Genomic DNA, 115,343 nt, shown 5'->3' on the forward strand with positions numbered 1-115,343 from the left:
GCATAAAATTAAGAGCCAGCGCAAAAGAAAAACCAGTCATTTTAATATATTGAACTAGTAAATAGAGCAGGCCTGTTGTAATGATAACAATACAAAGGAGAATCAAGTTTTTTTTCATGGTAGTTTTAGGGTCTCAGAAGTTGCATAAACTTGTGGCTAATTTACATATTTTCATAAAAGAAAAGTCAGAAATCTGTATTTTGAAAGAGCTTAAAAACTGAATAAAAAAAGAACAGCCAATGACTGTTCTTTGTATAGATGAATGATTATAATTCAATGATTATTATCCAAATGCGCGCTTCAACAAGCTTTCCACTTTCGGTTCACTTCCCCTGAAACTTTTGTAAAGCTCCATAGGATCTTTGGTTCCGCCGGAAGAAAGAAGGATTTTATATTTGTCAGCCGTCTCAGGATTGAAAATTCCGGTCTCTTTAAAATATTGGAAAGCATCTGCATCCAGAACCTCCGCCCATTTATAGGAATAATAACCGGCAGAATACCCGCCCTGGAAAATATGGGAGAAGCTCGGGCTCATTGCCGTTTCAGGATTCACGGGATAAAGGGTGGTTGCCTTAGTGTATTTATCTTCAAACTCCTTCACCGTTTCAGCTTTTAACTCTTCAACTTTCGTATGGTAATTCATATCCAGAAGCCCGAAGCCAAGCTGTCTCATCGTCTGGTAACCTTCCATGAAGTTTTTAGACTGTTCTATTTTTTCAATCTTTTCGTCCGGAAGTATTTCACCAGTTTTATAATGTTTTGCGAAAGTTTTCAGGAATTCCGGTTCGTAGCAGAAATTTTCCAGAAACTGGGACGGAAGTTCCACAAAATCCCATTTCACAGAAGTTCCGGAAAGGCTTGGATATTGCGTGTCAGCCATCATTCCGTGGAGCGCATGCCCGAATTCGTGGAATAAAGTCGTCACTTCCTGAAACGTCAGTAAACTAGGAGTATCTTTCGTTGGTTTGCTGAAATTGCAGACGATAGAAATATGCGGACGTGAGTTTTCACCATCTTTTTTATACTGGTTCTTGTAGCTTGTCATCCAAGCTCCGGCTCTTTTGCCTTTTCTCGGGAAATAATCCACATATAACAAAGATTTGAAATGTTCTTCCGATGATTCTTTTCCTGATTCAAAAACTTCATATACTTTCACATCCTCATGGTATTTTGGAATATCATTTCTTTCCACAAAACGAAGTCCGAAAAGCTTTCCTGCCAATCCAAAAACCGCCTCCTGTACCTGATCCAGCGGGAAATAAGGCTTCAGTTCCTCATCATTGAAATCATATTTCTGCTTTCTAAGTTTTTCTGCGTAGAATGCGTGGTCATAGCCCTGTAATTCCTCTATTCCGTCAGCTTTGGCCAGAGATCTCAGTTCATCAATCTCCTGGTCTGCATAAGGTTTTGCTTTCGTTAAAAGTTCATTCAAAAAATCAAAAACCTTCACCGGAGATTTTGCCATTCTTTCCTCAAGAACATAATCTGCATAGTTTTTATAGCCTAATAATTCAGCTTTCTGCTGTTTTAGCTGAAGAAGCTCTTTAATCAATTCCTGATTGTCAAATTCCCCGCCGTCAAAAGACTTTTTACCGCTGGCCAGGGCAATTTCTTTTCTCAGTTCACGGTTTTCAGCATACGTCATAAAAGGAATATAGCTCGGGTACTGTAACGTAACCACCCAGCCTTCCAGCTCTCTTTCTTTAGCTTCTTCGGCGTATTGATCAATGATCGCTTCCGGAATTCCAGCCAGGTCGTTTTTGTCGGTGATATGTTTAAAATAAGCATTCGTAGAAGCCAGAACATTCTGCCCGAACTGCAGAGATTTCAGCGACAGATCCATATTGATCTTCTGTAATTTCTCTTTATCCTCCGCATTCAGAAGGGCACCGCTTCTTACAAAACCTTTGTAGGTCTCATTCAGCAGCATTTCCTGTTCCTCATTAAGTTGATACTGATCTTTTTCGTCGTATACTTTTTTGATCTTATTGAAAAGCGGTTCGTTTTGAGAAATTTTTGAAGAGTATTCCGTTAAAAGAGGAGAAACTTCCTGAGCGATTTTTTGAATTTCATCGCTGGTTTCCGCAGAATTTAAATTGAAAAAAATATTGGAAGCCACATCCAGCTGCTCTCCTGAATAGGCTAAAGCTTCAATGACATTTTCAAAGGTAGGTGCTTCAGAATTACTGACAATACCATTGATTTCTTCTTCGGATTTTTTAATCAGTTCCCTGAATGCCGGAAGAAAATCTTCATTTTTAATCTCGCTGAAAGGCGCTGCATGGTATGGTGTCGTAAATTTTTCTGTTAAAATATTCATTTTTTGATTTTTAGGTAAAGTAAATTTAATGATTCACCGGGAATCACAGCTGAAATGCACAAAAATAATGCCCGGATATCAACATATGACAAAAATACTTTATCTTTAATAATCTTGTCATATGAAAAGAGTGGACGAGGGTGGAATGATTAATTTTGACAATGGTAAACTGCAAAGGCCGTACATATTGTATATGAGGGTTTTGCAGCCTGACAAAAAAAAATAACCCATAATATAAAAACTATGAAAACACTCTTAAAAATTCTTGGCTTCGTTGTTATTTTAGTGGCACTTTATGCCCTTATTGCCATATTTGCTTTTGATAAAAAGAATCATTTTGAAAGATCAGTGGTGATTAATGCGCCAAAAGAAAAAGTATGGCAGCATGTAGGTTCTCTAAAGGGATATAATGTTTGGGATCCTTTTTCCAAAACAGACAAAGATATTGTGATCACCTATTCCGGAACCGGTGACAAAGTAGGAGACTCTTACCACTGGAAAGGAAATGATAAAGTAGGAGAAGGGGAACAGTCAGTTACCCAGCTGGTACCAAATGAGAAAATGATCACCAAGCTTCATTTTATCAAGCCGTTTGAAGGAGATGCAGTAGCTACTTTTACATTAATCCCGGAAGGAAACGGAACGAAAGTAACCTGGGCTATGGATAATGAACTGAATTCGATGATGAAAATTATGAAACCGATGATGGATATGAACATGAAAACCATGTTTGACCAAGGACTCGGAGACCTGAAAAAAATTGCTGAAAAGTAAAGAATAAGAGCCTTGTATTTTTGCAAGGCTTTTTTATGAATTTTATTGAATTCCGGCTATCCGGTTTATTGAATTGATTGGAAACAAAAATGTCTTAATGCGGATTCAGAGTATTTTAAAAAATTATTATCTTTATGTAAAGATTAGATGTATGGAGAAGACCGTATTTGAGAAAAGTGATATAAGAGACTATGTGAAAACCGTAATCTCTGAAAAAATAGAAAAACTTAAAAACTTTATCGAGTTTACTCTGGAAGCCAGCCGTGACATCAAAAAGACGCCCAAATATGACAGTATGAGGGAGGAAATGCAGGAGGAAATCTACCAGATGCAGCGTCAGCTGGGAGCTTTGAATGATCTTAAAAGAAATATGTCCAAAGTTCTGAACACTTCTACCGGAAAAATACAGCTGGGTTCCCTGGTGATCACCAATAAAGCAAGGTTTTATATCTCAGTTTCATTAGGAGAATTCTTTTTTGAAGGCGACCGCTTCTATGCCATTTCCCCGGAAAGCCCTATGGCTAAAAAGATGATGGGGATGAAATCAGGAGATGCTTTTACATTGAATAATATTCATCAGAAGATTGTGGAGGTGATTTGAGGGGAGACTGGAAGTAAGAGCCAAGAATCAAGATGCTAAATGTCAGATATCAGATTTCAGACGGAAATTGGCAATTGTGAATTTTGCTTTGCAAGTGAATGGTGAATTTTAGAACCAAGATGCTAGATGTCAGACATCAGATTTTAGATTTCAGATGGAAATTGGCAATTGTGAATTTTGCTTCGCAAGTGAATGGTGAATTTTAGAACCAAGATGTGAGATGTAAGATTTCAGACACGAGATATCAGACACGAGATTTCAGACTTGAGGGTAAGGACCTTTTGCATTTCTGTATTTTCATAAATATATTAAAAACAATAAGGGCTGAATATTTCAATATATGAAGAAAATGGCAATACTCAACCTATCACATTCAATAGGAACGGGCTTTAGCCCGTTTAACAGATAATCTCCGCCATTTATCCGGCTTTAGCCAAAACCTGGATTCAAGCACGAAAATATTTGCTATTTACTGTAAAAGTTTGGGTTTAGATCAAGGTCTCAGATATCAGACATCAGACCTTTTACAGCAAATTTTGTAAACTATATAACCAGCAACCAGTAACCAGCAACCGCCAAACTCAGCTACTCTCCAACCCTCAAACGCTCCAACCCTCCAACTCAAAACACGCCATGACATTTCAAAAACTAAGGACAAACAAACGGAATCAGTGGATCATCATTCACCTAAGGTATCTGGTGGGATTTGCGTTTTTTCCTTCAGGTCTTACCAAATTATTAGGGAACAGATTTACCGTAATTTCTACAGATACTCCGATTGGTTATTTCTTTGAAGCGATGTACCGGACGGGTTTTTACTGGAATTTTTTAGGACTTTGTCAGATTGTTGCCGGAATTTTACTGATGACGCAGCGGTTCGCCCTTTTGGGAGCTCTTATGTTTTTAGCGATATTAAGTAACATCTGGATCATTACGATCAGCCTTTCCTTCACGGGAACATGGGTAATCACTTCTCTGATGATGATTGCAGTGATTGTATTACTGATCTGGGATCATCATAAGCTGATGCCTGTTCTGGGGTATAACCGCACAATAACTATAGAATCTTACCCTGATCCGGGGCGGATCTGGATCAATGCAGGTCTTATTTACACGGTTTGTTTGATGGGTTTATCGGTTCCGGGACCTGTTCAAGAAGGCCTGGGCCTATGGATTTCAAGATTATTAATTGGAATGGTGTTTCTTACATTTTTATTCACGAATTATAAAATGTATAAAAAACTTAACTTAGATGTAAAGAATCAGGCATAAATCTCTGTCACGCATTCAATTTCATGTTGTAAATTTGCATCATGAATAAAGCAGAAATTTTAAAAGAAATCATAGAGCAGAGAAGAAGTATTTTTCCAAAAGATTATGCAGAAACAGAAATTTCTCAGGAAATTCTTGACGAAATTCTAAATTCGGCAGCATTTGCTCCCAATCACAAACGTACAAAGCCCTGGCGTTTCAAAATATTCAAAGGAGAAGAAAAAGCAAAATTAGCTTCAGAAATGCAGGCTATTTACAAAGCTTCTCAACCGGAACAGACCTTTTTGGAGAAAAAATACCAGGATATCGGTTTTAAAATCAATACATCAGATGCGGTTGTATCCATTGTTGTGAATTTCAGCGGGATGGTTCCTGAATGGGAAGAGATTGCAGCAGTTTCCATGGCAGTTCAGAATATGTACCTTACCTGTACTGCAAATAATGTAGGCTGCTACTGGAGTTCTCCGGCAATTGTCAACCATCTTAAGGAATCTCTGACCATCGAAGAAAACCAGAAATGTCTTGGGCTTTTTTATATGGGAAATACTAATTAATTTAATTAGCTCTTTAAGTATTTTGTGGCTGTCTCAAAATTGAGACGGGTCTTTTTTTATTAATTTTCACGCAAAGTTTCATTCTAATACCGTATACCTTGAGAGGGCAAAGACGGAATCAATTTACATTGATTCGATTAAGCGGGCGTATTATCCATTCGCTTTATCACGACGAAGTCGAATTCTTTGCTTTCCTTTAAATTTAACATCGTCTAAAGTAAAATCTTTGCGTCTAATAAAACAACTCCTTTTGCCGCAACCTCGAAAAATAATCTCTAAAGAAAATAATCCCCGAAGCTTTTGGATTCGGGGATTATTTTTTTGAGACTTTTTAGACAGCCTCTTTATTTCTTTTTAATCACTTGATACGTCGGACGTATCGGATTGGTTGTATCAAAAATAATGTCATAAGTTCCGGCTTCCACATTGATATTTCTGCCGTATTGAACGAGCTGGTTATTGTCATTAATACCGAGATCCAGGGTCCATTCGTTGTTTCCTCTGAATTTGATCTGGCCGGATTTCAACGGAATATTTCTGGCTTCTAAAATATCCTTATTCTTTCCACCCGGAACCAGTTTGATATCAGGACCGTTCCAGCCGTTTGGAGTCGCACTTCCGATCACTCCCCAAAGAAAATGGTCATCAATCTTTTTCGCTTCTTTTACAATTTTATCCTTAATAACAATGTTTAAGACTGTGTTTTTACCATTACTATCGGGCTTGAATTCAAAATAGATTCGGTCTCCAACTGGATTGTTGATATAAAATTTGGTGTCGCTTTCTGTAAAAAGTATACCTTCTGCTTCATTGGTTTCTTTAAAGTTCATCACATTATCATTGGCTAAAATATAGAAAGAAGAGTTTTTTGCCTGGTATAAACCTGTCAGGTCTTTTTCATATTTTGTTCCAATGTTGACTTTTTTCGGAAGATCATACGTCTCGCCGGCAAGAATAGCGATGATTTTGTCGGTGATCTCAAAAACACTGTTATCCCGGTTATTACTCAAAACAATAACAGAAATATCTTCATCAGGAATTGTCAGGAACCGGCTTATAAAACCAGGTCCGGCTCCATCATGACCAATGGTTGTTTTTCCTTTTATGATCTGCCGGTGCCATCCGTAACCGAAATCGTACGTTTTGAAAGGAGTCTGTGCTTTTTTCAAAGTCTCTTTTTTAAGGATTTTATAAGCTTTGATACCCTGTTCGAATTTGTATAAATCTTCAACGGTAGAATACATGGCGCCTGCCGCATGAGGGTGGTCATAATCGTAAACCACCGCTTCACGGGAGTTGTGGGGAGACAGATATTCGTAGCCGGTTGTTTTGTTTTTATCTTTTAAATCTTTAAACCCAAACCCTGTATTTTTCATTCCCAACGGATCCAGAATATAATGTTGAATGGCTTTCGGATACGGCATTCCGCTTACCTTTGTAATGATATACCCTAAAATATAATAATTGGAATTGCTGTAGCCCCAGCCTTTTCCCGGAGAAAAAACAAAAGGCTGCTGGGAAATAGATTTCATAAAAACGGCTTCATTTTTGGTGTTCTCGGGGCCGGTATCATTAGGAATTCCCGAAGTATGGGTAATTAAATTCTCTATGGTAATGCTGTCTCCTTTAGGAAAATCGGGATAATATTTGGAGAGTTTATCATTCAGGGATAATTTTCCTTCTTCATTTAACAGGAGAGCTGTTGTAGCCGTAAATGTTTTTGTAGTAGAATAGATCCGGTATATGTTTTGGTTGGTATTTTTTATTTTGGTTTGAAAATCCTGAATTCCAAAGCTTTTTTCGAAAATTATTTTCCCTTTTTCAGCAACCAGAATACTTCCGTTAAAACGGTCCATATGAGTATAGGCATGAACTAAGGTATTGATTTTTTCTTCTTGAGTCTGGCCTTGAATTTTTGCGGCAGATAAGATAATAAGGATGAAAAATAAGTTCTTAAGCATTTCGTAATTTTGTGTTTCAAATATCCTGTTTTTTTCCGGTAATTTTCCGGGTCACAAGAAAAATATTAGGTTAAATGTTGGAGAAAGTAATTTATTATATGGAGGATTAGTTTTTTTTATTATCTTTGCACTCTTAAATATTTAACTGGGACGAGTTCCCGTAAAATTCACAACATTATGTCAGTAAAAATCAGATTACAAAGACACGGTAAAAAAGGTAAGCCTTTCTTCCACATCGTGGTTGCAGATTCTAGAGCTAGAAGAGATGGTAGATTCATCGAGAAACTAGGAACTTACAACCCAATTACTAACCCTGCAACTATCGATTTGAACGTTGACTCTGCTGTAAAGTGGTTAAACAACGGTGCTCAGCCAACTGATACTGCAAGAGCTATCCTTTCTTACAAAGGTGCCCTTTACAAAAAACACTTACAAGGTGGTGTTGCTAAAGGAGCTTTTGACGAGGCTGAAGCTGAGAAAAGATTCAATGCTTGGTTAGAATCTAAAGAGCAAAAAGTACAAGGTAAAGTAGAAGGTTTAACTAAAGCTCAGGCTGACGCTAAGAAAGCTGCTTTAGAAGCTGAAGCTAAAGTAAACGAAGCTAGAATCGCTGCTGCTGCACAAGCTGATGCTGATGCTAAAGCTGCTGAGGAAGCTGCTAACGCACCTGCTGAAGAAGTTGTTGCTGAAGCTACAGAAGGAGAAGCTCCTGCTGCTGAAACTGAAGAAAACACTGAAGCTTAAGAATAACCCTGTATGCGTAAAGAAGATTGCTATTTACTAGGAAAAATCACACGCAGACACGGCCTTGCGGGAAACGTTATCCTTAAACTGGATACCGATCAACCCGAGCTTTACAATAAATTGGAATCAATATTCGTTGAAATCAACGGATTATTGGTTCCATTTTTTATTGTCAAATCAGCATGGAGCAAGAATGATGCTCTGAATATTGCTTTTAAAAATTCTTCTGAAGCTCTGGTAGACCAGTCTTTAGGAAAAGATGTCTATTTACCGCTTGCCAGCCTTCCAAAACTTACAGGAAAGCAGTTCTACTATCATGAGATCATCGGTTTCGATATCCTTGATGAAAATGATAAGGAATGCGGCGTGATAAGATCTGTAAACGATCAGACTGCCCAAAACTATTTCGTGACCAACCTGGACGGTAAAGAAGTAGTGATCCCCATCATCAAAGATTGGATACTGGAGGTGAACCGCGAAGAGAGATTCATCAAAATGCAGCTTCCGGAAGGACTTATCGATGTCTTTTTAGTATCCTCTAAAAAAGACGAATAATCAATTTTTCAGATAATAGATCTGAAACTTACCCTCTTTCAAATTACTTACCAGAAAATATTTCCCTGCCTGGGTCCGGATAGGATCAGAAGCAAGTATTTTCGTGTGGTTTTCCTTCGTGGAAACGGTTTTATTTCCTATTTGTACATCATAATAATACATGTAGACCGGATGATAACCGAAAGAAGCCACAAAATGGTTCCCTGTGCTGAACCATTGGTTTCCCGAAACAATTTTATCCCTGATCTTGAAAGACACGGAGTCTATAAATTCATTATGGATCCTGGTCGAGAAATTAGTTTTCCGTGAGGATAACTCTATTTTCGGACGGAGCTTTACATAAAGCGGATCGCTGTCTCCCGATGATGCCGCAGAATCTTTTTTCAGCGTTCCCAGAAGGTTTGAAGAAACGAAGAAGCTGTTTTTCTGTCCCGGATTGAACAGGTAATTATCACCGTAAGCCGCATACCCATAAATTCCGCCATTGGTGTCACCGGGTATCAGCAGGATATGATCAGTTTTATCAAGAATGTTTTTTTGAAGAGCAGTCTGCTCATCAGCAATTTTTTTGTGCAGTGCACTGTCTTTTTCAGATTCTCCCACATGAAAAAGGTGCTCATATTTTTTCGTGACATCATCCAGATTATAAAATGGAAGAATCTTTTTGTAACGGTAATCCGGAGTCATATATTTCCGGTTATTGGCATACAGATTACCGGCAGGATCCAGAAAAGCAAGATTATTAATGGCAGGGATGTTTTTCCATTTCTCAACAATGGCCAGCTTGCCTTTATTCATGATAAACAGTCTGTTGGTATCGTTCTGATGGGAATCTGTTCTCGGATAATTAAAGATGAAAAAATAAGTGTCTTTCACCAGATAGGTGCAGTTGTCTTTCTGTGAAAGGGGAAGTTCCATTACTTTTTCCAACCGGATTGCCGGATCTGAAAATACCGGAAATTCAGGGATTTCGGGATGTTTATCTTCTTCTACATCCGTTTTGGGACTGTAGCAGGAAGATAAAACAAAAAGCATCAGTACAAATGGAATCCTCATGGTTTATTTTTATTAAATATATCTATTTTAATTAAAAGTTTTGCCATTATGAAGGGTTTTCATCTCAGAGTTTTTGTTTTAAATTTTCAATCTGGCTGTACATTTTATTAAAGAATATTTTCCTGTCCCGGTTTCCGGAAGTATTCAGGGATTTTGAATTTTTAATCTGGTGTTCAAAATAATTCAGGGTTTCCCCGCAGGTTCTGGCATCGTTGACCAGAATATAGCCGAACATATTCGTAGGGATCGCAAAAAGCGGCTGCTGCGGATGGTGGAAAAAAATATCATTGGAAAGATGCATCAGCTCATTTTCGTACAAATGAAATTTTGGATTGCTTTCCGTTTTTTGTTCAATATTTTCTATCAGTTCCTGCAGTTCTTTCAGGATAATTTCAGCTTCATTTTTATGCAGAAGTCCGGTTTCATAATAGAATAGAATCTGCTGCAGAATACTGGAAATGGTTCTGTCATTCCATAATTCCACTACATTTTGTGCTTCATATTTTTTCTTAAGTTCCTGGGTGTTGGATTCAAAATAAGGCGGTGAAAACTGGAGAAAAGGAAGCAGAACATGTTTCGCATTCAACAGATTCATCCATACATAAATTTTAAAACGGGACAGCAGGGTATCAGATAATGTATAAAAGAAAGGAATATCTTTCGCAGAATAATAAATCGTCATCTCATCAGAAAGCGGCAGATTCTCAAAAATGCTGAGGTTATTCTGAAAAAAGGACTGCAGATCTTCCATATTGTTCACTGCTGAAGTTTTCTGAACCACGAGCTGCCGGTCTGAAGTGATAAACTGATTCAGGGAAATCTGGTAATATTTCGCCAGTTCCAAAGCTTCTTCAAAACTGAATTTTGCTTTCAGGGAAGTTCTTCTGTGGGCTGCATCATAGCTTATATTGAGAATATTGGCGATCTCATCATTCAAAGATTTGTCACCGATTTTCCTGCGGATTTCCTTAAGCAAAAGTTCCTGATACATGTTTTTTGTGATTTTCACAAATGTACTTAATTATTTTAATTTTTTTTCGCATTCGGATCTGCGTTTTTCACTGATAATTTTGAAGCATAATTTTAAAACAATGAGTTATGAAAATAAAATTGTTAATGATGATCGGTCTCTTTACGGGAAGCGTCATCAGTGCTCAGGAGAAGTTGAATAAATTGGATAAGCCCAGGCTTATTGGCTTTTCACCTTCCAAAAAAACGAAAAATGTTAATGGGATGCTTATTAAGTATTATGATGAGATTGATCATGAGATACAGCCTAAAAAAGTTAATGGTGTTGGATTGGGATTTAATGGCCTGGGGATTTTCTTTCCCGCATTGCTTCTCGTAAGTATTCCGTCTATTGATAACTGGGCTATTAATGATATTGATTCTGAGACTTTACCGGACAAAATGAATAAAATTAATGGTTTGCAGCTGTCTATTATTAATATGGAACCTACGGTTACCAATGGTCTGGAAATCAATATGGCCAGTAATATCAGTGCGCCTTCGGTTACCAATGGAGTTGCGTTTTCACCGTTATACAATTTTCATCACACCACAAAAGGAGCCGCCGTTTCTACTTTTGCGAATGTAGCTCAAAAATGCAGAGGTGCTCAGATTGCTTTAATTAATGTATGTAAAGATTCACGGGGAATACAGATTGGTTTCTGGAATGAGAATGAGAAACGGAAGCTTCCCCTGATCAATTGGAATTTTAAAAATAAGAAGTCATGAAACACTTACCCTATTTACTGATTGCAGCCAGATTTATCCTGGCTCCGGTGATTCTGTTATTAGCTTATTTTAAAGGCACGGAAGCAGGAACTTTAATTTTAGGATTAATGTACTTCGGCTTATTAACGGATATTTTCGATGGAATTATTGCCCGGAAAGCGGGTGTTTCATCTGAGAAATTAAGAAGACTGGACAGTCAGACCGATTTGGTGTTCTGGCTTTCATTAGGATTTGCCTCCTATCTTTTGAATCCCGGATTGATTAAAAACGAATGGCAGGGAATCCTGTTGATCTTTGTCATGGAAGCACTTTGCTACATCGTCAGTATCTGGAAATTCGGGAAAGAGACCTGCACGCATGCGTTTCTGTCAAAAATGTGGGGATTGAGCCTGCTCATTGCTTTTACCTACCTGATCGGATTTCAGCAGACAGGCTGGGCATTCTACCTGACGGTCGGATTGGGGTTTATATCTCATATTGATGTGATTTTAATTGTCATTCTGCTACCAAAATGGCAATATGATGTACCGAGCTCTTATCACGCCTGGAGAATCAGGAACGGAAAAGAGCGCAAGAAAACACTGTTTTTTAATTAGAGAAAATGCTTAAGGAAGTTGGAAACTGGAATTTTAAAAGCAGAGCTGTACTGCGGTTTTATTACCTTTTTACAACCTGGTAAAGTATCCCGGCCTATCCATGGCAAGGTTTTAAACCTTGCCATGGATGCTCAAAACAGCAGCTTCTAAACTCTCCACCTTCATTTAAATAATATCCACAGCATAGTTTTAGATTGAATATTTTGATAAATGGTTTTTTAAAAACACAGCGTAATCATCAAGTTGCGCTGTTTTTTTGTAACTTTGCAGACGTTAATTTTTAAACGAAAATTTATAATCAACAAATGAAAAAGCAGACCATTAAGGAAATCCTACAGGATTACAAGAAAGTATTACATCATGACATTACGGTTTACGGTTGGGTAAGAACATTCCGTGCGAATCGCTTTATAGCGCTTAATGATGGTTCTACGATCAATAATTTGCAGATAGTTGTTGATTTTGAAAATTTTGACGAGGAGATTATCAGCAAAATCAGTACTGCGGCCTCTCTGAAGGTGATAGGTGAAGTGGTGGAAAGCCAGGGAGCCGGACAGAATGTAGAAATTGTGGCTAAAAAGATTGTTATTTTAGGTGACAACTTTACAGAAGACAGGGATAAAACCATTCTTCAGCCTAAAAAACATTCACTGGAAGTATTAAGAGACCAAGCGCATCTAAGATTCAGAACGAATTTATTCGGAGCTGTTTTCAGAGTACGCCACGCGGTAAGTTTTGCCGTGCATTCATTCTTTAACAAAAACCAGTTCTTTTACATCAACACTCCGGTGATTACAGGGGCTGATGCAGAAGGAGCAGGAGAAATGTTTGGGGTTACCAACTTTGACCTGAACAATATCCCAAGAACTGAAGATGGTGAAATAGATTTTGCACAGGATTTCTTTGGAAAGAAAACCAACTTAACGGTTTCCGGACAGCTTGAAGGGGAAACTGCAGCCATGGGATTGGGAAGAATTTATACATTCGGACCTACCTTCCGTGCAGAAAATTCAAACACCACAAGACACCTTGCCGAATTCTGGATGATAGAGCCGGAAGTGGCATTCAACAACCTTGAAGACAACATCGACCTTGCGGAAGATTTCTTAAAATATGTGATTCAGTATGTTCTTGACAACTGTAAAGATGATCTTGAATTCCTGGACAAGCGTTTTGAAGAAGAGCAAAAATCAAAACCGGAAAAAGAAAGAGCCAAAGAAGGTCTTATCGAAAAACTTCAGAATGTAATTGCGAAACGTTTTAAGCGTGTAAGCTATACGGAAGCTATTGAGATCTTACTGAACTCGAAAGAAAATAAAAAAGGAAAATTCCAGTATCCGGTAGAGAGCTGGGGTGCAGACCTTCAGTCCGAACATGAAAGATTCCTGGTGGAAAAACATTTTGAATGTCCGGTAGTATTGTTTGATTATCCTAAAGAAATCAAAGCTTTCTACATGAAACTGAACGATGATAATAAGACCGTTGCAGCCATGGACGTTCTTTTCCCTGGAATCGGAGAAATCATCGGAGGATCGGAGAGAGAAGCAAGATTAGATGTATTAAAACAGAAAATGGCAGATATGCATGTAGATGAGCATGAACTTTGGTGGTACCTGGATACCCGAAAATTCGGTTCTGTGCCGCATGCAGGCTTTGGTTTAGGGTTGGAAAGACTGGTTCTTTTCGTAACAGGAATGACGAACATCAGAGATGTGATTCCTTTCCCTAGAACACCGAAGAGCGCTGAATTCTAGACCTATAAAAAAAGCCTTAATGTAAAAATTAAGGCTTTTTTTATTTTTCAATAGTTTATTATGTTAATAAGTTAATGCAAAAATCATGCTAAATGTGTCTTTTGTCGAATAAATTTATTAAATTCGTGGAATATGTTATGTTAAAACACAAAGACTAATATGCTTAAACAACACTTACAACTCAAGCTAGGACAGAAGCTGGCACCTCAGCAGATCCAGTTGATGAAGCTTATTCAGCTTCATACATTGGAATTTGAAGAGGAGCTGGAAAGAGAGCTGGAAGAAAACCCTGCTTTGGAAATTGTAAAGGAAGATTCCAAAGAAGATGAATTTTCTTCACTAGAAGATGCTTATCAGGATGAAGGAACGGAGAGCATTCAAACAGATTTTGATGTCAACGAGTATATCTACGATGACGAACCCAGCTATAAAACGGCCTCCAGCAACTATTCTCCGGATGATGAAGAGTTCGATAACGAAAGTCTTCTTACGGAAGGACAGTCTTTATATGACTACCTTTTGGAACAGATCCACCTGGTGAACATCACCGAAGAAGATGAGAGGATTGCTGAATACGTTATCGGAAATTTAGATACAGACGGTTACCTGAGAAGAGAGATCAAAGCTATTGTGGATGATCTGGCGTTCTCGCAGGGAATTTATACCACTAAAGAAAAGGTTGAGGATATTCTGGAAAACTATATTCAGAAGCTTGATCCGCCGGGCGTGGGAGCAAGAGGTCTTCAGGAATGTCTGCTGCTTCAGATCGAGAAGAAAGTGAGCTCAGATAAAGCTGTTTCACTGGCTGCCAATATCCTGAGACATCAGTTTGATGCACTTACCAATAAGCATTACAACAAGATCATTCAAAAATATGATATTGAGGAAGAGGATCTTAAAGACGCGCTGGAAGAGATTTCCAAACTTTCGCCGAAAGTAGGAGGGAATTTTGATACGCAGACCATCACGATTAACCAGGAAATCATTCCGGATTTTGTAATCCAGGTGAAAGATGGTCTTGTAATTCCTATGCTGAACAGCAAGAATGCACCGACTTTAAGAGTTTCTGAAGAATATAAGGATATTCTGACTACCTATTCCCACGATAAAAACTCTTCGGAGCACAAGCAGGCTGCATTGTTCATCAAACAGAAACTGGATGCTGCAAAATGGTATATTGACGCCATTAACCAACGTCAGAATACCCTGCTTCAAACCATTACTGCGATTGTGAAGTTCCAGAAGGATTATTTTATCACAGGTGACGAAAAATCGCTGAAACCAATGATCCTGAAAGACGTTGCAGATATTACAGGATTTGATATTTCCACCATTTCAAGGGTGGTGAAAAGCAAGTATGCCGATACCCCGAACGGAATCGTGTACCTGAAAGATCTTTTCTCTGACAGTCTGACGAATGACGATGGTGAAGAAGTTTCTACCAAGGAAATCAAAACCCATCTGCAGGAAGTAATCGGGAAAGAAAATAAGAGAAAACCGCTTACTGATGACGCACTGGTTGTGATCCTGAAAGAACAGGGCTATAATATTGCAAGAAGAACGATCGCCAAATACCGTGAACAGCTTAATATTCCGGTAGCAAGATTAAGAAAAGAACTTTAATCAGTGATTCATAAATAAGTAAAAGCCCAGAGATTCTGGGCTTTTGTATTTTTAAGGAGAAAAATCTGCTTAATCTGTTCAATCCGCGCGATGCTTTTATTTTTACGCAAAGAATTTCATTTTAATACTGCATATTTTAGGTTGCAAAGAGAGAATCAATAAGTTGGTTCGATTCAGCGGACAATTTATCCAGCACCTTAATCAACGGCGTAGCCGGAATCTTTGCTTTCCTTAAAATAATATACTCTAAATAAAAAACTTTGCGTTTAAAAAATTATGAACGCTGTTTCAATGTTTCCAGCTGCAGTTCTTTAATAGAGATCTCCCGCATTTCCACCTTCCTTATTTTCCCGGAAATCGTCATCGGAAATTCATCTACAAATTTCCAGTATTTCGGAACTTTATAATGGGCAATTCTTCCCTGGCAGTATTCCAGAAGCTCAGTTTCCGATACCTCAAAACCTTTCCGGACCTTCACCCAGGCCATCACTTCCTCTCCGAATTTCTCACTCGGAATTCCAATGATCTGTACATCCAGAATATTTGGGTAGGTGTACAGAAAGTCTTCAATTTCTTTGGGCGAAATATTTTCCCCGCCACGGATGATGAGGTCTTTAATTCTCCCGGAAATGGTGATATAGCCTTCATCGTCCATGACGGCCATATCTCCCGTGTGCATCCAGCGGGCGTCATCCAGTACTTTTTTTGTATTTTCAGGGTCATTCCAGTATTTCAGCATGACGGAATAGCCTCTCGTACAGAGTTCACCATGTTCCCCGCGTGGAAGAGTCTTTCCGTTTTCGTCAATAATTTTGATCTCAAGATGATCCTGCACAGTTCCTACGGTACTGACCTGTTTTTCCAAAGTAGTCCCGATCAGGGTTTGCGTTGAAACAGGAGATGTTTCCGTCATTCCATAGCAGATGCTCATTTCTTTAATGTTCATGAGGTTTTCCACCTTTTTCATAATTTCCGGCGGACAGACTGAACCAGCCATTACGCCCGTTCTTAAATTTGAAAAATCATAGGTATCAAAATCCTTAACTGCCAGTTCAGCGATGAACATCGTAGGAACGCCATATAAAGAGGTGCATTTTTCTTCAGAAACTGTTTTTAATGTCAGTTCAGGATCGAAACTGTCATTGGGAATCACCATACATGCGCCGTGGGCCGTACAGCAGATATTCCCGATCACCATTCCAAAGCAGTGATAAAACGGCACCGGAATACACACGCGGTCTTTCTCCGAATATTTTAAACGGATCCCGATAAAATATCCGTTATTCAGAATGTTGTGATGGGAAAGGGTAACACCTTTTGGAAAGCCTGTAGTTCCTGATGTATACTGGATATTTACAGGATCATCAAACTGTACGTGCTCTTCAAAGCTGTGAAGGGTATCATCGGAAATATCCTGTCCGTTATTTAAAAAATCTTCCCAGTTGTCATCAAAGAAAATTTCATGTTCCAGACTTGGGCAGACTTCTTTTGCATATTCTACCATTTCCTTGTAATTGCTTGTTTTAAAGCTTAAGGAGGAAAAAATATTGCGGATTCCGGACTGATTGATGACATACGTAAGCTCGTGGGTTCTGTAGGCCGGATTAATATTGACCAGAATGGTTCCTATTCTGGCCGTAGCATACTGAAGCAGGACCCATTCATACCGGTTCGAGGACCATATTCCGATCCTGTCGCCCGCTTTGGCTCCCAGAAAAATTAAGGCTTTTGCAACAGCCGTTGTCTGATTATAAAATTCCTGATAGGTTGCTCTGTAACCCTGATGAACACAAACCAGTGCTTCCTGGTTAGGGTATTTTTCAACCGTCTTTTTCAGATTTCCTCCAATAGTTTGTCCCAGTAATGGAACTGAGGAAGCTCCATAGACGTAAGATAATGGCATAGTTTAAGATTTGGTACGATAAAATTAATGAATAAATCCTGAACTCATGCCTGTTTCAGACTAATTTAAGCAGCAAATTAATCACCGACCCTTTGCATCATTTAAATAGACCATTGGTTATCTTATTAGTTAAAAACAATTCACCATTGACCTGCGAAGCAAAATTCACCATTGACCACTCTAGCAGGACAGTCTGATATCTGATGTCTGAAATCTCAGATCAAAACCTACTTCTCCAAAGAATCAATCTCCCTGAGCTGCTGTAAATTTCTATCCAGCTTTCTGATGATAATACCATACACAAGTCTGTAATAAAGCCAGATCAGAAGCACACAAAGTATTGTGCTCACAATGATTCCTACAATAACGATGATGAGGTTGGAATTGGAAGGCTGTATGTTTTGTGAATTCAATACATAAAAAATAAACGCCGTAAATACGAACATGAAAGCCACCAGCAGTGCAATGCTGATCAGGATAAAAGCATTCACGGTCTTTTTGAATTTGATGATCCGAGTAATAAGACCTTTAAGGTTTTCCTCGATCTTTATTTTACGGTAATTCTGATAAAATTTAAGAACAAAATAAGCGGTGATAAGTAAGCTTAGTATTTTTATGGCCAGATACGCGTGATCAAAATTGGTTTCAATCTCAGGGGTTTTCTGTGCGCCCAGTTTTTCCAGTATTTTACGGAAGCTGTCCGATTCATCATCCTGAAAGAAATAAAACAATCCCAAAACGGAAAAAAATAAAAATTCGGCCACACTGATCCAGAAAATATATTTCACATAATTACGCGACTTTCTGTTCAGCATCTGATGAATCTCATTGCTGTCGTATTTCGGTTGAACAGGTTGCTCCTGCCATGTTTTCTTAAAGCTGTCTAAATCAAAATCAGGCATATTTTTCCATCTGTTCTTTAAGGGTTTTCTTTAATCTGTTCATTTTCACGCGGGCATTAACTTCGGTGATCCCGAGGTTTTCTGCAATATCCTTATAAGGCAGGTCGTCAAGATACATCATTACTATAGCTCTTTCTACATTGGGCAGTGTTTTGATCACAGTATACAGAAGTGAGATCTGCTGCTGCTTATCATCATCATCTTCCACAAAATCCCTGTGGTTGATGTCCAGCTCGTTCGTAGGAAGGCTTTTGCTTTTTTTTCTGAAAAGAGTAATGGCTGTATTAAGGGCTACACGGTACATCCACGTAGAAATTTTAGAATTTCCTTTAAAGGAATCGTAGCTTCTCCAAAGTTGCAGTACGATCTCCTGAAACAGGTCTTCTTCATCTTCAAGAGAGTTGGTATAAAGGCGCGAAACTTTAATAATCAGACCCTGATTATCTTTGATAAGCTGCGCAAATTCTTTTTCTCTGGAAGTCATAGCTGTATAATGGCACGAAGATAATAATAATGCGGTAATTTGTTGATATGATGATGCGTTAATTTGTTGATGTGGGGATTGGTAATGCGGTGATTTCTTGATGTGATGATTTGTTGATGAGGATAATGTGATGATTGGATGATTCTTTGATTTGATGATGAGGATAATGTGATGAATTACTAATTTGTTGATTTAAAGATGATTAATGATATTTGAATTTATTGCAGTAATTCAATATTCAATAGGAATGGGCTTTAGCCCATTTAACATTTAATATTTAAAAATTATCATAAAATAAAAAACCTTCTCCGGCTTCAGCCAAAATATAAAAAAAATCACCTTCTCAACAATTCCCTAAATTATTTCCCGCCACCTCAGTACATTATCCCCACCATCATCAAATCACCACATCAGCCAAATCATCGCATTAACCCATTATCACATCATCACATTATCCAATCACCACATCAGCCAAATAATCCGTATCTTTGCAACCGCGAGAAAATCGGCTTGTTGATTCCTGTTTCGGCAGGGGTAGGAAAGTCCGGACACCATAGAGCAGCAAAGCGGATAACATCCGTCACCCGTGAGGGTAGGACAAGTGCAACAGAAAGCAGGTACAGTTCGGCTGTAGTGAAACCAGGTAAACTCTTTGCGGTGCAATGATAAGTATATCGGTTCTTTCCAGCAATGGAAATAGGGGCGGCTCGTCCTGAAAGCCGAGGGGTAATCAGCTCAAGTTTTGCAGCAATGTAAAACGTAGATAAATAACAGGCACTTCTTCGGGAGTACAAAATCCGGCTTATAGATTTTCTCGTGATTTTTATGTAAGTATACAACTGATTATTATAAAAAAAGCGGAGACCAGTCTCCGCTTTTTCTATGAATAGATCTATAGATAAGTTATCTTATTACTAATAAACCTGAAGAAAGGTAGTACTGACGCCGCCACTGGTTATGGTAAATATATCGCCACTGTTCAGACCGTTGGAAGTCGTGAAATTATCAGGAGAGGCATAACATGGATTTTGGGGTACAGCTAAAGTAGCACTGAAACCGATAACATTAGTGGTGGTTCCCGGATATACCATACTAAATTTAGCCACATTCCATACCGTGGTGTTTGATAATGTTCCTCCGGGTACCAGGCTTGGATCATTCCATGGACTTACATTGGTGGTGTTAGGGTTGGTCACTACAGTCCAGTTAGCCGTTGGATAGAAGGATGAGCCAAACTGATCCCTGAAATTATCATACTGAAGATGGTTTCCGTTTCCCATGTTAGCATCGGCCGGTACTGTGATCAGCGTACTGTTTGCTACCCTTGGATAGCAAGGTGATGTCATATTGTGGGCGATCACATCACCGCGGAAATCGTAGGCTGAGTAATTATTAATGATGAGTCTTCCCTGGGCAAAAGCCGTCACTGATGCAGCAAAGGCCAATACTGTTGCAATTTTTTTCATATTATTTCTCAGATTTAATGTTTTTACGAATCTCGTCACTTTTCTGTAGATAGATCTGGGTGGCCCATACAATAATCTGGCTCATATCACCTCCTGTTTTTCTGGTCAGCTCAGCTTCTGTAACGCCCGTGGAAAGAATCAGTTCTTTGGAAGCAGGAACGAGAAGAGCTTTTCTACGGTCACTTAATTCGGACGTATTTCTTTTTTTCTCCTCTTCTGTAGGTCTGTTCTGAGGATCGCCGAGACTTTTAAAAGCTTTGTCGAAATTTTCCATTTGGGGAGTCTTCATACTTTCCACTGTATTGACGGCAGAGCCTTCATTATTACAGGATACTAAAGTTAAGGAGGCAAATATTGCTGTTAAAAAAAGTTTTTTCATGATTAATTTAAATTTAGGTTTGATTTTTTCTGCTTAATAAAGCTGTAGATAAGTAATGCCTGAAATGGTAAACATTTCCGCACTGTTATTCCCTGAAGGGGTAACAAAATAATCATTGATACCCGTACCACATGGGTTGGCGATATTCATATTGGCCCGGAAATTTTCAGTGTTGGGTGTGGTTGTTCCCATATCCATCATGTCAAATTTGGTAGCATACCATTTCGTGGTAGTAGCAATAGTACTGCCCGGCGAAAGATTGGCATTATTCCACGCCATGATAGAAGATGATGTGGGGCTTTGTGTCACTACCCAGTTGGCCGTAGGATATAAGGAAGAAGAGAATTGGCCCATATAGTCTTTGTATACAAGCTCAAGACCGTTGCCCATATGAGATTCGGCGGGTACTACAATTACTCCGTCATTTCCAACCCGTGGATAACATCCTGCTGTGGAATTGGTAGCAATTAAAAATCCGTAAAAATCAAATTTTGAATAATTGTTTACAATGATCATTCCCTGCGAATACACAAAAGAAGCGGCCACCGTACCGAGTAGGACTAAGATTTTTTTCATAATTAAATAACCATTAATAGAGTTGGATGTACGTAATGACAGTTCCTCCGCTGCTCAGCGTAAAAATCTCCGCACTGTTATTCCCTGTAGTGCTCGTCATATTATCGGACGCATTATAGCAGCCGGCATTACCTGTCACTGTGATGGCTCCGTTAAAATCATCAGGGGCAAGATTGGTGGTTCCCGGATAGTACATCACAAATTTTGTGGTGGCCCATCTGGTATTGTTGGAAAAAACTCCGTTCGGCATTAGAGAAGCATGGTTCCATGGTCTTGATACTCCCAAAGCAGAAGAGGTGCTTATATGCCACTGCGTAACCGGGTACAGAGAAGAAGTAAATTGATCCCTGTAATTGGTGTATTTCAATTCCAGACCGTTACCCTGATGGGAATTGGCAGGAACTTTTACCATATCCGGAAGACTGGAGCTTATAAAAGGATAGCATCCTCCTGCAAGGTTGTTGGCGATGAGAAATCCCGAAAAGTCGTATTGAGAATAGTTATTCAGAATAAGAGTTCCCTGGGAGTATCCAAAAGAAAAAGCGGCAAGGCCTATTAATGCTAATATTTTTTTCATGATAATTAATTTTAAGATTTAATATTTTTACGGATTTCGTCACTTTTCTGCAGGTAGATCTGTGTGGCCCAGACAATGATCTGGCTCATATCACCTCCTGTTTTTCTCGTAAGTTCAGCTTCTGTAACGCCTGTGGAAAGGATCAGTTCTTTCGATGCTGGTACGAGAAGCGCTTTTCTTCGGTCACTCAGTTCGGAAGTATTTCTTTTTTTCTCCTCTTCTGTAGGTCTGTTCTGAGGATCACCCAGACTTTTAAAAGCCTTGTCGAAATTTTCCATCTGCGGCGTTTTCATGCTTTCCACTGTATTTACGGCAGAACCTTCATTATTACATGATGCCAATGTTAAAACGGCTATTGCAGCCGATAAAAAATAGTTTTTCATAGTTAAATTGTATGTTGATCCATAAGATCTGGTTTTAATAAAGCTGTAAATAAGTTTCTACCAAACCTGTACTGGTAGTGATAGTAAAAATTTCCGCACTGTTGGCCCCGCTCGGAGTGGTATAAAAGTCAGGAGCAATATAGCATGTGTTTCCTGCAAGGCTCACCGTGGTATTGAATCCCGGAACATACTGAGAGGTGGCGGGATCATACATTTCAAACTTTGAAGCCGACCATTTTGTATTGATGGAAATAGTTCCTCCCGGCATCATGCTGCCGTGGTTCCAGGGTCTTACCGTGGGGCTGTTGGGGGCAAGGCTCACATTCCAGCTAGGCATTGGATACAGCGATGTGGTAAACTGATCCCTGTAATTGGGATAGATCAAAGCATTACCATTACCCGTATGGGAATTAGGCGGGATAATAACTCCACCATTGGTCGAGATAAACGGATAACAGCCTCCTGCAAAATTATTAGCGATCAGGGCACCACGGTACTCATACGGAGTATAGTTGTTCACGATCATGGTTCCGCCCTGCGAATATCCAAAGGAAAAAGCGGCCAGACCAAGTAGCGTTAATATTTTCTTCATGGTCATTTTTTAAGATTTAATGTTTTTACGGATCTCATCGCTTTTCTGCAGATAGATCTGCGTGGCCCAAACGATGATCTGGCTCATGTCACCGCCTGTTTTTCTGGTCAGTTCAGCTTCTGTAACCCCTGTTGAAAGGATCAGTTCTTTGGAAGCAGGAACCAGAAGGGCTTTTCTTCTATCGCTCAGTTCGGAAGTATTTCTTTTTTTCTCCTCTTCAGTAGGTCTGTTCTGAGGATCACCAAGACTCTTAAAAGCTTTGTCAAAATTTTCCATCTGTGGCGTTTTCATGCTTTCCACCGTATTTACGGCAGAACTTTCATTGCTGCATGAAATCATACTTAAAATGGCAAAAGCAGTTATTAATACATGTTTTTTCATAGTTAATTTTAATGATGAGCAATAGATTAATAGATCTGGAAATAAGTAACCTGTCCGCCAGCTGTTGTGATCGTAAACCAGTCTGCAGTAACTCCGGTGTTTGTGCCTGTTTGCGTTGAACTTAAAAAATTACCGGAAAGTACCGGGTCACCTACCTCAAAAGTATCAAGAGTATACCCTGTGCTATCTGTAAGACTGAAGGCAAAGCCCATCCATTCATCAATAGCAGTCACCGCTGTGATTATTGGATGGTTGTAAACATACGTTCCGCTATTGGCACTGTTTAAAGGGTCTGCATAATTCCATCCGGGAATCGGAATAGGGTTGGGGCCTCCGGTATTATCGAATTTGTCATATTTGGTGTAAGCTCCCGCCGGAATGGTGTATACCAAATAAGGAGGATTGGGAAGCGCGTACATATACGGCTGCGAAGATCCCATACCTGCCGAGCCTATCGTCATGAATCTTCCCCCGGCATCATAGGCACTGTAGTTGTTGATGACAAGTGTGGAAGATTGCGCAGAAATGACTACTCCTGCCACTAAACTCAGAATAACAGTTAATTTTTTCATATAATAATTAATTTAATGCTTAGTGTTTATTAATTGGATTTAATGTTTTTACGGATCTCATCGCTTTTCTGCATATAGATCTGTGTAGCCCAAACGATGATCTGGCTCATATCACCGCCTGTTTTTCTCGTAAGTTCAGTTTCAGTAACGCCTGTGGAAATAATCAGTTCCTTCGAAGCGGGTACGAGAAGCGCTTTTCTTCGGTCACTCAGCTCGGATGTATTTCTCTTTTTTTCTTCCTCTGTAGGTCTGTTCTGCGGATCACCCAGGCTTTTGAAAGCCTTGTCAAAATTTTCCATCTGAGGCGTTTTCATGCTTTCCACAGTATTCACGGCAGAGCCTTCATTATTACAGGAAATCAGGGTTAAGGCAGCAAAAGCCGCCAGTAAAAAATATTTTTTCATAAGGGAATAGGATATTAATGTTAATTTAAATTATTAAAGAGCCTGTAAATAGGTATAAGTAGTTCCGCCGCTGGTAATCGTAAACCATTCCACTACCGCTTCCGGAGTGGTATACGTGTTCGGAACAGGATTGCAGGTGTAAGACGTATCGCCTACAGCTCCTGAAGACATCGGTGTTCCGGACTGATGAAACTGATATTCAGAAACCACCCATTTGGTATTCACGGAAATTACCCCATTCAAAGCAAGACTTGCATGACTTCCGGGTCTGGAAGTTGCATTATTCGGAGATAGAGATACTTTCCAGTTGGTTCCGGGAATATTATAGCTGCTGTAGCTTACGGAATTTCCGCCTGGAATAACAAGTTCCGGGTTTTCAAGAGCTACATAAAAATAACAGCCCGGCGTAGTAAGACTGGCTGCCGTCACTCTCGTATGAAAATCATAAGACGTATAATTGTTGATAACAAGCGGACCTCCCTGTGCAAATGCAGACGATATGGATAGCAATCCTATGATGGTTAAAAGCTTTTTCATATTATTGATCAGATTTAATGTTTTTACGGATTTCGTCACTTTTCTGCAGATAAATCTGCGTGGCCCAAACAATGATCTGGCTCATATCACCGCCGGTTTTTCTCGTAAGTTCAGCTTCAGTGACTCCCGAAGAAATAATCAGTTCTTTCGAAGCCGGAACCAGAAGTGCTTTTCTTCGGTCGCTCAGTTCAGAAGTATTTCTTTTTTTCTCCTCTTCTGTAGGTCGGTTTTGAGGATCACCCAGACTTTTAAAAGCTTTGTCGAAGTTTTCCATTTGTGGGGTTTTCATACTTTCCACCGTATGGGCAGCAGTATTCTCATTGCTGCATGAGGCAAGCGTTACAACGGCCAGTAGAGCCGATAGAATCAGTTTTTTCATGATTAATTGTTATTAAATTTAGGTTTTGAATTGATGTTAAGTTCAGACATCAGCCTTCCTGGGAAAGCAAAAACAGCTGCTTTCCATATCGGTGATGAACAATAAAACAGGCAGCTGTCCGGCAGCTGCCATTTTCTTAAAAGATCTGCAGGTAAGTAGTAGGGCCGCTAGGTGTGGTTATGGTGAACCAGTCTGCGCTTGAAAAAACTCCCGTTCCTGAAGTGCTGAATCCTGAATATACAGTAGGATCTCCCAGCTCATACATATCGGTAACGCCGAGTGAAGGATCCGTCAGCCAGAAATGAAACCCTCCCCATACGTTGGAAGGATTCATTACAGATGAAATAAAAGGATGACCGGGAGGATAAGTTCCGCTGTTGGCAGGATTGGTAGGATCCGTAACATACCACAGGGTGATCGGAAGAGCTGCTGCATTTGAAGTGCTGAACGTATTATACTGCGTCATTGCTCCGGCAGGAACTGTGTAAGTACCGTAAGGAGCGTTGGGTGCTGCATACATATATGGACCCGGAGCACCGCCGGGCATACCCGTACGCAGTCTTCCTATCGCATCAAAGGTGTTATAATTCTGTATAATTAAAGGAGAAGACTGGGCAAAAGAAAGAACTCCAGCCAGAACAGATAAAAGTAATGCTGTCTTTTTCATAGTAATATAAGTTTTATTGGATGACTAAGTAGGTGTAAACGTCTGTACCGGCAGTGATGGTGAACCACTTGGCACTTCCCCAGGCTGTTGTGATCACATCAGGGGCTGTATTGCATGGAAGAGCTGTTTCTCCGATATCCCCGTTAAAATAGGTCTCCGGAACAGAAGTTCCTGCATGATACATCTGGAATTTGGACATTGACCATCGGGTATTATTGGAAATAACACCGCCCGGAAGTAAGCTGGGATGGTTCCATGGTCTCGGGGAAGCGGCAGATCCTGCCCCTAGATAAACGTTCCAGGTAGAAACCGGATAGCCGGAAGAAGAGAACTGATCCCTGTAATTTTCATACTTTGCAGTGGCTCCGGCCGGAATTATTATTTCATCGGGAACTTTGGAGGTAACCAGAGGATAACATCCGCCCCCTACATTATTATTGGCATAAAGAGTTCCATGGAAATCATAGTTTGTGGTGAAATTCTGAATAATCAGCATTCCTCCCTGAGCATACGCCGAAGAAACGGAGCACAGGCCCAGCAGCAGTAAAAACTTTTTCATGATTATTGATCAGATTTAATGTTTTTACGGATCTCATCACTTTTCTGCAGGTAGATCTGCGTGGCCCAAACGATGATCTGGCTCATATCGCCGCCTGTTTTTCTGGTCATTTCAGCTTCTGTAACGCCGGAGGAAAGAATAAGTTCCTTGGATGCCGGAACCAGAAGTGCTTTTCTTCTGTCGCTCAGTTCGGATGTATTTCTCTTTTTCTCTTCCTCTGTAGGTCTGTTCTGCGGATCACCCAAACTCTTGAAAGCTTTATCGAAATTCTCCATTTGCGGAGTCTTCATGCTTTCTACGGTATTTACGGCATTTCCCTCACTGTTGCAGGAAATAAGACTTATTACAGCGATTGCTGATAATAATAAATGTTTTTTCATAGCTAAAGTTTAATGATTGGTAATTAAAAATTAATTTTTGATAAATTTATAAAAAAAACTCATATGAACAATAAATTATTCACATTTAGGTGTCTTTTAAGTTAAATTTATTTACCTGTATTTAGCTATTATGTAATATTTTACCGTTATGATTTATTCACTTTCGAGTGTTTTTTTAGCCTCAGACAGCTCAGATCTCTCTTTTTCAACCAATTGAGGGTACTTTAAATCCATCTTTTCCAGAGTGTCAATAATGATCTGGATAGCAGCTACTCTTGCAAACCATTTATTATCTGCCGGAAGCACATACCACGGTGCGTGATCCTTCGAAGTTTCGTTGATTGCCGTTTCATAAGCTTCCATATATTGCGGGAATAAAGCTCTTTCCGGAAGGTCGGCGGCCGAGAATTTCCAGTTTTTTTCCTGTTCGTTGATCCGGTCTAATAATCTTTTCTTCTGCTCATCTTTGGAGACATTTAAAAATATTTTCACGATGGTGGTTCCGTTCTGTGCCAGGTGCTTTTCAAAATTCCGGATGCTTTCATATCTGTTTTCCCAGAATTTATCATCAAAATCCTTCACGGAAGACCACGTTTTCTCGCTGAGGTTGTATTCCGGATGAACCTTACACACCAAAACACTTTCATAATGCGATCTGTTAAAAATCCCGATCATTCCCTTTTGAGGAAGAGCCAGATAATGTCTCCACAAAAAATCGTGGGAATATTCCTTGGAACTTGGTGTTTTAAAGCTGGTCACATTACATCCCTGAGGATTCACGCCTCCGAAAACATGTTCTATCAGACTGTCCTTTCCGGCAGCATCCATAGCTTGAAGAATGACAAGCAGAGACTGGCTGCCGTCCGCATAAAGCTTTTCCTGCAGTTCTCGGAGTTTTTCTTTTTCCGCGATTAGTAGCTGCCCGCCTTCTTCCTTGGTCAGTTTTCCTTTATATTCTGTTGAAGCTTTTTTAATTGAAAATTTTCCTTTGATCAGGAAGTCATCTGAGAAATTGGTGTCCATTTTTTTAATATTTAATGATTGAAGAATTTAAAAATTTAAAGATTTTAAAAAATTAAGAGATTAAGAAATTCAGAAATTAAGGGGGGCCTCTAATTAACTTCTAAATCTGATGTCTGACGTCTGAGATCTGGCATCTAACTTCTAACCTCTAATTTCTAATATCTAAATTAAATAAAAAAACCGCCTCCAAACGAAGACGGTTCCTTTATTTTTTAAGTAGAGATTACTTTGCTGCTGCTTTTTTAGCAAGTTTAGCTGCTTTCTTTTCAGCTTTTGCTGCTGCTTTCTGCTCCTCAGCGGTTAATGGCTTTGGTTCAGGAGCGTTAGCATCTACATTACCTTTAATGTAAATTACGCTTCTGCTGTTCGCCGGGTCATTAGAGAAAACCTCGATCATTTTGTTGAAAGGTCCGTTAAGAGTCGTGTTGTATCCAACTTTAATCTTAGCAGATTTCCCTGGCATGATTGGGTCCTGGCTGAACTCAGGAGTTGTACATCCGCAAGAAGGTTTTACATTGGAAAGGATCAAAGGCTTGTCACCAGTGTTAGTTACTGTGAAGAATCTTGTACCGTCAGCACTTGGCTTAATGTTACCGTAATCAAAAGTAGTTTTGTCAAAAGTGATTGTCTGTGCAGAAGCCAGTGCAAACGTTCCAAATAATGCAATTCCTGCAATTAATTTTTTCATATTCTTGAATGTTAATATGTTTGTTAGATAAATTTTGAGAAACAAAGTTAAAAATTATTTTAATTCATACTTAAAATTTTTTTTCTTTAGACTATTTTTGCAAATTGTAAGCAAAGAAATAGAATTTATGCAGATTTCAGAAAAGTATAATCCACAGGAAACAGAACAGAAATGGTACAACTACTGGATGGAAAACAAGTATTTCCACTCAGAGCCGAATGACAAACCACCATATACTGTGGTAATTCCTCCTCCAAACGTAACGGGGATATTACACATGGGACATATGTTGAACAATACCATTCAGGATGTTCTGGTCCGCCGTGCAAGAATGCAGGGCTTTAATGCCTGCTGGATTCCGGGAACAGATCACGCTTCAATTGCCACTGAAGCCAAAGTTGTTGCTAAACTGAAGTCTGAAGGGGTCAATAAATCAGATATTACCCGCGAAGAATTCTTAAAACATGCCTGGGAATGGACCGACAAATATGGAGGAACAATCCTTGAGCAGCTGAAAAAGCTTGGTTGCTCATGCGACTGGGACAGAACCCGATTCACTATGGAAGAAAAGCTTTCCAGGCAGGTGATCAAAAGCTTCGTAGATCTATATAATAAAGGATTGATCTACAGAGGCTACAGAATGGTAAACTGGGACCCGGAAGCAAAAACCAATATTTCTGATGAAGAGGTAATATTTAAAGAACAGAACGGAAAATTATATTTCCTTAAATATAAAATTGAAGGTTCGGAAGAATTTCTTTCCGTAGCGACAACCCGTCCCGAGACCATTTTCGGGGATACAGCGGTATGTATTAATCCTAATGACGAAAGATATGCTCATCTGAAAGGTAAAAATGTAATTGTACCGATCGTAAACAGGGTAGTTCCAATTATCGAAGACGAATATGTTGACATTGAATTCGGAACGGGAGCGCTGAAAATTACTCCTGCTCACGATACCAATGACTACGAGATCGGGCAGAAGCATCAGTTGAAAATGATCGATGCTTTAGATGATGACGGAAATCTTAATGAGCACGGTTTACATTACGCAGGACAGAACAGGTTTGATGTAAGAAAGCAGATCGCAAAAGAATTACAGGAAAAAGATCTTTTACTGAAAGCAGAAGATTACGTCAATAAAGTAGGAACTTCAGAAAGAACAGGAGCGGTAATTGAGCCTAAGGTTTCAGTTCAGTGGTTCCTGAAAATGTCTGAAATGGCTCCTCAGGCTTTGGAGGTGGTGATGAATGATGAGGTTAAATTTTATCCTGAAAAATTCAAAAATACCTATAAGCATTGGATGGAAAACATCCGCGACTGGAATATCTCCCGCCAGCTTTGGTGGGGACAGCAGATTCCGGCATTCTTTTATGGAAATGACGAAAATGATTTTGTAGTTGCAGAAACCATCGAAGAAGCTTTAGTATTGGCGAAGCAAAAAACCGGCAACGAGCAACTGACAAATGACAACCTGAAGCAGGACGAAGATGCCCTTGATACCTGGTTCTCATCATGGTTGTGGCCCATGTCTGTATTCGATGGTCTTTTGGATCCTGAAAATAAAGATATCAACTATTATTATCCAACGTCTGACCTGGTAACAGGACCGGATATTATTTTCTTCTGGGTAGCCAGAATGATCATGGCCGGACTGGAATACAGAAAAGAAGTTCCGTTCAAAAATGTTTATTTTACTGGTATTGTAAGAGACAGCCAGAGAAGAAAAATGTCAAAATCTTTAGGAAACTCACCAGATCCTCTGGAATTAATTTCCGAGTTTGGAGCGGATGGAGTTCGTGTAGGGATTTTATTGAGTTCTGCAGCAGGAAACGATTTGCTTTTTGATAAAGATCTGATGTTGCAGGGAAGAAATTTCGCAACCAAAATCTGGAACGCTTTCCGATTGATCAATATGTGGAATCATGAGGACAAACCAGCCAATACTGCAGACCAGCAAACGATTGAATGGTTTGAAAATAAACTTAATAAAACAATTGCTGAGATTAATGATCAGTTTGAAAAATTCAGAATTTCTGATGCTTTACACCTGATCTATAAATTAATCTGGGACGATTTCTGCGGATGGTATCTTGAAGCGATCAAGCCAAATTACGGAGAAGGAATTTCCAAGGACGTTTATAATAAAACCATCTATTTCTTTGAAGAATTAATGAAACTGCTTCATCCGTTTATGCCTTTCTTAACGGAAGAATTATGGCAGACTATTTCTGAAAGAAGTATCGAAGAAGCATTAATTGTTGCTCAGCAGAAAAAGGCAGAAGGGTTTAATGAAGAGATTATTAAAAACTTTGAAACTGCTGAAGAAATTATTTCCGGAATCAGGAACTACCGTCAGACCAAAGGAATTTCTCCAAGAGAAGCCGTTGAGGTATATACGGGAGCTTCAGAATTTGCCAACGAAGCGGTGATCAGAAAGCTGGCGAATGTGGCTGAAATTTATTTCGGAGAAAAAACTGCGAAGCCTAGCTTTACATTCCTTGTGGGAGCTAACGAGGTTTCTATTCCTCTAAGTGAAAATTTAGATCTGGGTGAAGAGAAAAAGAAGACAGAAGAAGAATTAAAATATTTAAAAGGATTCCTGATCTCTGTGGACAAAAAGCTTTCCAATGAAAAATTTGTAGCCAATGCCAAGCCTGAAGTTGTAGAAGTAGAGCGTCAGAAACAGAAAGATGCTCAGGATAAGATTGCGATCTTGGAAGAGAAGCTGAAAAGTTTGTAATGAAATTTAAAGATAAAGTTGGAACTTTTAGGGTCATTAGCAGTTTTACCATCAGAAGAAAAAAAGAATTTTATCTGATTGGTAATCTGTCGGAAGGAACTGTGAAGGAAAATAATTATATAAATATTATTTTAAATTCAAGTTTGGCAATTTTTGCCAGAATTACTTCTGTAGAAGATATTGAAATGGCTGATGACCCTAAAATGTATCAGCTTTTAATTATTGAAAGCCAGGAAGCTGAAATGAACGATATTTTATTTTGGCAGAATGTTGGCAGTGAAAATGTATACATCACATTAAGTGGTGAAGACTAATTAAAATTAAATGACACACCTAGAAAACATAAAAAAACTATTCTCCAGAAACTTCGTAGAAAACCCTTTACTGGAAAGCTTCGAAGTGGGGAAACTCTATCTTTCAAGCGGAAAGCTGGTGGCATGTGATCCTTTGATCACCAATGATATGCTTCCGTTTTCTACAGAATTTCCGAAAGGGAATTTTTCTGTTTTGCTGCATAAAGAAAGAGAAAGCAACTGTGTCGCGTATGCAGAAATTATTTTCAGTAATGCCGAAATTTCGGAATGGAAAATGGCCGTTACTGAAGGGCAGAACGTAAAAGACCTTGCCGAAGAAGAAATATTCGGATATCCGGTAGAAAGCGGGATGGGATGCTTGATGGATGTGGATACCCAAAACAGCCTCAACGAGCTGGAAAAAAGATTGTACCACAGCAAAGGCGCAGATTTCATGGGAATCTACGAAGAGTTTTTCCATGACTATTTCTTTGATGAGAAAGGAGCTATAGACCAGTATGCCTTCCTGAAGCCGGCAGACGAACATCCGGGAACAATTTTCGCCTTTGAAACAGGATATGGTGAAGGTTTTTATGCCAGTTATATCGGCTATGACCAAAATCACAAGCCGGTGAAGATAATTACAGAATTTATTGAAATAAGTTAATTAAATTAGTTATTTTTGAAACCTAGTTTTCTGAAAATAGTATATTTAAACTAAGATAAAAACACCAATGAAATTCTCGTCAGAACAACCCAAAATTATTGTAGTAGGCAGTTCCTCTATTGATCTCGTTTTAGAAACCGAAAAAATTCCCCAGTCCAATGAAACGGTTTTAGCCGTCAATTCAGACAGTTATTTTGGAGGAAAAGGAGCCAATCAGGCGGTGGGAACCGCAAGGCTGGGAGCCAGTGTCTATTTTATAGGATGTGTGGGGATGGATCCTCTTGGTCAGCAGATCATGAGAAATCTTGTAGGCGAAGGGGTAAATGTAGGTTTCGTTCATGAAACCGATGCAGAATCCACAGGAACAGCGTACGTAACCACCAGCCATGGAAACGCGGCTATTGTGGTAGTTCCCGCTGCGAATAAACGTCTCAGTATTCAGCATGTGGAAGATGCGGACCGCTATTTTCACAGCGTAGATCTTATTCTCGTTCAGCTTGAAGTAGCGATGGAGGTCGTAGAGTATGCGATCAGAAAAGCTAAGAAATACGGCAAAAAAGTAGGTCTTTATGCTTCACCGGCGATGAGAATCAATGAAGGGATTATTGATAATGTAGACTTTATCGTTACCAAAAGCAGCGAATTACACACCGTTTTCGGAGAAGAAAAAAGAGAAGAGATCCTTAAAAAATACTTTAACAAGGTATTTGTAAGAGATGATACCAATTCCACGATCTATTTTGACGGAACGGAAATGAAGTATTACAGAAATGACAAAGATGAAACCGTTTACAAAATGGGAATGGGGGATGCCTTTACTTCAGGATTTGCTGTAGCGCTATGCCACGGGAATTCCATCGAGGATTGTGTAAAATTCGGAAATGAAGTCTCTTCAAGGGTTTCCGGAGGCAAAGGATCGCAGACGGGACTTCCGAGAATGTCGGATTTCTTTTCTTAAAGCTATTTGCCACATATCGAAAAACAGAAACTTAACCTAAAAATATAAGTAAAATCTCCACTTTTATAGTGGATTTTTTACTTTTTACAGGATGGAAAAACTGGAACTCATTACAAAGGACCACAGCTCTCTGGCCGTCCACCTTTTCAGGCCCGAAAGCAGCAATGGAAAACTCCTTCTGATCAATTCCGCGACCGGAGTGAAGCAGCAGGTGTATTTCTCATTTGCCGAATTCATGTCGGAACATGGGTTTACAGTCATTTCATATGATTACAGGGGAATAGGACTTTCAAAACCTAAAAATATGAAAGGTTTTAAGGCTTCTATGAGGATCTGGGGTTCTAAAGATTATAAAACACTTACCCAATACATTAAAACAGAGTTTTCAGGCTATAAAAAATACTGTCTGGGCCATTCCGTGGGCGCACTGATCCTTGGAATGAACGAGGATTCTGCCATGTTCGATGAATTTATTTTTGTGGGAACACAGAATGCATTTGTGGGAAATCTGAAATTCAGAACAAAAATTGAAGCCTATCTAGGATTTGGAATTGTTCAGCCGGTAACCACCGGATTATTAGGCTATTTTCCTGCTAATTGGTTTGGCCTCGGAGAAAGTCTTCCAAAAAATTGCGCATATGACTGGAGAACCTTAATTTTAAACAGGAAATCCACCAACAGGCTGTTGGAAAAAATGGTTGACTATTCTAAAAATTTGACACAAAAAGTGTTTGTGATCCGGGCAGAAGATGATGTATGGCTTACTGAAAAAGGCGTGTTAAGCCTTTTAAACAATACCTATCCCAATCTTAAACCTTCCTACAGGCTGGTAAAGACCTCTGAATCTGACAAAAAAGAAATCGGGCACATCAATTTTTTTAGAAGTTATAATAAAAAACTCTGGAATATTATTTTAAACGAATTGGCAGATACATGAAAAGTACGATTGAAAACACCGTAGAATTTGTAAAAGAGAAACTGGAAGGGGCAGAAGCCGGGCATGACTGGTACCATATTGAAAGAGTCTGGAAACTTTCCGCAAAAATTGCAGCCACAGAAGACTGTAATCAGGAAGTGGTAGCACTTTCCGCACTGCTGCATGATATTGCAGATCCAAAATTTCATAATGGAGACGAAACCATTGCTCCGAAAATTGCGCGGGAATTTCTGGAAAGCCAGCAGGTTAGCGAAGATGTGATAGAAAAGGTCTTATTTATTATTAAAAATATTTCGTTTAAAAACAGAGGAGAAGCACCTGCTGAACTGCCGATAGAGCTTAAAATTGTGCAGGATGCCGACCGTATTGACGCCATCGGGGCTATCGGAATCGGAAGAACATTCAATTTCGGAGGATTTAAAAATAACCCGATGTATGACCCTGAAATTCAGCCGAGCCTGAATATGTCCAAGGATGAATATAAAAAATCCAACGGCACAACCATCAATCATTTCTACGAAAAACTCCTCCTTTTAAAAGACCTGATGAATACCAAAAAAGGAAAAGAACTGGCTCAGGAAAGACATGATTATATGCTGGGATTCCTTGATCAGTTCTACAAAGAGTGGAATGTTGATTAAGACTTCTCCTGAAAAATCTTAAATCAGTATCTTTGCAGTATGGTATTTATCATTTTTGTGATCTTCTGGGCTTGTGTGCTTTCTCTGGTTTTTTTCAAAATAAAATCGGGAAGGAAGGGAAAATGGGCAAAACTGTTCCGCATCACTACGATCATCTTTTCAATATCCTTTTTTACGTACTGGTTTATCAAAAAGAGTGCGGTAGGTTTTGTGGATAATTCTGTGGGGCTGCAGGTGGTAAATAAACTTCCGCAGACGCTGGATTTTTATCTGATAAAGGTAGATACCGCCAAAAACGGAAACCTGGAACCGAAACACATCGGGAAAATCCGTCCGGAATATTACAGGATAGAATACCTTAAAATGGATCAGTCTGACGAATACTGGATCATAGGATATCTGGGTAAAAATATGGTTTATTTCTCCCAGCATGCCGTTCCAAACAAAAATATTGACCAGATTGTAGAAGTACAGAACTACATCAACCAAAGTGTGAAGCTTTCTGGCACAGCCAGAAAACAGGTAGATGCCTACAATTATGACAATTCAAAACTGGGAATCTGGATCTCTCTGGATTTTCTGCTTATTTTTCTGAACCTCGCCCTGCTGCTGAGAAAAAACAGAGATGTAAATAATGAGTAATAAGCGATGAGCAATAAGTAATATATTATAAAATTACCTATTGCTCATTACTTATTACCTATGTATTATGGATAGTCCAGGACATGCATCACCTGTTCCTTGAATTCCTCAGGGCAGTTTTTGATCAGCTTATCCTTATTCTGTTTACTGATTTCATGAGGTTTCAGCCATTCGGTACGGTTGGCACTGAGGCTGTGGTTATCATAGACTCTTTTGATTCTCTGATCTTCGTAAAAAGTATATTCATCGCCAAGCCAGTTGCTCGCAATGCTGATTGTGCAAATTTCTTTTTCCATGACATCTTGTATTTTAAAGTACTGTCATTCGCAGGAATGACAATATTCCCTAAATTACGAATTTTTTTTTACAAAAAACCACTTTTAAATTGGTTTTAAGGGGATCATGAGAAAATGCAGCCGTTTTTTATCCTGTCTAAAACAGCGTTCCGTTGTTGTCAGAAGCCATTTGCGGGATATGAATATCTGTTTTCCATTCCTCATTCATTTTTTTAATAAAATAGGCGGAAAGCAGAGGGGAAGCTTTTTCAATGTTCTGATGCACAAAGAAATAGATGTTCTGTACCCCTTCTTTTTTCCATTTCGTTAAATGTTTCATCCAGTCGTCCAGTCTTTCATAATCACTTTCGGCATTGGCACCTACGTAGCGGATAAATGCATTCGGAGTCGTAAGGCGCATATGAAGCATATCTCGTCGCCCGGCTGTGTCTACAATGATGTTGGTGATATTGTGGGCTTCAAAAAGTTCACAGGTTGTATTGAAGATGTCCTCATCCGTAAACCATTCCGTATTTCTGAGCTCAATAGCCAGAGGAACCTCCCGGGGCCATTCTTTCACAAATTTTTCCAGTCTGTCATAATCTTTAGGCTTGAAATTATCGTGAAGCTGCAAAAATGCCATTCCCAGCTTCTGATCGAAGTTCATCACAGCAGAAGCGAAATTGGTTACCGGTTCCGTTACATCAATCAGTCTTCTGAAATGGGAAATCGTATTGGTGATTTTTGGGAAGAATTTAAAGCCTTCAGGTGTTTTTTCCTTCCATACTTCCACCTGCTCCGGTGTAGGCATTCCGTAAAAAGTAGCATTCAGCTCAATAGAATTGAATTGTTTGGCGTAATAGGTCAGTTCATCTTTCGTTCCTTTCGGATAAAATCCTTTAAGATCGGTTTTGTTCCATTTTGCACATCCGATGGAAATGTTTTCCAGGCCTTTTTTATTCTGGTTTAAAATTTCCTTAGTTCTGGAATGATCTTTAGGAAGTGTGAAATCTATTTTCGACGGGTCTTCTACTTGTCCGAATTTCATAGCTGACGTATTTGGGATTAAATAAGTATAACAAATATAAAACAAAAACCATAGATGGTTCTATGGTTTCCTGTTCAAATTATTATTTAATCGGGCTTGATAAGATTGAGTAAGGAAGGGAAGCTGGAAGCCTGAAGAGGGAAGATATTGAGGTGAAAAGCACAGCTGTTCTTCTTTTTCATATAAATTGTCCGCAGGATCTTATGATAAACTCCATAACTTCCAGCCTCCCTCCTCCGGCTTCCCTCCATGATCATTAATTCTCCTTCACAATTTTCTTAGAAATTTCAGCCGTTGCAGTTTTTACTTTGACAATATAATTTCCGGCCGGATGTCCTGAAAGATTAATTCTGGCTGCTTCATGATCAAAATCCTGACTGAAAATAATTCTTCCCTGTGCATCGAAAACTTTCACATTTTTAATATTTTCCTCAGACTTTACCATGATAAAATCTTTAACCGGATTCGGTGCGATGGTCATTTTGTTCTTATTAATACTGTTTTTTCCGGCTGCAGCTAAAACGCCTCCACACGTGGTGGTAAAGTTGATATCAGGATACATGACCTGAAGATTACTTAACTGGGCATCATCTACACAGACAGAAAAACTGCTGTTGTAATTCATAAAATCAAAACCGTCTTCAATAGAGCCGTTTCTTGCATTAACCGAAGTAAGATTCGCCATATTCCATAAAGTCATATATCTGAAATCAGGAGAAGTTGAAAAATTCAGCTGGGTAATCTGTGGGCAGTTGTTGAAATAGGCACTTGTTAACTTTGTGTTGGCTGCTGTATTCACCTGTGAGATCAATGGCATAGCCTGAAGGCCAATGTATTCCAGATTTGTGTTATTGCTGACATTGATGGAAGGCAGGAAATCATTTCCATATAAATCTAATGAAGTTAATGCCACACAATCAGTTGTATTTAAAGCGTTGATTTTGGTAAACTGTATGGTAATTTCTTTCATTCCCGTACATTGCTGAAGGTTGATTTTATTCAATTCAGGAAAGATTCCGTCGCTTGCCGGTGCAGAAAAACCGATTGACAGTTTTTGTAAGCCCGGACAGTTTTGCAGATCAAGTTCTTTTAATTCACTGTTGTTTCTGAAAACAAAATTGGTCAGAGCAATACAGTTTTTTGCGGTGATTTTTTGCAGGTCATTATTTCCCTGTGCTCCCAGCGAATCAAACCGGTCTGTTTTCAAAGTATGCAGGTTGGGAAGGTTGCTCACATTCACTGTATTCATATAGCCGCATGAACCTGTAATATCAATTTCCTGAAGAGCGGTGGCCGCACTGAAGTTGACATTGTTGGTGATAGGCTGATTAAATGCCTTTAAAATTTTAAGCTTGGGTAAACCTGAAAGATTGAGTGAAGTCAGGTTTCCGAAGAATACGCCTGCCGTGGTACTGTAAATATTCCGGTTGTAAAAAGAACAGTCGAGTTCTTCCAGATTGACCAGTCCGGTAGTACTGAAATCAATGGAAGGAGCGTTCAGACCTTTAATTTTTTTAAGATTGGGGCAGCCGCTGAGCTGGGCTGAAGAAAAGAACCCTCCGGCACTGTAATAATGATCCGTATCTGCGGTCACTTCTTCCAGATTAGGGCAGTTGGTCGCTGTAAGATCCACATTCATATTGTAAGCCTGGCTGTTGATCGGACCGCTGTTGCCATCCACAATAATCTTCGTCAATGAACTCATATTTTGAATATGCAGTTTTTCCAGCGTATAGGATGAATGGGTGTTGATGGAAGTTATATTGCTGCAGTTTTCAATATAAAGTTCTTTAATGGCTTTCTCATTGATCACGACATTTCCGGTGATTTGCGGACAGTTATTAAACCTTAATATAGTCGCGGTACTGAAATTAGGATTGAGAGCAGGCAGAAACTGGCTGATATCCTGTATTTCGGAGCAGTTAGTAAAAGAAAAATCAGGCAGAACATATTGAGTTGTTCCTGTATTATCCGTATAAAGACCAGATCCTGTATAAAGAACTTTTTTGATTTTTGAATTATTTGAAAATTGGATGACCGCAGATTTGGCATCGCTGATGTACAGTTCCTCCACATTAGAGAAAAGAAGTGCATCGGTAATGGTATCAGGCATATTGCTGTATGTGGCTGTTCCGTTTACCTTTACCGTTAAAATTTTCACCTGTTGAGCTTCCAAAAGCTGGATTTCCCCATCTCCGTTGGTATCTACAGCAATGGGATTCCCACTGATGTTTTTTGCGATATTATTACTGGTACTGGAGCTTAGGATTAAAGCTTTAAAATTTGAATTAGCAAAACTGAGATTCTGACTGTAAGCCATAGAGAAACAGCCTACCGAGAGGGCAAGAATAAATTTTTTCATTGTGTTGTATTTTTAGGTATTAAAATTCTAATTCTAAAGCTTGTGAATTGAATTTAATCCTACAAAAGTAATTTTTTTTCGTATTTTATTCTAATTTTTATTAAATATTTGAAAATAAAACGATCCGGAACCAATTTTCAGAGTAGATATTCTTTACTGAATCATTGACAAATAAAGGCCTGAATACAATGAAAAAGGCTGCCTCAGCATGAAGTAGGCCTTTTTACGAATCAATACCCAGTCATATTATCGATATGATTAAGCGTAATGTCTGCCACTAGCTTCATCAACGACGTAGTCGAACTCTTTGCTTTCCTTTAAATTCAACATCGTCTAAAATAGAAATCTTTGCGTCAAAAAAAAATTATAAAACTTGACGCAAAGATTTCATTTTAATACTACATACTTTAAGTCTGCAAAGAGAGAATCAATCAAGATTGATTCGATTAAGCGAACGTACTAAGCTCCTCAGTTTCGTCAGTAATTAAGCGTAAATAAAATATCAGCTCATAAAATTCTGATATGAAAATATACAAAAAAGACTGCCCCTTTTGAGACAGTCTCTTTCAATGTTTTATGTGTTGGAGTTACTTTACGCCTTGTGTTACCATTCTGTTGGAAATAACAGAATAGATACATCCTGTCGTTTTTAAAGTAACGGTAATTGTTCCCGGAACTGAACGGTAAGCCGTGTCACCATAAGGTTCAGTGATTTTTCCGTTTGAATCTTTTACTGTTCTTCCTTTTACAGAGTAGTTCATCGTAGCTGTTCCCGTGAATCCGCTTGAAGGATTGAATGTAACAATACCCGTAGATTTATTATAAGTCCAGGTTCCCTGCGGTGTTACTTTTTTACGGTACAGCGTAAGATCCGTGTCGTTTGTTTTTGTAAAACTGAACGTTGAATAATCAATATTGGTATTGCTTGCTGTAGGCGGAGTCGTTATGCTGATTGGGCCTTTGTAGGCAATATCATTATTAAAAACCGGAATATTGACCGGCTGAAACTTACACGTGGTAGCCGCATCATTATTGGTAACCGCTGCATATGGAAGGGTCAGCTTCACATTACGGATGATATGCTGTTGAAAAGCACCTCCAGTTGCTGCTGCAAAACCAAGTTTCAAAACAGCCGGAACCGTTGCATTCAGCGTTTGGGATGTTGCACCGCCTTCCACATCTGAACCATTGAAATCACTGGTCTGCGGATTGGCATTTTCCGTATAAGGAACTGACGTTTTATAATGATAATAATTGATGATATTGATAGGCGTTCCGTTTTGTGCCGTTTGGATATCCACCTTGATATCAAATCCATCTGTAGTCGTAGGACTTGTAAAATGTGGAATCAGATCAAGATATACCTTTCTGAAATCTCCCGTATTGTTTCTAAGGTCAAATACAGAGGAAAGCGAGTTTGAAGTAGCGGCATAGCTTCTGTCGGTCTGCAGAACTCTGCCTACCGCTCCGGTATTGCTTAACGTAGATCTGGTGACCAGAACCGGATAGCCTGTAAATCCTGCTCCCAAACCTGTTGTGTTGATAGCGGCACCTCTTGCTCCTCTTAAGGTCACATGGCTTGAGGCCTGGCTCCAGGTTACTCCCGAGATTCCGTTTATTCTGGATTCCCCCTGGAAACGCTTGGATTTAAAGTTCCCGAATTCATCCAGGGCAATACCCAGATAAGCCCCTGAAAGACCTGCTTTTCTTTGCGATGCATAAGTATCTTTTGCTCTGTTATAAGAATATCCGATACCTGCACCCGGTGCTCCGATGGTAGGGCTTGTCACCGCGCCATCATAAAGGAAGAAGGATAAACCGTCTCCATAAGTACCTCCCAGAGCAGTACCGTTTTTCATATCATATTCAAATTCAACATGCAGTCCGTTTACCGAAGTAAAAGTTCTCCCGTTGATAAATAATCCCCCGAACTGTCCTGAACTTGCGGGAGTAAGCTGTACCCCTGTAGCGGTATGCGACGCATTTCCCTGTATCGAAAGTTCCGATGCTGAAGAAGCATTCATCAGAGAACTTGAATAGGAATAAAAACCGTAAATACTGGCTACTTCGGTACTGTCAGTCTGTGCGTACACGAAATTGGTAAGCAGTGTGAAAACCAGGCTCATCAGAGACAGCCCTTTAAAATTCTTTTTCATGACTGCTTATTTTACAACAAATACGATGTTGATAAAAGATGCTGAAGTAGCATTAGATAAAACATCATAATTCAATACGCCCGTGTTGCTGATGCTGTTGATCTTGAAAACCGAAGTATCATACCCCGTTACATAATAGTGAAGATCTGTTGCATTGGGAAAAAACGGAATCGTAGCCGGAGCCGCTGCACTTCTTGCATTAGCCGGTACATTCGAAAACTGGTTTTTATACAGGGTGTACAAATCTTTTGTCTGTCCTGTAGCCGTTGTCGTAGTATCAAAAACCACGCTTGGCATGTAGAAAAACTTGGCTACATACGGAGATAGACATGCCCAGTCTGGTGCTGCAGGAGTTCCCACATTCTGACTGATACATTTCTTGGCAGTGTCGAAAACAACCAATCCTGTTGCCGGATTCGAGATCGATGAAGGATTACTTATTCTTGGTAGAAGAACTCCTTTTGAAGTACTGTTTACATCTAAAACGGAGCTTTGGTCAGGTGTGGAAGTGTTGATGCCAACCTGTGCGGTAATGGGACAAAAAGCCATTACCAAAATTAGGGTAATAATTCTGTACATTTCGAAATAATTTTTTTGTGTGTTTGTTCTATTAACAAAATTCTTGCCAATAGAAAATTAATTGTTAAATATGTGTGTTTTGTTTCTTTTGTATTACAATTAGCATTATTTAATGATAATTATAATTGATTATTTTCATCTGTGTTTAAATTCATCGTGCTGTGATTTGTTTACGTGTGTTTTGTGTGTTTTTTTTGCAGTAATGCGTTTTGTGTTTGTTTAAATTTATTTGTGTTTTGTTAATTATTATCAATAAATAAATTAATTATTGATTTATATTTTTACTATAAAATTGTTATATATAGTAAATTTTGAACAAATGTAGAAAAAATTACTTCAAGATAATAACCTTAACTGTCTGGTGCAGACCTATGATTCACTGTTTAGGGAATGAATCCTTTATATTTTCAGTATTAATGGATGATTAACGGAAAATAACTTTTTTCAACTTAAATGTTAAAATTTTGTTAAAATTTAATTCTTCCTTAATTCATCCTTTTCTCAAGACCAGCTTACTTTTAAAAATAACAGGACCACAGATTTCTCCATGGTCCTGATTTTTTTTAGGCTTTATTGCCCGAGATACACGAACATATAAGCTGAAAGGTATTTTGGCTGAAGGCTTAACGGGGTATTTGAACCTCCGGTAGAAACAGAAAATGTATGGGCATGAGCTCCTGTACTGGAAGTGGTGGAACTGTTTGAACCGTCGTCTACAACAGTTCTGGAGCTTCCTCCTTCTGCGCTGGCTGTTACACCGCTGGCTCTGTCATTATAGGTGTGATTGTGGATTCCGCTGCTTACAGTGGTAGCATTGTAGGTAACATTGGGAAGATTAGCCTGGGCAAGCGTGACTGTGCTGCTTCCGCCGGTTGTTCCCAGGGTTTCTGATGCTGACCTGGATTTTAAATACCTGTCTGTACTGTCAGGCAGCGTTGTTGAAAAACCAAGTGCCGTGGCTCTGGTCTGTACAGATGCAGGAAGGGTAGAAATAGCTCTTCCGTTAAGCAGGTACCAGCCGTCATGATCCGGAGCTGTGCTGCTGTATTTGATATCTCCCGTGTTGGGTAGCTGTACTTCCAGCTTACTCCAGGAAGAACCGTTATTGTAGTAAAATCCGGGTGTTACCCCTGTTAATGCTGCTGTTGTTGTATTGGTATTGTAAACAGTCATTCCCGCGATATGGCTGGGAAACGGACTTGCATTGTTGGTTGCTGTAAGAGATACCTTCGGCATCAGAAGTCCTTTGTTCTGATCTTTGGAATAAAGTTCCAGAACTGCCTGCGCATTGGCAGCAGGAGTAGGAGAAGTTCCGGCTGTAATAAGTACCTGCGCATTCAAAAAGTTGAATCCGGCAAGCAGAAGTATGATATAATTGATTCTTTTCATTTCAGTTTTTTTATTTTCCTAAATAGATGAAGTACTGTACCACCATGTGTTTCGGATATTGTGCAATAGGGGCGCTGGTTCCTCCGCTGGCTACAGAAAATGTATGGGTGTGATTTCCTGCCGTACCTGTGGTTCTTGTTTCCGTATTTACGGTTCTTGTTGCTGAAAGACTTCCGGCATTGAAGTTCCAGTAATTCACTCCTCTGTTGGTGTACGTGTGGACATGGGCTCCGTCTGTACTTGTATTTCCTGTGAACGTCAGATTCGGAAGATTGGCCTGGGAAAGAGTGTATGAGCTTGCTCCTCCTGTTGCTGCAAAGGCTTCCGATGTATTTTTTCCTTTTAAAATCCTGTCCGCTGTATTGGGAATGGTTGCTGTGAGGCCTATCGTAGCTGCGCTGGCCTGTGCCGAAGCCGGAAGGGTAGATGTATTTCTTCCGTTCATCAGATACCATCCTTCATGATCGGCATTCACCATGCTGGATTTAATATCTCCGATTTTTGGAATATCACTGTTGATAGACATCAGGACCCATTTGGCTCCGTCGTTATAATATAGTCCCGGAATCACATTGTTGGGTGCTGTTCCAGCCGTGGCGGTATTGTATACCCATATTCCTTCCGTGTGTGCACTAAGCGGGCTTGCAGACTGTGTGGATGCTAATGAAATGGTATTCATTAAAAAACCTTTGTTGCTGCTGTTCAGTTCTAAAACTGCAGAATTGGATGGATTTGGGGTTCCTATGCCAACCTGCGACTTTACGATCGAAAAAAATAAAATTCCGATCAGTGTGTTTACATAATTTTTCTTCATAATCAGGTTCCTAAATAAATGAATACGTTGGTGATGATATTATTCGGTACCAGGTTTACCGGCTGGCTGGTTCCGCCCAAAGAAAAGGATAAGGTGTGGGTATGTGCTCCAGAGTCGTCCGTATTGGTATCAACACTTGCCGTATTGGAAACCGGGTTATTATTTCCGCTTGCTACTGATGCAACGGTGGTAGGATTATCCGTATATGTGTGGGAGTGATTTCCTGTAATATTCGTGGTTCCTGAAAAAGTAACATTAGGAAGATTGGCCTGGGTAAGGGTAAAAGAATTTACCCCTGCGGCGGTACCGGGACTGTCCGGTCCGTTTGTATTTTTCAAATAGCGGTCTGAGGCATCCGGAAGATTGGTGCTGAATCCTAAGGCGGTGGCTCTGGCTCTTGGGTTGACAGCTAATGTACTTACTGCTCTACCATTGAGAAGGTACCAGCCGTTGTGATCGGCACTTTGAAATCCGTTTTTAATATCTCCCGTTTGTGGAGCTTTGGTTGTCATTTTAATCCATCGGGCTCCGTTATTGTAATATAACCCGGGAGTTACATTATTGGGGGAGGTTCCGGCTGTCGCTGTATTGAACACGATCATTCCCGCGGTGTGGGAAGCAAGCGGAGCTGCGTTGTCAGCAGCCTGCAGGGCAATTCTTGTCAGTAAAAAACCTTTGTTGTTTGCGGCACTCTCCAGGTGTAAAACGCTTTCTTCATTGATTACGCCTGATGAGTTTGAGATCTTGACCTGTGCATTTGTGTTTAGGATAGGGCATGACAGCAATATAAGCAGTATATTGCCGCTTAACATTTTTCTCATAAAGTAAAGTTTGAAATAATTTTTTTACAAATGTATCAAATTTTAATTTATAATACTACTTGATAATCAGTGATATATGTTTTGTTTTCACTGTTTAGGGAATAGATAACGGGCATTTTCAGTGATAATAGGAGCTGGCAAAATAATGTGGTAGGTATAAAAAAGTTTAAAATTTCCTTTAAAATTTCTCTTAAACAAAAAAAGCACGCCGAAAAAGGCGTGCTTAGTAAATATACTGATGTTTATTATTTGCAGGTGTTATGCTTCACAAGCTGAACAGGTCACAAAATTGACCATCATTTCTTTAGAAACAGAAGAACTTCTTTGGTAATAAAGGGTTTTTACACCTTTTTTCCATGCTTCAATATAAAGGTAATTTACATCTTTTACAGGCATTGTAGAAGGAATCTGTAAGTTCAGGGATTGAGCCTGATCGATATATTGCTGTCTTTGGGCAGCCTGAGAGATAATTTCCATCGGAGAGATCTCTTTAAATGTTTTGAATACTGCTTTCTCTTCGTCGGTAAGCTCTTTCAGGTGCTGTACAGAACCATGATTAAGCATGATCGTTCTCCAGGTTTCCTCGTTGTCAAGACCTTTTTCTTCCAATAATTTAGCCAGGTATTTGTTCTTACGCATAAAGTTTCCTTTTGCAAGACCGGCTTTATAATAGTTGGAAGCAAACGGCTCAATTCCCGGAGAAGTCTGTCCTAAGATCGCAGAACTTGAAGTGGTAGGAGCAATAGCCATGGTGGTGGTATTTCTCAGTCCGTACCCTTTCAGTAATTCCGGTTCACCGTAGATGTTGGCTAGCTCTTTTGAAGCGATCTCTGCCTGTTCTTTGATATGTCTGAAAGCTCTTGCATTGAACTGAGTCGCCTCAAAACTTTCAAATGGAATCATATTTTTCTGTAAGTAAGAATGGTATCCTAAAACTCCCAATCCAAGGGCTCTGTGACGCATTGCGAAATTTCTTGCTCCCTGCAGGTAGTAATTTCCTTCTGTTTTTTCGATAAACTCGGTTAAAACAGCATCCAGGAAGTAAACGGCAAGCTTTACAGCATCGGTATCTTTCCACTCATCATATAATTCCAGGTTCATGGAAGACAAGCAGCAGATGAATGATTCTTCTCTTGTAGAAGGAAGCATAATTTCAGAGCAAAGGTTACTTGCGTTAACAGGCATTCCCAGATCTTTATACACCTGAGGCTTGTTTCTGTTCACGTTATCGGTAAAGAAAATATACGGAAGACCTTTCTGCTGGCGGCTTTCAAGAACTCTTGCCCAGATCTTACGCTTGTCCATATCTCCATCGATCATATCCTGCATCCAGTAATCAGGAACACAGATTCCTGTAAATAAGTTCTGGATCGGGCTTCCGATATCTTTAATGGACAGGAATTCTTCAATATCCCCATGGTCAATATCCAAATAAGCGGCAAAGGCACCTCTTCTTACGCCTCCCTGAGAAACTACATCCATAGCAGTATCGAATAACTTCATGAACGAAACTGCTCCTGAAGATTTTCCGTTGTCCGTTACAGCGGTTCCTCTGTTTCTAAGTTCTCCGAAATATCCAGATGTTCCACCGCCAATCTTCGTCTGCATGATCACTTCACCCATTTTGTGGGTAATTCCTTCAATGCTGTCCGGGATGTGTACATTGAAACAAGAGATAGGAAGACCTCTCTGCGTTCCCATATTCGCCCAAACAGGAGATGAGAAGCTGATCCATCCTTTCGTGATCATTTCTTTGAAAGCGGGCTGTAATTCCGGCTTGTATAATTTTTTTGCTGCTGCGGTAGTAATCCTGTCGATGGCTCCGTCTACAGTTTCCCCTTTTAGCAGGTAGCCTCTGTTCAGCATCTGCTCAGACTCTTCATTGAGCCACCATATATTTGAATTTTGCTCTTCCATAGATGTTATATTTTCGAATTCCGGGGCCATTGGGAGCCCCGGAATTTTGTTGCTTTTTATATTGATTGTAATATTTCCACTTTGTGCGTACCATTCAGTCCGCTTTCGTCTCTTAGCCGTTGAAAATTTTTAAAAGACGGTACATTTAAAACCTCATGCTGAACCTCTTCATTGATATAATTTGAATAATGCAAAAAGGTAACGCCGTCTTCTTTTACATAGACCTTATATTCAAATGTCTCCTGATCAAGATTTTTGAAATCATCCAGAAACGTTTGGATATGGGTTTTGTTTTCTGAAACGTATTCAGGGTTGACGGTGTAGGTGACGATTACATTAATCATTTTGTGCTTTAAATTGTTTTATCATTCCGGGGAATGAAGTGATTTTATTAAGGTGGAATGCTTCGACAGGCTTAGTATGATATTGCTAATACTATCTGCTTTGACGCTCGCTTCGCTCGCGCCCATCCACATCCGTTTAAAACAAATCGTTCGCCGTAATACTCTTGTCGTGTTTCGTATAATCCACCGGTCTTTTGGCAAAGAAATCATCCATAGAATTCGCGAAAACCTCTTCTTCGAACCATACCATTGGACGGTATTGTTCCGGGGTAACGTTGTAACGGGTTTCCATATTGATTTTCTTTAAACTGTCGTCTACACGGTATTTCATGAAGTTCAGAAGGTCTTCTCTGGAGAATACGCTTAATTCTCCCAATTCGAAGATCCAGTCAAGGATTTCACCTTCAAGTTCAATGGATTGGTCTACCAGAGTGTAGATGTCTTCGATGTCAGAATCTGTCAACAGATCAGGCTGTTCCTCACGGATTTTGTTGATCAGGTAGATTCCTGCATTGGCGTGGATCTGCTCATCAACGGAAGTCCAAGCGATGATATTGGAAACGTTCTTCATGTATCCTTTGAATCTTGTGAAAGAAAGGATGATCGCAAATTGTGAGAAAAGCGAAACGTTTTCAATCAGGATACTGAATAATAAAAGAGAAGAAACGTATTCTTTGGGTGTTGTGGAATTCGCGTGTTTCAGAACGTTTGACAGGAAGTCAATTCTCTTTTTCACGGCAGGAATTTCGATGACGTTTGAAAATTCTTCGTTATATCCCAAAACTTCTACCAATCTGGAATAAGCTTCGGAATGACGGAATTCACATTCTGCAAAAGTAGCTCCAAGTCCGTTCAGTTCAGGTTTTGGCAAGTGGTTGTATAGGTTTCCCCAGAATGTCTTTACAGACACCTCGATCTGTGCAATCGCTAAAAGTGCGTTTTTCACAGCATGTTTTTCGTGCGGCTCCAACTGCGAATGAAAATCCTGAACATCTGCAGTAAAATCCACTTCCGAATGCACCCAGAACGATTTGTTGATCGCCTCTACAAACTGAAGAACCTCAGGGTATTCAAATGGCTTGTAACTTACTCTTTTATCGAAAATTCCCATATTAAAATATCTTTAAAATTAAATATTGTGCATTACTGTGGATAAGTTCGAAGTAATGCTTAACTTATTGTATGTTTGGTATTTACATTAGAAACATATTCACATTGGTGCGTGTAGGTTTCTTGTAAAGAACTAATGACAAAGTTCGAAAAAAAGAACTGATTTTGAAAGGGGTAAATACTAATTGGCTGAGTTTTAACCTTAAAAGTTTTCCACATTTACATGAAACCAGCACAGATAATGGCTTAGACAGGGTTATGGGTAGAAAATAAATGAAAAATTAAAGTTACAGTTAAACGGTTTAATGTAAACAGCTTTAAATAAAGAGATAATTTGTTAAACAATAAAATTTTAGAATAAATTATTGTTCTTGTAACAAATTGAAAATATCATCTACTTATTGGGTATAAAACAAGCATCACTTAATGTTAGTAATTCAGGATTTACATAAGTCATACGATACAGGGAAAAGCAAGCTTCACGTTCTGAAGGGTATTAATCTTAATATTTCCGAGGGCGAGTTTGTTTCTATTATGGGAAGTTCCGGTTCCGGAAAATCTACGCTTCTTAATATCATTGGTATTCTGGATGAAAAAGATTCAGGAACTTATGAGCTGGACAATGTGCCTATTGAGCATTTGTCTGAAGTGAAGGCTGCGGAATACAGGAGTAAATTCCTGGGTTTCATATTTCAGTCTTTCAACCTGATCAGTTACAAAACTGCGCTGGAAAATGTAGCCCTTCCACTGTACTACCAGAATGTTCCCAGAAAAGAACGTAACCAGAAAGCCATGGAATATCTGGATAAAGTTGGGCTAGGACAATGGGCCGGCCACCTTCCGAACGAGCTTTCCGGGGGACAAAAACAAAGGGTCGCTATTGCAAGAGCATTGATCACAGATCCTAAAGTGGTTCTGGCTGATGAACCAACCGGAGCTCTGGATTCCAAAACGACGCATGATATTATGAAGCTTCTTCAGGAGATCAATAATGAAGGGCGAACCATCATCGTTGTAACCCACGAACCTGATGTAGCCGCACAAACCAAAAGAAATGTTGTGCTGAAAGACGGAATCATTGAAAGTGATGAGTTTATAAAGCAGATTGTTTTGTAATGGTGAATTTTGCTTCGCAAGTGAATTTTTTCAAGTCAATTGTGAATGTTGAATTATCAATTTTAAATTAATTAAGTTCTAAAAAATACACACACCAATGAAAATGAAAGAAAATAATTATGTTTTTAAACCTGAACCATTATAAACTTGATGTTTATCAATCGGCAAGGCAGTTAAGAATTGAATGTTATAAAATTTTGTCTTTGATTCCTGATAGTGAAAGATTTAATCTTACCGATCAGATACGGAGAGCCTCAACTTCAGTTGTATTGAATATAACGGAAGGATGTTCCAGAAGATCAGAAACTGAAAGAAAAAGATATTTTGAAATAGCCAGAGGCTCAGTGATAGAATTGGATTCCTGTTTTGATATGATCATAGATTGTAATTATATCAAAAAAGAAGAATTATTAACCATTGAAAAATTAGTAAAAACAACATTTATCTTATTAAGCGGAATGTTGAAAAAAGGATAAAAATAATTGGAAATTGTCAATAGTGGATTGTCAATTTGTGAATATAAAAATTGCAGATAATTTTAAAAACACAATCAAGATTGACAACGAAGTTAATTGACTTCGAAGAAAATTCACAATGCAGTTAATTGACTTTTTACAAGTAAAAAATAAAAACTATGTTTGACCTAGATCGTTGGCAGGAAATATTCAGTTCTATCCGCAGTAATGTATTGCGGACGGTGCTTTCGGGGTTTACGGTGGCTTTGGGGCTGTTTATCTTTGTGGTTCTTTTCGGAATAGGAAAGGGGCTTCAGAATGCTTTTACCGAAGGATTTGCAAGAGATGCACAAAACCTGATCACGATCTATACAGGTAAAACTACGCTTGCCTACAAAGGACTTCAGTCTGACAGAACCGTTATTATGGATAATGAAGATTATGATTTCCTGATCAATACGGATAAAGAAAAAGTAGGCGATGCCAGTCCGAGATATACGACCAATTTAATGGTAAAATATGGAAAAGAAAGCGGCAATTATCAGATCAACGGGGCGGAACCCGGAGAAAAGGTTATTGAGAACAGAAAAATGCTGGATGGACGCTACCTTTCACCAATGGACCTTGCGAAAAAACAGAATGTAGCAGTGATCGGAAGAATGGTTCAGCGTGACCTGATCAAAAACGGAAGCCCTGTAGGAAAGGATCTGGATATCAACGGAACCATGTTTAAAGTAATAGGCGTGTTTTCCGATGATGGCGGAGACTGGGATGAAAGACATATCACCGTTCCTATCACGACTCTTCAGCAGATGAAAAAAGGCTCGGATACCGTATCTACGGCATATATCGCTTATAATGAAAAATTAACACCACAGGAAGCCATTAAATATGGTGATGAGCTTAAAGACAGATTAAAAGCCAGAAAAAATGTTGCGCCTGACGATGAAAACGGAGTCCGTGTATGGAACAATGCCCAGAATATGAATGAAACCTTTCAGTTTATGGCGGTACTTACCCTGATTGTTGGTTTTATCGGATTGGGAACCCTGCTGGCCGGAATTATCGGGATCAGTAACATCATGGTGTATATCGTAAAAGAAAGAACAAAAGAGATTGGTGTCCGTAAGGCAATCGGGGCAAAACCAAGAAGTATTGTAGCACTGATAGTACAGGAAAGTGTCGTGATAACGGTAGTTTCAGGTATTGTCGGAGTAGCGGTCGGAGTGTTTGCGCTTAGTCTGATAGGAGACAGTCTTGAAGAATATTTTATCAAAAGTCCGAGCGTAGGCTGGGGAACGATCTTTATGGCGTTTATTGCTTTGGTGTGCTCAGGACTTATTGCGGGATTTGTTCCGGCATACAGGGCTTCGAGGATTAAACCGATAGAAGCGTTGAGAACGGAATGATGATTTGGTGATGTGATGATGCGATGATTTTTTGATGCGGAGATTTGATGATTTTAAGACGGTATCATTAATCACTGATCAATCATCATTTATAAAATAATAAAACTTATAACTCAAAGAAGTGAATATTATATTTAAAAAAGATACTTGGCAGGAAATTTATTATTCACTGAGGAATAATAAGCTTCGGACGTTCCTTACCATGATTGGCGTAGGCTGGGGAATGTTTTTGTATGTGAGTCTTCTTGGAGCTGCAAAAGGAATGGAAAACGGTTTTGATAAACTGTTCTCCGGGTTTGCAACCAACTCTATTTTTCTTTGGGCCCAGAAAACCTCTATTCCCTATGACGGATTTCCTAAAGGACGGGATGTTCACCTGAACTTATCCGATATGGAAATGCTGAAAAGAAAAGTAAGTGACATAGATTATATTTCGCCGCAGAATGCCAGAGGAAGCTTTACCGGAACACCGGGAGAGTCCATGTCAAGAAACGGTAAAAACGGAACCTATTCGCTTACAGGAGATTATTCTGTAGGAAATAAAATTTCTGAAAAGAAACTTATTTTCGGACGTTACATCAATGATGCCGATGTCATGGGCAATAAGAATGTTGTAGTGATTGGAGAAGAGATCTACAAGAACTTTTTTGATGCCAAGAAAAAAGAAAATCCGGTTGGAAAACAGGTGAATATAAAAGGATTGTTTTTCAACGTAATCGGTGTTTTCAGAGTGAAAAAAGGCGGTGGGTTTGAAAACGACAGAACTGCATTTATCCCTCTTTCCACCTATACCAAAATGTATAATGCCGGAGACCAGATTGATATGTTTGCGATTGTGAGTAAACCCAATGCCAACGTAAATGGAGTGGAAGAAGGCGTAAAACAGGTACTGAAAACCAAAAATAAAGTTTCTCCCGAAGATACCAATGCCTTCGGAAGTTTCAATCTTGGGAAAGAATTTAAAAAACTGACGGGCTTCCTTACCGGAATGCAGCTTCTGACGATTATTGTAGGAACGCTGACCATTCTTGCCGGGGTGATTGCCATTTCGAATATCCTTCTGATCACCGTAAAAGAGAGAACGAAGGAAATCGGGATACGGAGGGCTTTAGGCGCCAAACCTGCTGAAGTACGAAATCAGATCCTTCTGGAAAGTGTTGTGATTACGCTGTCTTCGGGAATTCTCGGATTTATGTGCGGAATTTTTGTCCTGATCATTTTAAATGCGGTGACGCAGAACCAGGATGAGTTTCCTTTCTACAACCCGACGGTCAACTACGGAAACGTATTCGGAGCTATGGCGGTAATGGTGGTGCTCGGTCTGATCATCGGAATGATTCCTGCCCAGCGTGCGGTGAAAATACGGCCGATTGAGGCGCTGAGATCGGAGTGATGATGTGGCGATGTGATGATGGGTTGATGTGATGATGTGGCGATAGGTTGATGTGGTGATGGGTTAATTGGGAAATAAAATAATTTAAAAATTGAAAATGATAACGGGATTTTTAATGATTGAATTCTTAAATCTTTAAATCATTTAATTAATAGTAAAAATAAACTATATATATGAAAAAGAAATTCACTTGGAAAAAAGCCATTTATATTGTACTGGGGCTTTTATTTGCAGTGGCATTGTTCTCCGGGATCGGGTATCTCGTAAAATCAAATTCTAAAGAGAGTGAAGCTTTCCTGACCAGAAAACCAAGCTACCAGAACATGGAAGACAAGGTGATGGCGACCGGAAAAATTATTCCGAAAGAAGAGATCGAGATCAAACCGAACATTGCAGGAATCATTGATAAAATTCTGGTAGATGAAGGAGATAAAGTGACGGCAGGGCAGCTGATTGCCACCGTAAGAATTATCCCTAACATCGCTGACGTGAACAACGCTCAGCAGGAAGTAGTGAATTCCCAGCTGCAGATCAGCAATGCCAAAATGAATGTGGATAATATGCAGAAGCAGTTTTCTATGCAGGAAAAACTGTTCAAGCAGGGCGTGATTTCCAAGCAGGAGTACTTAAACTCCCAGCAGCAGCTGTTTTCCCAGCAGCAGTCTCTTAAAAATGCAAACCAGCAGCTGGCTACAGCTCAAAAAAGATTGCAGATTGTAAAAACCGGTGCTACTCCTGAACTGCAGGGATTGGCAACCACACAGATCCGTTCCAAAGCAGCGGGAACCGTTCTTGAAGTTCCTGTAAAAGTAGGAAGCCAGGTAATTGAGGCCAACTCGTTCAATGCCGGAACAACGATCTGTTCTATTGCAGACCTTAATTCACTGATTTTCCAGGGAGAAATAGACGAAGCCCAGGCTGGAAAACTGAAGCAGGGAATGGATATGAAAATCGTAATCGGTGCCCTTCAGAATAAAACGTTCCCGGGGAAACTGACGATGATCGCTCCTAAAGGAAAAGACAATCTGGGAACCATTAAATTCCCTGTAGAAGGTGATGTAAACAACCCGAACAATGAATATATCAGAGCCGGTTTTTCTGCCAACGGAGAAATCGTTCTGAAATCTGAAAAAAATGCATTGCTGCTGGATGAATCACTGATTCAGTATGAAAAGAAAAATGGTAAAGACTTACCTTTTGTAGAAGTAAAGCAGACTGACGGGAAGTTCAAAAAAGTCTATGTAAAACTTGGGGCCAGCGATGGAATCAATGTACAGATCCTTTCAGGACTTACCAAAGACTCCGAAGTGAAAGTCTGGAACCCTTCCGACAAAGATAAGGAAGAGCTTAAAGAAAAGAAAAAATAGTAAACGATCACTATATATTTAACTGTAAGATCCTGAGGAATTTTTCTCAGGATTTTTTATTTTTAGTCTTATTCAAACCCATGTAATAGATAATTTTAATAAATTGTCTTAAAAGAATTGATAACCAAAGACTTTAAGTACCATGAAGAAAAACTACCTCATTCTCTTTTTCTTTATAATCCTGAAATTCATCCTGCAGTATTCCCTGATCGGTCCGGAATACGAACTTCACAGAGATGAATATCTGCATCTGGATCAGGGAAATCATCTGGCGTGGGGATATCTTTCTGTTCCGCCTGTGAACTCATGGCTGGCATTGTTCATAAAAATGTTAGGCGGATCTGTGTTTTGGGTGAAATTTTTCCCGGCATTATTCGGGGCACTCACGATTGCTGTGGTATGGAAAATCATTGAAGAGCTTCATGGGAGTTTATATGCTAAAATTCTGGCTTCAACCGGTATTCTGCTGTCCGTGCTTCTCCGTGTCAATATGCTTTTTCAGCCTACATCTCTGGAAATACTGCTTTGGACCCTGATGTATTATGTCCTGATCCTGTATTTTAATTCCGAAAAAATAAAATGGTTGTATGCAGCGGCGGTGATCTTCGGAATAGGTTTTCTGAATAAATATAATATCGCTTTTTCCGTATTGGGAATGATCCCGGCTCTTATATTGACAAAACAAAGGGAAATATTCCTTCAGCCTCATCTTTACAGAGCAGGATTGGTGGCACTGATCATCATATTTCCCAATCTGCTGTGGCAGTACAATAATGATTTCCCGGTGATTCACCATATGAAAGAACTTACGGAAAGACAGCTAGTACATGTTGACCGTTTTGATTTCTTTAAATCCCAGATTCTTTTCTTCATCGGTTCCGTACTGGTGATCATGGCAGGACTGTATGCATTCCTGTTCTATAAGCCTTTTGAAAAAATCAGATTTTTATTCTGGACTTATATAATGACGATTGGCTTATTTGTGTTTTTTAAGGCTAAAGATTATTATGCAATTGGTCTGTATCCCGTTTTTATAGCAGCCGGATCTGTTTTTCTGGCCTCTGTTTTTGAAAAAGGCTGGAAGAAAATATTAAAACCTGTTTTTGTCATCATTCCTGTATTGCTGTTCCTGCCTTTGTATCAGGTGGCTTTCCCCAATAAAAGTCCCGAATATATCATCAGTCATCCCGAAAACTATAAAAAAATGGGACTGCTTCGCTGGGAAGATGGCAAAGATCATTCGCTGCCTCAGGATTTTGCCGATATGCAGGGCTGGAAAGAGCTTGCTCACAAAGTAGATCAGGAATACGCCCGGTTATCACCATCCGGTAATACGCTGGTGCTTTGTGATAATTACGGACAGGCCGGAGCCATTAATTATTATTCTAACAAAGGGATACAGGCAGTGTCCTTTAATGCAGATTATATCAACTGGTTCAATCTCCGGAAAAAATATGACAACCTGATCCGGGTCAAGGAATCTTTCGGAAGCAAGGATGAATTGAAAGAAACATCCCCTTATTTTGTAAGTTCTAAAGCCGCAGATTCTGTAGTTAATCCATTTGCCCGGGAAAAAGGGACAGCCATCTTCAGCTTCGAGCAGGCGAAAATTGATATAAGACCGAAATTACAGGCCGAAATTGATGAAGAGAAAAGTGAATATTAATGTATACACGACTTTTTACTCAAAAAAACTTTTTTTTGCAACGTAATTCTTCCCTACAACAGGCTGTTTCAGCGTCTATTTCTATTTATCATTAATCGTGATAGAAAATATTAATGCAACATTGTGGCTTTAATTGATTTTTGTTTTATCTTTGTAAAGCGAAAAGGCAAAAGAGTTTAGAATCGGGAAAGGTTAGTAATATATCACACCATCAATTATCAATTATCAACTCGCAACTGCCAACTCGCAACGAATAACTATTCAAAAAAAATGAAAAACTACGACGTTATCATCATAGGAGGGAGCTACTCCGGATTATCTGCTGGAATGGCATTGGGAAGATCATTGAGAAATACCCTGATCATTGACAATGGAAAACCGTGTAACAGTCAGACTCCGCATTCCCACAATTTCATTACGCATGACGGAAAAACGCCAAAGGAAATTTCTGATCTGGCCCGGGAGCAGGTCGCTGCATACAATACGGTAAAGTTCCACGATGGGACTGTGATAAAATTGGAAAAGGCTGATGAAGGCTTCCAAGTTGAAACCGCTGCTGGCGAAAAGTTTTCTGCTAAAAAAGTGATCCTGGCTTCAGGAGTAAAAGATTTGATGCCGGATATTCCCGGATTTGCTGAATGTTGGGGAATTTCGGTGCTGCATTGCCCTTATTGCCACGGCTATGAGGTAAGAAATGAAGTGACGGGAATTCTTTCAGACGGCGATATGGCTTATGACTTTTCCAAGCTGGTTTACAATTTAACAAAGGATTTGTTCCTGTTTACCAATGGAAAATCGGTTCTTTCAAAAGAACAGAAAGATAAATTGGCTCTGAATAATATAAGTTTAATAGAAGATGAAGTGGAGAGGATAGAACATGAAAATGGGAGCATCAGGAAAATTATTTTCAGGACCGGAAAGGAAATTTCTCTAAAAGTATTGTATGCTAAAATTCCTTTTGAGCAGAATATCAATGCGGCAGGAGATCTCGGCTGTGAACTGACGGAACAGGGATTCATCAAAGTTGATTTTATGCAGAAAACCAATATTCCGGGAATTTTTGCATGCGGGGATAATGTGACCATGATGAGGTCAGTGGCTGTGGCGATTGCACAGGGGAATTTCACCGGAGCTGTCGTCAATAAGGAACTTTCAGAAGAAGAATTTTAATTTCATACATATATTATATTTTAAATGGTGGAGTCCCTGCAGAAAATTTCTGCAGGGACTTATTTTACCCTGAATTCGGGATCTTAATTTTGTTAATCAGAATCCAGGTTATTTTATATTCTGTTGTGATAATGTCAATTATTTTATTCAATAGGAGCGGGCTTCAGCCCGCTTAATAAATAAGGATTTCTCCTTAGGCTTTAGCCAAAACATAAATAAAAACAGCTGCATTTAAATTTGTTGAAGCGGATTAAAAAACGAATAAAAACAGAGGTGCATTTCTACCCATGTACTTCATTAACTTCCCACTTCCGGCTTCAAATTTCCTGACTCTATTATACAAACAAAAACACCATATCCCAAAATCAGGTTATTCAGTCTTTTTATACAACCCAATTTCGCTCAGTGTTATACAAACTGGAGATTGGGTAATATTGATTTTCACCTTCGATGTGATTACCGGACTATCGAGTTTTATCAAACGTTTAGCGCCGATGCTTGTTCCGTCATAGATTTTTTTCCATGCATTGTTTTCAAATATTTCTACCGTGTAAGCTTCTATCCGCTGTCCCAGGGGAATATATTCCTGAAGGCTGATGATATCGAAGATTACCGGTGCTTTTAAATCTAGCTCAAGACTTGCTGTATGTACATCGTCAGTGGTAGCCCAGTACGTTTCTTTTTTATGATCGAGCAGGGCAGCTGCATTATATTTTTTACCGCGGCTGTTGCTGGCTTTGATTTGTGCATTTTTCGCCAGATTATTTTCGAAAGTATGTTTCACCATATCACCAAAAGCTTTTAAAGCCTCCACATCATCTTCATGAAGCTGGCCACGGGTATCAGGTGCTAAACCAAGGTCAAGGCCTGCGCCTCTTCCCACACTTTTTAAATAAAGATCGAACAGCTTTTCCGGTGTTTTCGGTTTTTCGTTGGCATGATAAAACCAGCCGTTTCTTAAAGGGACATCGCATTCTGCGGGCATCCAGTATTTACCGTTTCTTATACCTGTCGGGCTTTGCGGATAATTGGCCTGTCCGGGAACCGCTTCATTCTTTCCGTCTGGCGCCATTGGAGTAAAGGTAGCCCAGGAGGTTTCTGCAGCATATCCTTCTTCATTACCCACCCAGCGGATATCTAAACCGGCATCACTGAAAATATTCGCCATGGGCTGCATCTTGCGTGTAATGGCCCAGGTATTTTTCCAGTCGTAATAAGTGGTATTATCAATAGAGCGTTTTTCTTTGGTGCCTCCATAGTAGCCGTCGCCACCGTTGGCTCCATCGTGCCAGCTCATAAAAAGCTCCCCGAAATCGCTGTAAAGCTCTCGTAATTGAGCTTGATAAATAGCCAGATATTGATCCGTGCCGTAAAGCGGATGGTTTCTGTCCCAGGGAGAACAGTAAACACCGAATTTTAAACCGTTTTTACGAACAGCCTGCTCTACTTCTTTAACTAAATTTCCTTTTCCGTCTCTGAAAGGACTTTTGCTGATGTTATATTCGGTGGTTTTTGTGGGCCATAGGACAAAACCATCGTGATGTTTGGCTACCAGGATAATCCCTTTTAATCCACCGGCTTTTGCTGCTTTTATAATCTGTTCAGCATTAAAATCAGCCGGATTAAATATTTTCGGATCGGCATCTCCAAAACCCCATTCTTTGTTTTCGAAGGTGGTAGGTGTAAAATGAATCAGGCCGTAAACTTCTATGTCGTGCCAGGCTAACTGCCTTTCAGAAGGTATTGCCCCATAAGGTTCAGGCGGAGTTTGGGCATAAACTGATGTTGTCATCAATACAAAAAGAATCAATAAATTTTTCATAATTAATAGTGCCTTATTAAGAATTAAAATACAAATAATTATTTTTTTGAAATAAGAGTCTATCAATATTAATCTTTTATACAGAATAATTAGAGAGTATAATGACAAAAATTAGCAGGGATTTATTTTAAAATATTTTGCCATAAAAAATTATTATCGTAATATTGCGATATAAATAAAATTATGGGAGCCACAAAAACAGATTTCTTTACAGAAGAGCAGAATAAGATTGCGGTTATTGCCAAAGCTTTAGGGCATCCGGCAAGAATTGCCATCATTCAGTATCTTCTTAAAGTCAATGAATGCATATGTGGAGACATTGTGAATGAGCTTCCCCTGGCGCAGCCTACCGTATCCCAGCATCTTAAAGAATTAAAGAATGCAGGGCTCATCAAAGGGAATATTGAAGGGAATTCCATTTGCTACTGCATTGATGAAAAAGCTTTTGAAATCCTCAATACATTCTTCTCAAATATTATCTCCACAGTGAAAAAGCAGAATTGCTGCTAAAATTTTTTGAAATTATTCATCGTAATATTGCATTATAACAATTAAAATACGGACTTATGAAATTATCAGACATTAAAAATATCTTACCGGCACTGGAAAATGTAGAATTCCAGCTGGAGGACGGAAGATTCGTACCGGAGAACTTTCATGTAACAGAAATAGGAAGGGTAACCAAAAACTTCATCGATTGCGGTGGAACCATCAGAAAAGAAGAACGGGTTAATTTCCAGCTTTGGAATGCAGACGATTATGAACACCGTCTGAAACCCGGAAAATTATTACATATCATCAGCTTGTCCGAAGATAAACTGGGAATTGGTGATTTTGAAATCGAAGTGGAGTATCAGGATCAGACCATTGGGAAGTATGATCTGGAATTCAATGGTAAAAACTTTGTTTTAAAAAACAGGCTTACGGCTTGTCTGGCTCAGGAAGCCTGCGGAATTCCTCAGGAAAAACAAAAAATAAATGTAAGCGATTTGAAAAGCAGTCAGAATTCCTGTTGTACGCCAGACTCGGGTTGCTGCTAATATTAATCTTTATCATATCGAAATGTATCCTAAATTATCAAAACAGATAGAGGAAATTCTTCTGCAGGACATCAGTGATGAGAGAAAATTTCTTTTACAGCCGTTAATAGATTTTATAAACGAGAAAAAAAAGAATCAGGTCCCCATCCTTCTTAATTTTATTTGCACCCACAATTCCCGGAGAAGTCATTTGGCTCAGATCTGGGCACAAACAGCTGCTGCTTATTTTAAAATTCCTGATGTGCACTGCTATTCCGGAGGTTCAGAAGTAACCGCGCTGTTTCCTGAAATTGCCGGGACTTTAATGAAAGCAGGTTTTTATATCTGGAAATTAAATGAAAGTGAAAATCCTGTCTATGCCGTAAAATATTCTGAAAATGCTTTGCCGGTCATTGGGTTTTCTAAAAAGTATGATGATGTGTTTAATCCGCGTACCGGTTTTGCGGCAATTATGACCTGCTCACACGCCGACGGAAACTGTCCCTTTATTCCGGGTGCGGAAAAACGGATTCCTGTTACATTTGAAGATCCGAAAATTTCAGACGGAACCCCTGAGCAGACAGAAATATACCAAAAGAGAAGTTTGGAAATCGGTGCTGAAATGATGTATGTTTTTTCCAAAATCAATAACTGACAATGAATTCCAGATTAAAATTTCTTGACAGGTACTTAACACTTTGGATCTTTCTGGCCATGATCATTGGAGTGGGTTTGGGCTATTTCTTTCCTGGTATCTCCGGGGTAACCCATTCACTTTCTTTTGGCACGACCAATATACCATTGGCCGCCGGGCTGATCCTGATGATGTACCCGCCGCTTGCAAAGGTAGATTACAGTCTTTTGCCGCAGGTTTTTAAAGATAAAAAAGTAATATCCGTTTCATTACTGCTCAACTGGATTGTAGGACCTGTTTTGATGTTTGTTTTAGCGGTTATTTTTCTCAGAAATGAACCGGACTTTATGATAGGACTGATCCTGATTGGCCTGGCCAGATGTATTGCAATGGTCATTGTCTGGAATGATCTGGCAAAAGGAAACCGGGAATATGCGGCTTTGCTGATCGCTTTAAATAGTATTTTTCAAATAGTGTCCTACAGCTTTCTGGTATGGCTGTTCATCAATGTACTGCCTCAAAAATTGGGATTGGGTAAATTTACGGTTTCCGTACCCGTAAGAGATGTTGCTGAAAGTGTCCTGATTTATCTGGGAATTCCTTTTTTAGCCGGTTTTTTAACTCGTTATTTTCTTACAAAACGACATGGAAAAGAATGGTACGAACGGAAATTCATCCCTGTCATCTCGCCGGTTACTTTATATGCATTGCTGTTTACTATTGTCTTAATGTTTAGCTTAAAAGGAGATACAATATTGCAGCTGCCCATGGATGTTATAAAAGTTGCTGTCCCGCTGATCATTTACTTTATATTGATGTTTTTTATCAGCTTTTCAATAAACAGATTACTCAAAGTTCCTTACGATAAAAATGTGTCGATTGCTTTTACGGCAACAGGAAATAATTTTGAATTGGCTATTGCGGTGAGTATTGCTGTTTTTGGAATTCATTCGCCGCAGGCTTTTGCAGGTGTCATTGGCCCTCTGGTGGAAGTCCCGGTATTAATACTCTTGGTTAAGGTGAGTTTATACTTGAAAAAATTCTATGAAAAGAAGTAAATAAAGCAATTAATGATGGATAAATCAAAGGATAGTGGCTAAATTTTATTCTAAAAATCATATTTTTCAATGCCACAATCTTGCAGGAAATTCCGTACATTTGGGGGGATAAATTTCAAAAACTAAAAGTAAAATGGACATTATTTTCGACCTGATTGAAAAAGAAAGACAAAGACAAGCCCATGGATTAGAGCTTATTGCGTCAGAGAACTTCGTTTCTGAAAACGTAATGAAAGCAATGGGAAGTGTGCTGACCAACAAATATGCTGAAGGATATCCCGGAAAGAGATATTACGGAGGTTGTGAAGTAGTAGATGAGGTTGAAACATTAGCCATCAACAGAGCAAAAGAACTTTTCGGTGTGGATTATGTCAACGTACAGCCACATTCAGGTTCTCAGGCTAATGCTGCCGTTTATCTTGCAGTTTTGAAACCTGGTGACAAGATCATGGGGATGGACCTTTCTATGGGAGGGCACCTTACGCACGGATCAGGAGTGAATTTCTCCGGAATCCAGTATCAGGTGGTTTCTTACGGTGTTGAAAGAGAAACGGGTCTTATCGATTACAATCAGATGAGAGAAGTGGCTTTAAGAGAAAGACCAAAAATGCTGATCGCAGGTTTCTCGGCGTATTCAAGAGATCTTGATTATGCCAAATACAGAGAGATCGCAGATGAAGTAGGGGCAACGCTTTGGGCAGATATCGCCCACCCGGCTGGTCTGGTTGCGAAAGGATTGTTAAACTCTCCATTCGAACATTGTCATGTAGTGACGACTACCACTCACAAGACGTTAAGAGGTCCAAGAGGGGGAATGATCATGATGGGTAAAGATTTCGAAAACACATACGGTCACAAAACTCCGAAAGGAGAGACGAAAATGATGAGCCAGGTATTGGATGGAGCTGTTTTCCCTGGAATTCAGGGAGGGCCTTTGGAGCACGTTATTGCCGGTAAGGCGGTAGCTTTTGCTGAAGCCATCGACGGTCAGTTCGAAACATACGCTAAACAGGTGAGATCCAATGCACAGGCATTATCAAAAGCAATGATCGACAGAGGTTTTGATATCGTAAGCGGAGGAACGGACAACCACTTAATGCTGGTAGACCTTAGAAATAAGAATGTAAACGGAAAGGAAACAGAGAAAGCTCTGGTATTGGCAGACATAACCTGTAACAAAAATATGGTTCCGTTTGACGATAAATCACCATTCACGACTTCTGGTATCAGACTGGGAACTGCAGCGATCACCACAAGAGGTCTTAAAGAAAATGATATGGATACCATCGCAGGATTAATCTCTGAAGTGGTTGACAATATCAAAAATGAGGAAGTGATCTCTTCCGTAAGAAAGAAGGTGAATGAACTGATGGAAGGCAGAGCATTATTCAACTATTAATTTTATTTAAACATTATAATAAAGAATGGGCATCTTGTCCATTCTTTTTCATATCTGATTATGGAGAAGAAATCTTTCACTTTTGATGAAATTAAACTGAAACTGGTGAATTACTGTGTATATCAGGACCGTTGTCATGCAGAAGTAGAGCAGAAAATGCGTGAATTTTTACTGATCGATGAAGCAAAGGATGAGATCATTCTGTATCTGCTGAAGGAAAACTATCTGAATGAGGAAAGATTTACAAGAAGTTACATCAGAGGAAAATTTTATATCAAGCATTGGGGCAGGAATAAGATCAAAATACATCTGAAGCAGAAACAGATTTCCGATAAATTGATCAGTAGCTGTTTTGATGAAATAGACGAAGATGATTATGAAAAAATGATCCGGAAGATCTTTGAAGACTATTATTCAAAACAGAACGGCTTGAAAGAATATCAAAAAAAATCCAAAACTATAAAATATTTAATGAGCAGAGGTTTTGAATATGAGAAAATAAATGATACTTTTGGAGAAACATAAGATAATTGAAAAAAGAAAAGATTTGGCTATCGCCCCCTCATATGGGAGGGAACGAGCTGAGATATGTACACCAGGCACTTGATACCAACCGGATTTCACAATATGGCTCTAATATAGATGAGTTTGAGAACAGCCTAGAAAATTATTTTGGAAGCAACTCTCACGTTACCGCTTTATCTTCGGGGACTGCAGCCCTTCATGTAGCACTCAGAATGCTAAATGTAGAAAAGGGTGATTTTGTGATTTGTCAGTCCTTTACCTTTGTGGCTACAGCCAATCCCATCCTTTATCTGAATGCAGTTCCTGTATTTGTAGACAGTGAAAACCAGACGTGGAATATGTGTCCGGAAGCGTTGGAAGATGCTGTTAAATACTGTATTCAAAAAGGAAAAAAGCCTAAAGCAATTATTGTAGTACTATCTTACGGAATGCCGTTTATGGTGGAAGAAATAGTCCAGATCTCAAAAAAATATGAAATTCCTCTTATTGAAGACAGCGCAGCAGCATTGGGCAGCAAATATAAAGACCAGCTGTGTGGCACTTTTGGAGATCTTTCCGTGATCAGTTTTAATGGTAACAAGATTATTACCACAGGCGGCGGCGGAGCTTTAATTTCCAGAAAAGGCGAAGATAAGACCAGAGCTCTTTTTTTGTCCACGCAGGCTAAGGATGGAATGGAATTTTACGGACATTCAGAAATAGGATATAATTACAGGATGGATAATGTAGCTGCCGGAATCGGAAGAGGGCAGATGGAAACCCTGGAAGAAAAGATCATGCTGCGAAGAAAAAATCATGATTTTTATCAAGAAGCGGTAAAGGATAATGAAAATATTGAACTGTTTTCCGCACCCAACAGCGACTTCTTTTCTAATTATTGGCTGAACACCATTATTCTTAAAAATAATTTCCCCAAAGAAAATCTAAGAGCCAAGTTCTCAGAGGATAATATAGAAACCAGATACCTATGGAAACCTATGCATCTTCAGCCGCTATTTAAGGGCTATGAGTTTTTTGGAAATAATTTATGTGGTACACTTTTTGACACAGGACTGTGCCTGCCGTCGGGAACCAATTTAACAGATGAATCGAGAAACAGAATTTCAGAGGTTTTACAGACTAAAATTCACTAAATTTTGTTTTAAATTTAAGTGTAGATAAAATTTTATTTTAATTTTGTATCCACCTTATTTTAATTTTAATGAAAATCGGGTTTTTTGCCCCTTTTAAATATGAACATATATACAGACAATGTACAACTCACTTAGAAAAAAAATATTTGGAGGTGATAATGTTGTCAATCTCTCAGACGTAAGATATCTTCCCAGATGGATAATTCTTGTAATAGATATTATTATCCTGGCCATGTCTTTGTTTCTCTCTACCTATACCATTGAGAAAATTACCCAGAAAGAATTTATTTATCATGAAGATAAAAGTGTAGTTTTTGCTTTTATCATCCTGATCAATACCGTTTTTATGTACTTCTTCAAAACGTATGCCGGTATTATCAGACATTCAACGTTTATCGACCTTTTTAAGCTGCTGATCTCGTGCTTTTGCACCATGGCAGTGGTTGGATTGGTCAATCTGGTTTATTTCTGGTCTACCGGAGGTAAATTTATCTTAACGGCGTTTCTGATTTTGTATTTCATTATTTCTTTCATGGGACTGTTTCTTTTCAGGCTTTATGTGAAAGAATTTTTTCATATTGTCCGGGAATACAGAAGAAGTACACTGAAAAAAAGAATCCTGGTACTGGGTATCGATGAGCAGTCTATTGCTATAGCCCGTGCTATCCTGGACAATCCCAGCCTTCCTTATCAGGTGGTAGGTTTTCTGACTCAGAGAACAGATTCCAAAAGAGCTTCTTTACTGGGGAAACCTATTTATGAGAAAAGAAGAATAGAGGAAGCCACTAAGGAAGACCTTATTATTGATGGTGTCATCATCGTTAAAGAAATGATGTCTAAAGACGAAATGAATTCGTGGGTGAATTTATTTTTGGAAAAAGATCTGAATATATTCAAGGCGCCTTCCGTTCAAAAATTAAGGGACAGCGATCTGGGTGGTGCAATCAGAAATCTTCAGATTGAAGACCTTCTGAACAGGAAGCCTATTAAAATTGAAAATGAAGAGGTTAAAAGCAGACACTATAATAAAAATGTACTGGTAACAGGTGGTGCAGGCTCTATTGGGAGTGAAATTGTACGTCAGGTGGCGCAATTTAATCCTGCATTGATTGTTGTTCTGGATCAGGCAGAAACACCGCTATATGATATCGAGCTTGAAGTGAAGGAGAAATTTCCTCATATCAGGTTCAAATTTGTTTTGGCAGATGTTTCCAATATGTATAGAATAGAGCCTTTGTTTCAAACCTATAATTTTTCAATGGTGTATCATGCGGCGGCATATAAACATGTTCCGCTGGTGGAAGAAAACCCGAATGAGGCCATCCGTGTCAATGTTTTAGGATCAAAGAATATTTCCCTGTTATCCAGCCGTTATAAAGTAAACAGATTTGTGATGATTTCCACAGATAAAGCCGTAAATCCTACGAATGTAATGGGAGCTTCTAAAAGAGCTGCCGAATTATTCGTTCAGTCTTTACAGCACGTGGAAGGAAATACAACCAAATTTATTACCACAAGGTTTGGAAATGTACTGGGATCAAACGGTTCTGTGATTCCACACTTTAAAAGACAGATTGAAGCCGGAGGACCGGTAACCATTACCCATCCGGATATTGTAAGATACTTCATGACCATCCCGGAAGCCTGTGAACTTGTTCTTCAGGCAGGAACCATGGGGCACGGCGGGGAGATCTTTGTATTTGATATGGGAGAACCTGTGAAAATCCTTGATCTGGCCAGAAGAATGATTAAATTATCAGGCTTTGAACCTAATATAGATATCAAAATTATTTATACAGGACTAAGACCTGGTGAAAAGCTATACGAAGAACTGTTAAGCGACAATGCCAAAACACTTCCTACCCACAATGAAAAGATCATGATTTCGAAAGATCCAACGATGGAATTTATGGAAATTGATACTCTTATTAATCTGATTACAGATGCTTCTGTAATGGAGGACAAGGTAAACGTAGTGAAGCTTTTAAAAACAATTGTTCCGGAATTTAAGAGTAATAACTCCGTCTATGAACAATTAGATAAATAGATAAATTATAAATGTATATTTGTACAATTTTAAAATATAATGAGAGGTAAAATATTGGCAATATTATCGATTTCTTTGCTTGTTTCCTGTAAAGTGAATCCCAATGCTAAGAATGATTTGAACTATATGCAGAATATAGAACAGGTGGCTATTAATGCTTCCTCAGTCAATTCAAAAAATACAATACAAACAGGTGATCAGCTAATAATACTTATTACTGCAAAGGACATGGATGTTGTGAAACCTTTTAATCAAAATTATTCTTCATCAGAATTTATTCAGACAAATAATTTTGCAGGAGGAAATACACCCAATCAGGGAGCAACTACTTTAGTTGGCCCTACCTATATTGTGGATTCAAGTGGTGAGATCGATTTTCCGGTGCTGGGCAAGCTAAATACATCAGGCAAAAGCCTGGTGGAATTTAAGGATGAACTGAGAGAAAGAATGGTAAAATATGTCATTAATCCAACCGTGAATGTAAAACTTGCCAATTTCAAAATAACCGTATTGGGTGAAGTAAACAGACAAGGTGATTATACCATATCAAACGGACAGGGTAATATTCTAAATGCTTTAGGACTTGCCGGTGACCTTACAATATATGGGAAAAGAGACGAGGTATTAGTAATAAGAACAGAAGATGGTGTGGTTTCACATGGACGCATAAATCTACAAGATGCCAATCTGATTAATTCACCATATTATAATCTGAAGCAGGGAGATGCAATTATAGTGGCTTCCAATAACACAAAGGATCTTACTTCAAAACAGAATCCAAATACAGGACTTTATTTAACAGCCGTATCTATTATAGTGACAGCTTTGGCAGTGGTAGTAGGTTTATTTAAGAAATAAAAAAATTAATGGACATCCAACAAAACTCAAAACTTTCGGGAGGACAAAACAATTCAAGTATCAACATCAATGAAATTATTAAGCCTTATCTAAGCAAATGGATTTGGTTTGTTATTTCTGTAATCCTTACATTAATGATTGCTTTTGTAATACTAAAATTTACAAAACCTATATTTAGTGTACAAACCAGAGTTTTGATTAAAGATTCTAAGGCGAACCAATCTACTGAAGGATTAAATGTTTTACAGGAACTATCAGGATTTGGGGGTATGAAGACCAATAGTATTGGAAATGAAATGGAGGTTCTTAAATCCAAAAGGTTGATGCGTGAAGTGGTCATTAAGCAAAATCTTCAGACTGATATTTTTGTAAAAGGAAGAATCAGAACCCTTGAATTATATAAGGAATCATCCCCTGTTATTGTTAGAATTATAAATGAAAAGCAAAATGGTGAACTTCCCAAAAGCCCTTTGCACTTGTCAATAAATAAAGATGTACTTACACTAAGTTCAAAAGATTTTAAACAAAATATTACCTCAGGCTTTGGAAAAACAATAAGCCTTCCTTACGCAAATATTATTATTACAAAAAATGATAAGTTCAATTCCTTTCAGACCAAAAAACTGAATGTAAATGAATTGGATATTTATTATTCAACTTTAGAATCGAAGACCAACAGATTACAGTCAAATGTAGGGGTAAACCTTGTTAGTAAAGACGCCACTGTTATTCAGTTGTCAATGAACTATCCACTGATTTCAAAAGCTCAGGATATTCTCAATTCTTTGGTACAGGCATATAATACAGATGCTATTCAGGACAAAAACTCTGAATCGAAAAAAACCTTGGATTTCATTGAAGACAGAGTGAAAAAACTTTCATTCGAGCTTGGGCAGGTAGAAGATCAGAAAGAAAAATTCAAAACACAGAATCAGCTTACTGATATAGGTACTGAAGCTAGAATCAGCTTAGAAAGTTCAGCAGAGGCTCATGTAAAACAGTTAGAGCTTGATGCTCAGCTTGATCTGACTAATTCATTGATCAATTATGTTTCAAAACAAGACCGCTATCAGGTTTTACCATCAAATATCGGACTTGATAATTCTGAGGCTACCACGGGAATCATGGCATTTAATCAGTTGGTCCTTCATAGAAACAGACTTCTTGAATCTGCAACACCTGAAAACCCAACGGTGGTTGATTTAACCAAGCAGATCAATTCAATGCGTTATTCTATTACCCAAAGTCTTCAGAAAAATAAGATTGGACTTGAGCTGGCTAAAAATAAATACCTGGGCGAACAGAATAAGGTGTCAGGTAAAATCTCTAAGCTGCCTTCAATAGAAAAAATGTTTAGAGGAATTGAAAGGCAACAGCAAATTAAAGAGAACTTGTATCTGCTATTGCTTCAAAAAAGAGAAGAAGCGGCAATTTCACAATCTATTACAGCAGATAAAGCAAAAGTTATCGATAAAGCGTTTGCTTCTCCTATTCCTGTTTCACCGCAAAAGATGATTGTTTTACTGTGTGCATTCGTTATAGGTTTAGTTATTCCTTTTCTGATCATTTATTTAAGAGATTTATTGAATGATAAAATAAGAACTAAACATGACCTTGAGAAACTGGTACATGCACCTGTAATAGCAGAATTACCGGGTCTTGAGAAAGGAGATTCAGATATTGTACAGATGAATGACATTACCCCTATGGCTGAAGCATTCAGGATTCTTATTACCAATATGAATTTCATGCTTCCTAAAGATAAAAAGGGTAAAGTTGTGTTTGTAACATCCACGGTAAAAGGAGAAGGAAAAACCTTTACATCGGTGAATTTAGCTTTAACGGTGGCGACTCCTAAGAAGAAAGCCATTATCATTGGATCAGACATCAGAAATCCGCAGCTTCAGAGATACAATCCGGCTAGAAAAGGACTTACAGGGCTTACTGAATTTTTATATGATGAGAATTCCAAACTGGAAGATGTGATACATGTTTCATCCTTTAATCCACATTTGGATGTTATTTATTCAGGAATGATTCCTCCCAACCCTACCGAACTGCTTTCTAACGGTCGTTATGAAACTCTTTTAACAGAGCTTAAGGAAAGATACGATTATATTATCCTGGATACAGCTCCATTACTTCTGGTAACGGATACCTTCCTGATTGCAGAACTTGCAGACATTACAATTTATGTATCAAGATCCAGATATACAGAGAAAGCTCTTATGGAATTTGCCAATAATAATGTTGATACAAACAAAATTAAAAATGTTGGATTCGTTCTTAATGATGTAAGTAAAGAAGATCTTGGATACAGTAATAAATATGGTTATGGATATAATAACCACAAAGAACAGACATGGTTTGAAAAAATAAAAAATAAACTTAGTTAATGATGAAAAAATATAAGATAGCTGTTATTGGTCAGGGATATGTTGGCCTGCCTCTATCTCTGGAATTTGCCCCTCACTTTCCGGTTTTAGGTTTTGATATTAATGTACAGCGTGTAAATCAGCTCAATGAAGGAGAAGATATTACGCTGGAAGCAGATCTTGAAAAGCTTAATACCGGCCTGAATCAATATAAAGAATCAAACGGAATTTTAGGATATAAAGCAACCAGCCAATTGTCTGAAATTGGTGATGCAAATATTTTTATAGTAACGGTTCCAACCCCTATTGATAAGTACAACGCTCCGGATTTGAATCCTCTTCTTTCTGCCTCCAAAATGCTTGGAGAGATCATTAAGAAAGGTGATATTGTGATTTACGAATCAACAGTTTTTCCCGGCTGTACAGAAGAAGAATGTGTACCCGTTCTGGAAAAACATTCAGGTCTTAAATTCAATGAAGACTTTTTTGTAGGCTATTCTCCGGAAAGAATCAATCCCGGCGATAAAGTAAACACACTTACCAGCGTAAAAAAGGTAACCTCAGGATCTACTGAAGAAATTGCTGAAGAAGTAGATCAGCTATATAAAAAAATAATCACAGCAGGAACCCATAAGGCACCAAGTCTGAAAGTAGCAGAAGCTTCAAAAGCAATTGAAAATGCGCAACGTGACGTTAACATCTCTTTTGTGAATGAACTTGCTTTGATTTTTGACCGAATCGGTATTGATACTAATGATGTACTGGAAGCTGCGGGAACCAAATACAATTTCCTGAAATATAAGCCAGGATTGGTAGGAGGACACTGTATTTCAGTTGACCCGTACTACCTTGCTCATAAAGCCGAACAGCTGGGCTATCATCCCGACGTTATCTTGTCAGGAAGGCGTGTGAATGATTCAATTGCAAAATTTGTAGCCTCTAAAGTTGTAAAACTTCTGATTGCAAAAGGCGGCGTGATCAAAGATTCAAATGCATTGATTTTAGGAGTAACCTTTAAAGAAAACTGTCCCGATGTACGAAATACAAAGGTGATAGATATTTATAAAGAGCTTAAAGACTACGGCGTAAATGTAGATATTTACGATCCGTGGGCAAGCAAAGAAGAAGTAAGACACGAGTACGGAGTTGATATTCTGGATGCACTTCAGGAAGGGAAAAAATATGATTCATTGGTTATTGCTGTTTCTCACAATGAATTCTTTGAAATGGATCTCAATATCCTGAAGAAAGAAAATGCGGTGGTTTTTGATACCAAAGCATGTTTAGACAGAAATTTGGTAGACGCAAGATTGTAATCAGGTATGAACTATGACATCATCATCGTAGGTGCCGGCCTTGTAGGCCTTGCTACAGCGTATCAGGCTAAACTTAAGAATCCGGGTTTCAGGATTCTTGTTTTAGAAAAAGAAAAAGATGTCGCATTGCACCAGTCCGGTCACAATAGCGGAGTGATTCATAGTGGAATATATTACAAGCCCGGAAGCCTCAAGGCAAAAAACTGTATCGAAGGGTATAATACCGTGATCAATTTTGCCGAAAAATATGGAATCAAATATGACCTCTGTGGTAAAATAATTGTAGCCACGTCACAGGAAGAACTTCCTTTGCTGGATAATATCTATAAAAGAGGTGTTGAAAACGGGCTTCAGAATCTGCAGTATCTTTCAAGAGATGAATTCAGGGAAATTGAACCTCATTGTGAAGGAATCAGAGCTATTAAAGTTCCACAGACCGGAATTATAGATTATCCCGGAATTGCCAGAAAAATCAAAGAACTTTTTGAAGAACTTGGGGGAGAGGTTAAATTCAACACTGAAGTTAAAGGGATTACCAGTATAAGTTCAGAAATCATTGTAAAAACCAATACTTCCGAATTTAAGACTAAAAAACTGGTTTCCTGCGCGGGCTTGCATTCCGATAAAATCACGAAAATGACCAACAGTGAAAATGATGTGGTCATTATTCCTTTCAGAGGAGAATATTACAAGATAAAGGATGAAAAAAAATACCTGGTAAAACATCTTATTTACCCGGTTCCGGATCCCAGCTTTCCATTTTTGGGCGTGCACTTTACCAGAATGATAGACGGTAATATTGAAGCTGGACCCAATGCTGTTTTAGCCTTTAAAAAAGAAGGATACAGTTTTTTTGACTTTAATTTTGAAGAAACGATGCAGACTTTGATGTGGCCGGGTTTTAGAAAAATTGTAAAAAAATATGGAAAAACAGGAATGGGAGAAATGCACCGTTCCCTTTCCAAATCTGCATTTACCAGGGCACTTCAGAAACTGATGCCTGAAATACAGGAAAACGATCTGGTTCCCGGAGGTTCCGGAGTAAGAGCTCAGGCATGTGACAGAAACGGAGGATTGATTGATGATTTTGATATTGTGAAAAACGGAAACATTATTCACGTTAGGAATGCCCCTTCTCCAGCCGCCACTTCATGCCTTGCCATAGGAAATAAAATAAGCGGACTCATAGACAATTAATTTCCGCCAGATATACAAAATTCAACACAAAAACTAGATATGAAAATCCAAATGGTTGATCTTAAAGGTCAATATGAAAAAATAAAAACAGAAGTAGATGCCGGTATCCAGGATTGTCTCAATAATACCGCATTTATCAATGGTCCTGCAGTAAAAGAATTTCAGCAGGCTTTCGAAAAATACCTGAATGTAAAGCACGTTATTCCCTGTGCTAATGGCACCGATGCATTACAGATAGCAATGATGGCTCTTGATCTGAAGCCCGGAGACGAAGTAATTTGTCCTGCATTTACATACGTGGCTACGGCTGAAGTAATAGGACTTCTTGGATTGAAACCTATTATGGTGGATGTGGATGAAAATACCTTTGATATCCAGTTAGATGGTTTGGAAAAATACCTTACATCCAAAACCAAAGCAATTGTTCCCGTTCACTTATACGGGCAGAGCGCAGATATGGAAAGAATCCTTGAGTTTGCAGAGAAACACAACCTTTTTGTAATAGAAGATAATGCTCAGGCAATAGGCTCCGATTATACTTTTTCTGATGGAACGGTAAAAAAAACCGGGACGATAGGCCATATCGGGTGTACATCATTTTTTCCTTCAAAGAATCTTGGATGCTACGGAGACGGAGGCGCCCTGATGACGAATGATGATGAAATGGCATTAAAAATAAGAATGATTGCCAACCATGGGCAGGAAAAGAAATATTATCATAAAGTTTTAGGATGTAATTCCAGACTTGATACCATTCAGGCAGCAGTCCTGAAAGTAAAGCTTAAACATTTAGATGAGTTTTCGGCAGCCAGAAATAAAATGGCAGATTATTATGATCAGAATCTGACCGGTATTTCAAAAATTAAGGTTCCCGAAAGAGCAAAAAACTCAACCCATGTATTTCATCAGTACACGCTGAAAATAAAAAACGGGAAAAGAGACGGGCTGCAAAAATATCTAGCCGAAAAAGAGATCCCAAGCATGATATATTACCCGCTGCCTCTTTACAGGCAGGAAGCTTTTCAGCAATATGTAGAGGAAGGATTTAGTCTTCCGGTAACTGAACAGCTATGCTCGGAAGTGATTTCTCTTCCGGTTCATACAGAATTTGACCAGGAGGTATTGGATTATATCATCTCTGAGGTTAAAAATTATTTTAATTCATAAAAATATAGATATGTCAGATTTTTTTGCACACGAAACAGCTGTTATTGATGAAGGATGTGAGATAGGGGCCGGAAGTAAAATTTGGCACTTTTCGCATATTATGCCTGGGTGTATTTTAGGAGAAAAATGTAATATTGGTCAGAATGTGGTGATCTCTCCCAAAGTGGTTTTAGGGAAAAATGTGAAAGTTCAGAATAATGTATCCATCTACGAAGGCGTTACCTGTGATGATGATGTTTTTCTGGGCCCATCAATGGTTTTTACTAATGTAATTAATCCCAGGAGTGCGGTGAACAGAAAGAATGAATACTTAAAAACACACGTAGGGAAAGGAGCTTCTATTGGCGCCAATGCCACCATTGTGTGTGGTCATAATATAGGGCAGTATGCATTCATAGGAGCGGGTGCTGTAGTGACAAAAGAAGTTCCGGATTATGCTCTGGTAGTAGGGAATCCGGCAAGACATATGGGATGGATGAGTGAATTCGGACATCGTCTTAATTTTAATGATGAAGGCTTTGCCGTATGTGAAGAAAGTGGAGAAAAATACACAATAGAAAATAATAAAGTTTCGAAAATTTAAAAAAAAATACAAATGTCTGAAAAAATAAGATTTGCGGTGGTAGGCTGCGGGCATATCGGAAAAAGACATGCCGAAATGATTTCCAGAAATCCGGAATGTGAACTGGTTGCTCTGATTGACGTAAAAGATAAATCCTTACTGGGAATAGAAAGCTATGAGGTTCCTTTTTTTACCTCTGTGGATGAATTTCTAAAGTCAGGTATTGAGGCCGATATCGTCAATATTGCTTCACCAAACGGCTTCCATTTTGAGCAGGCTCATGAGCTGGTGGCTGCTGGAAAACACGTGGTGGTGGAGAAACCAATGACCCTTAATAAACACGATGCAGAAAAACTTATTTTTCAGGCACTTCACAAGCATAAACAGGTATTTGCTGTCATGCAGAACCGTTATTCACCACCTTCGGCCTGGATCAAAGAGATGGTAGAAAGCGGAAAACTCGGAAAAATATATATGGTTCAGCTGAATTGCTACTGGAACCGTGACGACAGATATTACAAGCCGGAATCATGGCATGGGAAAAAAGATCTGGATGGGGGAACGCTGTTTACCCAGTTTTCTCACTTTATAGATATTATGTATTGGCTTTTCGGCGATATTACCAATATTCAGGCGAAATTTGCAGATTTTAACCATAAAGATCTTACAGATTTTGAAGATTCAGGTTTCATCAGCTTTGATTTTGTCAATGGCGGAATGGGATCCTTAAATTATTCTACTTCAGTCTGGAATCAGAACTTAGAAAGTTCTATGACGATCATTGCAGAAAACGGTGCCGTGAAAATCGGAGGCCAGTATATGGATAAGGTAGAGGTATGTAATGTAAAAGATTATGAGATGCCGGAGCTGGCACCTACCAACCCTGGAAATGACTATGGAGCCTATAAAGGATCTGCAGCGAACCATCATTATATCATAGAAAACGTAGTTGATGTATTGAAAGGGAGAAACACAATTACCACCAATGCTCTTGAAGGCCTAAAAGTGGTGGATATTATTGAAAGAATTTATGCACTGAAAAAAAACGGAAATTATGAGCTTTAAGAAAGTCTTGGTTTTGGCGCCGCACACAGATGATGGTGAATTGGGAGCTGGCGGATTTATTTCAAAATTAATAGAAGATGGGGCAGAAGTCTATTACATGGCCTTTTCCACGGCTGAAGAATCTGTGCCCGAAGGTTTTCCAAAAGATATTCTGAAAACTGAAGTAAGAGCAGCAACTAAAGTATTGGGTGTAAAAGATGAAAATGTCATTATTTTCAACTATCAGGTAAGAAAACTTAATTACGCAAGACAGGAAATATTAGAGGAATTGATCAGATTTAAAAGATTACACCAGGATATTGATCTTGTACTGCTGCCTAGTATTAATGATATTCACCAAGATCATTCTACTATTGCAAATGAAGGAATCAGAGCTTTCAAAACAAAATCTATTTTCAGTTATGAACTGATATGGAATAATCTTTCATTTAATACGCAAAGTTATATTTCTCTGGAAGAGAGACATATAAGTAAGAAAATAGATGCGCTGAAAGAATATAAGTCCCAAGGATTCAGAGATTACTTAAGTGCTGATTTTATCAGATCTTTAGCAGTAGCCAGAGGAGTTCAATTTGGAGTAAAGTACGCTGAAACTTTCGAGGTGGTCAGACTTTCAATAAAATAATAAATTATGGCAACACTTACAGAAATCATTGAAAAACTTAATCCTGTACAGGTAATAGGAAATACTGATAAAAATGTGATTAATGCTATTCAGCTGGATGTAGATAATCAGAGGGATGATGTGGTGATGTGGGTATCTCCTAAGTTTAGTGATAGGCTTAAAAACATTTCCAAAGGTATTATTTTATGTGGTGAGTTTCCGGAAGAATATATCAACAATGGTTGTACTTATCTCTTATTTGAAAATCCTAGGCTGGCTTTTCAAAAAGCACTAACCGAGTTTTTTATGCCCGCAAAAAAAACGGGGATTTCAAAAACTGCAGTTATTGGAGATCATGTTAAAATAGGACAAAATACTTATATCGGCGAATATGTCGTTATAGAAGATAACTGCGTTATTGGAGATCATACAGTGATTGACCATCATACCACTCTTAAAAGTGACACTATTGTGGGAGAGTATGTTATTATCGGAGCAAATAATACCATTGGTGGTGTTGGGTTTGGATATGAAAAAGACGAGACTGGGGAGTATGTTTTTATCCCTCATATAGGAAATGTAATCATAGGAAACCACGTGGAAATAGGTAACAATACATGCATCGACAGAGCTGTATTGGGAAGTACTGTTCTTATGGATAATGTAAAGGTAGATAATCTTGTACATATAGCACATGGAGTAAAAATAGGGAAAAACAGTCTTATTATTGCCAATGCTATGGTGGCAGGAAGTGTAGAGATTGGTGAAAATACATGGGTAGCCCCTTCCTCATCTATTCTTAACCAGAAAAAGATTGGGAACGATGTTACTATCGGTTTGTCTGCAGTAGTGGTGAAAAATGTAGAAGACGGTCAGACGGTTATAGGAAGCCCGGCTGAAGAGATATCTATTGCTCTCAACAAGAAAAAGTTATTGGCTCAAAAAGTTTATATTTCAGAATAATTATAGAAACAAGAAAATTTTCAGAATAAAAACATAAAAGAGATGAAGCACGTTTTGATAATTCCTTCTTGGTACCCATCCAGGCATAAACTCATCAATGGGATCTTTTTTAAAGAACAAGCTGAAATATTAGCCCAGAAAATGAATAAAGTTGCAGTAGTTGCCCCTTTATACAGATCCTTTAAAAATTTTGATTTTTCACCAAATCAAACCAGAGAAGAAAATATAAATGGGGTAATTACATATACCGAGGAAATTTGGCACTTCCCAAAAATTGAAAACTGGAATAGAAAAAGATGGTTAAATACATGTGATAATTTATTTGAAAAATATATATCTGTTCATGGAAAACCAGATATCATTCATGTACATTCTATAATTTTAGGGGGGTTCTTTGCAAAATATATTAAAGAAAAATATAATATTCCTTTTGTGATTACAGAGCATGCTACCGGTTTTGCATTAGGTTTATATGAGAGAGAATATCAGGATTTTAAAGCGATTACAGCTGCTTCATCCTATAATATTGCGGTGAGCCAAAGCCTTGCGGATACTTTAGTCGAAAGGATAAATGGAGAATGGAATGTGATTCCCAATACGATAAAAGACATTTTTTTCGAAAAAGGAAAAATAGCTGTTAATCAAAGGAATGGAATGGAGAAAAAGATCAGTTTTTTCACTCTATCCAATCTGGTTCCCATCAAAGGATTGGATCTTTTGTTGGAAGCTTTTTCAAAAGTACTAAAGGACAACAGTGAAATTCAACTTATCATTGGTGGCGAAGGAAGTGAAAGAGATTATCTGGAAAAAATTACAAAGAAAAAAGGATTGACAGAGCATGTTACTTTTTTAGGCAATCTAACCAGAGAAAGAGCAATGGAAGAATATGGAAAAGCAGACTTCTATATTTCCGCCAGCTTGCAGGAAACTTTTGGAGTTGTTGTTATAGAAGCACTTTCTTTTGGTCTGCCATCTGTAGTAACCCGGTGTGGCGGTCCGGAATATATTGTAAATGATTCCGTAGGGATAGTGGTAGAGCGGAATTCTGTAGATGAATTAGTAAAAGGGATACATTATATCCTTGCTAATAAAAATCAATACGACAGAAAAAAAATTATTGAATATAGCGAAGAGAGATATTCAGAGGATGTAGTCGGAAAAAAAATAATCAATGCATATGATAAAGTAGTAAATGGCTAAAAATATAATTCTTTTATTGTTCAGAAGGAGTCTCGGTGCTTTAATTTCAATTCTTGCAACAACAACCATTATTAAAAACCTGTCTGTTGAAGATTATGGAATCTATTCTATATTCCTGAATATAGTTTCTCTGGCGTCTACATTTACAACATTGGGGATTGATGCAGCTACAGGATATGTTTTGCAAAATAAAAAATATAAAAGAGAAGACGCTTTAGTTAATACGTTTTCACTGGGAGCCATAATTTCCGTCATCAGCTTTTTTATTTTTTATGGCATTTTTTATAATCTGCACATGTCAGATTTTAATATTATCCCGCAGGACATAAAAATGTTTATGGTGGTAAGCAGTGTTTGTATGTTATATGCAAATATTTTGTACTCTATTTTGATTGGGAATATGAGTTTTAAAAGTTATTCTTTTTTTACAATAATACCCAATGTTTCGCTTCTGATTGCTCTTTTCATTACAACAAGGTTTTTCCACTTATCACTTAAAGAAACAGCCTTCTATTTTATGATGGGCTATATCCTTACTGTAGTTTCTTTATCTATTTACCTTATTTTAAAATATAAAATTCTAAAAAATCTTTATAGTTTCAAAAAAGAAATTTCACTCTATATTCTTCGGTATGGCTTCATGTCTTATCTTTCCAATGTAATTACCTTTTTGAATTATAGAGTAAATATTTTTATTATAGGGTATTATTTAGGTTCTAAAGATGTTGGTTTTTACTCTACGTGTCTGGTTGTGATTGATTTCATATGGTTGATTCCAAGTACGATGGCCTCTATCACTTATCCTATGTTTTCAGACCCCAATAGACGAGATCTGAGAAAACAATTGATCCCTGTCATTACCAGAAGTATTTTATTGCTGACGACACTAGCGTTTTGCGGATTTTATTTATTAGGTGATTTTTTTATTCCTCTTTTGTTTGGGAAAGAATTTTTAGTTATAAAAAGTATTTTACTTATTTTGGCTCCGGGAATTATTTTATTCGGAGCTGGAAAAATTATCACAGCAGATTTTATTTCACAGGGTAAACCCAAAGTTAATATTTATCTTAACGGTTTGGCGTTATTGATTACTGTAGTTGTGAATTTTGTACTTATCCCTCATTTTGGGCTTAAGGGTGCAGCCATGGCTTCCAGTATTTCTTTTAGTTGTGTTTTCATTTCTAGTTTGATAATCTATTGCAAAATGACACATACGAGAATTTTAGATTATATTGTTCCCAACATATCAGATTTTAAGATGATTTTAAAGGCAAGAAATTAATGTATATTGTAGTTTTTTTTATAATTTTTTTATTGTGGTTAGGAGGTGTAGGAGGTTCTTTGCAGCCTACCAGACTTCTCATGTTGGGTACTCTGTTATTTATACCGGCATTCAGTAAAATGTCTGATATCAAGTTTAATAGAGAAATTAAATTTGGAATTAAATTTTACGCTTTTTGGCTTATTTACGGAACTATTACCTTGCTGTGGAGTGTAGATCCCGTAGTCGGATTAAATTCAGAAATTATTGCCATGTTTCTCGGAATGATAAGTCTTATTATCTTTCCTGTATTTCTGAAAAATGATGAAAAAAGTTTAAAAACAATCAGGAATGCCTGGATTCTGGGACTTGCATGTACATTACCTATCGCATTTTATGAAATTTCCACTATGCAGCATTTTTCTTATGATGAAGAAGAAAGATTGTTGGGAGGTCTTGGGGTTTACGCTCCGTTTGCATCTATTTTCTTTGGAAACTACAACAATTATTGTGTTTACATCTGTTTTTGCTTTCCATTTTTATTTTGGGCATTAGTAGAAACACCTTCCAAAATATGGAAAGTTATATATGGAAGTTTTATAGGTGCAGGTATACTTATCATTTTTATCAATACAAACAGGACATCTTTAGTGGTTGTAGCCCTTTATTTGCTTTGTTTTATCCGGTTTAAAGTGAAAAGTGTTTTAACAATCGTGGGAGTGTTTTTTCTAGTAATTGTATTATATAATTATTTACCGGCTTCATTAAGATCTACGCTAGACATGTTATATAATTATAGAGTTAATGTAGATTACTCTGAAGATACATCGAGTAAGCTGCGGGAAGGAGTGTTTAAGGAAGGAGTCCGTTTTCTTAAGGATTCCGGAGGCTTCGGGAGCGGAGCAGGAAGTTTTGAAGAATTGATGCTTAGATCACCAAAGTATGATGGTATTTCTAATCCGCATAATTTGTTTTTAGAGATCTTTGCTCAGTATGGAGTAATTGTCTTTGGTTTATTTATTTATTGGTTTTGGCTAATACTGAAAAAAATTAATAAAAACACATCATTAAATGGATATTCTAAGCGAATTTTAATGATGGGGGTTTTCGCGATACCTGTCATTGGAATTATCAACAGTGCCGCTTTAGGTTATACCATATGGTGGATATATTTCTCCAGCCTCGTTATGATCGCTTCGATTGATTTTAAAGCCGAAAAATTGGAAGTATGAAAATATTAATGATTTGTGATGCTTTTTTTAATAGTCTTCAGTATCAGGAGAACTTAATGGCAAAAAGCTATGTTAAACTTGGGCACGAAGTTGTTATTATAGCTTCAACCCATGAAAGTTTAATCGATTTTACAAACGACATCCATGACAATTCGAAACCTGAAAAAGTTGAATATCAGGATGGTATAAAAATATATAGAGAACCTTACAGTATGAATATTCTTCATAAGATAAGAAAATTTAAGAATGTAAAAAAAATACTTGAACAGGAGAAACCTGACTTTTTATATATTCATGATATACAGTTTAATACCGGAGAGCTGGTTGCTTATAAAAAGAAGCATAATGTGAAATTTATAATGGATTTTCATGCAGATTATACCAATTCCGGAAAAAATTGGGTATCTATCAATATACTCCATAAGATTATTAGAAAAAGATATCTTCACTATTATCTTAAATATATAGATAAAATTTATCCGGTTGTTCCGGGAAGTGAAGAGTTTTTGAATGAACTATATGATATTCCTAAAAAAGACATGGAGATTTTGCCTCTGGGTTGTGAATATGATGAGTGTCAGAATGTAAAGAAAGACATAAATATTACAGAATATAGAGCACAATTCGGAATCTCTCCGGAAGATATTGTTATTATCACGGGAGGAAAATTTCATACGCTTAAGCGCACACATTTGGCTGTAGAAGCTGTTAAAAAACTTAATATTCAAAATGTTCATCTGTTGGTGTTTGGTACAGCAGATAAAGACCATGAGGAGTATCAGAAAAAGATGCAGGAAGAGGCTAGAGGCTATAATATCCATTTTACAGGCTGGGTAGATGCAAAAAAAACATATGAGCTGATGGCGATTTCTGATATTGCCCTTTTTCCGTCTAGCCAGTCGGTATTATGGCAACAGTCTATAGGTATGCACCTTCCTGTTATTGCCGGAGATTTTGGTGGGCAGGATATGAGCTATCTGAATAGGAACAACAATTTGATAAAAGTAGATACAGAAAATTTAAATACCACTTTTTTTGCAGATATTTTACAGAAATTGATTAATGATCCTAAATTGCTTGAAGAAATGAAAAAAGGAGCGGAGAAAACTGCCAAAGAATATCTGGATTACAGGACAATTGCAAAAAAAACACTTAGCTAACTTTTATTAAAAAATCTATGAAAATTTTTCAAATCAGTAGTGAAGTAAATATTGGTTCGGTAGGAAGAATTGCTGAACAGATAGGGGAGAATATTTTAAATGAAAATTGGGAAAGTTATATAGCTTATGGAAGAGAAGAACTTCCCAGCAAATCAAAAGTATTTAAGATTGGAAATAAGCTGGATGTTTACAGGCATGTTGTATATACAAGACTTACTGATAAACATGGATACGGATCTGAAAAACCAACATATCAATTAATTGAAAAAATAAAGGAAGTCAATCCAGATATTATTCATCTTCAACATTTACACGGCTATTATATAAATATTTCCATATTATTCAATTATTTGTCTTCGGTTAAAGCAAAAGTAGTTTGGACTTTTCATGATTGTTGGTCTTTTACGGGACATTGTGCATATTATGAGATGATAGACTGTCAAAAATGGCAACAGGAATGTTTTGATTGTCCACAGCTATCAGAATATCCAAAGTCTTTGTGTGTTGATCGTTCAAAAGAAAATTTTAGAGATAAAAAGAAATTATTTACATCAGTTAGCAATTTAACAATAGTTCCTGTCTCTACATGGCTTGAAGGGGAAGTGAAAAAATCTTTTCTTAAAGAAAGTAAAATTACAACAATACATAACGGTATTGATTTAGAAACATTTAGCCCTAAGAAAAGTGATATAAGAAATAAATATAATTTAAGTGGTAAATTTATTATTCTTGGGGTTGCAAGTCCGTGGGACAAAAGAAAAGGATTGAAATACTTCATAAAACTTGCGGAAAAATTAAAAGATAATAGAAAAATTGTTTTGGTAGGTTTAAGTAAAAAACAAATTAAAGATTTACCTTCCAATATTATTGGTTTAGAAAGAACCAAGAATGTTTCTGAATTGGCAAATTTATATTCTGCTGCAGATGTTTTTGTAAATCCTACTTTAGAAGATACATTTCCTACAACAAATCTAGAAGCATTAGCTTGTGGTACGCCAGTTATAACATTTCTATCAGGAGGTTCTGCTGAAGCTATTGATATAAATACAGGAATTATTGTGGAAAAAGGAAATATTGAAAAATTAATTTTTGCGATAGATGAAATAGAATTTAAAACAAAGGAATTTTACAGCGAAAACTGCAGGAATAGAGCTGTCTTAATGTTTGATAAGAGTAAATCCTTTTCAAAATATATCAAATTATATAAAAAAATTTTAGCAATATAATTTAAAAACTATTTTCCGTGTTAGTTGTTTATAGAGTTCAATTATAATCTTTGAATAATTATAATTGAAAGAATGGAAAATTGAGGTAAACAATTTAAATTTACAAATTTGAATTGAATAAAAAAGATAGCTATAAAATGGAAAAAATTATTTTAATAGAAGATACCATAATAAATTCTTGTGATGCAAATAATTTATAAATCTTAAGAAGACTATGACAAATGTTAATAAATTTTTGAAAACCCTACTGGTGATAAGTGGTATTATTGTGTTTTTTTCATGCATGAAAAAAAATGATGGAAGCTATCAGAAAAAATCTTTTGCAGAAGTTTTAAAAGCTAAAAAAGATACTTCTCATGTCAATATTTATGTTATTCAGGGAAATCATGGTAAAGATTTCAATGATTTTCTAAAGAAAAATAATTTGCAGGAAATGCATTATATTGATGATAAGATGATTATTGGGGAAGGATACTCCATTGATTATAAAAAGTTGGATTTTCATCTTAATGAAACGTTTCCGGATCCCAATGCAACCGGGATTTGCTATATAGATATAGAAGATCCTTATATTAATGCCTTATCTGAAGCTAACCCGGATTCTAAGGAATTTAAGCGTTCCCTTGATTTATTTGTAAATTCAATAAAGTATTGTAAAAGTAAGCGTCCGAATGTTCAATGGGGACACTATGGAATGCCACGTACAACATTTGAAGATCCTAAGATATTATCTTCAAATAAATATTTAGGACCTATTTATGAAGCTTCTGATGTACTTTTTCCGTCTCTTTATTTATTTAAAGATGATCAGGCTGTTGATTATCAGGTTAATTTTGATTATTTGAACGAAAATACGATAGAGGCAATTAAAATAGGGAAGCAATATAAAAAGCCTGTGATAGGTTTCGTAATGCATAGATTCCATAACTCTGACAAAAGATTACAATTCCTTGCAATGAGTGATGAATTTTGGGCCCGTTATTTAAATTCTGTCTTAAAAATTAAATATGGAAATAAAAGATTAGACGGCATCACCTGGTGGGGAGCAGATACTTATTTTTACACCTCCAAAGCAGAAGGAAGTAATCTAAGGAAAGAATTTAGTGGAAATCTTGAGGAATTTAAAAAATTTAATGACCAGAAGCTGATTCACAAAGGCAATATATTAATAAACACAGTAGATAATAGAAAAAAATGAATAATAGACCGTACCAAATCTGTACAAAAACAATAATGGATACTACAGATCCCAACATTATTTTTAATGAGAAGGGTGAAAGTGACTATTATACCAACTATAAAGAAAATATTGAACCTAACTGGCATACTGATCAAACAGGCTATGATGAGCTGATGAAAATTGCCGATAAAATAAAAAAAACATCAAAAAATAAAGATTTTGACTGTATAATAGGATTAAGCGGCGGATTAGACAGCTCATATGCAGCGTATGTGGCCAAGGAAATTATGGGAATACGTCCTTTGATTTTTCACGTAGATGCAGGCTGGAATACAGACAAAGCGGTAGGAAATATTGAAAAACTGATTAACGGTCTGAACCTCGATCTCTATACAGAAGTGATCAATTGGGAAGAAATGAAAGATCTTCAGGTTGCTTTTCTGAAATCTCAGATCTCCGATCAGGATTTGCCACAGGACTATGCTTTCTTCTCCGGGCTTTATAAATTCGCCAAAAAACATAAAATTAACTATGTCCTTACAGGGAGTAATTTTTCTACAGAATGCTGTAGAGAACCTGAAGAATGGGGAGGGTTTCCGGGGATTGATACCACATTAGTAAAAGATATTCACTCTAAATTTGGAAAAAAGCCTCTTAAAACATTTCCTTTAGTAGACATTCTTTCCTACAAGATCTATTACAAATATGTCTATGGAATGGAAGTTTTTAAACCGTTAAATCTGGTGCCTTTCAATAAAAAAGAGGCGGAATCTCTTTTGGTGGAAAAATTTGGATGGGAACCGTTCCAGCATAAACACCATGAGTCCAGATTTACCCGTTTTTATGAAGATTACTGGTTACCGAGAAAATTTGGTTATGAAAAAAGAAGAGCCCATTTTTCATCACTGATTCTTACCGGGCAGATGACGCGTGAAGAAGCTTTGGATAGGATTTCAAGACCTGAGCTTTCGGAAGAATTCTTATTGAAAGAGTTTGAGTATGTAGCTAATAAATTAGATCTTAGCAAAGAAGAATTGCAGCAGATCTTTGAGGGCGGAAATAAAACCTATAAAGACTACAAAAATAAAATGGGTATTATTAAATTTGGTGCCCAGGCAATGCAGAAGCTGGGCTTAGAAAAGAGATTATTCAGATGATAACAATTATAGATTACGGTGTAGGAAATATCAACGCTTTTGTAAATGTGTACAAAAGAGTGGATGTGCCCGTGAAAATAGCGAAAACAAAAGAAGATCTTGTAGATGCAAAAAAACTGATCCTTCCCGGTGTAGGGCATTTCGACCATGCAATGACGCAGCTGAATAATTCAGGAATGAGAGATAAGCTGGATGATCTTGTGCTGAATGAAAAAGTACCGGTAATAGGAATTTGCGTAGGAATGCAGATGATGGCCAATAACAGTGATGAAGGAAAAATGGACGGGCTAAAATGGATTGATGCCACCGTTAAAAAATTTGATGAAACAAAAATTAATCAGGTGACCAGGCTTCCACACATGGGCTGGAACGATGTAAAACCTGTAAAAGACATTGAATTATTTAAAGGATTGGAGGATAATGCCATTTTTTATTTTCTTCATACCTATTATTTCCAATGCCATAATGAAAAAGATATTATGGCTGTGACGGAATATGGAGGTGAGTTTGCTTCTGCAGCACATCATGAAAATAAATACGGAATACAGTTTCACCCGGAAAAAAGCCACCATTACGGAGAGATTCTGCTCCACAATTTCGCGAAACTTTAGACAATTAAATTTTGAACACAAATGCTAAGACCAAGAGTTATACCAAGTCTGTTAATACAGGATAACGGACTTGTCAAAACGGTGAATTTTAAAAATCCCAAATATGTGGGAGACCCAATCAATGCCGTGAGGATCTTTAATGAAAAAGAAGTTGATGAATTAGCCATATTTGATATTGATGCTACGGCCAAAGGGCTGGAGCCTAATTATAGTTTAATAGAAAGAATTGCCAACCAGTCCAGAATGCCTCTTTGCTATGGAGGTGGAGTGAAAACAGTTGAACAGGCGCAGAAAATTTTCGGACTCGGGATTGAAAAAATTGCACTTTCTTCAGCTGTTCTTCAAAATCCACAACTGATAACACAAATTGCAGAAAGAGTAGGATCACAAAGTGTAATTGTAGTGCTGGATGTTAAGAAGAAACTTTTTGGCGGCTATGAAGTGTACACTCATAATGGTAAAAAGGCTACAGGAATTAATCCTGTTAAATTCGTTGAAGAGGCACAGAAGCTGGGTGCCGGAGAAATTATTATCAATTCTATAGACCAGGATGGAGTGATGAAGGGATATGATATGGGGCTTATAGAAAAGATCAGAGAAAAAATATCATTGCCACTTACCGTTCTGGGAGGGGCCGGATCTTTAGCAGATATCAAACAGGTAATAGATAAGCACGGGATTATAGGTGTTGCAGCAGGTAGTTTATTTGTATTTAAAGGGGTATATAAAGCCGTATTAATAAACTATCCTTCTTTTGATGAAAAAGAGGCGCTAAGACAGAAATAAATATATGTGTGGAATTGCAGGAATTATTTATAAAGACGGAACTTCTGTAAAACAGGAAGATCTTAAAAAAATGACAGATAAGCTGTCACACAGAGGGCCGGATGCTGAAGGTTTTTTTATCAGGGAAAATCTTGGATTTGGACATCGAAGACTGTCCATTATTGATAAAAGCAGTTCTGCGAATCAGCCTTTTTTGTTAAAAAATCAGGTACTCACATTCAACGGAGCCATATATAATTATGTAGAGCTAAAAAGTGAACTGGAACAGCTGGGCTACACTTTTTCTACAAGTTCTGATACAGAAGTACTGATCGCTTCCTATGATTGCTGGGGCGAAAAATGTGTCGAAAAATTTAATGGGATGTGGGCTTTTGCTATTTATGATCCCAAAAAAAATAAAATATTCTGCTCACGGGACCGGTTTGGTGTAAAACCGTTTTATTACTACTCAGATGATCAGAAAATTATTTTTGCATCAGAAATAAAGCCTATTCTTGAAATCCAGAAAGTAACTGAGGTTAATCTTCAGGTCATGATTCAGTTTATTACGGTTAATTTAACTGAGCAGACTCATGAAACCTTTTTTAAGGGAATTAATAAGTTGCCGGGATCTCATAACCTGATATACTGCCTTAATAATCACGTATTTGAAATACAGAGATATTATGATATTCCTTTTCATAAGGAAATTTCAAAATTAAATTTAGAAGAATCATCACAGTTATTTCAAAATGAATTAGAGAGATCTGTGAAACTGAGACTAAGATCTGATGTGAAGATGGGATCAGCATTAAGCGGTGGTTTAGACAGTTCCTATCTGGCTGCAGTAGCATCAGGAATTTTTTCAGAAAAGGGAGACGAAAAATTTAATGTAATTTCTGTAGGTTCCAGAAATCCTGATAATGATGAAAGTTATTACTCAAAAATAGTTTCGGAACATCTGAACTTAAATCAGGACCTTATTTATCCTGATAAAAAGGATTTTGAAGATGAGATATTAAAAGTGATTATCCATCAGGAAGAGCCTTTTGGAGGGCTTTCTATTTATATGCAAAACTTTCTGATGAGCGAAACCAATAAACTTGGAATAAAAGTATTGTTGGATGGCCAGGGAGCCGACGAGATATTACTTGGTTACAGCCGGTATACTGCGGCCTATTTGAGGAATCATTCTTTTCTAAAAAATATAAAATTTTTATCAAATATCAGAAGTCATTATGATATTTCAATATTGACAGGAATACTTACTTATCTTTACTTTAGCGTATATTCTGTGAGGAAATGGAGAATATTATTCAGAGGAAGAGGGTTAAAAGCAAAATATAGAAATGCTATTGATTTTACTTTAATGAAAAATCTTACAAAATCATATTCTCATATTTTCAGCATGCAGAGAATTGAAATTTTTTGGGCCCAGATTCCGGAATTACTAAGATTTGAAGACAAAAATTCTATGGCTTTTTCAGTGGAAAGCAGACTTCCGTTTTTAGATTATAAATTTGTAGAAACATGTCTTTCTATGAATAATAATTTTAAAATCCATAAAGGCTGGTCGAAATATATACTTAGAAAAAATATGGAAGGCAAACTTCCGGACGAAATTACCTGGAGAAAGAGAAAAATAGGTTTTAATGCCCCTACAGAAGAATGGTGGCCCTATTCAGATACAATTTTGGAAAAAATTAATGAATCTAAAATCATACAGGAACTTTACTCCAAAAAAATAAAAATACTAAAGAACAGGGAAATGCAGTGGAAACTATATAATATTGCCGTTTGGGAAGAAGTATTTAATATGAGAATTAAAAACTAAATTAACACAATATGATTATTAAAAATAAAAAACTTCTTATTACCGGAGGAACAGGCTCATTTGGATCGGCGGTTTTAAGAAAATTTATAAATACAGACCACTTTCAGGAAATCCGTATTTTTTCCCGTGATGAGAAGAAACAGGATGATATGCGGAATCAGTTTAAAAGTGATAAATTGAAATTCTATATCGGAGATGTACGGGATTATAACAGTATTGAACCTGCTATGAGAGGAATCGATTATGTATTTCATGCCGCTGCCCTCAAACAGGTGCCCTCTTGTGAGTTTTTCCCGATGCAGGCTGTAAAAACAAATGTGGAAGGAACACAAAATGTAATTGATGCCGCAGGTAAGAATAAAGTGAAAAAGGTGATCTGCTTAAGTACAGATAAAGCAGCATATCCCATCAATGCCATGGGAATTTCCAAAGCCATGATGGAAAAAGTAGCTGTGGCTGCTTCCAGAAACTTAGAAGAAACAGTAGTTTGTCTTACCAGATATGGAAATGTAATGGCTTCAAGGGGTTCAGTGATCCCGTTATTTATAAAACAGATCAAAAATGGTGATCCTATTACGATTACAGATCCTAATATGACAAGGTTTCTGATGTCGCTGGAGGAAGCGGTGGATCTGGTTCTGTTTGCATTCGAACATGGAAATCCCGGAGATTTATTTGTTAATAAAGCACCGGCAGGAACTATCGGTGATTTGGCCCAGGCATTAAAAGAAATGTTCAAAGCTGAAAATCCTATTAAAGTGATTGGGACCAGACATGGTGAAAAACTATATGAAACCCTCTGCACAAGGGAAGAAATGTTAAAAGCTGAAGATATGGGAGATTTCTACCGGATTCCTGCAGATAACAGAGATTTAAACTATGCGCAATACTTCTCGGAAGGGGTTGAAGACATATCAAAAATAGAAGATTATCATTCTCACAATACTGAACAGCAGGATGTAAAAGGAATGAAAGAATTATTACTGAAGCTCCCTTTAATAAGAAAAGAAATTTTGGGAGAAGATCTAATGCAGTATCCCGATTAAATTTGAGTATTATGGATAAACCTGCAATTTTAGAAGGAAAAAGTTATTCAGATGAAAGAGGTAACGTTATTTTTAATAATGATTTTAATGTTACTGAAATCAAAAGAATGTACTATATTGAAAATACAGATACGGAATTTATAAGAGGCTGGACAGGGCATAAAATTGAACAGCGCTGGTTCTCTGCATTGCAGGGAAGCTTTTTAATAAGGTTAATTAAAATAGATCATTGGGAACTTCCTTCCAGGCAGTCTGAAATTCTAAAGTTTGAATTAAATGCCGGAAATCTAAATGTTCTTCATGTTCCAAAAGGGTATGTAAGTGCAATTCAGGCCAGAGAAGAGAATTCAAGATTACTGGTAATGGGAGATTATTTTTTAGGAGAATCAGATGATATTTATCGATTCCCTATAGATTATTTTGAAAATTTATAGACATGAAAAGAATAGGAATTACAGGACAGAACGGGTTTGTCGGTTCTCATCTATACAATACATTAGGCTTAAAGCCTGAGGAATTTGAGAGAGTTGATTTTGAAAAAGAATTTTTTGATGATGCTGAAAAACTGGACGATTTTGTAAAGCAGTGTGATGTCATCGTTCATCTTGCTGCCATGAACCGTCATCCGGATCCTGAAGTAATTTTTAAGAATAATATTGATCTGGTAACTTCATTGGTCACTTCATTGGAAAGAACCGGATCCCAAGCGCATATTTTATTTTCCTCTTCCTCACAGGAAGAAAAAGATAATTTGTATGGCAGATCAAAAAAAGAAGGAAGAGAACTTTTAAAGAACTGGGCACAGAATTCTGGCGGAAAATTCACCGGGATGATTATTCCAAATGTATTCGGACCGTTTGGAAAGCCTAATTATAATTCTTTTGTAGCCACTTTTTGCTACAAACTTACTCACGGAGAAACTCCCGTTATAGATAATGATGGTGAAGTGAAACTCATTTATGTTGGCGAGCTTGTTCAGGAAATTATCAATCAGATTGAAAATGCTGAAACCAATGATTTCTTTGAAGTGCCGCATACTTCTGTTAATAAAGTTTCTGAGGTTCTTTCAAAACTTGAACATTACAAAAAACTATATTTTGAGAACGGGGAAATCCCGGAATTGAAATCGAAGTTTGACCTGAACCTTTTCAATACATTTCGCTGCTATTTTGATATTAAAAAACATTATCCGGTAAAATTCACGCAGCATACAGATCCCAGAGGAGCTTTTGTGGAAGTAATAAGACTAGGAATCGGGGGACAATGTTCATTTTCCACTACTGTTCCCGGGATTACCCGTGGAAATCACTTTCACACCAGAAAAATAGAAAGATTTGCGGTGATCAAAGGAAAGGCATTGATACAGCTCAGAAAAATTGATACAGATGAGGTGATGGACTTTTATCTGGACGGGAATGAGCCCGCCTATGTAGATATGCCCGTATGGTATACCCACAATATCAAAAATATAGGAGAAGAAGAGTTATATACTATTTTTTGGATCAACGAACCTTTTAATCCTGAAGACGCAGATACCTATTTTCTAAATGTTTAATTATGATGTCATTAAATAAGGGTAACATTGAAACTTTGTTTGTTTTTTTTCTTACCATTGGATATATATTTGTTTATTCACTGGCTGTACCCTTTAATACCCAGAATTCATATTTTTCCGTTCCATTTAGGATCACCATGCTTCTGGTGAGCCTGTACCTTATTTATCAGAATTTTGAAAATATCAGGAAAAGGAAGCTAACCATCATTTTTACTGCTCTTTTCTGGATTTTATATCTGGTTAAAGCTAATTATAGTTTCCGAAGTGGTGTATTTATGCCTAAGGTAATGAAGAATGAATACCAGATATACATAAGAATGATTGTTTTAAACATGATTCCTTATATTGCTGTTCTGAGTATTAGTCTTTCAAAAGATATCATGGTGAAGCTTAATAGGTGGGCATTTAATTTCCTGCTGATCATTATAGGTCTCAGCAGCTTGTATATTATTTTTGTAACACACGGCTTTGAAAGATCAAGTGGAATATTTGCCAGTTACTATATCAGTGTGGGTCATTACGGTCTTTCTTTAGTGATATTGTCCGTATTTTATTACTTCCAGCCCTCAGAGAAAAAGATAAAACCCATTCTGGGAATTTTGATAGGAATTTTCACAGTGTTCATTTCTTCTGCAAGAAGCCCTATGCTGGCTGCACTTGTTCTCGTATTGATATTTCTTATCTACTTTAATAAACTGAAATACTGGATCGCTTTAGCATGCTTTATACTTATTTTTGTAATCGTAATTTATGGTTTAAAACAAACCTCTCTTGCTGACTTTGCATTTGTCAATAGGATGTATGATGCCATTTTCAATAGAGATGGATATGGAAGGTCACATTATCTTTTAATGGGCTGGGATATATTTAAAAATAATATTTTGCTTGGCGGAAATATCCTGTTTGAAGACGGATTGTACCCCCACAATATGCTTATAGAAATATTAATGGGTATGGGAATCGTTGGTTTTATTGTATTTTGCCTGTACTTTAAAGATCTGTGGAAATTTAAAATCAGATATGTTAAGGAAAGGATATATAATTTACCCTATATTTTATTTTTTATTCAATATTTTGTTTTGGTTTTAACCTCATACAATATATTTGAAAACATGGAATTTTGGAGCTTTGCAGCAGTAGCTGTATCTATAATATTATTTTGCTATGATGAAGAAACTAAAAGTAATGACAGTCGTGGGAACACGGCCGGAAATCATTAGATTATCAAGAGTATTATCCGCTTTGGATCAGTCTGAAGCAGTGGAACATATTATTGTCCATACCGGGCAGAATTATGATTATGAACTCAATCAGATCTTTTTTGAAGATTTAGGCTTAAGAAAACCTGACTACTTCCTGGAAGCTGCCGGAAAAACAGCTACAGAAACAGTAGGCAATATATTAATAAAAATAGATCCCCTTCTGGAGGAAATAAAACCCGATGCTTTTTTGGTGCTCGGAGATACCAATTCCTGCCTTTGCGCCATTCCTGCTAAAAAAAGACAGATCCCGATCTTCCACATGGAAGCAGGAAACAGATGCTTTGACCAGAGAGTACCTGAAGAGACCAACCGTAAAATTGTAGATCATACTTCCGATATTAATCTGACGTATTCTGATATTGCCAGAGAATATTTACTGAGAGAAGGACTGCCCGCTGACAGAATCATCAAAACAGGTTCGCCCATGTTTGAAGTCCTGAATCATTATCTGCCCCAGATCGAAAGCTCGGATGTTCTCAAAAGACTGAACCTGGAAGAAGGAAAATATTTTGTAGTATCATCTCATAGAGAAGAAAATATTAATTCTGATAGGAATTTTAATGGATTAATGGAAAGCCTTAATGCACTTGCTGAGAAATTTGGATATCCAATCATTGTTTCTACCCATCCCAGAACAAGAAATATGATTGATAAAAAACAAATTGAAGTAAGACCGGAAATCCAGTTTCTAAAACCGCTCGGCTTCCATGATTATAATGCACTTCAGATGAGGAGTTATGCAGTGCTTTCCGATTCAGGAACAATTTCTGAAGAATCCTCGATCCTTAATTTCAGGGCTTTAAACATAAGAGATGCCCATGAAAGACCGGAAGCTATGGAAGAAGCATCAGTGATGATGGTAGGATTGTCCCCGGAAAGAATTATGCAGGGAATGGTGCAGCTGCAACAGCAGAAAATCGGGAAAGAACGGAATTACAGACCTGTATCAGACTATTCTATGCCGAATGTTTCTGAAAAAGTAGTAAGAATTATTTTAAGTTATACAGATTATGTGAACAGGGTAGTCTGGAGCAAATAAAACACAATGTCGAAAAAAGTATTAATACACAGTATCGTTTTTGCACCGGATGCAGTATCTACGGCATACCTCTACAATGATATTGCGTACAATCTGAAGAAAAACGGATTTGAAGTGGAAGTACTTTCCACCATGCCGCATTATAACAAAGTAGAATCGGATCTTGTAAAAACAAAATTTAAAAGAAAATTCCTCGGCCTTTATTATACCAGCGATTATAGAGGAATAAAAGTATACCATGTACCCCAGAAAAAATACAACAGTGTTCTTTTGCGTGGTTTTATTATGATATACTGGCACCTGTTGTCATTTTTCCTTGGATTAAGGATTAAGAATGTAGATGTTATCATCAGCCCTTCACCGCCGCTTACGATTGCATTGGTATCTATAGCCCTGGCCAAACTGAAAAATGCCAGATTTATCTATAACGTACAGGAGATTTATCCGGATTTTTTTGTCAATCAGGGAAAAATGAAATCAAAATCTGTTCTGAATATGCTCAAAAAGCTGGAACGGTTTGTATACAAACATTCAGATTCTTTGATTACGATAGATCAGAATTTCAGAGATACGCTTGCCCAAAGAATGGAAGACCCTGAAAAAATTGAAATTATTGCTAATTTTGTAGATACGGAACTGTATCACCCAATCAGTAATCCGGTGATCAACAGATCCATTTTTCCTGAAAATAATACACTGAAAGTGATGTATGCAGGAAATATAGGATTTGCCCAGGATTGGGAACCGCTGATAGAAGTTGCAAAAAAAACAAAAGAAATGCCTGTAACTTATTTTGTGATTGGTGATGGAGCATGCAGGTCATGGCTGAAGGATGAGATTGAAAAACATAATTTAAACAATATCAGCCTGATTGATTATCAGGCCAGAGAAAGTATTCCACATATCATTAATTATGCGGATTTACATTTTATTTTCATGAATAAAAAGCTTGAAAAAGACGGATTGCCATCCAAGGTGTATACTATTATGGCCTGTAAAAAACCATTGCTGGTTATTAGTAATAAAAATACACCGCTTTATGATCTTCTGGAAAATACCGGAGCCGCTTTTTTAATTGAAAATTCATCCAATGATGTCAGTAAAGAATTGTTTGCTGTTTTAAAAGAAGCATTGGAAAATAGAGAACAACTGAAAGAAATGGGAGAAAAAGGCTTTGATCTGGTACAACAGCATTACACCAAAGAAAAAGTCACAGAAAAATACTATAAGCACATAAAAGATTTAATTAACAGTTGATTAAAAACTAATTAAAAACCCCTGATGAAAATAATTATTATAACCCAGGAAGACTCTTTTGTCGTCCCCAAAAATATTGAAAAAATTCTGCGGCTGGAAAATGTAGAGCTTTTGAAGGTCATAGATATTGACTCCGATTATAGCCTGGTTAATAAAAAATCCTACTTTATAAAAGGTTTTGGTTTATTGCAGACCATAAAAATGGGACTGCAGGTAGTGTCTGCAAAAGTTCTGAACACCGTAGATACCCTAACATCCCATAAACTTGCCATTTCTCCCAAAAGCTTAAAAGCTGTTTCCGACAGATATAATATTAAATTTGAAAGAATAAAAAATCCAAACGCTGCCGCTTTTCTGGAAGAAATGAAAACCTTGCAGCCCGATCTTATTGTATCCTATTCAGCGCCCGTTGTATTCAAAGAGGCATTATTAAAAATACCGAAGCACGGCTGTATTAACCTGCATTGTTCTTTTCTTCCGTATTATGCCGGTGTTATGCCCAGCTTCTGGACGCTTTATAAGAAAGAGAAAACTACGGGAGCTACCGTGCATTATATGGACACCAAGATTGATAACGGAGCCATTTTAAACCAGAAAGAAATAGAAATTTCTGAAAATGAGACGATGTTTTCACTGATTGTGAAAAGCAAGGAAATAGGTGGGAATTTAATGTGCGAAACGATTCGCCAGATTCAAAATTCAACGCTTAATATTCAGGAAAACTATGCAGAAAAAGGAAGTTATTTCACCTGGCCTACAGTAGAGCAGTTTCAGGATTTCACAAAAAACGGAGGCAGATTAATATGAAAAAGTATGCAGTTCTTAGTATGGATGTGGAAGACTGGTACCATCTGGACTATTTTAAAAAAGAAGAATGTGACCAGAGTCAGTCCACTTTAGATGGGTTGGATATTTATCTGGATATTTTAGACCAATATGATATTAAAACCACTTTTTTTATTGTAGGAGAGCTGGTGGAAGTTTTAAAAGATAAAATTAAACTTATTCAGCAGAAAGGACATGAAATCTGCCTGCATTCTTATGCCCACCAGAGACCGCTTCAGCTGAGCCTTGAAGATTTTAAAAAAGATACCCTCACAGGGATGAGTTCCTTCAAAGAACATACAGGTATTGAGGTGACCGGTTATAGAGCGCCTTGTTTCAGTTTAGACAGAGACCGCCTTGAAATTTTGAAAGAACTTGGATTTAAATTCGATTCCAGTAAAATCAAATTTGATGCTCATGATCTGTACGGAAGAATGGATCTTAATGGATTTGAAGAATCAGGCTCTGTAGTGTACAGACAAGGTGACTTTTATGAATTTGAGGCATCTACTGTAGAAGTATTCGGAAAAAGTCTTCCGGTATCCGGAGGTGGATATCTGAGAATTTTCCCGTGGACATTAACGAAGATGCTTCTTAAAAAATACTTTAAAACAAACCAGCATTACTTTTTTTACATCCATCCATTTGAATTTTCTAAGAATCATAATATCAGAATTCCAGAAAATACAGATTTTAAAACAAAAATCAGGTTCAGCCAGGGAAGGAAAAGTGTGGAAAATAAAATGCATAAACTCATTAAATTATTAAAAGAGAATAATTATAAGTTTGTTACATTTAACCAAATTATGAAAAATGAAAGCTAAACTTCTTTTAACGGGAGCGAGCGGATTTATTGGTTCTCAGATTTACAAAGCCTTAAAAGATGATTTTGAAGTTACTGCTATTGCGTCATCCTCAAAGCATCAGGACTTTACAGCTCTTGATCTTTTAGATGGCAAAGCTTGCAGGGATTTTTTTCATGATAAAAAATTTGATCTCATCATCCATGCTGCGGCAATAGCACATGGCAAAAATAAAACCACCACATCAGTTGGCGATGCTAATATTCAGATGACTCGTAATATTTTCAATTCTTTAGATAGTAAAGATTCAACTGTAGTTTATCTCAGTTCCGTTTCTGTATATAGTTTTAAGAATAATAAAGAGACTATTTCAGTACAGGATGTACCAATACCGGTTACAGAATATGGAGAAAGCAAATTGGCGTGCGAGAAGATAATTCAGGAGAGAAATCCTAAAACATTGCATATTCTGCGTCTGGCTCCTGTATATTCAGAAACCAATTTAAATGATCTTGGAAAACGGGTTTTTCTGCCGGTTTTTAAAGTTCCCTTTTTTACAAAGCAGGAAAGAATATATTCATTATGCAATATAAACCAGGCGGTAAAAACTGTAACGGCTGCTTTGAAATTAAGTGAAAATTCCTTGGTAATTGTAAAAGATGATAAGGATTATACACAGCAGGATCTGCTTTCATTTTTTAATCTGGAGAAACCTAAAATTGTTATTAACAGGAATATCGTCGGGCCATTACTCTTTGCATTAAAATTAGTACCTGTTTCAAAGGTCAATGTCATCAGAGATATGTTTACCAAACTGTTTTACTCTGTAAGATACACTAATTAAAAACTCTTTTGATGGATAACTTTATTTATTTAATCATATTTATACTCTTGTTTTTAACAGAGCTGATCTATTTCAGAATTGCTGACAAATACAATATTATAGATAAACCCAATCACAGAAGTGCCCACACGCAGGTTACATTAAGAGGTGGCGGAATTATTTTTCCGGTGGCATTTATTGTATTCTGTTTGTTGAATCTTAACGAAGCAGTCCAGAATTACTGGTCTTTTGGGGTAGGGCTTTTAGCCCTGTGTACCATCAGCTTTATAGATGACGTTAAAACATTATCGAATAAAATCCGCCTTTCCGTACATCTGATTTCCGTGGCGCTTCTTTTATACTTTACGGGAGCCTTTGCTTTAATGCCCCTCTGGGCATGGCCAATCTTATTCATATTAATAATAGGAACTCTGAATGCCTATAACTTTATGGATGGTATTAATGGAATGACGGGTGTGTACAGTCTGGTAACTCTGGCTTCCTTAGCCTACATCAACAAAGAGGTGATCCAGTTTACCGATAACAATTTTATAGCATATCCTGTCATGGCATGTCTTGTTTTTTTATTCTTTAATTTCAGAAAAAAAGCGAAATGTTTTGCCGGTGATGTAGGAAGTATGGGAATTGGCTTTTGGGTAATAGGGCTCATTACACTCCTTATCATGAGAACGGGGGAATACAAATACATCCTTTTACTTTCCATTTACGGAATGGAGGTGGTTCTTACCATCATTGAAAGGATCATGCTGAAAGAAAATATTTTTGAAGCCCACAGAAGACATCTTTACCAGCTTTTGGCTAATGAAAAGAAAATTTCCCATTTAGTGGTAAGCTCTGTGTATGCTGTTTGTCAACTGTTAATTAATATATTTTTAATTCATTCACAACTTCCCGTTTGGGCTGTTATTTTGATTATATTTATCCCTTCTGGCGGAATTTATTTAGGATTAAAATGGAAACTGAAAAAGGAATACAATCTATAGAAATATAACCATGAAAATAAAAGAAACTCCACTTAAGGATTGTTACATTATAGAACCCACAATATTCGAAGATGACAGAGGATACTTCTTCGAAAAATTCAATGAAAAAAAATTTGAAGAGCTTACAGGAATGAACGGCCATTTTGTTCAGGATAATATTTCAAAATCTTCGTTCGGTGTACTCAGAGGGATTCACCTGCAGAAAGGGGATCATGCCCAGGCAAAATTAGTTTCCTGTTTAGAAGGAAAAGTTTGGGATGTAGCCGTTGATCTCAGAGAAGATTCTCCAACCTTCGGAAAATGGTTCGGAATAGAGCTTACCGCAGAAAATAAAATCCAGATGTATGTTCCCCGTGGGTTCGGACACGGTTTTTCTGTATTAAGTGAAACTGCTGTTTTTGCTTATAAATGTGATAATTTCTATAATAAAGAATCTGAAGGAAGTGTAAAATTTAATGATCCTGACCTTGGGATAGACTGGAAGATGGATGAAAAAGATATGGTACTTTCAGAAAAAGATCAGAATGCGCCTGCTTTTAAAGACGGGGATTTCTAAATAAAACCTTGAAAACCACTTTTCTAAAGTGGTTTTTATTTTTTAAGAGGTACTCTTTTATTATTTTGTATCTTTGCACACTCAAAATCAAAACGATGCGCACAAAATCTGTAGGGAAGAAGAAAATCAATGTAGTTACGCTTGGATGCTCCAAGAATGTATATGATTCCGAAGTATTAATGAGCCAGCTGAAAGCCAATGGAAAAGAAGTGGTTCACGAAGACCGCGGAGATATTGTGGTGATTAATACCTGCGGATTTATTGATAATGCCAAGGAAGAATCCATCAATACCATCCTTGATTATGTAGAGGCAAAAAACAGAGGCGAGGTTGAGAAAGTTTTCGTTACAGGTTGTCTTTCAGAAAGGTATAAGCCGGATCTTATTAGGGAAATTCCTGATGTAGATCAGTATTTCGGAACAAGAGATCTTCCTATTCTTCTGAAACATCTTGGTGCAGATTACAAACATGAGCTGGTAGGAGAGCGCTTAACCACCACGCCTAAACATTATGCGTATCTTAAAATTTCAGAAGGCTGTGACAGGCCTTGTTCCTTCTGTGCCATCCCGTTGATGAGAGGTGGGCACGTTTCCACTCCTATCGAAAAACTGGTTCTGGAAGCGCAAAAACTGGCCAAAAAAGGAACCAAAGAGATTATTCTTATTGCTCAGGACCTTACTTACTATGGTCTTGATCTGTATAAAAAACGTGCACTTGGAGAATTGTTAAAAGAACTGGTGAAAGTAGAAGGAATCGAATGGATCCGTCTTCACTATGCTTTCCCAAGCGGTTTCCCTGAAGATGTACTCGATATTATCCGTGAAGAACCGAAAGTCTGCAATTATATTGATATTCCCCTTCAGCATATCAATTCCGACTTATTGAAATCCATGAAACGTGGAACAACTCACGAAAAAACAAATGCTTTATTAGCCAAATTCAGAGAAAAAGTGCCGGATATGGCTGTCAGAACTACTCTGATTGTAGGTTATCCTGGAGAAACTGAAGAGAGATTCCAGGAATTGAAAGACTGGGTAAGAGAACAGAAATTTGACAGATTAGGATGTTTCACCTATTCTCATGAAGAAAATACAGGTGCTTACGTATTGGAAGATGATATTCCTCAGGAAGTAAAAGAAGCCAGAGTAGAAGAAATCATGGAGCTGCAGTCGCAGATTTCATGGGAAAAGAACCAGGAGAAGATCGGGAAAGTTTTCAGATGTGTATTTGACAGAAAAGAAGGGAACTATTTCATTGGAAGAACAGAGTATGATTCTCCCGATGTAGATAATACAGTTCTGGTTTCAGCAGATGAAACCTATATTTCAATCGGAGAGTTTGCAGAAGTGAAAATAACATCAGCAGAAGAATTCGACTTATATGGCGAATTGATCTGATAACTCACCTTTTATGCAAAAATAGAGTAGTTTATATTTTTCGCATATAATTAGAAATATTAGTAAAATTTAACACGAATATCAAAGCGAATGAATTTACTATGGTATTGGTTTTCAATTAGTTGACTTTTTGTTATATAAAAGTATTTTATTTTTTTTGTATAAAATGAATAAATTTGAAAATTATGTCTTAAATTTGCGCAATAAGCAATGTTTTAAAATCAAATGCTTCAAGCAGTTGCCTGTTTTATCAAGCTGAAAAACATAAGCCTGAATGATGAGCACAAGTTGGGATGCATGTTCCGTTTTGGAAATATTGATGGAAAATAATGTAATTTAAATCTTAAAAACTTATGAAAAAATTTTTATTAACAGCGACGATGCTCGTTGGCCTTTCGGCAGTTTCCAAGGCTCAGCAGGGACGTGTAGGGATTAACACGACTACACCTTCTGCCACTTTAGACGTAGTAGCCAATACTACCGATAATGCCAGACCTGATGCCTTACTAGTCCCTCGTATGACCGCAGCAGAATTAGCTTCTAAAGACGATACTGCCGGTACTTATGGTGCCCCTCAGAATGGAGCTATTGTCTACATTACTTCCGGAACTGGTACCGGACCAAGAAAAGCAAAAATTACCGGAGCAGGATTCTACTATTTTGACAATACTGTCCCTGAATGGAAACCTTTTGGAGGTGGTACAGTAACAACTACGCCATTCAGAATACTGGAAGGACAGGCAGCGTCTCAAACCTATGACTGGACAAATACCAATTTTGATTATTGGGAGTTTACATCTGGAGGTTTTCTTAATCTAGGAAACCCTGCACAATTTAACGGTAGGACTATTCACGTTAGAAATTCAGGGGCTGGAGCAATACAGTTTACAGGTACTGAACTTACAACAAGACCACGAAATTTTGTAGCCTTAACATCACAATCAGCTATAGAAGTTTATAGTAACGGTACAAGCTGGTATTTGATTTCTGGTAGAAACTAATAATTAAAACATAATACAATGAAAAAAACTTTTGTAAATATAGTGGGCTTGTTTTTATTAATTCTTGGAGTTAATAGCAATGCTCAGATTCTTGGAAATGGTCCTCTTGCTTCTTCACTTGAAGGAACTAACTATTTTTTTGATGGCAGTAACTTCGAATCATTAGCAAACCAAAGCTACGGTAGAGGTTTAGGTTTTCCTAGAACAAACTTAACAACCTTCCAATTTGATACTGCACCAATGGATAATGATGTAACTTTATCCAACTTTGATGGTATGGTAGTTTATAACAGCGCGACTGGTAATACTCTTGCCGGACAAGGGGTAACCACTGCGGTAATTCCAGGATTCTATTACTTTTCAAACCCAGGAAATCCAGGAAATATTACTAACGGTAGATGGCTTCCAATCGGTGGAGCTTCTCCTAAAGTAACAATCGGAACTGCTGAAACTACTACCAATACTTTGATCAACACTGGGGTAGGGGTAGACAAGCAGCTTTTTGCACTGAAAGGTACATTCACAGCAAGCGGTACTTCTACAGCAGTAAATATTCCTGCTCCGGCTGGAATGACAACTCTGTATGGTATTACTATCTATAAGGCAGGTACAAACACTGTTTATGACAGAAGCTTGTATTCTTATACAGTAGCTACCAGTGCAGGAAATGCAATTACAGGTTCACCAAGTATGTCGGTTGTTTATCCTTCCGGAACATATGACTATGTAATTGAGTACTTAAAATAAGAATTACTTATTGATATAAATAAAACCAATGACCAGCTCATTGGTTTTTTGTTTTTAATATATATAAGGATAGATCGTAAGTAGAAAAAGTAATTGACTGCTTACAGCGGTAATGATTGGATCTTAATTTTATTATACGGATCCGGAAGGTTTACAGGCAAAACAGATTTGATGGCATATAAATTGAATTATTAAAACACGATCATTCAGGAAACTCTTAAAGGACGTTGTTAATATTCACGTATCAATCTAACCGAAAACAGCCTGAAAGACTTCCAGGAAAAGCCTTTAATGGTTTGATGATCTTAAAATTTTTAGATTTAAAAAAGAATATAGGTTGAAATCTAAAAAAATACAAATTATTTAATTGATTGATTTTCAACTGTTTAAATAATTTAAATTTCTTATTTTTTAATGAATAAGTTAATTATGTTAACTTTTAGCCTGTTTTTTTAACGTTTTTTAACAGTGCTACCTAAAACCCCTGTTTATAGGAGCTTACAGGCTTTGTTAACATACATTTTGGTTTTTATTAACGGTTTTTAACAAATGGAGTATGGACTTTAGAACATTCCTTATACTTTTGCTCCGTCAAAACCAATAAAATTCAAGATGATGAAAAGATTCATTCTCGTAATCATAATGATGATTTCAACCTTAGGTGTTTATTCTTTTACAGGTAATACCTTAGATGCGAAGAAAACAAGTTATGCATCGTACTACCACGATAAATTTAATGGTAGAAAAACAGCAAGCGGAGAGATCTTTAGCAACTCAAAGTTCACCGCTGCAAACAGAACGCTTCCGTTTGGGACTAATATTAAAGTTACCAATCTGAACAATGGAAAACAGGTTATAGTAAGGATTAATGATAGAGGACCTTTCCATGCATCAAGAGCATTAGATATTTCTAAAGCCGCGTTCGATGAAATCGGAGATATCAGTCATGGTACCATTCCGGTTGAATATGAAATTGTCGATTAAACTTTATGATTTAAAAGTAAAAGCCAGCTGATTCAGCTGGCTTTTTGTGTTTTATGGTTTTACAGATTGAATTCTACCATGGCGGGACAATGATCGGAATGTACAGCCTCCTTTAAAATAACAGCCCTTGAAAGCTTATCTTTTAAAGGATAGGTCGCAAAATTATAATCCAGTCTCCAGCCTTTGTTATTCGCTCTGGAATTTTGTCTGTAGCTCCACCACGTATAATTGTCAGGCTCATTATTGAAAAAGCGGAAACTGTCTATTAGTTCGCATTCGTTGATAAAGCTGGTCATCCATTCCCTTTCCATCGGCAAAAAGCCGGAAACATTCTTTAAACGGACCGGATCATGAATATCAATGGCCTGATGACAGATATTAAAATCTCCGGAAATAATAAGGTTAGGAATTGTTTTACGCAGCTCCTTGATATAAACCAGGAAATCATGGCAGAACTGCATCTTGAATTCAAGCCTTTCAATATTGCTGGCAGAAGGAACATAAACGGAAATAACCGAATAGCCGTCAAAATCTGCTCGGATGATCCTGCCTTCATTATCGTAGCTTTCAATACCACATCCGTGTTCCACATGGTTCGGTTTGATTTTTGAGGCGATTCCGACCCCGCTGTAGCCTTTTCTTACAGCAGAATGCCAATAACTATGATAACCGGCTTTTTCAAGACTTTCGATATCAATCTGGTCGTTTCCGGCTTTGCTCTCCTGAATGCAGATGATATCCGGATCAGCGGTCTTCAGCCAGCCCAGAAAATCTTTTGTAAAGGCAGCCCTGATTCCGTTGACATTATAAGTGATTAACTTCATGAGTTCTGTATAAATATTTTAAAGTGTTCGTTGTATTTTGACGGAATAAATTCAATGATATCATAATCTGCTATCTGATGGGAATAGAAAGGATCTTCTTTAATAATCTCCTCGATTTCCTGTTTAGAAGCTGCGTTCGCAAGAATAGCTCCTCCCGTTCTGGGTTCTTTTCTGCCCGAGGTAATAAAATTCCCAAGACTATAGTATTTGTCAAGGAAAAGGTTATGTTCCGGAATGAAACGTTCTACGTCTTCCAGAGATACTTTATAAGTCAGTGAGATGATAAACATTGTTTTTCTGCTAAGATAGCAACTCTGAAAGACTATTAAAAGTGCGTGTAAAAAAGAAGCGGCAAAAATCGAAAGATTTTTGCCGCTTTTGAGCCCAAATTTATAAACTATGAAAAACTATTTGGGTTCTAAAACGCTGATAGGAATAATACATTCCTCCAATGATATTCCACCGTGCTGGTAGGTTTCTTTATAATAGTTTACAAAGTGATTGTAATTCTTTGGATAGGCCAGGAAAATATTATTCTTTGCAAAAATATATTTCGAGCTTAAATTTCCTTTCGGAAGAAACAGCTTTTCAGGGTTGGTAATGGCCCAAACGTCGCTGTCATCGTATGTTAAACTTTTTCCAGTCTTGTAACGGATATTCGTGGATGTTTCACGGTCTCCGACTACTTTACTAGGTCTTTTAACATAAACCGTTCCATGATCTGTCGTAATCACAAGTTTGTAGCCGCTTTCTGCTGCTAACTTAATGATTTTTAAAATGGATGAATTTTCAAACCAGTTATAGGTAAGGGATCTGAACGTTTTATCATCACGGATCAGCTGGTCTACAATATGGTTATCCGTTTTAGCGTGCGAAAGGATATCGATAAAGTTGTAGACAATCACCAGAAGGTCATTATTTTTATGCTGATTGAAATCGTCATAGATCTTTCTTTCAAAATCGGCATTCAGTACTTTAAGATACTTCATAGATTTAGATCCTAAACCGATTCTTTTCATCTGATCTTCCAGGAAGTCACGCTCAAATTCATTTTTATTTCCTTCCTCATTATCATTGAACCATTTATCAGGAAAACGCTTTTCTATTTCAGACGGCATCAGTCCTGCAAAGAATGAATTTCTTGCATATTGTGTAGCCGTAGGAAGAATGCTGTAATAATAATCCTCCGAAATCTTATTATAATATTTTGTAAATAACGGTTCAATAACTTTCCACTGGTCATAGCGCAGGTTATCTACCATCAGAAGCAGAACTTTTTCCTTTTCTACTTCAGGCTTTACTTTTTCTTTAAAAAGGGTATGGCTCATCAAAGGCTTTTCAGAATCCGTAAGCCAGCCTTCGTAATTTTTTTCAATGAATTTGGCAAACTGAATATTCGCTTCTTCTTTCTGCGACTGCAAAAGATCAGAGAATTCATTATCTGCTACTTTATCAAATTTAATTTCCCAGCTCAGGATTTTCTTATAATATTCTGCCCATTCCTGATACGTTCTCAAATAAGAAAGTTCCATAGAAAGGTTTCTGAATTCCTGCTGGTACTGAAGAATAGTTTTCTGTTCCACCAGATTATCCTCCTGAAGATTTTTCTTTAAGGACAATAAAATCTGGTTTGGATTTACAGGCTTAAGGATGTAATCCGCAATCTGAGATCCGATCGCTTCTTCCATAATATGTTCTTCCTCACTTTTGGTAACCATCACGATCTTTAAAGAATTATCCTTCTCCTTAATCATAGGAATAGCTTCCAGTCCCGAAATTCCGGGCATATTTTCATCAATAAGCGTCAATGCAAATTTCTCCGAATCCATGAGTTCCAGAGCTTCATTCACATTATTGACCGGGGTTACCTGGTAGCCTTTTTTTTCTAAAAATACGATATGGGGTTTGAGTAAATCTATTTCATCATCTATCCATAATATCTTTTCCGACATAATTTATTTTTTACATGGTTATTGTATCAAAATGTTGACCAATTCCTTTTAAATTCTCACAATTTAAAGAGATTAAAAGTTAAATATTAGTTAAATGGAAATCCGCTCCATTCCTGCTGATATTCAATTTATTTAAAAACCGGTCTTAATATATTCCAAAGCTCTTTCCAGAACTTCATCTTTTCCCTGTTGCACCCCTTTCACAGTAGGTGTTATGATAATATCCGGCACAATCCCGATTCTCTGCGTTTCCCTTCCGTCCGGATAATAAGCCCCGAGCCCGGTAAAGCACGTGTCCAGATCTGCTATTTTGAATCTTATAACGTCACCATTGGCTCCTGAAGTATGGCTGCCGATCACTTTTGCTTTCGGATGCTGTTTGAACATCATCGTGGTGGTCTCTGCCTGGCTCTGTGTATTCCCGTCTACCAGGACAATTACGTTCCCTTTATAGTAATCCGGATTTTTCCTTCCGATACTGTTTTTTGAGCTATAGAATTTACTCAAATAATCCGTCTCCGGGAAATTAAATTGATAATAAATTGATTTCTCCGGAAGAATCATCCTGCTTAAAGGGATAATGGTCTGTTTCGGGTAATTTCTGAGATCAAAAATAATGGATGCTGCAGATTTTAAATCTCCGTACATTTCGTCCAGATCACTTTTTTCAATAATGCCCATATTCGCGTAGCCAATTTTCCGGCTGGCATCGAGAAAATTCCATTTTTGTTTTGCTGCAGGCTTTTCTGTAATAATATCTTTCAGAAGATACGTTTTGGCGGTCACAGAAATGTTCTGCCCGTCACGCTCGACTTTAACGGTAACAGAATCATTATTGCTGAAAAGAAAAAGGTTTTTCACTTTGGTGATTTTCCCCCAGGAATTGGAGGCCGGAACATATTTTCCAAACCTGTTGATCATCTGCGGAATGGTTCTTCCGTTAACATCATAAATGACATCGCCTGTTTTTAAAGAAATTTCTTCATCCAATCTGTTTTTAATGATCTTTGTGATCACGAGTTTTCCCTCCGCATACGTATATTCTACAGGAACTTTTCTTCTTCCGTACTGATGGGCATTGATCAATGGAGAATAAAGAAAAGCGTGGGAATCATCCACCTTTGTCACCAGTTCTGCAAGCGTCAGATGATAACTTTCATCATTTTGAATGCTCAGGAATTTGGGAATCATCTCAGTTAAAACATCATTCCAGTTCTGATCTGTCTGGTATTTGTACGGGAAAAAATATTCTACCTCGTTCCAGTATCTGAAAAGTTCAAGAAGAGAAATTGGTTTTGATGTAAATTTTGAACCATAAGAGTTTTCATTTTTAAAATAAACTTTTCTTCCGCCTGTTCCAAAATAATGGTTGCTGCCAAGATTCCTGTTGTTTTGGATAAAAAGAAGCTGGCGGCTGAGTTTTTCATTAAAAATATTTTTGTCGTTAATCCAGCTTGGATCAAAGTTTCTTAAGAAGTAAACCTTCTCTTTATTCTCTTTAGAACAATTTTTACATTCATCAACTTTCCCGAGATTATTGATCCAGTTAAAGTATAATTCATTCAGGTGATCTTTATCCCGGATATTATTAAGCTCATCTATTTTTTTTAAAAGCTCCTGGTCCCATTCGAAATCTCCTTTTGCCACACCGGGATGGTAATATTTCAAAAATCCCCAGATTCTGCACAGCGATGCCAGCTTTTGAGTTTCGGATAAAGCCTGCGCGGAAAAATGTAAACTGAATAAAAGTAGGATGAAAAGAGAAATTTTTCTCATTAAAATGGGATGGTTATTTGCAATACCAAAGATATATTTTTAAAAACAGAATAGGAAGAAACATCTGTGAAAATTAATACAGATTTTATGATTAAAAGATTAAAGAATTGAAGGATTTAAAGATTGAATAACTCATATCAATTCAATAGGTATGGGCTTTAGCCCATCTTCAAAATATCAACCCTCCACCAGGGTTTTAGCCAAAACCTGGAGCAACATTTTAACGCAATCATCTGTGTCAATCCGCGCCATCTGTGGTTAAAAAACAGTATTTGGAAGATTAAGGAACTCTCACCAATACCAAAAAACAAATTTGTATATTCTGCATAACGAATCTTTAAAGCCTGAAATTCTTTAACATCAATTTAATGAACCTTCAAATTTAAAATCCCTAACTTTGTTTACTAATATAAATGTTTCAATGCAGAACAAGCTAAAGATCATCAACGATCCCGTTCATGGCTTCATCAGAATCCCACACGAAATTTTATTTGACGTCATCGAGCATCCTTACTTTCAGAGGTTAAGAAGAATTGGGCAGACCGGTCTTCTGAATCTGATTTTTCCGGGTGCCACGCATACGAGGTTTCATCATGCGCTGGGAGCAATGCATCTTATGTTTACGGCATTGGAAACGCTGCGTCAGAAAGGGATTAAGATCTCTGAAGAAGAAGAAAAAGGCGCTATGCTGGCAATCTTGATGCATGATATAGGGCACGGACCGTTTTCCCATGCGCTGGAAAATATGCTGATGGATGACTGGCACCATGAAAAACTTTCATTGTTATTGATGAATAAGTTAAATGAAGAATTCAACGGAGAACTTTCCGTAGCCATTGAAATGTTCCAGGGGAAATACCACAGGAAATTTTTCAATCAGCTGATTTCTTCACAGCTTGATGTAGACAGACTTGATTATTTAAACAGAGATAGTTTTTTCACTGGCGTTTCAGAAGGAAATATTAATACACAGAGGATTATTTCCATGATGAATGTCTGCAGTGAAGGCGAGCTGGTCATTGATGCCAAAGGTGTTTACTCCATTGAAAACTTCCTGGCTGCAAGAATGTTTATGTACTGGCAGGTATACTATCATAAAACTTCGGCACTTGCAGAGTTTCTTCTGGTTAAAATCTTACAGAGAGCAAAGTATCTCGTGTCGGAAGGAATGGATCTGCCTGCGGGCGAAAACCTCAGATATTTCCTTCACCGGGCAAAAAGTTCGGCAACTGATGAGGATATTTATCGTTTTACCCAACTCGACGATAATGATATAATTCATGCGATGAAATCCTGGCAGAATTCTGAAGACTTTATTCTGTCTTACTGGTGCCGGTGTGTGATCCAGAGAAATCTTCCGAAAACGATCATTTCTACCCGTCCTTTCGAAAAAGAATTCATTGAGGAAAAGATAAAAAAGACCAATGAATTTTTTGGAATTGATAATGGAAAGGAGCTTGTACATGAAATTAAAAGAAAATTACTGCCTTATGACACCGAAAAACAGCCTATTTACCTTCTGAAGAAAGACGGCGAGAAAATACGGCTGGAAGAGTCGCAGGACCAGTTGCTGTCCGGGCTTGTAGTGCATAAGACGGCAAGGTATATTCTTACCTTTCCAAGAGAAATATCTCAGATAATATCTTAAATAATCTTAAAATTCACGTTCCGAAAATCAAAAAATGTTTGCGAATTACAGAATTTCTTATCTTTGCAGAATATGGAATTTACAGCTTCGCAAATTGCAAGTTTTATTGACGGACAGATAATAGGCGACGAAAGCACGGTTATTACAGGGGTTTCACCAATTGAGAATGGTGAATCAGGACATCTTTCTTTTATAGCACAGGACAGATTTTCGCACTTTTTAGATACCTCAAAATGCTCCGTTATTATTGTTTCGGAAAAACTTATAGATAAAGTTAATTATAATCCTACCTTAATTGTCGTAAAGGATGCATACCTTTCATTTCAGATTTTAATGAATTTGTACCAGGAAATGCAGGGCAGAAAAGAGGGAATCGAAAACGGTTCTTCTATTCATGATACCGCTGTGATTGGTAACAAAGCGTATATCGGGGCATTTACCTATGTCTCGGAGAAAGCTAAAATCGGAGAAGGTTCGCAGATTTATCCGCATGTATATATAGGAAAAGGAGTAAAGATTGGTAAAAACTGTAAAATAGACAGTGGTGCCAGGATTTATGACTACTGTATCATCGGGGATAACTGCGTGATTCATTCCAATACGGTAGTAGGAGGTGACGGATTTGGTTTCCAGCCGACTGCGGAAGGATTTAAAAAGATCCCTCAGCTTGGAAACGTGATCATCGAAGACGATGTGGAAATCGGTTCCAACTGCAGTATCGACAGGGCTACCATTGGTTCTACCATTATCGGGAAAGGAACGAAGATCGACAACCTGATCCAGATTGCTCACAATGTGAAGATCGGACAGAACAACGTGATTGCCGCACAGGCGGGAATTGCAGGATCTACCACCATTGGAGACTGGAACCAGATTGGCGGACAGGTTGGAGTGGTTGGCCATATTAAAATCGGTAACCAGGTTAAAATTCAGGCTCAGAGTGGGGTGAATTCCAGCGTAGGGGACAGAGAAACTTTATACGGATCTCCGGCTATCAGCTACAACGACTATCTTAGAAACTATGTACATTTCAGAAATTTTACTGAAATTGTAAAGAGAATAAATAATCTTGAGGATACCTCAAAAGATAAAACTAATGAGTGATATGCAAAAAACACTCCAGGAAGAAGTAACGCTTTCTGGAATTGGCCTTCATACAGGTAAAGAAGTAAAACTTACCATTAAACCTGCTAAAGAAAATACAGGTTTTGTGTTCGTAAGGACAGATCTAGAGGGACATCCTCAGGTAGAAGCTGATGTAAATTATGTAGTAGCTACAGAAAGAGGAACCACATTAGAGAAATTAGGCGTAAAAATTACTACCTGTGAGCACCTTCTGGCTGCGTTAGTAGGTTGTGATATTGATAATGCCATTCTTGAAATGGATGCTTCCGAGCCTCCGATTTTAGATGGATCCTCTAAATTCTTTGTTGAAGCTATCGAAAGCGTAGGAATAGCAGAACAGAATATTGCCAGAGAATACCTGGTGATCAAAGAAGTACTGAGCTATGCAGATCCGGCATCAGGATCAGAAATTACCATCATTCCTTCCGATACGTACGAAGTGACTACCATGGTAGATTTTGGAACCAAAGTATTGGGAACTCAGAACGCTACCCTTAAAAATATTTCAGAATTTAAAGACGAAATTTCTTCTGCCAGAACATTCAGCTTTCTGCATGAACTGGAAATGCTTCTTGATCACGGATTGATCAGAGGTGGAGATATTTCTAATGCCATTGTATATGTAGATAAGGATCTTACTCCTGATACTACTGAAAAACTGAAAAAAGCATTCGGGAAAGACAATGTGTCTATCAGACCGAATGGTATTCTGGATAATCTTACATTGAATTATCCTAACGAAGCGGCAAGACATAAATTACTGGATGTAATTGGTGACCTTGCTTTAGCAGGCGTAAAAATAAAAGGAAAGGTGATTGCAAACAAACCTGGACATTATGTGAATACTCAGTTTGCAAAAAAATTAAACCGTCAGTGGAAATTGCAAAAGAAAAAAAACGTACCGGATTTTGATTTAACCAAAGAACCGGTTTTTGATATCAATGGAATCATGAAGCTTATGCCTCACAGACCTCCGTTCTTATTAATAGATAAAGTTCTTGAGCTTTCAGATTCCCATGTAGTAGGTCTGAAAAATGTAACGATGAACGAGCCTTTCTTCGTAGGACATTTCCCTAAAGAACCTGTGATGCCGGGCGTACTGCAGGTAGAAGCTTTAGCACAGACAGGAGGAATTCTTGTATTGGCAAGTGTTCCCGATCCTGAAAACTATTCCACCTACTTCATTAAAATAGATAAAGTAAAATTCAAAAGAAAAGTAGTTCCGGGTGATACTATGATTTTCAAAATTGAATTGATAGAGCCTATCAGAAGAGGAATTGTACACATGCAGGGGTACGGATATGTAGGAGATACTGTAGCTGTAGAAGCTGAACTAATGGCCCAAGTCGCAAAAAATAAAGTTGATTAAATGATTCATCAATTAGCCGCCGTAGATAAACGTGCAAAAATCAGCAAAAACGTTATTGTAGAACCGTTTACTACAATTGCAGGAGACGTGGAAATTGGAGAAGGAAGCTGGATCGGTCCCAATGTTACCATTATGGATGGAGCCAGAATAGGAAAGAACTGCAGGATTTTCCCCGGAACAGTTATTTCAGCCATTCCTCAGGATCTCAAGTTTGACGGCGAAGATACCCAGGTGATCATCGGCGACGAAACCACCATCAGAGAATGCGTTACCGTAAACAGGGGAACAAAAGCTCTTGGGTTCACAAAAATAGGTAAGAACTGCCTGATTATGGCGACTTCACATATTGCTCACGATTGTGTCATCGGTGATCATGTGATCATCGTTAATGGCTGTGGTATTGCCGGACACGTGGAAATTGGTGATTATACTGTAATGGGAGGGCTTAGTGCCGTACACCAGTTTGGTAAAATCGGTAAGCATGTGATGATCTCAGGAGGAACTCTGGTAAGAAAAGATATTCCGCCTTACGTAAAAGTAGCAAGAGAGCCTATGTCTTATGCAGGGATCAATTCAGTAGGATTGAGAAGAAGAGGATTTACCAATGAGAAGATCTTCGAAATCCAAAAGATCTACAGAGCTATTTTCCAGATGAAGATGAATGTTTCCCAGGCTATTTCGCATATTGAAAAAGAAATGCTTCCTACTGCGGAAAGAGATGAGATTCTTCAGTTTATCCAAAACTCTCCTAGAGGTATTGTGAAAGGCTACGGAACCGGAAAAGACAGTAACTCTTAATCCGATAAAACATATAAACACTCAACATATGAAAAGCTTATTATTAATTCTTGCCGTTTTGTCTTCAGCAGCAGTTTGGGGACAGGAAAAAAACAGTTCAGCATCAAAAGCTGAGAAAAAGACTTCCAGACCTCTTATTGAAAGAGTCAAGACCCAGGAGAATGATAGTATTGCTAAAAAGAATGTTGGGAATTTCATGCAGAAAAGCAAATACAGTGACTCATACATGAATCCGGTACAGAATAATTCGGCCGTTCAGTATAATGTCAACCAGCTTCAGCAGAATAATATGAACTTTAATAATTCTACCAACGGTTCATTTATCTCACCATCCGGTAAGGTAATCAACCCAAATCCGGTAGGGAATCAGAGAGTTCCGGGAACTACAACAGTTCCTATTTTTAAAACAAAATAAAAACAGTAATATAAATTAATGGCAACAAGTAACGATATCAGAAAGGGACTTTGCATTGAGTACAGTAACGATATTTTTAAAGTAATAGAGTTTCTTCACGTAAAACCTGGGAAAGGACCGGCTTTCGTAAGAACAAAACTTAAATCAGTAACTAACGGGAAAGTGATTGATAATACTTTCTCTGCAGGGCACAAAATTGAAGAAGTAAAAGTAATCACAAGAAAGTTCCAGTATCTTTATGATGATGAGAACGGATTCCACTTCATGAATAATGATGACTACTCTCAGTTATACCTGAACAAAGAAATGATTGAAAACGCTCAGTTTATGAAAGCGGGTGAAGAAGTAACAATCATTCTGAAAGAAGCTGATGAAACTCCACTTTCTGCAGAACTTCCTCAGTCTGTATATCTTGAAGTTATTGAAGCTGATCCGGGAGTAAAAGGAAATACAGCGACCAATGCTCTTAAAAACTCAATCGTTGAAACCGGTGCCAGAGTAATGGTTCCTCTTTTCATCGAGCCGGGAGACAAAATTAAAGTAAGCACAGAAGACGGAAGCTACTTAGAAAGAGTAAAATAAGAATTAAATTTACATAAATTCGGTTTGCATCAGCAGTCCGAATTTTGTTTTTATAAGAAAATCAAATTGTTATGAGATTCCATTCTCCGCAAAAGCTCAAAACCATTGCCGAATTAATAGGCGCTGAATTTGTTGGCCCGGAAGACTTTGAAGTATTGGGAACCAACGAAATCCACATGGTAAAACAGGGCGAGATTGTTTTCGTCAATCACCCCAAATACTATGATAAAGCTTTAAATTCCGAAGCTACCATCATTTTGATCGACAAAAAGGTAGAATGCCCGGAAGGGAAAGCGCTATTGGTTTCTGATGATCCTTTCAGAGACTTTAACAAGATCAATACTCACTTTACGAGAATATATAATTTCACAGAAGAACTTCACGATGCTGAAATAGGCGAGGGAACAAGAATTCACTCCTCAGCAGTGATTGGAAACAATGTGAAGATCGGGAAAAACAGCCTGATCTTTCCTAATGTGGTAATTGGTGACCGAAGCGTTATCGGTGATAATGTGATCATCCAGTCCGGAACGGTACTGGGTGGAGATGCCTTTTATTACAGAAAACTCAACGGAAATTTCGACCGCCTGATCTCCGTAGGAAATGTGGTGATTGAAAATAATGTGGAAATCGGAAATAACTGTACAATCGACAGGGGAGTTACAGATTCTACCATCATCGGTGAAGGATCAGTCCTTGACAATCAGATCCAGATCGGACATGATACCGTGATCGGTAAAAAATGCCTGATAGCATCACAGGTGGGCATCGCCGGCTGCTGCGTCATCGGAGATGAAGTAACGCTTTGGGGGCAGGTAGGCATCGCTTCCGGGAATAAAATTGAAGCAGGATCTGTGATTCTTGGTAAAACAGGAGTGAACAGAGATCTTAAAAAAGGAACTTATATCGGGATGTTTGCAGAAGATTTCAAAGGCTATCTGAAAAAAGAAGTAAAGCTGAGAAATCTCAAATAAACTATTCACTTGGTTTTGTCCAAAATCAAAGAAAAATAAGTAAATTTGTGAGCATTAATAAAATATTTAAATAAATTAAAACATCAATAAAATGTCAATTTTAGTAAACAAAGATTCTAAAGTAATTGTACAAGGATTTACAGGGAACGAAGGTACTTTCCACGCGGGCCAGATGATTGAATACGGAACCAACGTAGTAGGCGGGGTTACTCCGGGAAAAGGAGGATCTGAGCACTTAGGGAAGCCTGTATTTAATACAGTGGCTGATGCTGTGGCAAAAGCCGGAGCTAACGTAAGTATCATTTTCGTACCTCCTGCATTCGCTGCTGACGCGATCATGGAAGCTGCTGAAGCAGGGATCAAAGTTATCGTATGTATTACTGAAGGTATTCCGGTAGCAGATATGGTAAAAGTAAAATCTTATATCGCTGACAGAGACTGCAGACTGATCGGTCCGAACTGTCCTGGAATTATTACTTCTGATGAAGCTAAAATTGGTATTATGCCAGGTTTCGTTTTCAAAAAAGGTAAAGTAGGTATCGTTTCAAAATCAGGTACTCTTACTTACGAAGCTGCTGACCAGGTAGTAAAAGCCGGTTTCGGTGTTTCTACAGCAATCGGTATCGGTGGTGACCCAATTATCGGAACTACCACAAGAGAAGCTTTGGAATTGTTTATCAACGATCCTGAAACTGAAGCGGTAGTAATGATTGGTGAAATTGGTGGTGGATTAGAAGCTGAAGCTGCAAGATGGTACAAAGCTAGCGGATCTACTAAGCCGGTTGTAGGATTTATCGCAGGACAAACTGCTCCTAAAGGTAGAACTATGGGACACGCCGGAGCTATTGTAGGTGGTGATGAAGATACTGCTCAGGCTAAAATGGAAATCATGAGAGAAAACGGAATCAACGTTGTAGATTCTCCTGCTGACATTGGTGCTACTGTTGCAAAAGTTCTTGGATAAACATTACACAATACAAACCAAAACATATGAAAAAACTTTTATTAACCACAGCATTGACCCTTTCAACCTTGTCTTTTGCCCAGATTGATTTCAAAAGCACAAGATTCGGTGTTACAGCAGGTGGTAACTATTCCAGAGTAAGAAATGCTCATAACCCTTCCGGTCCGAGGTATGCGTTCCAGGGCGGAGTTTTGGCTCTAATCCCTGTAGGAAAAGCAAACCAGTTCTATATTCAGCCCGAAGTTCTGTACTATGGTGCTGGAGAAACCGGAAAAGATAAAGATGCTAAATCAAAAGATGGTTATGATGCAGTGTACGGTAACAATTACCTGAGTGTACCTGTTTATTTCAAAGGATATTTTTCTGAGGCTGAATCAGAATTCTTTGGAATGATAGGACCAAGATTTAACTTTCTGATGAGTCAGAACGTTAAAAACGCTCCGGCAGACAGGCCGTATTATGATCCGGATTATGTTATTACAGACTCTAAATATCCAGCGGGAGTGAGTGGAAAAGCAGCAAGCTTTAACTTTGCTCTTGGATTAGGAGTAGGCTATAGCTACAAGAGACAGCTGG

General features: G+C 37.8%; 115 protein-coding genes and 1 other RNA gene (2 of these 116 running past the window's edge). 76 read left to right on the forward strand and 40 right to left on the reverse strand.

Annotated elements, in window-relative coordinates; genetic code table 11:
- Together JET18_RS02830 and JET18_RS02835 are read right to left on the reverse strand one after the other, a co-directional pair.
- Window positions 1–118: the 5' portion of a glycosyl-4,4'-diaponeurosporenoate acyltransferase CrtO family protein gene (locus JET18_RS02830; RefSeq protein ID WP_202089099.1), read on the reverse strand. The gene continues 419 nt to the left of window position 1, outside the view; only the first 118 of its 537 coding nucleotides appear in the window; it begins with the start codon at window positions 116–118; its stop codon lies beyond the left edge, outside the window.
- 165 nt (window positions 119–283) lie between these two features.
- Window positions 284–2,320 (reverse strand): M3 family metallopeptidase, encoded by a 2,037-nt coding sequence (locus tag JET18_RS02835; protein WP_202089100.1) that lies wholly within the window; start codon window positions 2,318–2,320, stop codon window positions 284–286.
- A gap of 243 nt (window positions 2,321–2,563) precedes the next feature.
- Between JET18_RS02835 and JET18_RS02840 the strand changes: the two genes are divergently transcribed.
- From JET18_RS02840 to JET18_RS02855, 4 genes are all read left to right on the forward strand, one after another.
- On the forward strand, window positions 2,564–3,094 hold the full coding sequence (locus JET18_RS02840; RefSeq protein ID WP_202089101.1) for an SRPBCC family protein: 531 nt from the start codon (window positions 2,564–2,566) through the stop codon (window positions 3,092–3,094).
- Window positions 3,095–3,245: 151 nt separating this feature from the next.
- Window positions 3,246–3,695 carry a hypothetical protein gene (locus tag JET18_RS02845; RefSeq protein WP_202089102.1) on the forward strand — a complete coding sequence of 150 codons (450 nt, stop codon included), beginning with the start codon at window positions 3,246–3,248 and terminating at the stop codon, window positions 3,693–3,695.
- A 633-nt stretch (window positions 3,696–4,328) separates the two neighbouring features.
- Window positions 4,329–4,967 (forward strand): DoxX family membrane protein, encoded by a 639-nt coding sequence (locus JET18_RS02850; RefSeq protein WP_202089103.1) that lies wholly within the window; start codon window positions 4,329–4,331, stop codon window positions 4,965–4,967.
- Between the two features lie 41 nt (window positions 4,968–5,008).
- On the forward strand, window positions 5,009–5,521 hold the full coding sequence (locus tag JET18_RS02855) for a nitroreductase family protein (RefSeq protein WP_202089104.1): 513 nt from the start codon (window positions 5,009–5,011) through the stop codon (window positions 5,519–5,521).
- A 344-nt stretch (window positions 5,522–5,865) separates the two neighbouring features.
- On the opposite strand, the gene JET18_RS02860 is transcribed toward JET18_RS02855, so the two are convergent.
- Complete coding sequence (locus JET18_RS02860; protein WP_202089105.1) at window positions 5,866–7,482, reverse strand: serine hydrolase; 1,617 nt, start codon at window positions 7,480–7,482, stop codon at window positions 5,866–5,868.
- Window positions 7,483–7,659: 177 nt separating this feature from the next.
- Between JET18_RS02860 and JET18_RS02865 the strand changes: the two genes are divergently transcribed.
- On the forward strand, window positions 7,660–8,226 hold the full coding sequence (locus JET18_RS02865; RefSeq protein WP_202089106.1) for a 30S ribosomal protein S16: 567 nt from the start codon (window positions 7,660–7,662) through the stop codon (window positions 8,224–8,226).
- Window positions 8,227–8,238: 12 nt separating this feature from the next.
- Window positions 8,239–8,781, forward strand: coding sequence for a ribosome maturation factor RimM (rimM, locus tag JET18_RS02870; RefSeq protein ID WP_202089107.1), 543 nt, complete (start codon window positions 8,239–8,241; stop codon window positions 8,779–8,781).
- Here rimM and JET18_RS02875 read toward each other — a convergent pair whose 3' ends face one another.
- Both JET18_RS02875 and JET18_RS02880 read right to left on the reverse strand, forming a co-directional pair.
- Window positions 8,782–9,837: a hypothetical protein gene (locus tag JET18_RS02875; RefSeq protein ID WP_202089108.1), complete on the reverse strand. Its 1,056-nt coding sequence runs from the start codon at window positions 9,835–9,837 to the stop codon at window positions 8,782–8,784.
- A gap of 64 nt (window positions 9,838–9,901) precedes the next feature.
- Entirely contained in the window at window positions 9,902–10,846 is a 945-nt protein-coding gene (locus tag JET18_RS02880) for an XRE family transcriptional regulator (protein ID WP_317193229.1), read from the reverse strand.
- A gap of 89 nt (window positions 10,847–10,935) precedes the next feature.
- Here JET18_RS02880 and JET18_RS02885 point away from each other — a divergent pair, with 89 nt between their 5' ends.
- The 4 genes from JET18_RS02885 to rpoN all read left to right on the forward strand — a co-directional run bounded on the left by JET18_RS02885 (window position 10,936) and on the right by rpoN (window position 15,547).
- A complete protein-coding gene (locus JET18_RS02885) occupies window positions 10,936–11,574 on the forward strand; it encodes a hypothetical protein (protein WP_202089109.1) in 639 nt (212 codons plus the stop codon).
- Window positions 11,571–12,170: a CDP-alcohol phosphatidyltransferase family protein gene (locus tag JET18_RS02890; protein ID WP_202089110.1), complete on the forward strand. Its 600-nt coding sequence runs from the start codon at window positions 11,571–11,573 to the stop codon at window positions 12,168–12,170. Before JET18_RS02885 ends, JET18_RS02890 begins: the two co-directional genes overlap by 4 nt.
- 305 nt (window positions 12,171–12,475) lie before the next feature.
- Window positions 12,476–13,924 (forward strand): asparagine--tRNA ligase, encoded by a 1,449-nt coding sequence (gene asnS, locus JET18_RS02895; RefSeq protein ID WP_202089111.1) that lies wholly within the window; start codon window positions 12,476–12,478, stop codon window positions 13,922–13,924.
- Window positions 13,925–14,083: 159 nt separating this feature from the next.
- Window positions 14,084–15,547, forward strand: a complete 1,464-nt coding sequence (gene rpoN / locus JET18_RS02900) for an RNA polymerase factor sigma-54 (protein ID WP_202089112.1) — start codon at window positions 14,084–14,086, stop codon at window positions 15,545–15,547.
- Window positions 15,548–15,821: 274 nt separating this feature from the next.
- On the opposite strand, the gene JET18_RS02905 is transcribed toward rpoN, so the two are convergent.
- From JET18_RS02905 to JET18_RS02915, 3 genes are all read right to left on the reverse strand, one after another.
- Window positions 15,822–17,450, reverse strand: a complete 1,629-nt coding sequence (locus JET18_RS02905; RefSeq protein ID WP_202089113.1) for an AMP-binding protein — start codon at window positions 17,448–17,450, stop codon at window positions 15,822–15,824.
- A 227-nt stretch (window positions 17,451–17,677) separates the two neighbouring features.
- Window positions 17,678–18,352 carry a beta-carotene 15,15'-monooxygenase gene (locus tag JET18_RS02910; RefSeq protein ID WP_202089114.1) on the reverse strand — a complete coding sequence of 225 codons (675 nt, stop codon included), beginning with the start codon at window positions 18,350–18,352 and terminating at the stop codon, window positions 17,678–17,680.
- Window positions 18,345–18,836 (reverse strand): RNA polymerase sigma factor, encoded by a 492-nt coding sequence (locus JET18_RS02915; RefSeq protein WP_034729370.1) that lies wholly within the window; start codon window positions 18,834–18,836, stop codon window positions 18,345–18,347. The genes JET18_RS02910 and JET18_RS02915 overlap by 8 nt, the downstream gene beginning before the upstream one ends.
- Before the next feature lie 497 nt (window positions 18,837–19,333).
- Between JET18_RS02915 and rnpB the strand changes: the two genes are divergently transcribed.
- Window positions 19,334–19,657, forward strand: an RNA gene (gene rnpB, locus JET18_RS02920) — RNase P RNA component class A.
- A gap of 93 nt (window positions 19,658–19,750) precedes the next feature.
- Here rnpB and JET18_RS02925 read toward each other — a convergent pair.
- From JET18_RS02925 to JET18_RS03000, 16 genes are all read right to left on the reverse strand, one after another.
- Complete coding sequence (locus tag JET18_RS02925; protein WP_202089115.1) at window positions 19,751–20,302, reverse strand: hypothetical protein; 552 nt, start codon at window positions 20,300–20,302, stop codon at window positions 19,751–19,753.
- A gap of 1 nt (window position 20,303) precedes the next feature.
- Window positions 20,304–20,681, reverse strand: a complete 378-nt coding sequence (locus JET18_RS02930) for a hypothetical protein (RefSeq protein ID WP_202089116.1) — start codon at window positions 20,679–20,681, stop codon at window positions 20,304–20,306.
- A gap of 33 nt (window positions 20,682–20,714) precedes the next feature.
- The gene (locus tag JET18_RS02935; RefSeq protein ID WP_202089117.1) at window positions 20,715–21,257 is read right to left on the reverse strand and encodes a hypothetical protein; all 543 of its coding nucleotides are present in this window, start codon (window positions 21,255–21,257) and stop codon (window positions 20,715–20,717) included.
- Between the two features lie 13 nt (window positions 21,258–21,270).
- The gene (locus tag JET18_RS02940; protein ID WP_202089118.1) at window positions 21,271–21,834 is read right to left on the reverse strand and encodes a hypothetical protein; all 564 of its coding nucleotides are present in this window, start codon (window positions 21,832–21,834) and stop codon (window positions 21,271–21,273) included.
- A gap of 11 nt (window positions 21,835–21,845) precedes the next feature.
- Window positions 21,846–22,217, reverse strand: a complete 372-nt coding sequence (locus JET18_RS02945) for a hypothetical protein (protein WP_202089119.1) — start codon at window positions 22,215–22,217, stop codon at window positions 21,846–21,848.
- 34 nt (window positions 22,218–22,251) lie between these two features.
- Complete coding sequence (locus JET18_RS02950; protein WP_202089120.1) at window positions 22,252–22,809, reverse strand: hypothetical protein; 558 nt, start codon at window positions 22,807–22,809, stop codon at window positions 22,252–22,254.
- Between the two features lie 9 nt (window positions 22,810–22,818).
- Window positions 22,819–23,190 (reverse strand): hypothetical protein, encoded by a 372-nt coding sequence (locus JET18_RS02955; protein WP_202089121.1) that lies wholly within the window; start codon window positions 23,188–23,190, stop codon window positions 22,819–22,821.
- Window positions 23,191–23,216: 26 nt separating this feature from the next.
- Window positions 23,217–23,762: a hypothetical protein gene (locus JET18_RS02960; protein ID WP_202089122.1), complete on the reverse strand. Its 546-nt coding sequence runs from the start codon at window positions 23,760–23,762 to the stop codon at window positions 23,217–23,219.
- Between the two features lie 29 nt (window positions 23,763–23,791).
- Window positions 23,792–24,166, reverse strand: coding sequence for a hypothetical protein (locus tag JET18_RS02965; protein ID WP_202089123.1), 375 nt, complete (start codon window positions 24,164–24,166; stop codon window positions 23,792–23,794).
- Between the two features lie 33 nt (window positions 24,167–24,199).
- Complete coding sequence (locus JET18_RS02970; protein ID WP_202089124.1) at window positions 24,200–24,703, reverse strand: hypothetical protein; 504 nt, start codon at window positions 24,701–24,703, stop codon at window positions 24,200–24,202.
- Window position 24,704: 1 nt separating this feature from the next.
- The gene (locus JET18_RS02975; RefSeq protein WP_202089125.1) at window positions 24,705–25,082 is read right to left on the reverse strand and encodes a hypothetical protein; all 378 of its coding nucleotides are present in this window, start codon (window positions 25,080–25,082) and stop codon (window positions 24,705–24,707) included.
- Window positions 25,083–25,218: 136 nt separating this feature from the next.
- On the reverse strand, window positions 25,219–25,749 hold the full coding sequence (locus JET18_RS02980; RefSeq protein ID WP_202089126.1) for a hypothetical protein: 531 nt from the start codon (window positions 25,747–25,749) through the stop codon (window positions 25,219–25,221).
- 13 nt (window positions 25,750–25,762) lie between these two features.
- Entirely contained in the window at window positions 25,763–26,308 is a 546-nt protein-coding gene (locus tag JET18_RS02985) for a hypothetical protein (protein ID WP_202089127.1), read from the reverse strand.
- A gap of 2 nt (window positions 26,309–26,310) precedes the next feature.
- Window positions 26,311–26,688, reverse strand: coding sequence for a hypothetical protein (locus JET18_RS02990; protein ID WP_202089128.1), 378 nt, complete (start codon window positions 26,686–26,688; stop codon window positions 26,311–26,313).
- A gap of 153 nt (window positions 26,689–26,841) precedes the next feature.
- Window positions 26,842–27,711, reverse strand: coding sequence for a polyphosphate kinase 2 family protein (locus JET18_RS02995; protein ID WP_202089129.1), 870 nt, complete (start codon window positions 27,709–27,711; stop codon window positions 26,842–26,844).
- A gap of 223 nt (window positions 27,712–27,934) precedes the next feature.
- Window positions 27,935–28,399 (reverse strand): DUF1573 domain-containing protein, encoded by a 465-nt coding sequence (locus JET18_RS03000; protein WP_202089130.1) that lies wholly within the window; start codon window positions 28,397–28,399, stop codon window positions 27,935–27,937.
- Between the two features lie 127 nt (window positions 28,400–28,526).
- Here JET18_RS03000 and JET18_RS03005 point away from each other — a divergent pair, with 127 nt between their 5' ends.
- The 7 genes from JET18_RS03005 to JET18_RS03035 all read left to right on the forward strand — a co-directional run bounded on the left by JET18_RS03005 (window position 28,527) and on the right by JET18_RS03035 (window position 35,280).
- Window positions 28,527–31,142 carry a valine--tRNA ligase gene (locus JET18_RS03005; RefSeq protein WP_202089131.1) on the forward strand — a complete coding sequence of 872 codons (2,616 nt, stop codon included), beginning with the start codon at window positions 28,527–28,529 and terminating at the stop codon, window positions 31,140–31,142.
- Complete coding sequence (locus JET18_RS03010; RefSeq protein WP_202089132.1) at window positions 31,142–31,456, forward strand: hypothetical protein; 315 nt, start codon at window positions 31,142–31,144, stop codon at window positions 31,454–31,456. Before JET18_RS03005 ends, JET18_RS03010 begins: the two co-directional genes overlap by 1 nt.
- A 10-nt stretch (window positions 31,457–31,466) precedes the next feature.
- Window positions 31,467–32,102 carry a DUF4241 domain-containing protein gene (locus JET18_RS03015; protein ID WP_202089133.1) on the forward strand — a complete coding sequence of 212 codons (636 nt, stop codon included), beginning with the start codon at window positions 31,467–31,469 and terminating at the stop codon, window positions 32,100–32,102.
- A 67-nt stretch (window positions 32,103–32,169) separates the two neighbouring features.
- Window positions 32,170–33,060, forward strand: a complete 891-nt coding sequence (locus JET18_RS03020) for a ribokinase (protein ID WP_202089134.1) — start codon at window positions 32,170–32,172, stop codon at window positions 33,058–33,060.
- 91 nt (window positions 33,061–33,151) lie between these two features.
- The gene (locus JET18_RS03025; protein WP_202089135.1) at window positions 33,152–33,997 is read left to right on the forward strand and encodes an alpha/beta hydrolase family protein; all 846 of its coding nucleotides are present in this window, start codon (window positions 33,152–33,154) and stop codon (window positions 33,995–33,997) included.
- Window positions 33,994–34,638, forward strand: coding sequence for an HD domain-containing protein (locus JET18_RS03030; RefSeq protein WP_202089136.1), 645 nt, complete (start codon window positions 33,994–33,996; stop codon window positions 34,636–34,638). The genes JET18_RS03025 and JET18_RS03030 overlap by 4 nt, the downstream gene beginning before the upstream one ends.
- 39 nt (window positions 34,639–34,677) lie before the next feature.
- Entirely contained in the window at window positions 34,678–35,280 is a 603-nt protein-coding gene (locus JET18_RS03035; protein WP_202089137.1) for a hypothetical protein, read from the forward strand.
- Window positions 35,281–35,345: 65 nt separating this feature from the next.
- Here JET18_RS03035 and JET18_RS03040 read toward each other — a convergent pair whose 3' ends face one another.
- The 11 genes from JET18_RS03040 to JET18_RS03090 all read right to left on the reverse strand — a co-directional run bounded on the left by JET18_RS03040 (window position 35,346) and on the right by JET18_RS03090 (window position 48,096).
- Window positions 35,346–35,576 (reverse strand): hypothetical protein, encoded by a 231-nt coding sequence (locus JET18_RS03040; RefSeq protein ID WP_202089138.1) that lies wholly within the window; start codon window positions 35,574–35,576, stop codon window positions 35,346–35,348.
- Window positions 35,577–35,712: 136 nt separating this feature from the next.
- Window positions 35,713–36,603 (reverse strand): DUF72 domain-containing protein, encoded by an 891-nt coding sequence (locus JET18_RS03045; RefSeq protein ID WP_202089139.1) that lies wholly within the window; start codon window positions 36,601–36,603, stop codon window positions 35,713–35,715.
- 256 nt (window positions 36,604–36,859) lie between these two features.
- Window positions 36,860–38,965, reverse strand: a complete 2,106-nt coding sequence (locus JET18_RS03050; protein WP_202089140.1) for a T9SS type A sorting domain-containing protein — start codon at window positions 38,963–38,965, stop codon at window positions 36,860–36,862.
- A gap of 587 nt (window positions 38,966–39,552) precedes the next feature.
- Entirely contained in the window at window positions 39,553–41,121 is a 1,569-nt protein-coding gene (locus JET18_RS03055) for a hypothetical protein (protein ID WP_202089141.1), read from the reverse strand.
- Window positions 41,122–41,127: 6 nt separating this feature from the next.
- The gene (locus JET18_RS03060) at window positions 41,128–41,700 is read right to left on the reverse strand and encodes a hypothetical protein (RefSeq protein WP_202089142.1); all 573 of its coding nucleotides are present in this window, start codon (window positions 41,698–41,700) and stop codon (window positions 41,128–41,130) included.
- 570 nt (window positions 41,701–42,270) lie between these two features.
- Complete coding sequence (locus JET18_RS03065) at window positions 42,271–43,089, reverse strand: hypothetical protein (protein WP_202089143.1); 819 nt, start codon at window positions 43,087–43,089, stop codon at window positions 42,271–42,273.
- A 10-nt stretch (window positions 43,090–43,099) separates the two neighbouring features.
- The gene (locus tag JET18_RS03070) at window positions 43,100–43,903 is read right to left on the reverse strand and encodes a hypothetical protein (RefSeq protein WP_202089144.1); all 804 of its coding nucleotides are present in this window, start codon (window positions 43,901–43,903) and stop codon (window positions 43,100–43,102) included.
- Between the two features lie 2 nt (window positions 43,904–43,905).
- Window positions 43,906–44,724, reverse strand: coding sequence for a hypothetical protein (locus JET18_RS03075; RefSeq protein ID WP_202089145.1), 819 nt, complete (start codon window positions 44,722–44,724; stop codon window positions 43,906–43,908).
- A gap of 258 nt (window positions 44,725–44,982) precedes the next feature.
- On the reverse strand, window positions 44,983–46,671 hold the full coding sequence (locus tag JET18_RS03080) for a ribonucleoside-diphosphate reductase subunit alpha (RefSeq protein WP_262896556.1): 1,689 nt from the start codon (window positions 46,669–46,671) through the stop codon (window positions 44,983–44,985).
- A 26-nt stretch (window positions 46,672–46,697) separates the two neighbouring features.
- A complete protein-coding gene (locus JET18_RS03085; RefSeq protein ID WP_202089147.1) occupies window positions 46,698–46,985 on the reverse strand; it encodes a hypothetical protein in 288 nt (95 codons plus the stop codon).
- 136 nt (window positions 46,986–47,121) lie between these two features.
- On the reverse strand, window positions 47,122–48,096 hold the full coding sequence (locus tag JET18_RS03090; protein WP_202089148.1) for a ribonucleotide-diphosphate reductase subunit beta: 975 nt from the start codon (window positions 48,094–48,096) through the stop codon (window positions 47,122–47,124).
- Window positions 48,097–48,521: 425 nt separating this feature from the next.
- Here JET18_RS03090 and JET18_RS03095 point away from each other — a divergent pair, with 425 nt between their 5' ends.
- From JET18_RS03095 to JET18_RS03125, 7 genes are all read left to right on the forward strand, one after another.
- Window positions 48,522–49,211 carry an ABC transporter ATP-binding protein gene (locus tag JET18_RS03095; protein ID WP_202089149.1) on the forward strand — a complete coding sequence of 230 codons (690 nt, stop codon included), beginning with the start codon at window positions 48,522–48,524 and terminating at the stop codon, window positions 49,209–49,211.
- 119 nt (window positions 49,212–49,330) lie between these two features.
- Entirely contained in the window at window positions 49,331–49,687 is a 357-nt protein-coding gene (locus JET18_RS03100) for a four helix bundle protein (RefSeq protein ID WP_202089150.1), read from the forward strand.
- 158 nt (window positions 49,688–49,845) lie between these two features.
- On the forward strand, window positions 49,846–51,075 hold the full coding sequence (locus tag JET18_RS03105) for an ABC transporter permease (protein WP_202089151.1): 1,230 nt from the start codon (window positions 49,846–49,848) through the stop codon (window positions 51,073–51,075).
- Between the two features lie 121 nt (window positions 51,076–51,196).
- The gene (locus JET18_RS03110) at window positions 51,197–52,468 is read left to right on the forward strand and encodes an ABC transporter permease (protein WP_202089152.1); all 1,272 of its coding nucleotides are present in this window, start codon (window positions 51,197–51,199) and stop codon (window positions 52,466–52,468) included.
- Window positions 52,469–52,641: 173 nt separating this feature from the next.
- Window positions 52,642–53,835 carry an efflux RND transporter periplasmic adaptor subunit gene (locus tag JET18_RS03115; protein ID WP_202089153.1) on the forward strand — a complete coding sequence of 398 codons (1,194 nt, stop codon included), beginning with the start codon at window positions 52,642–52,644 and terminating at the stop codon, window positions 53,833–53,835.
- A 142-nt stretch (window positions 53,836–53,977) separates the two neighbouring features.
- Complete coding sequence (locus JET18_RS03120; RefSeq protein WP_202089154.1) at window positions 53,978–55,501, forward strand: glycosyltransferase family 39 protein; 1,524 nt, start codon at window positions 53,978–53,980, stop codon at window positions 55,499–55,501.
- A gap of 270 nt (window positions 55,502–55,771) precedes the next feature.
- A complete protein-coding gene (locus JET18_RS03125; RefSeq protein WP_202089155.1) occupies window positions 55,772–56,671 on the forward strand; it encodes an NAD(P)/FAD-dependent oxidoreductase in 900 nt (299 codons plus the stop codon).
- 370 nt (window positions 56,672–57,041) lie between these two features.
- Here JET18_RS03125 and JET18_RS03130 read toward each other — a convergent pair whose 3' ends face one another.
- Complete coding sequence (locus JET18_RS03130; protein WP_202089156.1) at window positions 57,042–58,493, reverse strand: alpha-L-fucosidase; 1,452 nt, start codon at window positions 58,491–58,493, stop codon at window positions 57,042–57,044.
- Window positions 58,494–58,676: 183 nt separating this feature from the next.
- Between JET18_RS03130 and JET18_RS03135 the strand changes: the two genes are divergently transcribed.
- From JET18_RS03135 to JET18_RS03340, 42 genes are all read left to right on the forward strand, one after another.
- Complete coding sequence (locus tag JET18_RS03135) at window positions 58,677–59,003, forward strand: ArsR/SmtB family transcription factor (protein WP_202089157.1); 327 nt, start codon at window positions 58,677–58,679, stop codon at window positions 59,001–59,003.
- A 56-nt stretch (window positions 59,004–59,059) separates the two neighbouring features.
- Complete coding sequence (locus JET18_RS03140) at window positions 59,060–59,533, forward strand: DUF6428 family protein (protein ID WP_202089158.1); 474 nt, start codon at window positions 59,060–59,062, stop codon at window positions 59,531–59,533.
- A 22-nt stretch (window positions 59,534–59,555) separates the two neighbouring features.
- Window positions 59,556–60,167 carry a low molecular weight phosphatase family protein gene (locus JET18_RS03145; RefSeq protein ID WP_202089159.1) on the forward strand — a complete coding sequence of 204 codons (612 nt, stop codon included), beginning with the start codon at window positions 59,556–59,558 and terminating at the stop codon, window positions 60,165–60,167.
- A gap of 2 nt (window positions 60,168–60,169) precedes the next feature.
- Window positions 60,170–61,204, forward strand: coding sequence for an ACR3 family arsenite efflux transporter (gene arsB / locus JET18_RS03150; RefSeq protein WP_202089160.1), 1,035 nt, complete (start codon window positions 60,170–60,172; stop codon window positions 61,202–61,204).
- A 133-nt stretch (window positions 61,205–61,337) separates the two neighbouring features.
- Complete coding sequence (glyA, locus tag JET18_RS03155; protein ID WP_202089161.1) at window positions 61,338–62,603, forward strand: serine hydroxymethyltransferase; 1,266 nt, start codon at window positions 61,338–61,340, stop codon at window positions 62,601–62,603.
- 60 nt (window positions 62,604–62,663) lie between these two features.
- On the forward strand, window positions 62,664–63,128 hold the full coding sequence (locus JET18_RS03160) for a regulatory protein RecX (protein ID WP_202089162.1): 465 nt from the start codon (window positions 62,664–62,666) through the stop codon (window positions 63,126–63,128).
- Between the two features lie 41 nt (window positions 63,129–63,169).
- Window positions 63,170–64,261 carry an aminotransferase class I/II-fold pyridoxal phosphate-dependent enzyme gene (locus tag JET18_RS03165; protein WP_202090693.1) on the forward strand — a complete coding sequence of 364 codons (1,092 nt, stop codon included), beginning with the start codon at window positions 63,170–63,172 and terminating at the stop codon, window positions 64,259–64,261.
- A 118-nt stretch (window positions 64,262–64,379) separates the two neighbouring features.
- Window positions 64,380–66,308, forward strand: a complete 1,929-nt coding sequence (locus JET18_RS03170) for a polysaccharide biosynthesis protein (RefSeq protein ID WP_202089163.1) — start codon at window positions 64,380–64,382, stop codon at window positions 66,306–66,308.
- A gap of 54 nt (window positions 66,309–66,362) precedes the next feature.
- Window positions 66,363–67,166 carry a polysaccharide biosynthesis/export family protein gene (locus tag JET18_RS03175; protein ID WP_228728475.1) on the forward strand — a complete coding sequence of 268 codons (804 nt, stop codon included), beginning with the start codon at window positions 66,363–66,365 and terminating at the stop codon, window positions 67,164–67,166.
- 8 nt (window positions 67,167–67,174) lie between these two features.
- Entirely contained in the window at window positions 67,175–69,562 is a 2,388-nt protein-coding gene (locus tag JET18_RS03180) for a GumC family protein (protein WP_202089165.1), read from the forward strand.
- A complete protein-coding gene (locus JET18_RS03185) occupies window positions 69,562–70,857 on the forward strand; it encodes a nucleotide sugar dehydrogenase (RefSeq protein ID WP_202089166.1) in 1,296 nt (431 codons plus the stop codon). The genes JET18_RS03180 and JET18_RS03185 overlap by 1 nt, the downstream gene beginning before the upstream one ends.
- Before the next feature lie 6 nt (window positions 70,858–70,863).
- Window positions 70,864–72,054 (forward strand): L-2-hydroxyglutarate oxidase, encoded by a 1,191-nt coding sequence (gene lhgO, locus JET18_RS03190; protein ID WP_202089167.1) that lies wholly within the window; start codon window positions 70,864–70,866, stop codon window positions 72,052–72,054.
- Window positions 72,055–72,093: 39 nt separating this feature from the next.
- Window positions 72,094–73,221: a DegT/DnrJ/EryC1/StrS family aminotransferase gene (locus JET18_RS03195; RefSeq protein WP_202089168.1), complete on the forward strand. Its 1,128-nt coding sequence runs from the start codon at window positions 72,094–72,096 to the stop codon at window positions 73,219–73,221.
- A gap of 10 nt (window positions 73,222–73,231) precedes the next feature.
- A complete protein-coding gene (locus tag JET18_RS03200) occupies window positions 73,232–73,804 on the forward strand; it encodes an acyltransferase (RefSeq protein WP_202089169.1) in 573 nt (190 codons plus the stop codon).
- A 12-nt stretch (window positions 73,805–73,816) separates the two neighbouring features.
- Window positions 73,817–74,848 (forward strand): Gfo/Idh/MocA family protein, encoded by a 1,032-nt coding sequence (locus tag JET18_RS03205; RefSeq protein WP_202089170.1) that lies wholly within the window; start codon window positions 73,817–73,819, stop codon window positions 74,846–74,848.
- Complete coding sequence (locus tag JET18_RS03210; RefSeq protein WP_228728476.1) at window positions 74,838–75,473, forward strand: PIG-L deacetylase family protein; 636 nt, start codon at window positions 74,838–74,840, stop codon at window positions 75,471–75,473. The genes JET18_RS03205 and JET18_RS03210 overlap by 11 nt, the downstream gene beginning before the upstream one ends.
- A gap of 6 nt (window positions 75,474–75,479) precedes the next feature.
- Window positions 75,480–76,415: a DapH/DapD/GlmU-related protein gene (locus JET18_RS03215; protein ID WP_202089171.1), complete on the forward strand. Its 936-nt coding sequence runs from the start codon at window positions 75,480–75,482 to the stop codon at window positions 76,413–76,415.
- Between the two features lie 42 nt (window positions 76,416–76,457).
- Window positions 76,458–77,615, forward strand: a complete 1,158-nt coding sequence (locus tag JET18_RS03220) for a glycosyltransferase family 4 protein (protein ID WP_202089172.1) — start codon at window positions 76,458–76,460, stop codon at window positions 77,613–77,615.
- On the forward strand, window positions 77,608–78,897 hold the full coding sequence (locus tag JET18_RS03225) for an oligosaccharide flippase family protein (RefSeq protein WP_202089173.1): 1,290 nt from the start codon (window positions 77,608–77,610) through the stop codon (window positions 78,895–78,897). Before JET18_RS03220 ends, JET18_RS03225 begins: the two co-directional genes overlap by 8 nt.
- Window positions 78,898–78,977: 80 nt before the next feature.
- A complete protein-coding gene (locus JET18_RS03230; RefSeq protein WP_202089174.1) occupies window positions 78,978–80,108 on the forward strand; it encodes an O-antigen ligase family protein in 1,131 nt (376 codons plus the stop codon).
- On the forward strand, window positions 80,105–81,268 hold the full coding sequence (locus tag JET18_RS03235) for a glycosyltransferase family 4 protein (protein WP_202089175.1): 1,164 nt from the start codon (window positions 80,105–80,107) through the stop codon (window positions 81,266–81,268). The genes JET18_RS03230 and JET18_RS03235 overlap by 4 nt, the downstream gene beginning before the upstream one ends.
- A gap of 17 nt (window positions 81,269–81,285) precedes the next feature.
- Window positions 81,286–82,494 (forward strand): glycosyltransferase, encoded by a 1,209-nt coding sequence (locus JET18_RS03240; protein ID WP_202089176.1) that lies wholly within the window; start codon window positions 81,286–81,288, stop codon window positions 82,492–82,494.
- A 235-nt stretch (window positions 82,495–82,729) separates the two neighbouring features.
- Window positions 82,730–83,692 (forward strand): hypothetical protein, encoded by a 963-nt coding sequence (locus JET18_RS03245; protein ID WP_202089177.1) that lies wholly within the window; start codon window positions 82,730–82,732, stop codon window positions 83,690–83,692.
- On the forward strand, window positions 83,689–84,831 hold the full coding sequence (locus tag JET18_RS03250) for an N-acetyl sugar amidotransferase (protein WP_202089178.1): 1,143 nt from the start codon (window positions 83,689–83,691) through the stop codon (window positions 84,829–84,831). The genes JET18_RS03245 and JET18_RS03250 overlap by 4 nt, the downstream gene beginning before the upstream one ends.
- Window positions 84,828–85,442 (forward strand): imidazole glycerol phosphate synthase subunit HisH, encoded by a 615-nt coding sequence (hisH, locus tag JET18_RS03255; protein WP_202089179.1) that lies wholly within the window; start codon window positions 84,828–84,830, stop codon window positions 85,440–85,442. The genes JET18_RS03250 and hisH overlap by 4 nt, the downstream gene beginning before the upstream one ends.
- Before the next feature lie 21 nt (window positions 85,443–85,463).
- Complete coding sequence (locus JET18_RS03260; protein ID WP_202089180.1) at window positions 85,464–86,228, forward strand: AglZ/HisF2 family acetamidino modification protein; 765 nt, start codon at window positions 85,464–85,466, stop codon at window positions 86,226–86,228.
- Window positions 86,229–86,232: 4 nt separating this feature from the next.
- Entirely contained in the window at window positions 86,233–88,041 is a 1,809-nt protein-coding gene (asnB, locus tag JET18_RS03265; protein ID WP_202089181.1) for an asparagine synthase (glutamine-hydrolyzing), read from the forward strand.
- Between the two features lie 11 nt (window positions 88,042–88,052).
- Complete coding sequence (locus tag JET18_RS03270; protein ID WP_228728477.1) at window positions 88,053–89,087, forward strand: polysaccharide biosynthesis protein; 1,035 nt, start codon at window positions 88,053–88,055, stop codon at window positions 89,085–89,087.
- 11 nt (window positions 89,088–89,098) lie between these two features.
- Entirely contained in the window at window positions 89,099–89,521 is a 423-nt protein-coding gene (locus JET18_RS03275) for a WxcM-like domain-containing protein (RefSeq protein WP_202089182.1), read from the forward strand.
- Between the two features lie 2 nt (window positions 89,522–89,523).
- Complete coding sequence (locus JET18_RS03280) at window positions 89,524–90,642, forward strand: polysaccharide biosynthesis C-terminal domain-containing protein (protein ID WP_202089183.1); 1,119 nt, start codon at window positions 89,524–89,526, stop codon at window positions 90,640–90,642.
- A gap of 287 nt (window positions 90,643–90,929) precedes the next feature.
- Window positions 90,930–91,862 carry an O-antigen ligase family protein gene (locus tag JET18_RS03285; protein WP_202089184.1) on the forward strand — a complete coding sequence of 311 codons (933 nt, stop codon included), beginning with the start codon at window positions 90,930–90,932 and terminating at the stop codon, window positions 91,860–91,862.
- The gene (gene wecB, locus JET18_RS03290; protein ID WP_202090699.1) at window positions 91,810–92,943 is read left to right on the forward strand and encodes a non-hydrolyzing UDP-N-acetylglucosamine 2-epimerase; all 1,134 of its coding nucleotides are present in this window, start codon (window positions 91,810–91,812) and stop codon (window positions 92,941–92,943) included. The genes JET18_RS03285 and wecB overlap by 53 nt, the downstream gene beginning before the upstream one ends.
- 6 nt (window positions 92,944–92,949) lie before the next feature.
- A complete protein-coding gene (locus tag JET18_RS03295; RefSeq protein ID WP_202089185.1) occupies window positions 92,950–94,200 on the forward strand; it encodes a glycosyltransferase family 4 protein in 1,251 nt (416 codons plus the stop codon).
- Between the two features lie 24 nt (window positions 94,201–94,224).
- Entirely contained in the window at window positions 94,225–95,007 is a 783-nt protein-coding gene (locus tag JET18_RS03300; protein WP_202089186.1) for a methionyl-tRNA formyltransferase, read from the forward strand.
- Window positions 95,004–95,849, forward strand: a complete 846-nt coding sequence (locus tag JET18_RS03305; protein WP_202089187.1) for a polysaccharide deacetylase family protein — start codon at window positions 95,004–95,006, stop codon at window positions 95,847–95,849. Before JET18_RS03300 ends, JET18_RS03305 begins: the two co-directional genes overlap by 4 nt.
- The gene (locus JET18_RS03310) at window positions 95,839–96,672 is read left to right on the forward strand and encodes an NAD-dependent epimerase/dehydratase family protein (RefSeq protein WP_202089188.1); all 834 of its coding nucleotides are present in this window, start codon (window positions 95,839–95,841) and stop codon (window positions 96,670–96,672) included. The genes JET18_RS03305 and JET18_RS03310 overlap by 11 nt, the downstream gene beginning before the upstream one ends.
- An 11-nt stretch (window positions 96,673–96,683) precedes the next feature.
- Entirely contained in the window at window positions 96,684–97,655 is a 972-nt protein-coding gene (locus JET18_RS03315) for an MraY family glycosyltransferase (protein ID WP_202089189.1), read from the forward strand.
- A gap of 10 nt (window positions 97,656–97,665) precedes the next feature.
- Window positions 97,666–98,211 carry a dTDP-4-dehydrorhamnose 3,5-epimerase gene (rfbC, locus tag JET18_RS03320; RefSeq protein ID WP_202089190.1) on the forward strand — a complete coding sequence of 182 codons (546 nt, stop codon included), beginning with the start codon at window positions 97,666–97,668 and terminating at the stop codon, window positions 98,209–98,211.
- Window positions 98,212–98,306: 95 nt separating this feature from the next.
- Window positions 98,307–99,608, forward strand: a complete 1,302-nt coding sequence (rimO, locus tag JET18_RS03325) for a 30S ribosomal protein S12 methylthiotransferase RimO (RefSeq protein WP_202089191.1) — start codon at window positions 98,307–98,309, stop codon at window positions 99,606–99,608.
- A 353-nt stretch (window positions 99,609–99,961) separates the two neighbouring features.
- Entirely contained in the window at window positions 99,962–100,609 is a 648-nt protein-coding gene (locus JET18_RS03330) for a hypothetical protein (RefSeq protein WP_202089192.1), read from the forward strand.
- A gap of 18 nt (window positions 100,610–100,627) precedes the next feature.
- Window positions 100,628–101,356 carry a hypothetical protein gene (locus tag JET18_RS03335; protein WP_202089193.1) on the forward strand — a complete coding sequence of 243 codons (729 nt, stop codon included), beginning with the start codon at window positions 100,628–100,630 and terminating at the stop codon, window positions 101,354–101,356.
- Between the two features lie 612 nt (window positions 101,357–101,968).
- Window positions 101,969–102,340: a septal ring lytic transglycosylase RlpA family protein gene (locus tag JET18_RS03340; RefSeq protein ID WP_202089194.1), complete on the forward strand. Its 372-nt coding sequence runs from the start codon at window positions 101,969–101,971 to the stop codon at window positions 102,338–102,340.
- Between the two features lie 59 nt (window positions 102,341–102,399).
- On the opposite strand, the gene JET18_RS03345 is transcribed toward JET18_RS03340, so the two are convergent.
- The 4 genes from JET18_RS03345 to JET18_RS03360 all read right to left on the reverse strand — a co-directional run bounded on the left by JET18_RS03345 (window position 102,400) and on the right by JET18_RS03360 (window position 106,892).
- The gene (locus tag JET18_RS03345) at window positions 102,400–103,164 is read right to left on the reverse strand and encodes an exodeoxyribonuclease III (RefSeq protein ID WP_202089195.1); all 765 of its coding nucleotides are present in this window, start codon (window positions 103,162–103,164) and stop codon (window positions 102,400–102,402) included.
- The gene (locus tag JET18_RS03350) at window positions 103,161–103,454 is read right to left on the reverse strand and encodes a YciI family protein (protein ID WP_202089196.1); all 294 of its coding nucleotides are present in this window, start codon (window positions 103,452–103,454) and stop codon (window positions 103,161–103,163) included. Before JET18_RS03350 ends, JET18_RS03345 begins: the two co-directional genes overlap by 4 nt.
- A gap of 117 nt (window positions 103,455–103,571) precedes the next feature.
- The gene (gene porX, locus JET18_RS03355) at window positions 103,572–105,116 is read right to left on the reverse strand and encodes a T9SS response regulator signal transducer PorX (protein WP_202089197.1); all 1,545 of its coding nucleotides are present in this window, start codon (window positions 105,114–105,116) and stop codon (window positions 103,572–103,574) included.
- Window positions 105,117–105,248: 132 nt separating this feature from the next.
- Window positions 105,249–106,892, reverse strand: a complete 1,644-nt coding sequence (locus tag JET18_RS03360; protein WP_202089198.1) for a S41 family peptidase — start codon at window positions 106,890–106,892, stop codon at window positions 105,249–105,251.
- A gap of 421 nt (window positions 106,893–107,313) precedes the next feature.
- Between JET18_RS03360 and JET18_RS03365 the strand changes: the two genes are divergently transcribed.
- The 9 genes from JET18_RS03365 to JET18_RS03405 form a co-directional block, all read left to right on the forward strand.
- Window positions 107,314–108,540, forward strand: a complete 1,227-nt coding sequence (locus tag JET18_RS03365; RefSeq protein ID WP_202089199.1) for an HD domain-containing protein — start codon at window positions 107,314–107,316, stop codon at window positions 108,538–108,540.
- A 72-nt stretch (window positions 108,541–108,612) separates the two neighbouring features.
- Entirely contained in the window at window positions 108,613–109,644 is a 1,032-nt protein-coding gene (lpxD, locus tag JET18_RS03370) for a UDP-3-O-(3-hydroxymyristoyl)glucosamine N-acyltransferase (protein WP_202089200.1), read from the forward strand.
- Window positions 109,637–111,034, forward strand: a complete 1,398-nt coding sequence (locus JET18_RS03375; protein WP_062649280.1) for a bifunctional UDP-3-O-[3-hydroxymyristoyl] N-acetylglucosamine deacetylase/3-hydroxyacyl-ACP dehydratase — start codon at window positions 109,637–109,639, stop codon at window positions 111,032–111,034. The genes lpxD and JET18_RS03375 overlap by 8 nt, the downstream gene beginning before the upstream one ends.
- The gene (lpxA, locus tag JET18_RS03380; protein ID WP_062649277.1) at window positions 111,035–111,832 is read left to right on the forward strand and encodes an acyl-ACP--UDP-N-acetylglucosamine O-acyltransferase; all 798 of its coding nucleotides are present in this window, start codon (window positions 111,035–111,037) and stop codon (window positions 111,830–111,832) included. It abuts the gene before it with no gap.
- Window positions 111,833–111,860: 28 nt separating this feature from the next.
- Window positions 111,861–112,247: a hypothetical protein gene (locus JET18_RS03385; protein ID WP_202089201.1), complete on the forward strand. Its 387-nt coding sequence runs from the start codon at window positions 111,861–111,863 to the stop codon at window positions 112,245–112,247.
- Between the two features lie 18 nt (window positions 112,248–112,265).
- Window positions 112,266–112,829, forward strand: coding sequence for an elongation factor P (efp, locus tag JET18_RS03390; protein ID WP_202089202.1), 564 nt, complete (start codon window positions 112,266–112,268; stop codon window positions 112,827–112,829).
- Between the two features lie 71 nt (window positions 112,830–112,900).
- Window positions 112,901–113,803: a UDP-3-O-(3-hydroxymyristoyl)glucosamine N-acyltransferase gene (locus JET18_RS03395; protein WP_202089203.1), complete on the forward strand. Its 903-nt coding sequence runs from the start codon at window positions 112,901–112,903 to the stop codon at window positions 113,801–113,803.
- A 91-nt stretch (window positions 113,804–113,894) separates the two neighbouring features.
- Window positions 113,895–114,767, forward strand: coding sequence for a succinate--CoA ligase subunit alpha (sucD, locus tag JET18_RS03400; RefSeq protein ID WP_202089204.1), 873 nt, complete (start codon window positions 113,895–113,897; stop codon window positions 114,765–114,767).
- A gap of 26 nt (window positions 114,768–114,793) precedes the next feature.
- Window positions 114,794–115,343: the 5' portion of a porin family protein gene (locus JET18_RS03405; protein ID WP_202089205.1), read on the forward strand. The gene runs 128 nt beyond the window's last position; the window shows 550 of its 678 coding nt (coding positions 1–550); it begins with the start codon at window positions 114,794–114,796; its stop codon lies beyond the right edge, outside the window.

Origin of the sequence: Chryseobacterium endalhagicum (assembly GCF_016745235.1) — a bacterium.
GTDB classification, from domain to species: domain Bacteria; phylum Bacteroidota; class Bacteroidia; order Flavobacteriales; family Weeksellaceae; genus Chryseobacterium; species Chryseobacterium endalhagicum.

Coding starts and splice junctions, on each gene's coding strand:
- JET18_RS03040 (WP_202089138.1), bottom strand. CDS start 35,576: ATGGAAAAAGAAATTTGCACAATCAGCATTGCGAGCAACTGGCTTGGC.
- JET18_RS03305 (WP_202089187.1), top strand. CDS start 95,004: ATGAAAAAGTATGCAGTTCTTAGTATGGATGTGGAAGACTGGTACCAT.
- JET18_RS03045 (WP_202089139.1), bottom strand. CDS start 36,603: ATGAAATTCGGACAAGTAGAAGACCCGTCGAAAATAGATTTCACACTT.
- JET18_RS03270 (WP_228728477.1), top strand. CDS start 88,053: ATGATTATTAAAAATAAAAAACTTCTTATTACCGGAGGAACAGGCTCA.
- wecB (WP_202090699.1), top strand. CDS start 91,810: ATGAAGAAACTAAAAGTAATGACAGTCGTGGGAACACGGCCGGAAATC.
- lpxD (WP_202089200.1), top strand. CDS start 108,613: ATGGAATTTACAGCTTCGCAAATTGCAAGTTTTATTGACGGACAGATA.
- JET18_RS03260 (WP_202089180.1), top strand. CDS start 85,464: ATGCTAAGACCAAGAGTTATACCAAGTCTGTTAATACAGGATAACGGA.
- JET18_RS02910 (WP_202089114.1), bottom strand. CDS start 18,352: ATGCCTGATTTTGATTTAGACAGCTTTAAGAAAACATGGCAGGAGCAA.
- JET18_RS03310 (WP_202089188.1), top strand. CDS start 95,839: ATGAAAGCTAAACTTCTTTTAACGGGAGCGAGCGGATTTATTGGTTCT.
- JET18_RS03090 (WP_202089148.1), bottom strand. CDS start 48,096: ATGGGAATTTTCGATAAAAGAGTAAGTTACAAGCCATTTGAATACCCT.
- JET18_RS02850 (WP_202089103.1), top strand. CDS start 4,329: ATGACATTTCAAAAACTAAGGACAAACAAACGGAATCAGTGGATCATC.
- JET18_RS03015 (WP_202089133.1), top strand. CDS start 31,467: ATGACACACCTAGAAAACATAAAAAAACTATTCTCCAGAAACTTCGTA.
- lpxA (WP_062649277.1), top strand. CDS start 111,035: ATGATTCATCAATTAGCCGCCGTAGATAAACGTGCAAAAATCAGCAAA.
- JET18_RS03080 (WP_262896556.1), bottom strand. CDS start 46,671: ATGGCCCCGGAATTCGAAAATATAACATCTATGGAAGAGCAAAATTCA.
- JET18_RS03020 (WP_202089134.1), top strand. CDS start 32,170: ATGAAATTCTCGTCAGAACAACCCAAAATTATTGTAGTAGGCAGTTCC.
- JET18_RS03025 (WP_202089135.1), top strand. CDS start 33,152: ATGGAAAAACTGGAACTCATTACAAAGGACCACAGCTCTCTGGCCGTC.
- rfbC (WP_202089190.1), top strand. CDS start 97,666: ATGAAAATAAAAGAAACTCCACTTAAGGATTGTTACATTATAGAACCC.
- JET18_RS03215 (WP_202089171.1), top strand. CDS start 75,480: ATGGCAACACTTACAGAAATCATTGAAAAACTTAATCCTGTACAGGTA.
- JET18_RS03200 (WP_202089169.1), top strand. CDS start 73,232: ATGTCAGATTTTTTTGCACACGAAACAGCTGTTATTGATGAAGGATGT.
- JET18_RS03230 (WP_202089174.1), top strand. CDS start 78,978: ATGTTGGGTACTCTGTTATTTATACCGGCATTCAGTAAAATGTCTGAT.
- JET18_RS03000 (WP_202089130.1), bottom strand. CDS start 28,399: ATGAAAAAATTAATTGCAGGAATTGCATTATTTGGAACGTTTGCACTG.
- lhgO (WP_202089167.1), top strand. CDS start 70,864: ATGAACTATGACATCATCATCGTAGGTGCCGGCCTTGTAGGCCTTGCT.
- rimM (WP_202089107.1), top strand. CDS start 8,239: ATGCGTAAAGAAGATTGCTATTTACTAGGAAAAATCACACGCAGACAC.
- JET18_RS03315 (WP_202089189.1), top strand. CDS start 96,684: ATGGATAACTTTATTTATTTAATCATATTTATACTCTTGTTTTTAACA.
- JET18_RS03160 (WP_202089162.1), top strand. CDS start 62,664: ATGGAGAAGAAATCTTTCACTTTTGATGAAATTAAACTGAAACTGGTG.
- JET18_RS03395 (WP_202089203.1), top strand. CDS start 112,901: ATGAGATTCCATTCTCCGCAAAAGCTCAAAACCATTGCCGAATTAATA.
- JET18_RS02980 (WP_202089126.1), bottom strand. CDS start 25,749: ATGAAAAAGACAGCATTACTTTTATCTGTTCTGGCTGGAGTTCTTTCT.
- JET18_RS03100 (WP_202089150.1), top strand. CDS start 49,331: ATGTTTTTAAACCTGAACCATTATAAACTTGATGTTTATCAATCGGCA.
- JET18_RS03195 (WP_202089168.1), top strand. CDS start 72,094: ATGAAAATCCAAATGGTTGATCTTAAAGGTCAATATGAAAAAATAAAA.
- JET18_RS03250 (WP_202089178.1), top strand. CDS start 83,689: ATGAATAATAGACCGTACCAAATCTGTACAAAAACAATAATGGATACT.
- JET18_RS03105 (WP_202089151.1), top strand. CDS start 49,846: ATGTTTGACCTAGATCGTTGGCAGGAAATATTCAGTTCTATCCGCAGT.
- arsB (WP_202089160.1), top strand. CDS start 60,170: ATGAATTCCAGATTAAAATTTCTTGACAGGTACTTAACACTTTGGATC.
- JET18_RS03035 (WP_202089137.1), top strand. CDS start 34,678: ATGGTATTTATCATTTTTGTGATCTTCTGGGCTTGTGTGCTTTCTCTG.
- JET18_RS03140 (WP_202089158.1), top strand. CDS start 59,060: ATGAAATTATCAGACATTAAAAATATCTTACCGGCACTGGAAAATGTA.
- JET18_RS03350 (WP_202089196.1), bottom strand. CDS start 103,454: ATGTTTATCATCTCACTGACTTATAAAGTATCTCTGGAAGACGTAGAA.
- asnS (WP_202089111.1), top strand. CDS start 12,476: ATGAAAAAGCAGACCATTAAGGAAATCCTACAGGATTACAAGAAAGTA.
- JET18_RS02840 (WP_202089101.1), top strand. CDS start 2,564: ATGAAAACACTCTTAAAAATTCTTGGCTTCGTTGTTATTTTAGTGGCA.
- JET18_RS02855 (WP_202089104.1), top strand. CDS start 5,009: ATGAATAAAGCAGAAATTTTAAAAGAAATCATAGAGCAGAGAAGAAGT.
- JET18_RS03210 (WP_228728476.1), top strand. CDS start 74,838: ATGAGCTTTAAGAAAGTCTTGGTTTTGGCGCCGCACACAGATGATGGT.
- JET18_RS03010 (WP_202089132.1), top strand. CDS start 31,142: ATGAAATTTAAAGATAAAGTTGGAACTTTTAGGGTCATTAGCAGTTTT.
- JET18_RS03205 (WP_202089170.1), top strand. CDS start 73,817: ATGTCTGAAAAAATAAGATTTGCGGTGGTAGGCTGCGGGCATATCGGA.
- JET18_RS03135 (WP_202089157.1), top strand. CDS start 58,677: ATGGGAGCCACAAAAACAGATTTCTTTACAGAAGAGCAGAATAAGATT.
- asnB (WP_202089181.1), top strand. CDS start 86,233: ATGTGTGGAATTGCAGGAATTATTTATAAAGACGGAACTTCTGTAAAA.
- JET18_RS02970 (WP_202089124.1), bottom strand. CDS start 24,703: ATGAAAAAGCTTTTAACCATCATAGGATTGCTATCCATATCGTCTGCA.
- JET18_RS03385 (WP_202089201.1), top strand. CDS start 111,861: ATGAAAAGCTTATTATTAATTCTTGCCGTTTTGTCTTCAGCAGCAGTT.
- JET18_RS02955 (WP_202089121.1), bottom strand. CDS start 23,190: ATGAAAAAACATGTATTAATAACTGCTTTTGCCATTTTAAGTATGATT.
- rimO (WP_202089191.1), top strand. CDS start 98,307: ATGCGCACAAAATCTGTAGGGAAGAAGAAAATCAATGTAGTTACGCTT.
- JET18_RS02945 (WP_202089119.1), bottom strand. CDS start 22,217: ATGAAAAACTATTTTTTATCGGCTGCAATAGCCGTTTTAACATTGGCA.
- JET18_RS03375 (WP_062649280.1), top strand. CDS start 109,637: ATGAGTGATATGCAAAAAACACTCCAGGAAGAAGTAACGCTTTCTGGA.
- JET18_RS02890 (WP_202089110.1), top strand. CDS start 11,571: ATGAAACACTTACCCTATTTACTGATTGCAGCCAGATTTATCCTGGCT.
- JET18_RS03225 (WP_202089173.1), top strand. CDS start 77,608: ATGGCTAAAAATATAATTCTTTTATTGTTCAGAAGGAGTCTCGGTGCT.
- JET18_RS03085 (WP_202089147.1), bottom strand. CDS start 46,985: ATGATTAATGTAATCGTCACCTACACCGTCAACCCTGAATACGTTTCA.
- JET18_RS03285 (WP_202089184.1), top strand. CDS start 90,930: ATGAAGAATGAATACCAGATATACATAAGAATGATTGTTTTAAACATG.
- JET18_RS03120 (WP_202089154.1), top strand. CDS start 53,978: ATGAAGAAAAACTACCTCATTCTCTTTTTCTTTATAATCCTGAAATTC.
- JET18_RS03170 (WP_202089163.1), top strand. CDS start 64,380: ATGTACAACTCACTTAGAAAAAAAATATTTGGAGGTGATAATGTTGTC.
- JET18_RS03345 (WP_202089195.1), bottom strand. CDS start 103,164: ATGAAGTTAATCACTTATAATGTCAACGGAATCAGGGCTGCCTTTACA.
- JET18_RS03165 (WP_202090693.1), top strand. CDS start 63,170: ATGGGAGGGAACGAGCTGAGATATGTACACCAGGCACTTGATACCAAC.
- JET18_RS03075 (WP_202089145.1), bottom strand. CDS start 44,724: ATGAGAAAAATGTTAAGCGGCAATATACTGCTTATATTGCTGTCATGC.
- JET18_RS03095 (WP_202089149.1), top strand. CDS start 48,522: ATGTTAGTAATTCAGGATTTACATAAGTCATACGATACAGGGAAAAGC.
- JET18_RS03240 (WP_202089176.1), top strand. CDS start 81,286: ATGAAAATTTTTCAAATCAGTAGTGAAGTAAATATTGGTTCGGTAGGA.
- rpoN (WP_202089112.1), top strand. CDS start 14,084: ATGCTTAAACAACACTTACAACTCAAGCTAGGACAGAAGCTGGCACCT.
- JET18_RS03235 (WP_202089175.1), top strand. CDS start 80,105: ATGAAAATATTAATGATTTGTGATGCTTTTTTTAATAGTCTTCAGTAT.
- JET18_RS02990 (WP_202089128.1), bottom strand. CDS start 26,688: ATGAAAAAACATTTATTATTATCAGCAATCGCTGTAATAAGTCTTATT.
- JET18_RS03060 (WP_202089142.1), bottom strand. CDS start 41,700: ATGTACAGAATTATTACCCTAATTTTGGTAATGGCTTTTTGTCCCATT.
- porX (WP_202089197.1), bottom strand. CDS start 105,116: ATGTCGGAAAAGATATTATGGATAGATGATGAAATAGATTTACTCAAA.
- JET18_RS02905 (WP_202089113.1), bottom strand. CDS start 17,450: ATGCCATTATCTTACGTCTATGGAGCTTCCTCAGTTCCATTACTGGGA.
- JET18_RS03275 (WP_202089182.1), top strand. CDS start 89,099: ATGGATAAACCTGCAATTTTAGAAGGAAAAAGTTATTCAGATGAAAGA.
- JET18_RS02925 (WP_202089115.1), bottom strand. CDS start 20,302: ATGAAAAAAATTGCAACAGTATTGGCCTTTGCTGCATCAGTGACGGCT.
- JET18_RS03055 (WP_202089141.1), bottom strand. CDS start 41,121: ATGAAAAAGAATTTTAAAGGGCTGTCTCTGATGAGCCTGGTTTTCACA.
- JET18_RS03070 (WP_202089144.1), bottom strand. CDS start 43,903: ATGAAGAAAAATTATGTAAACACACTGATCGGAATTTTATTTTTTTCG.
- JET18_RS02915 (WP_034729370.1), bottom strand. CDS start 18,836: ATGACTTCCAGAGAAAAAGAATTTGCGCAGCTTATCAAAGATAATCAG.
- JET18_RS03280 (WP_202089183.1), top strand. CDS start 89,524: ATGAAAAGAATAGGAATTACAGGACAGAACGGGTTTGTCGGTTCTCAT.
- glyA (WP_202089161.1), top strand. CDS start 61,338: ATGGACATTATTTTCGACCTGATTGAAAAAGAAAGACAAAGACAAGCC.
- JET18_RS03360 (WP_202089198.1), bottom strand. CDS start 106,892: ATGAGAAAAATTTCTCTTTTCATCCTACTTTTATTCAGTTTACATTTT.
- JET18_RS03145 (WP_202089159.1), top strand. CDS start 59,556: ATGTATCCTAAATTATCAAAACAGATAGAGGAAATTCTTCTGCAGGAC.
- JET18_RS03130 (WP_202089156.1), bottom strand. CDS start 58,493: ATGAAAAATTTATTGATTCTTTTTGTATTGATGACAACATCAGTTTAT.
- JET18_RS03185 (WP_202089166.1), top strand. CDS start 69,562: ATGATGAAAAAATATAAGATAGCTGTTATTGGTCAGGGATATGTTGGC.
- JET18_RS02930 (WP_202089116.1), bottom strand. CDS start 20,681: ATGAAAAAACTTTTTTTAACAGCAATATTTGCCTCCTTAACTTTAGTA.
- JET18_RS02885 (WP_202089109.1), top strand. CDS start 10,936: ATGAAAATAAAATTGTTAATGATGATCGGTCTCTTTACGGGAAGCGTC.
- JET18_RS03065 (WP_202089143.1), bottom strand. CDS start 43,089: ATGAAAAGAATCAATTATATCATACTTCTGCTTGCCGGATTCAACTTT.
- JET18_RS02995 (WP_202089129.1), bottom strand. CDS start 27,711: ATGGACACCAATTTCTCAGATGACTTCCTGATCAAAGGAAAATTTTCA.
- JET18_RS03030 (WP_202089136.1), top strand. CDS start 33,994: ATGAAAAGTACGATTGAAAACACCGTAGAATTTGTAAAAGAGAAACTG.
- JET18_RS02935 (WP_202089117.1), bottom strand. CDS start 21,257: ATGAAAAAAATCTTAGTCCTACTCGGTACGGTGGCCGCTTCTTTTGTG.
- JET18_RS03330 (WP_202089192.1), top strand. CDS start 99,962: ATGAAAAAATTTTTATTAACAGCGACGATGCTCGTTGGCCTTTCGGCA.
- JET18_RS03295 (WP_202089185.1), top strand. CDS start 92,950: ATGTCGAAAAAAGTATTAATACACAGTATCGTTTTTGCACCGGATGCA.
- efp (WP_202089202.1), top strand. CDS start 112,266: ATGGCAACAAGTAACGATATCAGAAAGGGACTTTGCATTGAGTACAGT.
- JET18_RS03115 (WP_202089153.1), top strand. CDS start 52,642: ATGAAAAAGAAATTCACTTGGAAAAAAGCCATTTATATTGTACTGGGG.
- JET18_RS03005 (WP_202089131.1), top strand. CDS start 28,527: ATGCAGATTTCAGAAAAGTATAATCCACAGGAAACAGAACAGAAATGG.
- sucD (WP_202089204.1), top strand. CDS start 113,895: ATGTCAATTTTAGTAAACAAAGATTCTAAAGTAATTGTACAAGGATTT.
- JET18_RS02940 (WP_202089118.1), bottom strand. CDS start 21,834: ATGAAAAAAATATTAGCATTAATAGGCCTTGCCGCTTTTTCTTTTGGA.
- JET18_RS02860 (WP_202089105.1), bottom strand. CDS start 7,482: ATGCTTAAGAACTTATTTTTCATCCTTATTATCTTATCTGCCGCAAAA.
- JET18_RS02845 (WP_202089102.1), top strand. CDS start 3,246: ATGGAGAAGACCGTATTTGAGAAAAGTGATATAAGAGACTATGTGAAA.
- JET18_RS02950 (WP_202089120.1), bottom strand. CDS start 22,809: ATGAAGAAAATATTAACGCTACTTGGTCTGGCCGCTTTTTCCTTTGGA.
- JET18_RS02865 (WP_202089106.1), top strand. CDS start 7,660: ATGTCAGTAAAAATCAGATTACAAAGACACGGTAAAAAAGGTAAGCCT.
- JET18_RS02875 (WP_202089108.1), bottom strand. CDS start 9,837: ATGAGGATTCCATTTGTACTGATGCTTTTTGTTTTATCTTCCTGCTAC.
- JET18_RS02965 (WP_202089123.1), bottom strand. CDS start 24,166: ATGAAAAAATATTTTTTACTGGCGGCTTTTGCTGCCTTAACCCTGATT.
- JET18_RS03365 (WP_202089199.1), top strand. CDS start 107,314: ATGCAGAACAAGCTAAAGATCATCAACGATCCCGTTCATGGCTTCATC.
- JET18_RS03050 (WP_202089140.1), bottom strand. CDS start 38,965: ATGAAAAAATTTATTCTTGCCCTCTCGGTAGGCTGTTTCTCTATGGCT.
- JET18_RS02835 (WP_202089100.1), bottom strand. CDS start 2,320: ATGAATATTTTAACAGAAAAATTTACGACACCATACCATGCAGCGCCT.
- JET18_RS03125 (WP_202089155.1), top strand. CDS start 55,772: ATGAAAAACTACGACGTTATCATCATAGGAGGGAGCTACTCCGGATTA.
- JET18_RS03300 (WP_202089186.1), top strand. CDS start 94,225: ATGAAAATAATTATTATAACCCAGGAAGACTCTTTTGTCGTCCCCAAA.
- hisH (WP_202089179.1), top strand. CDS start 84,828: ATGATAACAATTATAGATTACGGTGTAGGAAATATCAACGCTTTTGTA.
- JET18_RS03340 (WP_202089194.1), top strand. CDS start 101,969: ATGATGAAAAGATTCATTCTCGTAATCATAATGATGATTTCAACCTTA.
- JET18_RS03220 (WP_202089172.1), top strand. CDS start 76,458: ATGAAGCACGTTTTGATAATTCCTTCTTGGTACCCATCCAGGCATAAA.
- JET18_RS03180 (WP_202089165.1), top strand. CDS start 67,175: ATGGACATCCAACAAAACTCAAAACTTTCGGGAGGACAAAACAATTCA.
- JET18_RS02960 (WP_202089122.1), bottom strand. CDS start 23,762: ATGAAAAAATTAACTGTTATTCTGAGTTTAGTGGCAGGAGTAGTCATT.
- JET18_RS02985 (WP_202089127.1), bottom strand. CDS start 26,308: ATGAAAAAGTTTTTACTGCTGCTGGGCCTGTGCTCCGTTTCTTCGGCG.
- JET18_RS03335 (WP_202089193.1), top strand. CDS start 100,628: ATGAAAAAAACTTTTGTAAATATAGTGGGCTTGTTTTTATTAATTCTT.
- JET18_RS02975 (WP_202089125.1), bottom strand. CDS start 25,082: ATGAAAAAACTGATTCTATCGGCTCTACTGGCCGTTGTAACGCTTGCC.